Source organism: Mesorhizobium sp. M8A.F.Ca.ET.207.01.1.1, assembly GCF_004794715.1.
Classification (GTDB): Bacteria; Pseudomonadota; Alphaproteobacteria; order Rhizobiales; family Rhizobiaceae; genus Mesorhizobium.
In genome coordinates, this window is sequence record NZ_SRUS01000008.1 from 167,550 (window position 1) to 279,609 (window position 112,060).

At 64.1% G+C, this 112,060-nt stretch carries 103 protein-coding genes, 2 tRNA genes, 3 pseudogenes and 2 riboswitches (2 of these 110 only partly in view); of the genes and pseudogenes, 60 read left to right on the forward strand and 48 right to left on the reverse strand.

The genetic code is table 11. The annotated features are described in order from the left end of the window. The 3 genes from EN850_RS23615 to EN850_RS23625 form a co-directional block, all read left to right on the forward strand. Positions 1–1,651, forward strand: the 3' portion of a protein-coding gene (locus EN850_RS23615; RefSeq protein ID WP_136092372.1) for a potassium transporter Kup. It extends 263 nt beyond the left edge of the window; the window shows 1,651 of its 1,914 coding nt (coding positions 264–1,914); its start codon lies beyond the left edge, outside the window; the stop codon is at positions 1,649–1,651. A gap of 195 nt (positions 1,652–1,846) precedes the next feature. Further along, positions 1,847–3,766: a potassium transporter Kup gene (locus EN850_RS23620; protein ID WP_135915652.1), complete on the forward strand. Its 1,920-nt coding sequence runs from the start codon at positions 1,847–1,849 to the stop codon at positions 3,764–3,766. A 37-nt stretch (positions 3,767–3,803) separates the two neighbouring features. Further along, entirely contained in the window at positions 3,804–4,844 is a 1,041-nt protein-coding gene (locus EN850_RS23625) for an aldehyde reductase (protein ID WP_136092373.1), read from the forward strand. A 34-nt stretch (positions 4,845–4,878) separates the two neighbouring features. On the opposite strand, the gene EN850_RS23630 is transcribed toward EN850_RS23625, so the two are convergent. Continuing rightward, entirely contained in the window at positions 4,879–5,769 is an 891-nt protein-coding gene (locus tag EN850_RS23630) for an SDR family oxidoreductase (protein WP_136092374.1), read from the reverse strand. Positions 5,770–5,905: 136 nt separating this feature from the next. Between EN850_RS23630 and EN850_RS23635 the strand changes: the two genes are divergently transcribed. Together EN850_RS23635 and EN850_RS23640 are read left to right on the forward strand one after the other, a co-directional pair. Then, positions 5,906–6,316, forward strand: a complete 411-nt coding sequence (locus EN850_RS23635) for a helix-turn-helix domain-containing protein (protein ID WP_135881855.1) — start codon at positions 5,906–5,908, stop codon at positions 6,314–6,316. Between the two features lie 52 nt (positions 6,317–6,368). After that, entirely contained in the window at positions 6,369–7,634 is a 1,266-nt protein-coding gene (locus EN850_RS23640) for an NAD(P)/FAD-dependent oxidoreductase (protein WP_136092375.1), read from the forward strand. On the opposite strand, the gene EN850_RS23645 is transcribed toward EN850_RS23640, so the two are convergent. Beyond that, entirely contained in the window at positions 7,582–8,367 is a 786-nt protein-coding gene (locus EN850_RS23645; RefSeq protein WP_245511749.1) for a glutathione S-transferase family protein, read from the reverse strand. The two genes, EN850_RS23640 and EN850_RS23645, sit on opposite strands and share 53 nt — an antisense overlap. A 53-nt stretch (positions 8,368–8,420) precedes the next feature. Between EN850_RS23645 and EN850_RS23650 the strand changes: the two genes are divergently transcribed. From EN850_RS23650 to ilvC, 3 genes are all read left to right on the forward strand, one after another. Continuing rightward, positions 8,421–8,879, forward strand: a complete 459-nt coding sequence (locus EN850_RS23650) for a MarR family transcriptional regulator (RefSeq protein WP_136092376.1) — start codon at positions 8,421–8,423, stop codon at positions 8,877–8,879. Positions 8,880–9,043: 164 nt separating this feature from the next. Next, the gene (locus tag EN850_RS23655; RefSeq protein ID WP_136092377.1) at positions 9,044–9,700 is read left to right on the forward strand and encodes a TetR/AcrR family transcriptional regulator; all 657 of its coding nucleotides are present in this window, start codon (positions 9,044–9,046) and stop codon (positions 9,698–9,700) included. Between the two features lie 18 nt (positions 9,701–9,718). Beyond that, complete coding sequence (gene ilvC / locus EN850_RS23660; protein ID WP_013531065.1) at positions 9,719–10,738, forward strand: ketol-acid reductoisomerase; 1,020 nt, start codon at positions 9,719–9,721, stop codon at positions 10,736–10,738. A gap of 164 nt (positions 10,739–10,902) precedes the next feature. Here the strand turns inward: ilvC and EN850_RS23665 are convergent, their stop codons facing one another. Beyond that, a complete protein-coding gene (locus EN850_RS23665) occupies positions 10,903–11,490 on the reverse strand; it encodes a BA14K family protein (RefSeq protein ID WP_136092378.1) in 588 nt (195 codons plus the stop codon). Positions 11,491–11,681: 191 nt separating this feature from the next. Here EN850_RS23665 and EN850_RS23670 point away from each other — a divergent pair, with 191 nt between their 5' ends. The 4 genes from EN850_RS23670 (at position 11,682) to EN850_RS23685 (ending at position 14,317) form a co-directional block, all read left to right on the forward strand. Beyond that, positions 11,682–12,794, forward strand: coding sequence for an endonuclease/exonuclease/phosphatase family protein (locus EN850_RS23670; protein WP_135866529.1), 1,113 nt, complete (start codon positions 11,682–11,684; stop codon positions 12,792–12,794). A gap of 26 nt (positions 12,795–12,820) precedes the next feature. Beyond that, positions 12,821–13,537 (forward strand): hypothetical protein, encoded by a 717-nt coding sequence (locus EN850_RS23675; RefSeq protein ID WP_136092379.1) that lies wholly within the window; start codon positions 12,821–12,823, stop codon positions 13,535–13,537. 103 nt (positions 13,538–13,640) lie between these two features. Next, entirely contained in the window at positions 13,641–13,895 is a 255-nt protein-coding gene (locus tag EN850_RS23680; RefSeq protein ID WP_127280732.1) for a plasmid stabilization protein, read from the forward strand. Further along, positions 13,892–14,317, forward strand: coding sequence for a type II toxin-antitoxin system VapC family toxin (locus EN850_RS23685; protein WP_135866533.1), 426 nt, complete (start codon positions 13,892–13,894; stop codon positions 14,315–14,317). The genes EN850_RS23680 and EN850_RS23685 overlap by 4 nt, the downstream gene beginning before the upstream one ends. A gap of 74 nt (positions 14,318–14,391) precedes the next feature. On the opposite strand, the gene EN850_RS23690 is transcribed toward EN850_RS23685, so the two are convergent. The 4 genes from EN850_RS23690 to EN850_RS23705 all read right to left on the reverse strand — a co-directional run bounded on the left by EN850_RS23690 (position 14,392) and on the right by EN850_RS23705 (position 17,986). Continuing rightward, entirely contained in the window at positions 14,392–14,631 is a 240-nt protein-coding gene (locus tag EN850_RS23690) for a hypothetical protein (protein WP_136092380.1), read from the reverse strand. A 129-nt stretch (positions 14,632–14,760) separates the two neighbouring features. After that, entirely contained in the window at positions 14,761–15,978 is a 1,218-nt protein-coding gene (locus EN850_RS23695; RefSeq protein WP_135866537.1) for an ABC transporter permease, read from the reverse strand. A 3-nt stretch (positions 15,979–15,981) separates the two neighbouring features. Beyond that, positions 15,982–16,689, reverse strand: coding sequence for an ABC transporter ATP-binding protein (locus EN850_RS23700; protein WP_136092381.1), 708 nt, complete (start codon positions 16,687–16,689; stop codon positions 15,982–15,984). Positions 16,690–16,693: 4 nt separating this feature from the next. Beyond that, positions 16,694–17,986, reverse strand: a complete 1,293-nt coding sequence (locus tag EN850_RS23705; RefSeq protein ID WP_136092382.1) for an efflux RND transporter periplasmic adaptor subunit — start codon at positions 17,984–17,986, stop codon at positions 16,694–16,696. Positions 17,987–18,087: 101 nt separating this feature from the next. Between EN850_RS23705 and EN850_RS23710 the strand changes: the two genes are divergently transcribed. Together EN850_RS23710 and EN850_RS23715 are read left to right on the forward strand one after the other, a co-directional pair. Further along, positions 18,088–18,996 (forward strand): PhzF family phenazine biosynthesis protein, encoded by a 909-nt coding sequence (locus tag EN850_RS23710; RefSeq protein ID WP_127871604.1) that lies wholly within the window; start codon positions 18,088–18,090, stop codon positions 18,994–18,996. Positions 18,997–19,102: 106 nt separating this feature from the next. After that, positions 19,103–19,178 (forward strand) — tRNA-Lys (locus EN850_RS23715). Positions 19,179–19,435: 257 nt separating this feature from the next. Here EN850_RS23715 and EN850_RS23720 read toward each other — a convergent pair. Beyond that, a complete protein-coding gene (locus EN850_RS23720) occupies positions 19,436–19,744 on the reverse strand; it encodes a hypothetical protein (protein WP_135866546.1) in 309 nt (102 codons plus the stop codon). A 438-nt stretch (positions 19,745–20,182) separates the two neighbouring features. Between EN850_RS23720 and EN850_RS23730 the strand changes: the two are divergent. Together EN850_RS23730 and EN850_RS23735 are read left to right on the forward strand one after the other, a co-directional pair. Continuing rightward, positions 20,183–20,533, forward strand: a pseudogene (locus tag EN850_RS23730) (IS1 family transposase); the annotation flags it as partial. 38 nt (positions 20,534–20,571) lie between these two features. After that, positions 20,572–20,859, forward strand: coding sequence for a hypothetical protein (locus EN850_RS23735; RefSeq protein ID WP_127871602.1), 288 nt, complete (start codon positions 20,572–20,574; stop codon positions 20,857–20,859). Between the two features lie 68 nt (positions 20,860–20,927). Here EN850_RS23735 and cobT read toward each other — a convergent pair whose 3' ends face one another. The 7 genes from cobT to cbiE are packed head-to-tail and all read right to left on the reverse strand — an operon-like array spanning position 20,928 to position 27,251. Further along, a complete protein-coding gene (gene cobT, locus EN850_RS23740) occupies positions 20,928–21,938 on the reverse strand; it encodes a nicotinate-nucleotide--dimethylbenzimidazole phosphoribosyltransferase (protein WP_127279491.1) in 1,011 nt (336 codons plus the stop codon). 37 nt (positions 21,939–21,975) lie between these two features. Next, on the reverse strand, positions 21,976–22,752 hold the full coding sequence (gene cobS / locus EN850_RS23745; protein WP_135919223.1) for an adenosylcobinamide-GDP ribazoletransferase: 777 nt from the start codon (positions 22,750–22,752) through the stop codon (positions 21,976–21,978). Positions 22,753–22,755: 3 nt separating this feature from the next. Further along, a complete protein-coding gene (locus tag EN850_RS23750; protein ID WP_136092383.1) occupies positions 22,756–24,069 on the reverse strand; it encodes a cobyrinate a,c-diamide synthase in 1,314 nt (437 codons plus the stop codon). Beyond that, positions 24,066–24,884, reverse strand: coding sequence for a uroporphyrinogen-III C-methyltransferase (gene cobA, locus EN850_RS23755; protein WP_135866552.1), 819 nt, complete (start codon positions 24,882–24,884; stop codon positions 24,066–24,068). Before cobA ends, EN850_RS23750 begins: the two co-directional genes overlap by 4 nt. Then, positions 24,881–25,645, reverse strand: a complete 765-nt coding sequence (cobM, locus tag EN850_RS23760; RefSeq protein WP_127280203.1) for a precorrin-4 C(11)-methyltransferase — start codon at positions 25,643–25,645, stop codon at positions 24,881–24,883. Before cobM ends, cobA begins: the two co-directional genes overlap by 4 nt. Further along, positions 25,642–26,028 carry a cobalamin biosynthesis protein gene (locus EN850_RS23765; protein WP_127280202.1) on the reverse strand — a complete coding sequence of 129 codons (387 nt, stop codon included), beginning with the start codon at positions 26,026–26,028 and terminating at the stop codon, positions 25,642–25,644. Before EN850_RS23765 ends, cobM begins: the two co-directional genes overlap by 4 nt. Next, a complete protein-coding gene (cbiE, locus tag EN850_RS23770; RefSeq protein ID WP_136092384.1) occupies positions 26,025–27,251 on the reverse strand; it encodes a precorrin-6y C5,15-methyltransferase (decarboxylating) subunit CbiE in 1,227 nt (408 codons plus the stop codon). Before cbiE ends, EN850_RS23765 begins: the two co-directional genes overlap by 4 nt. 154 nt (positions 27,252–27,405) lie before the next feature. Here cbiE and EN850_RS23775 point away from each other — a divergent pair, with 154 nt between their 5' ends. Then, positions 27,406–28,164, forward strand: a complete 759-nt coding sequence (locus EN850_RS23775; protein ID WP_136092385.1) for a cobalt-precorrin-6A reductase — start codon at positions 27,406–27,408, stop codon at positions 28,162–28,164. On the opposite strand, the gene EN850_RS23780 is transcribed toward EN850_RS23775, so the two are convergent. The 8 genes and pseudogenes from EN850_RS23780 to EN850_RS23815 form a co-directional block, all read right to left on the reverse strand. Continuing rightward, positions 28,128–28,892: a precorrin-3B C(17)-methyltransferase gene (locus EN850_RS23780; RefSeq protein WP_127280969.1), complete on the reverse strand. Its 765-nt coding sequence runs from the start codon at positions 28,890–28,892 to the stop codon at positions 28,128–28,130. The two genes, EN850_RS23775 and EN850_RS23780, sit on opposite strands and share 37 nt — an antisense overlap. Continuing rightward, positions 28,889–29,641 carry a precorrin-2 C(20)-methyltransferase gene (locus EN850_RS23785; RefSeq protein WP_127280970.1) on the reverse strand — a complete coding sequence of 251 codons (753 nt, stop codon included), beginning with the start codon at positions 29,639–29,641 and terminating at the stop codon, positions 28,889–28,891. Before EN850_RS23785 ends, EN850_RS23780 begins: the two co-directional genes overlap by 4 nt. Beyond that, positions 29,638–30,270, reverse strand: a complete 633-nt coding sequence (locus tag EN850_RS23790) for a precorrin-8X methylmutase (protein ID WP_136092386.1) — start codon at positions 30,268–30,270, stop codon at positions 29,638–29,640. The genes EN850_RS23785 and EN850_RS23790 overlap by 4 nt, the downstream gene beginning before the upstream one ends. Positions 30,271–30,275: 5 nt before the next feature. Next, positions 30,276–31,778: pseudogene (cobG, locus tag EN850_RS23795) on the reverse strand (precorrin-3B synthase); the annotation flags it as partial. Further along, positions 31,775–35,296, reverse strand: coding sequence for a cobaltochelatase subunit CobN (locus EN850_RS23800; RefSeq protein ID WP_136092388.1), 3,522 nt, complete (start codon positions 35,294–35,296; stop codon positions 31,775–31,777). The pseudogene cobG and the gene EN850_RS23800, both read right to left, overlap by 4 nt. Before the next feature lie 16 nt (positions 35,297–35,312). Then, a complete protein-coding gene (gene cobW / locus EN850_RS23805) occupies positions 35,313–36,365 on the reverse strand; it encodes a cobalamin biosynthesis protein CobW (protein WP_136092389.1) in 1,053 nt (350 codons plus the stop codon). Further along, the gene (locus EN850_RS23810) at positions 36,362–36,796 is read right to left on the reverse strand and encodes a DUF1636 family protein (protein ID WP_136092390.1); all 435 of its coding nucleotides are present in this window, start codon (positions 36,794–36,796) and stop codon (positions 36,362–36,364) included. The genes cobW and EN850_RS23810 overlap by 4 nt, the downstream gene beginning before the upstream one ends. Positions 36,797–36,833: 37 nt before the next feature. After that, positions 36,834–37,040: riboswitch (cobalamin riboswitch) on the reverse strand. A gap of 29 nt (positions 37,041–37,069) precedes the next feature. After that, the gene (locus tag EN850_RS23815) at positions 37,070–38,269 is read right to left on the reverse strand and encodes a winged helix-turn-helix domain-containing protein (protein ID WP_136092391.1); all 1,200 of its coding nucleotides are present in this window, start codon (positions 38,267–38,269) and stop codon (positions 37,070–37,072) included. Positions 38,270–38,602: 333 nt separating this feature from the next. Here EN850_RS23815 and EN850_RS23820 point away from each other — a divergent pair, with 333 nt between their 5' ends. The 17 genes from EN850_RS23820 to EN850_RS23900 all read left to right on the forward strand — a co-directional run bounded on the left by EN850_RS23820 (position 38,603) and on the right by EN850_RS23900 (position 57,113). After that, positions 38,603–38,968, forward strand: a complete 366-nt coding sequence (locus EN850_RS23820) for an NADH-quinone oxidoreductase subunit A (protein ID WP_006335683.1) — start codon at positions 38,603–38,605, stop codon at positions 38,966–38,968. Beyond that, entirely contained in the window at positions 38,959–39,540 is a 582-nt protein-coding gene (locus tag EN850_RS23825; protein ID WP_015317338.1) for an NADH-quinone oxidoreductase subunit B, read from the forward strand. Before EN850_RS23820 ends, EN850_RS23825 begins: the two co-directional genes overlap by 10 nt. A gap of 4 nt (positions 39,541–39,544) precedes the next feature. Beyond that, a complete protein-coding gene (locus EN850_RS23830; RefSeq protein WP_136092392.1) occupies positions 39,545–40,150 on the forward strand; it encodes an NADH-quinone oxidoreductase subunit C in 606 nt (201 codons plus the stop codon). Between the two features lie 9 nt (positions 40,151–40,159). Further along, positions 40,160–41,350, forward strand: a complete 1,191-nt coding sequence (locus tag EN850_RS23835) for an NADH-quinone oxidoreductase subunit D (protein ID WP_127871586.1) — start codon at positions 40,160–40,162, stop codon at positions 41,348–41,350. Further along, positions 41,351–42,643: an NADH-quinone oxidoreductase subunit E gene (locus EN850_RS23840; protein WP_136092393.1), complete on the forward strand. Its 1,293-nt coding sequence runs from the start codon at positions 41,351–41,353 to the stop codon at positions 42,641–42,643. It begins immediately after the preceding gene. Between the two features lie 10 nt (positions 42,644–42,653). After that, on the forward strand, positions 42,654–43,958 hold the full coding sequence (nuoF, locus tag EN850_RS23845; protein ID WP_015317342.1) for an NADH-quinone oxidoreductase subunit NuoF: 1,305 nt from the start codon (positions 42,654–42,656) through the stop codon (positions 43,956–43,958). A gap of 67 nt (positions 43,959–44,025) precedes the next feature. Then, entirely contained in the window at positions 44,026–44,721 is a 696-nt protein-coding gene (locus EN850_RS23850) for an NADH-ubiquinone dehydrogenase (RefSeq protein ID WP_136092394.1), read from the forward strand. Between the two features lie 73 nt (positions 44,722–44,794). After that, positions 44,795–46,876 carry an NADH-quinone oxidoreductase subunit NuoG gene (nuoG, locus tag EN850_RS23855; protein ID WP_135915672.1) on the forward strand — a complete coding sequence of 694 codons (2,082 nt, stop codon included), beginning with the start codon at positions 44,795–44,797 and terminating at the stop codon, positions 46,874–46,876. Between the two features lie 2 nt (positions 46,877–46,878). Beyond that, positions 46,879–47,922, forward strand: coding sequence for an NADH-quinone oxidoreductase subunit NuoH (gene nuoH / locus EN850_RS23860; RefSeq protein WP_135866582.1), 1,044 nt, complete (start codon positions 46,879–46,881; stop codon positions 47,920–47,922). After that, the gene (nuoI, locus tag EN850_RS23865; RefSeq protein WP_023763316.1) at positions 47,922–48,413 is read left to right on the forward strand and encodes an NADH-quinone oxidoreductase subunit NuoI; all 492 of its coding nucleotides are present in this window, start codon (positions 47,922–47,924) and stop codon (positions 48,411–48,413) included. The genes nuoH and nuoI overlap by 1 nt, the downstream gene beginning before the upstream one ends. A gap of 232 nt (positions 48,414–48,645) precedes the next feature. Beyond that, positions 48,646–49,266 (forward strand): NADH-quinone oxidoreductase subunit J, encoded by a 621-nt coding sequence (locus EN850_RS23870; RefSeq protein ID WP_127276502.1) that lies wholly within the window; start codon positions 48,646–48,648, stop codon positions 49,264–49,266. Between the two features lies 1 nt (position 49,267). Then, positions 49,268–49,576 (forward strand): NADH-quinone oxidoreductase subunit NuoK, encoded by a 309-nt coding sequence (gene nuoK, locus EN850_RS23875; protein ID WP_127276500.1) that lies wholly within the window; start codon positions 49,268–49,270, stop codon positions 49,574–49,576. 10 nt (positions 49,577–49,586) lie between these two features. Beyond that, the gene (nuoL, locus tag EN850_RS23880; RefSeq protein WP_136092395.1) at positions 49,587–51,560 is read left to right on the forward strand and encodes an NADH-quinone oxidoreductase subunit L; all 1,974 of its coding nucleotides are present in this window, start codon (positions 49,587–49,589) and stop codon (positions 51,558–51,560) included. After that, on the forward strand, positions 51,560–53,065 hold the full coding sequence (locus tag EN850_RS23885; RefSeq protein ID WP_127276496.1) for an NADH-quinone oxidoreductase subunit M: 1,506 nt from the start codon (positions 51,560–51,562) through the stop codon (positions 53,063–53,065). The genes nuoL and EN850_RS23885 overlap by 1 nt, the downstream gene beginning before the upstream one ends. 19 nt (positions 53,066–53,084) lie before the next feature. Then, on the forward strand, positions 53,085–54,521 hold the full coding sequence (gene nuoN / locus EN850_RS23890) for an NADH-quinone oxidoreductase subunit NuoN (protein ID WP_135866586.1): 1,437 nt from the start codon (positions 53,085–53,087) through the stop codon (positions 54,519–54,521). 4 nt (positions 54,522–54,525) lie between these two features. After that, positions 54,526–55,347 (forward strand): biotin--[acetyl-CoA-carboxylase] ligase, encoded by an 822-nt coding sequence (locus EN850_RS23895; RefSeq protein WP_136092396.1) that lies wholly within the window; start codon positions 54,526–54,528, stop codon positions 55,345–55,347. 95 nt (positions 55,348–55,442) lie between these two features. Beyond that, positions 55,443–57,113: a ribonuclease J gene (locus EN850_RS23900; RefSeq protein ID WP_135866590.1), complete on the forward strand. Its 1,671-nt coding sequence runs from the start codon at positions 55,443–55,445 to the stop codon at positions 57,111–57,113. A gap of 16 nt (positions 57,114–57,129) precedes the next feature. Here the strand turns inward: EN850_RS23900 and EN850_RS23905 are convergent, their stop codons facing one another. Continuing rightward, positions 57,130–58,122, reverse strand: a complete 993-nt coding sequence (locus EN850_RS23905) for an MBL fold metallo-hydrolase (RefSeq protein ID WP_246689266.1) — start codon at positions 58,120–58,122, stop codon at positions 57,130–57,132. On the opposite strand from EN850_RS23905, the gene mce reads away from it, so the two are divergent. From mce to EN850_RS23940, 6 genes are all read left to right on the forward strand, one after another. Next, positions 58,121–58,525, forward strand: coding sequence for a methylmalonyl-CoA epimerase (mce, locus tag EN850_RS23910; protein ID WP_136092397.1), 405 nt, complete (start codon positions 58,121–58,123; stop codon positions 58,523–58,525). The two genes, EN850_RS23905 and mce, sit on opposite strands and share 2 nt — an antisense overlap. Further along, positions 58,522–58,806 carry a DUF1467 family protein gene (locus EN850_RS23915; protein ID WP_127276486.1) on the forward strand — a complete coding sequence of 95 codons (285 nt, stop codon included), beginning with the start codon at positions 58,522–58,524 and terminating at the stop codon, positions 58,804–58,806. Before mce ends, EN850_RS23915 begins: the two co-directional genes overlap by 4 nt. 650 nt (positions 58,807–59,456) lie before the next feature. Next, positions 59,457–60,785, forward strand: coding sequence for a proline--tRNA ligase (gene proS / locus EN850_RS23920; protein ID WP_135928391.1), 1,329 nt, complete (start codon positions 59,457–59,459; stop codon positions 60,783–60,785). Then, positions 60,782–62,068, forward strand: a complete 1,287-nt coding sequence (locus EN850_RS23925) for a lipoprotein-releasing ABC transporter permease subunit (RefSeq protein WP_135928392.1) — start codon at positions 60,782–60,784, stop codon at positions 62,066–62,068. Before proS ends, EN850_RS23925 begins: the two co-directional genes overlap by 4 nt. Further along, positions 62,068–62,748 (forward strand): ABC transporter ATP-binding protein, encoded by a 681-nt coding sequence (locus tag EN850_RS23930; RefSeq protein WP_127279562.1) that lies wholly within the window; start codon positions 62,068–62,070, stop codon positions 62,746–62,748. Before EN850_RS23925 ends, EN850_RS23930 begins: the two co-directional genes overlap by 1 nt. 649 nt (positions 62,749–63,397) lie before the next feature. Further along, positions 63,398–64,648 (forward strand): site-2 protease family protein, encoded by a 1,251-nt coding sequence (locus EN850_RS23940; protein WP_136092398.1) that lies wholly within the window; start codon positions 63,398–63,400, stop codon positions 64,646–64,648. Positions 64,649–64,727: 79 nt separating this feature from the next. On the opposite strand, the gene lipB is transcribed toward EN850_RS23940, so the two are convergent. After that, entirely contained in the window at positions 64,728–65,471 is a 744-nt protein-coding gene (gene lipB, locus EN850_RS23945; protein WP_136092399.1) for a lipoyl(octanoyl) transferase LipB, read from the reverse strand. 233 nt (positions 65,472–65,704) lie between these two features. Between lipB and EN850_RS23950 the strand changes: the two genes are divergently transcribed. Further along, a tRNA-Leu gene (locus EN850_RS23950) sits at positions 65,705–65,789 on the forward strand. Positions 65,790–65,875: 86 nt separating this feature from the next. Here the strand turns inward: EN850_RS23950 and EN850_RS23955 are convergent. The 7 genes and pseudogenes from EN850_RS23955 to EN850_RS23985 form a co-directional block, all read right to left on the reverse strand. Continuing rightward, positions 65,876–66,103, reverse strand: a pseudogene (locus tag EN850_RS23955) (ATP-binding protein); the annotation flags it as partial. A gap of 818 nt (positions 66,104–66,921) precedes the next feature. Beyond that, on the reverse strand, positions 66,922–69,606 hold the full coding sequence (locus tag EN850_RS23960) for a phosphoenolpyruvate carboxylase (RefSeq protein ID WP_246689267.1): 2,685 nt from the start codon (positions 69,604–69,606) through the stop codon (positions 66,922–66,924). Beyond that, positions 69,603–70,502 (reverse strand): succinate--CoA ligase subunit alpha, encoded by a 900-nt coding sequence (gene sucD, locus EN850_RS23965; RefSeq protein WP_127871573.1) that lies wholly within the window; start codon positions 70,500–70,502, stop codon positions 69,603–69,605. Before sucD ends, EN850_RS23960 begins: the two co-directional genes overlap by 4 nt. Before the next feature lie 14 nt (positions 70,503–70,516). Continuing rightward, on the reverse strand, positions 70,517–71,701 hold the full coding sequence (locus EN850_RS23970; RefSeq protein ID WP_136092400.1) for a malate--CoA ligase subunit beta: 1,185 nt from the start codon (positions 71,699–71,701) through the stop codon (positions 70,517–70,519). Positions 71,702–71,752: 51 nt separating this feature from the next. Continuing rightward, complete coding sequence (locus EN850_RS23975; RefSeq protein ID WP_127279350.1) at positions 71,753–72,703, reverse strand: CoA ester lyase; 951 nt, start codon at positions 72,701–72,703, stop codon at positions 71,753–71,755. Between the two features lie 14 nt (positions 72,704–72,717). Continuing rightward, complete coding sequence (locus tag EN850_RS23980; protein ID WP_136092401.1) at positions 72,718–73,908, reverse strand: aminotransferase class V-fold PLP-dependent enzyme; 1,191 nt, start codon at positions 73,906–73,908, stop codon at positions 72,718–72,720. Positions 73,909–74,029: 121 nt separating this feature from the next. Further along, a complete protein-coding gene (locus tag EN850_RS23985; RefSeq protein WP_136092402.1) occupies positions 74,030–74,701 on the reverse strand; it encodes a response regulator transcription factor in 672 nt (223 codons plus the stop codon). A gap of 340 nt (positions 74,702–75,041) precedes the next feature. On the opposite strand from EN850_RS23985, the gene mgtE reads away from it, so the two are divergent. The 3 genes from mgtE (at position 75,042) to EN850_RS24000 (ending at position 77,568) form a co-directional block, all read left to right on the forward strand. Next, on the forward strand, positions 75,042–76,460 hold the full coding sequence (mgtE, locus tag EN850_RS23990; protein ID WP_136092403.1) for a magnesium transporter: 1,419 nt from the start codon (positions 75,042–75,044) through the stop codon (positions 76,458–76,460). Between the two features lie 140 nt (positions 76,461–76,600). Continuing rightward, positions 76,601–76,987 (forward strand): MerR family DNA-binding transcriptional regulator, encoded by a 387-nt coding sequence (locus EN850_RS23995; RefSeq protein ID WP_006203215.1) that lies wholly within the window; start codon positions 76,601–76,603, stop codon positions 76,985–76,987. A 68-nt stretch (positions 76,988–77,055) separates the two neighbouring features. Then, positions 77,056–77,568 carry an HXXEE domain-containing protein gene (locus tag EN850_RS24000; RefSeq protein WP_127280836.1) on the forward strand — a complete coding sequence of 171 codons (513 nt, stop codon included), beginning with the start codon at positions 77,056–77,058 and terminating at the stop codon, positions 77,566–77,568. A gap of 12 nt (positions 77,569–77,580) precedes the next feature. Here the strand turns inward: EN850_RS24000 and EN850_RS24005 are convergent, their stop codons facing one another. After that, entirely contained in the window at positions 77,581–78,051 is a 471-nt protein-coding gene (locus tag EN850_RS24005; protein ID WP_127280835.1) for an isoprenylcysteine carboxylmethyltransferase family protein, read from the reverse strand. After that, entirely contained in the window at positions 78,048–79,046 is a 999-nt protein-coding gene (locus EN850_RS24010) for a DUF1624 domain-containing protein (RefSeq protein ID WP_135931932.1), read from the reverse strand. Before EN850_RS24010 ends, EN850_RS24005 begins: the two co-directional genes overlap by 4 nt. 236 nt (positions 79,047–79,282) lie before the next feature. On the opposite strand from EN850_RS24010, the gene EN850_RS24015 reads away from it, so the two are divergent. Beyond that, positions 79,283–80,482, forward strand: a complete 1,200-nt coding sequence (locus EN850_RS24015) for an MFS transporter (RefSeq protein ID WP_136092404.1) — start codon at positions 79,283–79,285, stop codon at positions 80,480–80,482. A 50-nt stretch (positions 80,483–80,532) separates the two neighbouring features. Here the strand turns inward: EN850_RS24015 and EN850_RS24020 are convergent, their stop codons facing one another. After that, positions 80,533–81,699 (reverse strand): aromatic ring-hydroxylating dioxygenase subunit alpha, encoded by a 1,167-nt coding sequence (locus EN850_RS24020; protein ID WP_136092405.1) that lies wholly within the window; start codon positions 81,697–81,699, stop codon positions 80,533–80,535. Between the two features lie 143 nt (positions 81,700–81,842). Continuing rightward, a riboswitch (cobalamin riboswitch) is annotated at positions 81,843–82,041 on the forward strand. Between the two features lie 36 nt (positions 82,042–82,077). Here EN850_RS24020 and EN850_RS24025 point away from each other — a divergent pair. Genes EN850_RS24025 through cobO form a run of 4 tightly spaced genes read left to right on the forward strand, consistent with a single transcriptional unit; the run spans position 82,078 to position 84,209 of the window. Next, a complete protein-coding gene (locus EN850_RS24025; RefSeq protein WP_127280551.1) occupies positions 82,078–82,257 on the forward strand; it encodes a CbtB domain-containing protein in 180 nt (59 codons plus the stop codon). Positions 82,258–82,272: 15 nt separating this feature from the next. Continuing rightward, positions 82,273–83,076, forward strand: coding sequence for a CbtA family protein (locus tag EN850_RS24030; RefSeq protein WP_136092406.1), 804 nt, complete (start codon positions 82,273–82,275; stop codon positions 83,074–83,076). Next, positions 83,069–83,584, forward strand: coding sequence for a bifunctional adenosylcobinamide kinase/adenosylcobinamide-phosphate guanylyltransferase (gene cobU, locus EN850_RS24035; protein WP_136092407.1), 516 nt, complete (start codon positions 83,069–83,071; stop codon positions 83,582–83,584). The genes EN850_RS24030 and cobU overlap by 8 nt, the downstream gene beginning before the upstream one ends. 1 nt (position 83,585) lies before the next feature. Beyond that, complete coding sequence (gene cobO, locus EN850_RS24040) at positions 83,586–84,209, forward strand: cob(I)yrinic acid a,c-diamide adenosyltransferase (protein ID WP_127871562.1); 624 nt, start codon at positions 83,586–83,588, stop codon at positions 84,207–84,209. On the opposite strand, the gene cbiB is transcribed toward cobO, so the two are convergent. Further along, positions 84,206–85,180: an adenosylcobinamide-phosphate synthase CbiB gene (gene cbiB / locus EN850_RS24045; protein ID WP_135866615.1), complete on the reverse strand. Its 975-nt coding sequence runs from the start codon at positions 85,178–85,180 to the stop codon at positions 84,206–84,208. The two genes, cobO and cbiB, sit on opposite strands and share 4 nt — an antisense overlap. On the opposite strand from cbiB, the gene cobD reads away from it, so the two are divergent. Further along, on the forward strand, positions 85,179–86,225 hold the full coding sequence (gene cobD, locus EN850_RS24050) for a threonine-phosphate decarboxylase CobD (RefSeq protein ID WP_135866617.1): 1,047 nt from the start codon (positions 85,179–85,181) through the stop codon (positions 86,223–86,225). The two genes, cbiB and cobD, sit on opposite strands and share 2 nt — an antisense overlap. Then, positions 86,222–86,731 carry a tyrosine phosphatase family protein gene (locus tag EN850_RS24055; RefSeq protein WP_135866619.1) on the forward strand — a complete coding sequence of 170 codons (510 nt, stop codon included), beginning with the start codon at positions 86,222–86,224 and terminating at the stop codon, positions 86,729–86,731. The genes cobD and EN850_RS24055 overlap by 4 nt, the downstream gene beginning before the upstream one ends. A 4-nt stretch (positions 86,732–86,735) precedes the next feature. Here EN850_RS24055 and EN850_RS24060 read toward each other — a convergent pair whose 3' ends face one another. Both EN850_RS24060 and EN850_RS24065 read right to left on the reverse strand, forming a co-directional pair. Beyond that, positions 86,736–87,539 carry a creatininase family protein gene (locus EN850_RS24060; RefSeq protein WP_135866621.1) on the reverse strand — a complete coding sequence of 268 codons (804 nt, stop codon included), beginning with the start codon at positions 87,537–87,539 and terminating at the stop codon, positions 86,736–86,738. 56 nt (positions 87,540–87,595) lie between these two features. After that, positions 87,596–87,979, reverse strand: coding sequence for a RidA family protein (locus tag EN850_RS24065; protein ID WP_135866623.1), 384 nt, complete (start codon positions 87,977–87,979; stop codon positions 87,596–87,598). 267 nt (positions 87,980–88,246) lie between these two features. Here EN850_RS24065 and EN850_RS24070 point away from each other — a divergent pair, with 267 nt between their 5' ends. From EN850_RS24070 to EN850_RS24100, 7 genes are read left to right on the forward strand one after another with little or no spacing between them, the layout of a single operon-like run. Continuing rightward, positions 88,247–89,251, forward strand: a complete 1,005-nt coding sequence (locus tag EN850_RS24070) for an ABC transporter substrate-binding protein (protein WP_135866625.1) — start codon at positions 88,247–88,249, stop codon at positions 89,249–89,251. 12 nt (positions 89,252–89,263) lie between these two features. Next, complete coding sequence (locus EN850_RS24075) at positions 89,264–90,088, forward strand: ABC transporter ATP-binding protein (RefSeq protein WP_135866627.1); 825 nt, start codon at positions 89,264–89,266, stop codon at positions 90,086–90,088. Beyond that, entirely contained in the window at positions 90,075–90,923 is an 849-nt protein-coding gene (locus EN850_RS24080; protein WP_136092408.1) for an ABC transporter permease, read from the forward strand. The genes EN850_RS24075 and EN850_RS24080 overlap by 14 nt, the downstream gene beginning before the upstream one ends. Before the next feature lie 4 nt (positions 90,924–90,927). Beyond that, positions 90,928–92,229 (forward strand): cytosine deaminase, encoded by a 1,302-nt coding sequence (locus EN850_RS24085; RefSeq protein ID WP_136092409.1) that lies wholly within the window; start codon positions 90,928–90,930, stop codon positions 92,227–92,229. Next, on the forward strand, positions 92,229–93,632 hold the full coding sequence (locus EN850_RS24090) for an FAD-binding oxidoreductase (protein WP_136092442.1): 1,404 nt from the start codon (positions 92,229–92,231) through the stop codon (positions 93,630–93,632). The genes EN850_RS24085 and EN850_RS24090 overlap by 1 nt, the downstream gene beginning before the upstream one ends. Continuing rightward, on the forward strand, positions 93,632–94,213 hold the full coding sequence (locus EN850_RS24095; protein ID WP_167531380.1) for an NAD(P)H-dependent oxidoreductase: 582 nt from the start codon (positions 93,632–93,634) through the stop codon (positions 94,211–94,213). The genes EN850_RS24090 and EN850_RS24095 overlap by 1 nt, the downstream gene beginning before the upstream one ends. After that, positions 94,213–94,800, forward strand: a complete 588-nt coding sequence (locus EN850_RS24100) for an NAD(P)H-dependent oxidoreductase (RefSeq protein WP_135866631.1) — start codon at positions 94,213–94,215, stop codon at positions 94,798–94,800. Before EN850_RS24095 ends, EN850_RS24100 begins: the two co-directional genes overlap by 1 nt. 48 nt (positions 94,801–94,848) lie before the next feature. Here the strand turns inward: EN850_RS24100 and EN850_RS24105 are convergent, their stop codons facing one another. The 5 genes from EN850_RS24105 to EN850_RS24125 all read right to left on the reverse strand — a co-directional run bounded on the left by EN850_RS24105 (position 94,849) and on the right by EN850_RS24125 (position 102,524). Further along, the gene (locus tag EN850_RS24105) at positions 94,849–97,299 is read right to left on the reverse strand and encodes an FAD-dependent oxidoreductase (protein WP_136092410.1); all 2,451 of its coding nucleotides are present in this window, start codon (positions 97,297–97,299) and stop codon (positions 94,849–94,851) included. Next, entirely contained in the window at positions 97,296–98,477 is a 1,182-nt protein-coding gene (locus EN850_RS24110; protein ID WP_136092411.1) for a pyridoxal phosphate-dependent aminotransferase, read from the reverse strand. The genes EN850_RS24105 and EN850_RS24110 overlap by 4 nt, the downstream gene beginning before the upstream one ends. After that, positions 98,470–99,375, reverse strand: coding sequence for a homocysteine S-methyltransferase family protein (locus tag EN850_RS24115; RefSeq protein WP_136092412.1), 906 nt, complete (start codon positions 99,373–99,375; stop codon positions 98,470–98,472). Before EN850_RS24115 ends, EN850_RS24110 begins: the two co-directional genes overlap by 8 nt. Then, on the reverse strand, positions 99,372–101,825 hold the full coding sequence (locus EN850_RS24120; RefSeq protein WP_135915693.1) for an FAD-dependent oxidoreductase: 2,454 nt from the start codon (positions 101,823–101,825) through the stop codon (positions 99,372–99,374). The genes EN850_RS24115 and EN850_RS24120 overlap by 4 nt, the downstream gene beginning before the upstream one ends. A gap of 102 nt (positions 101,826–101,927) precedes the next feature. Next, a complete protein-coding gene (locus tag EN850_RS24125) occupies positions 101,928–102,524 on the reverse strand; it encodes an XRE family transcriptional regulator (RefSeq protein ID WP_189553311.1) in 597 nt (198 codons plus the stop codon). A gap of 171 nt (positions 102,525–102,695) precedes the next feature. On the opposite strand from EN850_RS24125, the gene EN850_RS24130 reads away from it, so the two are divergent. Further along, positions 102,696–103,400, forward strand: a complete 705-nt coding sequence (locus EN850_RS24130) for a nitroreductase (RefSeq protein WP_167531378.1) — start codon at positions 102,696–102,698, stop codon at positions 103,398–103,400. A gap of 28 nt (positions 103,401–103,428) precedes the next feature. Here the strand turns inward: EN850_RS24130 and EN850_RS24135 are convergent, their stop codons facing one another. From EN850_RS24135 to EN850_RS24155, 5 genes are all read right to left on the reverse strand, one after another. After that, positions 103,429–104,871, reverse strand: coding sequence for an MFS transporter (locus tag EN850_RS24135; RefSeq protein WP_136092413.1), 1,443 nt, complete (start codon positions 104,869–104,871; stop codon positions 103,429–103,431). Between the two features lie 169 nt (positions 104,872–105,040). Then, positions 105,041–105,628, reverse strand: coding sequence for a sarcosine oxidase subunit gamma (locus EN850_RS24140; RefSeq protein ID WP_135866646.1), 588 nt, complete (start codon positions 105,626–105,628; stop codon positions 105,041–105,043). After that, complete coding sequence (locus EN850_RS24145; RefSeq protein WP_136092414.1) at positions 105,621–108,614, reverse strand: sarcosine oxidase subunit alpha; 2,994 nt, start codon at positions 108,612–108,614, stop codon at positions 105,621–105,623. The genes EN850_RS24140 and EN850_RS24145 overlap by 8 nt, the downstream gene beginning before the upstream one ends. Continuing rightward, complete coding sequence (locus tag EN850_RS24150; protein ID WP_027145874.1) at positions 108,611–108,907, reverse strand: sarcosine oxidase subunit delta; 297 nt, start codon at positions 108,905–108,907, stop codon at positions 108,611–108,613. Before EN850_RS24150 ends, EN850_RS24145 begins: the two co-directional genes overlap by 4 nt. Positions 108,908–108,916: 9 nt before the next feature. Then, on the reverse strand, positions 108,917–110,176 hold the full coding sequence (locus tag EN850_RS24155; RefSeq protein WP_135915698.1) for a sarcosine oxidase subunit beta: 1,260 nt from the start codon (positions 110,174–110,176) through the stop codon (positions 108,917–108,919). A gap of 189 nt (positions 110,177–110,365) precedes the next feature. Between EN850_RS24155 and EN850_RS24160 the strand changes: the two genes are divergently transcribed. Then, a protein-coding gene (locus EN850_RS24160) for a mechanosensitive ion channel family protein (protein WP_135928414.1) crosses the window boundary here: on the forward strand, positions 110,366–112,060 show its 5' portion. Its footprint extends 792 nt past the window's final position; only the first 1,695 of its 2,487 coding nucleotides appear in the window; its start codon is at positions 110,366–110,368; its stop codon lies beyond the right edge, outside the window.

The window sequence follows — 112,060 nt, forward strand, 5'->3', positions numbered from 1 at the left end:
GCTTCGTGCCGACAACAAGGGCGAAGGCGGCACGCTGTCGCTGATGTCGCTGGCACGCAGCGCCTATCCCAAAGGCGCCCGACTGATCCTCGTGATCGGACTTTGTGGCGCGGCGCTGTTTTTCGGCGATTCGATCATAACGCCGGCCATCTCGGTGCTGTCGGCGGTCGAAGGCCTGACGGTGGTGACCCCGACGCTGGACGCCTATGTCGTGCCGATCACGCTGCTTATCCTTGCCATCCTGTTCTCCGTGCAGCGCTTCGGCACGGGAAAGGTGGCGGCGGTGTTCGGGCCGGTGACGGCGCTGTGGTTCCTGGCGATCGGCGTTGCTGGCATCTATCACTTGATGGATGATCTATCGATCCTGCTGGCCATCAATCCCTATTACGCGGTCGCCTATCTGGCCAGCACCCCCACCGCCGCCTTCGTCACTGTCGGCGCGGTGTTCCTGGCCGTGACCGGGGCCGAGGCGCTTTATGTCGATCTTGGCCATTTTGGACGCAAGCCGATCGTGCTGGCATGGTTTTCCGTGGTGTTTCCCTGCCTGCTGCTCAACTATTTCGGGCAGGGCGCCTTTGTGCTCGCCAATGACGGAAAACCGACCAATCCGTTCTTCCAGATGCTGCCTGACTGGGCACTGATGCCGATGGTAGGACTTGCAACGGCCGCCACGGTCATTGCCAGCCAGGCGGTCATTTCAGGGGCTTTTTCGCTGACCCGGCAGGCGGTGCAACTCAATCTCCTGCCACGCATCGAGGTGCAACATACCTCGGAAATGCAGTCCGGGCAGATCTACATGCCGCGCGTCAACCTGCTCATCGCGATGGGCGTGATGCTGCTGGTGGTCGGTTTCGGCAGTTCGAGTTCGCTGGCTTCCGCCTACGGCATCTCGGTGACCGGCGAAATGCTGATGACGACGATCCTGCTGTTCGTGGTGATGCGCAAGATGTGGAAATGGAAGCTGGCGCTCGCCCTGGCGCTGACCTTACTGTTCGGCATCATCGACAGCGGCTTCTTCCTGGCCAATGTCGTGAAGATCGTTGAAGGCGGCTGGGTCTCGATCACCGTTGCGAGCCTGATGGGGCTGATCATGTGGACGTGGATACGCGGCAGCCGCTATCTCTTCGACAAGACCCGCCGCAACGAGATCCCGCTCGATTTCCTCGCCGGCAACCTGTTGAAGAAGAAGCCGCAGCTGGTCTCGGGCACCGCCGTGTTCCTAACCAGCGATCCCTTGAGCGCACCGACCGCGCTGATGCACAGCCTGAAGCATTACAAGGTCCTGCACGAGCAGAACGTCATCCTCTCGGTGGTCACCGCACCGCAGCCGGTGGTGCCCGACAGCGAGCGGGTGAAGATGGAGACGGTCAACGAGCTGTTCATGCGGGTGACGCTGACCTTCGGCTACATGGAGCAGCCCAACATCCCGCGCGCGCTGGCGATCTGCCGCAAGCAAGGCTGGAAGTTCGACATCATGACGACGTCCTTCTTCCTGTCGCGGCGCTCGCTCAAGGCCTCGCCCAATTCCGGCATGCCGGTGTGGCAGGACCGGCTGTTCATCGGGCTGGCGCGCACGGCGGCCGATGCGACGGAGTATTTCCAGATCCCGACCGGACGCGTCGTTGAAATCGGCACGCAGGTCGCCATTTAATAGGTACGAGTTCGCCGGGCCTGGTTGTTTTGCGATGGTTCGGGATATGAGCATGCGAAACGTCGCATGGATCGACATCGCAAGACGTCGCCCACCGGGAGCCGCGCGCTGCTAACATGAGTGCCATAACGTTACGGCACTTGATATTGCATTGCAGCAAGCGTAGAGCACCGCGCGTTTATCGGAGTGTCGTACATGGCCCTTGCCAATGCTGGTAGTGAGGCAGAACCCGTCGACCAATCGAGCCATCCGGAAATCGAACAGCATAGCACCAAGGTGCTGATGCTGGGCGCGCTCGGTGTGGTCTATGGGGATATCGGCACCAGCCCTATCTATGCCTTTCGAGAAGCGCTGGTCGCGTCGTCACACGGCACCGTTGCTGATCGCGGCGATATTCTCGGTGTGCTGTCGCTGATCATCTGGTCGCTGACGATTACGGTTACGATAAAATACATCATGTTCGTGCTGCGCGCCGACAACCGCGGCGAAGGCGGCGTGCTGTCGCTGATGGCGCTGGCACGCGGCAGTTTCCCGAAGCGCTCGGCGGTGATTCTGGGCATTGGCATCGTCGGCGCCTCGCTGTTTTTTGGCGACGCGGTCATCACGCCGGCGATTTCGGTGCTTTCGGCGGTCGAGGGCATGAACGTCGTCACGCCTGCTTTCCAGCCTTATGTGGTGCCGCTGACCCTGGTCATCCTCGCCATGGTGTTCGCGGTGCAGCGCTTTGGCACGGGCGGGGTGGGATTGGTGTTCGGGCCGGTGACCGCGGTCTGGTTCCTGGCGATCGGCCTTTCCGGCCTGAAACACATCATCAACGATCCAGAAATCCTGCTGGCAATCAGCCCGCACTACATCGTCGCCTTCCTGATTCATTCGCCGGACGTGGCCTTCGTCACGGTCGGCGCCGTCTTCCTTGCCGTGACCGGTGCAGAAGCGCTCTATGCCGATCTCGGTCATTTCGGCCGCAAGCCGATCGTACTTGCCTGGCTGGCGATCGTGTTTCCCTGTCTGCTGCTCAATTATGCCGGACAGGGCGCCTTCGTGCTGGCCAAGAATGGCATCGTCGGCCATCCGTTCTTCGAGATGAACGAGGGTTGGGCTCTGATTCCCATGGTCGTGCTGGCGACCGCCGCGACGGTTATCGCCAGCCAGGCGGTGATTTCGGGTGCCTTCTCGCTGACCAGGCAGGCGGTGCAGCTCAACATGCTGCCGCGGCTGGAAATCCTGCACACGTCGGAAAAGCAGTCCGGCCAGATCTACATGCCGCGCGTCAACCTGCTGCTGGCCCTGGTGGTCATGATGCTGGTGGTCGGCTTCGGCGAATCCAGCAAGCTGGCTTCCGCCTACGGCATCTCGGTGACCGGCAACATGCTGGTGACGACGGTGCTGCTCTATGTCGTCATGACCCGGATCTGGAAGTGGAAGCTCTCGGTGGCGATCCCGCTGACCGTGCTGTTTGCCTTCATCGACGTCGGCTTCTTCGCCTCCAACATCGTCAAGGTGTTCGAAGGCGGCTGGGCGTCGCTGGTCGTGGCCTTCACCATCGTGCTGGGCATGTGGACCTGGGTGCGCGGCAGCCGCTATCTCTTCGACAAGACCCGCCGCAACGAGATCCCGCTCGATTTCCTCGCCGGCAATCTGTTGAAGAAGAAGCCGCAGCTGGTCTCGGGCACCGCCGTGTTCCTAACCAGCGATCCCTTGAGCGCACCGACCGCGCTGATGCACAGCCTGAAGCATTACAAGGTGCTGCACGAGCAGAACGTCATCCTCTCGGTGGTCACCGCTCCTCAGCCGGTGGTGCCCGACAGCGACCGGGTCAAGATGGAGACGGTCAACGAGCTGTTCATGCGGGTGACGCTGACCTTCGGCTACATGGAGCAGCCCAACATTCCGCGCGCGCTGGCGATCTGCCGCAAGCAGGGCTGGAAGTTCGACATCATGACGACGTCCTTCTTCCTGTCGCGGCGCTCGCTGAAGGCCTCGCCCAATTCCGGCATGCCGATGTGGCAGGACAGGCTGTTCATCGGCCTAGCGCGCACGGCGGCCGACGCCACCGAATATTTCCAGATTCCAACCGGACGTGTGGTAGAAATCGGTACGCAGGTGGCGATCTGACGAGGTCGATCGCCTCGGCCTGAACGGGGAGGCGGGGATGAGCGGCGAATTGGTGCTTGTCACCGGCGGGTCGGGGTTCCTCGGCGCTCACTGCATCCTTGCCCTGTTGAAGGCGGGCTATCGCGTGCGCACGACGCTGCGCTCCGCCAGGCGTGAAGCCGATGTTCTGGCCATGCTGAAGGTTGGTGGCGCCGAGCCCGGCGACCGGCTTTCCTTTGCCATTGCCGACCTCATGAGCGACGCCGGCTGGCCGCAAGCGGTTGCCGGCTGCGACTATGTCCTGCATGTCGCCTCGCCATTTCCCTTCGGCGTGCCGAAGCATGAAGATGACCTGATCATCCCGGCTCGCGAAGGCGCCTTGCGCGTGCTCAGGGCGGCGCGAGACGCAGGCGTCAAACGCGTCGTGCTGACCTCATCCTTCGCCGCTATCGGCTATGGCAAGATGCCGCCGGACGGCCGGCCCTTCACCGAAGAGAGCTGGACCGATCCGACGGCCAAGGTCAGCGCCTATGTGAAGTCGAAGACGCTCGCCGAACGCGCGGCCTGGGATTTCATCGCCGCCGAGGGTGGCAGCCTGGAGCTGGCAGTCGTCAATCCGGTCGGCATTTTCGGGCCTGTCCTGGGGGCCGACCATTCGACCTCCACCGCATTCGTCCAGCGCATGATGAACGGTGCCATGCCGGGGCTGCCGCGCCTGTGCTTCGGTGTGGTCGACGCGCGCGACGTGGCCGACCTGCATGTGCGCGCCATGACCAATCCCGCTGCCAAGGGCGAGCGGTTTCTGGCCGTAGCCGGCGATTTCATGACCGTGCGGGAGATCGCGCAGGCCGTGAAGACGCGGCTCGGCGCGGCCGCCTCGCGTGTCTCGACGCGGGAGCTTCCCGATTGGCTGGTGCGGGTGGTGGGGTTGTTCAACGCGGAAGCCGCGCAGCTGGTGACGGAACTCGGCAAGGTCAAGAACGCCACCAACGCCAAGGCGGTGCGCATGCTCGGCTGGGCGCCGCGCTCGCGCGAGGATGCCCTGGCCGCCACCGGAGCAAGCCTGGTTCGGCTTGGGCTGGTCAAGACCCCGAAATAGCGCGGCGGGACAAAGCCTTCCCGCCGCGCGGGTTTCAGCCGGCCAGTGCGGCCTTGTTGGCCTCGAGGAACTGCTTCAGCGGGACCGACTTCCGGCCTGAAAGGGTCTCCACCGCGTCCGTTACCATGCCAAGGTCGCCAGCGCGTGTGGCGGCATCGAAGGACACCAGAAGCTTGGCGATCGGCTCGGGAAGCCCGGCTGCCTTCATCCCCTCGGTCAGCGCTTCGTCGGAGAGCTGGACGACCTGGATCGGCTTGCCGGTGACTTCGGTGACCAGTGCGGCGACTTCGGCTGGTGTATAGGCCTTGGGGCCAGTCAGCGTGTAAGTCGTGCTTTCGGTGTCGTCCGAAGCCAGCCCCGCGGCTATGGCCGCGGCCAGATCGCTCCGCGCGCCGTAGGAAATGGCGCCATCGGCCGCGGACGTATACCATTGGCCCGATGCGAGGATTTGCGGCATCGCCATGAACAGGTTCTCGTCGTACCAGCCATTGCGGAAGATCGTGTAGGGAATGCCGCTCGCCTTGATCGCCTGTTCCGTGTCGTAGTGGTCGGGCGCGAAGAGCACCGGCGACCCCGGCTCGGTGTTGGGCATCGAGGTGTAAAGCAGGTGGGCGACGCCTGCCTTGCTGGCCGCAGCGACCGCCGCGAGCTGCTGTTCGCGGCGCTTTCCCTGGATCGCCAGCTCATTGGTCGAAATGATGAGCGCCCGGTCGGCGCCGGCGAAGGCTTTGGCAAGCGAGGCCTGATCGTCGAAGTCGGCCGCGCGAACAGTGACGCCGCGCGCTGACAGGTCGGCAAGATTGGCGGGCGTGCGGGTCGTGGCGATGATCCGGGCCGCCGGTATCTCCAACGTGTCCAGCAGATGGTTGATGACGCTGCGGCCGAGCTGGCCGGACGCGCCGGTGACGAGAAGAGTTGCGGTCATGGGGGGATCCTGACTTTGCGCCGGAAGGGCGGTTCGAGTGGTGGTCTCAAAAAGAGACCAGCACTAAAATAGGAATTGACCCGATGCCGTAAAGAAGGCAGTTTTTGGGGAGGTAGGCACAGGCAAGGAACCAACCATGGACAGCCGAACCGTCAATCTGAGATCCAAACTCGAAGTCTACAAAGCGATGACCGACGGCGGAAATATTGCCGATTGCCCGGTCCGCGACGTCATCCAGGGGCTCAATGGCAAATGGAGTTCGCTGTTGACGGCGGCCCTGGCCGAGCAGCCCTATCGCTTCGGCGAACTGCGGCGGCTGGTTCCCGACATTTCGCAGCGCATGCTGACCCAGACGCTCTACGATCTGCAGCGCGACGGCTATGTGCGTCGCGAAGTGTTCCCGACCAAGCCGCCGAGTGTGGAATACAGCCTGACCGACCTTGGGCGCTCGATGTTCGACGCTTTGCAGTATTTGTTGCAGTGGGCCGAAAACAACCATGACGCGGTGCGCGACGCGCGCACTGCCTTCGACGCGACCCAGGCTTGAACAACGGACAGTGCGCGGCTCGGCGACTTGATTTCGCCCGACGGCTGAAGGATTGTCCCGGCCAGTTCGGCTTGGGGGCATCGGCATTTCCTACGACATTGCAATTGCAGGCGCCGGTCCGGCAGGGCTGGCCATGGCGCTTTACCTCAAGCGCGCCGGCCACAGGGTCACCGTCTTCGAACGCTTCGAGGAACCCAGGCCGGTCGGCTCCGGCCTGATCCTGCAGCCGACCGGGCTGACGGTGCTGGCCGATCTCGGCCTGCTCGATGATGTCATGGCACTTGGTGCCCGCATCGACCGGCTGCATGGCGCCGATGCCTCGACCGGCCGCACCGTGCTCGATGTCCGCTACGACGCCCAGCAGGGCGGCCGCTTCGGCCTGGCGGTGCACCGGGCTGCCCTGTTCGGCGTGCTGTTCCGTGCTGCCCGGCGTGAGACCCTCGCCATCGAAACCGGCGTCGAAATCGAGACCCTGGAAACCGGCGAACGGGCAACGCTGATCCACAGCGGCGGGAGAAAGGCGGGGCCGTTCGATCTGGTCGTCGATGCCAGCGGCGCACGCTCGAAACTGCGGCAATGCGCCGGCAATGCCGCGGCACCACGACCACTCACCTATGGCGCGTTCTGGGCATCGCTGGATTGGCGAGGCGAGGGCTTTGACGAGCACGCGCTCTTGCAGCGCTACGACAAGGCCAGCGTGATGATCGGCGTGCTGCCGATCGGCCGGCCGGAACCCGATGCCGAAAGGATGGCGGCTTTCTTCTGGAGCCTGAAACCGGCGGATGCCGATGCCGTGCGCAACCTCGGCATCGATGCCTGGAAGGAGCGGGTGCTGCGGCTGTGGCCGCAGGCCGAGGCGTTCACCGGCCAGATCGACAGTTTCGACCAGCTCTCGCTGGCCCGCTACGGCCACCATACGATGAAATTTCCGGCTGGCCGGCGGCTGGCCGTGATCGGCGACGCCGCGCATTCGACCAGCCCACAGCTTGGCCAGGGCGCCAACATGGCGCTCCTCGACGCCGCCGCGCTCAGCCATGCGCTGGCGCGAGCGGACGGCGTGGAGGCAGCGCTGGAAGCCTATGCGAGAGCGCGGCGCTGGCATGTGCGGGCCTTCCAGGCACTGTCGCTGGCATTCACGCCCTTCTACCAGTCGGATTCGGCGGCGCTGCCCTTCATCCGCGACAGGCTGGTGGCGACGATCGCCAAAATCCCGCCGGCGCCGCGGTTTCTCGCCTCGATGGTGGCCGGCACGGTGATCGATCCGTTCAGGCGGGCAGGGCTTGCCGAAGCGCGGTGGCCGGATCGCCTTGCCGAATGAGACTCGATAGGAAAGACCCCTTCGCCCGCAGGAAAGCATGCAGGCGCTGCGGATAGTCAGGCGCCACGGCTTGCCTGATCGACGGACGGCCGCTCAACGCCTTGCGCCAGGCCTGGACAAGCGGCTTGCCTTCCAGGATGCCGAAATCGCCGATCCGGTCGAAGGCGTCGAGGTAGCGAAAGACCGGACCGTAAACGGCATCGACGAGGGAAAAGCGGCTGCCAGCGAACCATGGCCCGCGCCGCGGGGTATCGTCCGCGAGTTCAGCCTCGAGGCGGCCAAACATCGCCGACAGCGCACTAGACTCGGCGAGGAAGCCGGCCTCGCTCGGCGCTGAATAGAAGCGACCGATGGCGTTGAGGATGGCCGAGCCGTATTCGATCCAAGCCCGGTGCCGGGCACGAGCGTAGGGATCGGCAGGGTGGAGGGGATTGGCCTGTGTCTCCTCGAGGAATTCGAGGATGACCGCCGATTCGAAGATTATCGTCTCGTCGCCAGCTTGCCGCACGCGCAGCAGCGGCACCTTGCCGAGTGGCGAGATCGCCTTGAACCAGTCCGGCTTGTCGGCGAGGTCGATGTCGACGCGCTCGAACGGGACGCCCTTCTCGGCCAACGAGATCGCGGCGCGTTGGACATAGGGGCAAAGGGGGTGGCTGACGAGAATGAGGGTGTCGGTATGTTGCACGGGGATGTGCCTCTCGATATCGATGCGGTTGCATTTATGTAGATGCATGTGCATTGATCGTCAAGCTTGATGCAATTGCATCTACCTCGTATGGTGCGGCCATGACAGAGACAGCCATGCCTTCGCCTGAAGCCATCAAGGTCTGGGCCCGCCTGATGCGGGTGTCGCGCCAATTGATGGAACGCGCCGAGGACGCGCTGAAGGAGGGCGGCCTGCCGCCGCTCGCATGGTATGACGTGTTGCACGAGCTTGCCGAGGCCGGCGAGGCCGGTTTGCGGCCGTTTCAATTGATCGAGCGCACCTTGTTTGCCCAGTACAACATCTCGCGGCTACTGGCGCGGCTCGAGGCCGGCGGGCTGGTCGAGAAACTGCCGGTGGCCGATGACGGCCGTGGGCAAACCATCCGCGTCACGGCCAAGGGGCGCGAGACGCGCCGCCGGATGTGGGCGGTCTACGGGCGCTCGATCGCGGACCTGGTTGGCGCCAAACTGTCAACCGTTGAGTTGAACACGGTCTCGGCGATGCTCGGCCGGCTGCGCGATCCGCCTGTGGACCATTGAGGTTGGAAGAGTACTGAGCGGCTGTTCCGCACCGTCGCCTTTTGCCGCCAAATATTTCTACTTTTTCCCCTTGCGTCGGATGGCGGATCGCGCAATATGCCGAACCGTAACGTACGGTACGCTGTAGTTGACGCCGAACTGTACCCTTCGAACAGGAGCCGAGCGTGTTGCAGGCCAACGCCGACATCGACAACAGCCAGACGCTGACGGAGCGGCAGCAGGCCGTCCTGGACGCGGCGCTGCGGCTGCTGGTCGAGGAGGGCGACAACCTGACCATGACTGCCGTGGCGCGACGCGCCAGCTGTTCCAAGGAAACCCTCTACAAATGGTTCGGCGACCGCGACGGGCTTTTGACGGCAACCGTGCAGTGGCAGGCCTCCAAGGTCCGGGTGGCTCCGGTCGACGGCAAGGGGCTTGACCTTGCCTCGCTGGCGGCGAGCCTAGAGCGTTTCGCTTCCGATTGGCTGAGAGTGATCTCCAGCGACACCTCGATTGCGCTCAACCGTGTCGCGGTCGGCCATGCCGGGTCGGGCAAGGACAATCTCGGCGCCGTCGTGCTGGAGAATGGGCGCTTTGCCCTGGCCAAGCGGCTGAAGCCGGTGCTTGAGGCCGGCCGGCAGGCGGCACTCCTTGAATTTTCGGATGCCGAGATGGCGTTCCGTACCTTTTTCGGACTGGTTGGCCGGGATGTGCAGATCCGTCTGCTCCTCGGTGACCGGCTGGAATTGACTGAGGCGGCGATCGGCGGCGATGCCATCCGCGCGACGCAGCAGTTTCTCGCTCTTTTCGGAGCAACAAACGGCCGCAAGGCCTCTTCATAAAACGGGAAGGAAGTAAAAATGCGCGTCTATTACGATCGTGATGCCGATCTCAACCTGATCAAGGGCAAGAAGGTCGCCATCATCGGCTATGGCAGCCAGGGCAGGGCGCATGCGCTCAACCTCAAGGATTCCGGCGCCAAGGAAATCGCCATTGGCCTCAAGGCCGGCTCGGCGACCGCCAAGAAGGTCGAGGCTGACGGGCTCAAGGTGATGAGCGTCGCCGACGCCGCCAAATGGGCCGATCTGATGATGATGGCGACGCCAGACGAATTGCAGGCCGACATCTACAAGAACGAGATCGCGCCGAACATCCGCGACGGTGCCGCGATCGCCTTCGCGCACGGCCTCAACGTGCATTTCGGCCTCATCGAACCCAAGTCGACCGTCGACGTGGTCATGATCGCGCCGAAGGGTCCCGGCCACACGGTGCGCGGCGAATACCAGAAGGGCGGCGGCGTGCCGTGCCTGGTCGCCGTCAACCAGGACGCCTCGGGCAACGCGCTCGACCTCGCTCTCTCCTATGCTTGCGGCGTCGGCGGCGGCCGTTCGGGCATCATCGAGACCAATTTCCGCGAAGAATGCGAGACCGACCTGTTCGGCGAGCAGGTCGTGCTGTGCGGGGGCCTGGTCGAACTGATCCGCGCCGGCTTCGAGACGCTGGTGGAAGCCGGTTACGCGCCGGAAATGGCCTATTTCGAGTGCCTGCACGAGGTCAAGCTGATCGTCGACCTGATCTATGAAGGCGGCATCGCCAACATGAACTACTCGATCTCCAACACCGCCGAATGGGGCGAATATGTCTCGGGTCCGCGCATCATCACCGCCGAGACCAAGGCCGAGATGAAGCGCGTGCTGAAGGACATCCAGACGGGGAAATTCACCTCGGAATGGATGCAGGAATACCGCGCCGGCATGTCGCGCTTCAAGGGCATCCGCCGCAACAACGACAGCCACCAGATCGAGGAAGTCGGCGCCAAGCTGCGCGCGATGATGCCTTGGATTTCGAAGAACAAGCTGGTGGACAAGGCCAAGAATTGAGCGAAATCTATCCGCTCGAAGCCCCTCCAACTCTTGGTTTTTACGCAATTCCGGATGGAAAACCGCTACGCACTTTTCTGGAATTGCTCTGACTTCGAACGGTCAAAAACCAAAAACGGCGCCACGTGGCGCCGTTTTCATTTCTGGTGTCAGCCGCAGGCAGCTCAACTATAGGGCGACCAGCACTGCTGGCGCGGCCCGTTATAGGGCTGGAACGTGTTGTCGTAAGCGCGGTACGACCGGTAGCGGTTGTAGCACCACCGGACATGGGCGCTCGAAAGCCGTCCCGCGCGGTAGTAGCGGCGTGGCGCCGGCGCATAGTAGTCGTAGTTGTTATAGTTGTTGTACATGCTGCCAAGGCCGAGACCCAGGCCAAGGCCGAGGATCGCGGCGGCGCCATCGTCGTAGTAGCCGCCGTGATAGTAGCGGCGGCCATGGCGCCAGCGCCAGTCGTCGCCGCGGTTCCAGTTGCCGCCACCATTCCAGTGACGGCCGCTCCAGTTGCCTCCGCCATTCCAGTGGCGGCCGTTCCAGTTCCCCGACCGGCGCCATCTCCAATCGTTGTTGAAACTCCGGTTGTTGCCGCCGGCCCAGCCTTCGCGGACCGGGGTAACCGTTGGCGCGGCGGTGCTGGCCGGGATCGACACATCCGGCTGTAGGATCGGCCCGGCAGCGGACGGCGCCGTAACGCCGGAGACCATACCAAGCGCTATCAGCCCGGATTTGACAGTGGAAGAAAAAAGCGCGTTCATTGCACTTCTCCAAGAGAACAGGCCCCACGCCCTACCCAGGGGAATGGGACCACTGTGGATCTTTGCGTCTGAACGGCGGATGAACGGAAAGGTTCCGTCAACCATGGCGCGAACGCCGTCAGGACCAAACGATCCCTGCTTGTGGTCTTGCGATCTTGTCTTCCGCCGCTCTTGCAGGCAAAGGTCAGCGCATGTCGCTGCGCCTTGCCACCTTCAATGTCGAGAACCTGATGAATAGGTTCGACTTTTCCGGCTATCGCAACCAACTCAACGAGGACCGGACACTGGCGCTGTTCGATATCCAGAGCGAGGCCGAATACAGGATGCTGGAACAGGCGCGCGCCATCGCGCAATCCGATGACACGCGCCAGCTGACGGCGCTGGCCATCGCCGCCACCCGCGCCGACATCATCTGCATGCAGGAGGTCGACAACATCGAAGCGCTGAAGGCGTTCGAGTACGGCTATCTGTTCAAGATGGTGGGGCAGGGCTACCGCCAGAAATACACCACGTCGGGCAATGATTCGCGCGGCATCGATGTCGCGATAATGATGCGCAACGAGACTGCGCAGGGACAGCCGATCGAATTCGTGCGCATGACCAGCCACGCCTATGTCACCTACGAGCAGTTCGGCTTGCACACGCCGGAACTCGCGGCGCTTGGCAACCAGGCCAATGAACGCATCTTCCGGCGCGACTGCCTGGAAGTCGACATCAAGGTGGGCGGCGCGCCGATAACGCTCTATCTCGTGCACTTCAAGTCGATGGGGTCGCCCCGCAACGGGCTCGACGGACGCGAGGCGACAATGCCGGTGCGCATCGCCGAGGCGCAGGCCGTGCGGCGCATCATCGAGGAGCGCTTCGGTGGGGATCACGCTGCCGACAAGCGCTGGGCGATCTGCGGCGACATGAACGATTACCGCCAGCGCGTGAAGATCGCCGGCGATGAGGTCGACGGCTACCGTTTCGAGGTGGTCGACGAGAACCTGTCCTGCATCAACGTGCTGACAGCGGGCGGCTTCTGCGAAAACGTGGTCGAGCGGCGGCCGGAAATGAACCGCTGGACCTTCTATCACACACGCGGACCCGAGGAGCGGCATTTGTGCCAGCTCGACTATATCCTGCTTTCCAGGGGACTGGCGGCCAAGAACGCCACCGCCGTTCCCGACATCATCCGCAACGGCCAGCCCTGGCGCACGATCTTTCCCGCGGGCCAGGAAGTCGAGCGCTTCCCGCGTGCCGGCTGGGATCGGCCCAAGGCCTCGGACCATTGCCCGGTGGCGATCACGCTGGACATGGCCTGATGGGCAGGATCGGGACCTGAGCCGACATGAGCTTCGATCTTCCGCGCAATGTCATCCTGCCGGTCGATGCCATCGTCGTCCGTCTCGATCCCGGCCCGCATCCCTTCGCGGTGGATAATGCCGAGGCGATCGCCAAGAATTGGCAGAGCGAGATCGCGGCCAATCCGGCGCTGTTCGACGGCACGGTGGTTCTGCTTTCGGAACTCGCCTATCGCGACCGCAGCCTCATTGGCCGCTGTCATGCGATCAACTACTCGACCTTCATGCTTTGGCGCAAACGACGGGAGAATTCCGGCGCCGAGCACGCCTATGGGCACGCCATGCTGGTGGCCGGGGACAACGCTCTGGTGGCGATCCGCATGGGACGACACACAGTGGGTGCCGGGAGCGTCTATTTCGCCGCGGGCTCGTTCGAGCCGACCGATTTCCGTGACGGTCTCGTCGATGTCGATTTCAACATGATCCGCGAGGTGCGCGAGGAGACCGGCCTCGACCTGTCGGATGCCAGGCGCGGTGTGCGCTGGCACGCCCTGTCGACGACAAGCGGCACCGTCATCTTCCGCCGCTATCATGTCGATGAGCCGGCTGACGAGATCGCATCGCGCATCCGCGCCTTCGTCGCCTCCGAAGCCGATCCGGAGATCGAGGGGCCGGTGATCATCCGCCATGCCGGCGACCTGCCGGACGGTCTGTCGCCGCATATGAAGCCGCTGATCGAGTGGCATTTTGCGAACGAGGGCTAAATCCCCTTGCATGCGCCTTACGGAGAAGCGTCGAGAGATTGCGTTGTGATATCAAACTTGATAAAATGCTATCAAAGATGTCACTATAAGTATGTTGCTATCGATGAGCGCTGTCACCATCCGCAATTTGCCAGAGGAAACGCTCCGCGCCTTGAAGGTGCGGGCGGCCCACCACGGCCGCAGCACTGAGGCCGAAATGCGAGAGATCCTGGAAACGGCCGTGCGGCCGGCCAATCGGGTCAAACTCGGCTCGCTGCTCGCCGCCATCGGTCGCGAGGCTGGATTGTCGCAAGAGGATGTCGATACCTTGCAAAGGCTCCGCGACAAAACACCGGGCGAGCCGGTACGGTTCGAATGATCCTCATCGATACCAATGTAATTTCCGAACCGTGGAAACCCGCGCCCGATCCGCGCGTCATCGCGTGGATCGACGCTCAGGCGGTCGAAACCCTCTATCTCTCGGCCGTCACCGTGGCCGAGTTGCGTTTCGGTGTCGCGGCGATGCCTGCCGGCAAGCGCCGCACGATCCTGCAGGACCGTCTGGAGCAGGACGCGCTGCCGCTGTTTGCAGGCCGTATTCTGCCCTTCGATCTCGATGCGTCGCGCGCCTATGCCATCCTCATGATGCGGGCGAGAGCCGCGGGCAAGGCGATCGGCAACGCGGACGGCTATATCGCGGCCACTGCCGCAGCGCACGGCCTCACGGTCGCCACCCGCGACACCAGCCCGTTCGCGGCCGCCGGGTTGAATACCGTCAATCCGTGGGAAGCAGCGTTGTAACCGTGCCTTCCACTCGAAACCGCACGTTGTCGCCGCGGTCGGGATGAATGATCCGGAGAGAGGTGGACAGGGCTCTATGATGTCTTGCTCTTGAGTGCCTTGCGTTCGTTGCGCGCGGCGATGAAAAACAGAATGAAGCCGACGCCCAGCAACCCGCTCATCGCCATACCCATGGTCTGGCCGACGACCGCTTGGAAATCCGGTTTGACGCGATCGGGGTTGGTCATCCCGTAATCGGCGAGATACCACCAGATCCCTGCCAGGACAGCTTCGATAATCACCATGGTCAGGATCACGCGCGCCTTCTTGCTCATCAGCTGCTCCTCGACCAGAAATGCCTTGGCATAACATCGCCGACACAGTGACGACAGGGGCAGGGCGGAAACGTCCAAGGTTGCGCAAAAACCGGCGCGGCGTGCCGGGCGCCTTTGCAGCTTGCTCCCTTACTCGTGCCTTAGCGCGTCGATCGGATCGAGCCTGGCGCCGCGCAGGGCCGGGAAGAAGCCGAACACCATGCCGATCAGGGCGGAGAAGCCGACTGCGAGCAGGATCACCGCGGGGCTTGGCGCAAAGGGTATGGTCAAGGTCACGGAGGCGAGGCCGGCCAGCGCCAGCCCGATCAGGATGCCGATGATGCCGCCGAGCAGCGACAGCACGGTCGCCTCGACCAGGAACTGGATGAGGATGTGCTTTTCATGCGCGCCGATGGCGAGCCTGATGCCGATCTCGCGCGTTCGCTCGGTGACGGACACCAGCATGATGTTCATGATGCCGATGCCGCCGACCAGCAGGCTGACGCCGGCTACCGCGCCCAGCATGCCGGTCATGGTGGTGGTGGCACTGGCCATGGCATCGGCGATCTGGGTCATGTCGCGAATGGCGAAATCGCTTTCGCGGTCGGGGGTCATATGGCGCGCATCGCGCAAAATGTCCTCGACGCGCGGCTGCAATTCGGTGGTCGGCGTGCGGTCGTCGGCGGCGATGTAGATGTTGTCGATGTCGCGGTTGCCGGCGATGCGGCGCTGATAGGCGGCGAGCGGCATCAGCACGACATTGTCCTGGTCCTGGCCGAAGCCGGTATAGCCCTTGGGCTCGAGCAGGCCGACGATCTTGCAGGAGGTGCGGTTGACGCGGATGATCTCGCCCTCGGGATCGCCGGCGCCGAAGAATTGCTGGCGCACCGTTTCGCCGATCAGGCACACGCCGGTGCCCGACCGGGTTTCGGAATCGCTGAACGGGCGGCCCGAGACCAGTTTCCAGTCGCGTGCGTCGAGATAGGCGCTGTCGGTGCCGGTGACGCCAGAGGTCAGGCTTTCGGTGCCGAAGATGACGCGCACCTGCTTCTGCGATGCCGGCGATATGGCGCGCGCGCCGGTGAGATGCGCAACCAGCGCCGCCAGGTCCTTTTCGGCCAGCGGCCGCACCGCCTGGTCGAGCCCGCCCGGACCGCCGGGGCCGGCCGGGCGCCCGGCACGCACGACCAGCAGATTGCTGCCGAGCTTGGAAATGTCGGCCTTGACCTTCTGCGTGGTACCGGAGCCGATGGTCAGCATTGCAATGACGGCGGCAACGCCGATGACGATGCCGAGTAAGGTCAGGAACGAGCGCAGCACGTTGCGGCGGATCGAGCGCAGCGACAGGCGTACGGTTTCCCAGATCATGGCCTATGCCACTTCCAGGTTCATGGAATCGGAGGCCACGTGGCCGTCGAGGAAGCGGATGGTGCGCTCGGCGTATTCGGCGACATCGGCCTCGTGCGTAACCATGGCGATGGTCAGGCCAAGCTCCCTGTTCAGCCGCGTCAGCAGCTCCATGATCTCATGCGTACGCGCGGTGTCGAGATTGCCGGTCGGCTCGTCGGCGACGAGCAGTGTCGGCCTGGTGACGATGGCGCGGGCGATCGCCACGCGCTGCTGCTGGCCGCCGGAAAGTTCGGCCGGCGTGTGGTGCTCGCGGCCGTCGAGGCCGACCTCGGCCAGCGCCTGCATGGCGAGGTCGCGGCGCTCGCGGGCAGCGACGCCGCGATAGATCAGCGGCAGTTCGACATTCTCCGCCGCCGTGGTGCGGGCCAGGAGATTGTAGCCCTGGAAGACAAAGCCGACATAGAGGTTGCGCAGCATGGCGCGGCGGTTGCGGTCGAGACGGCCGGCATCGACGCCCATGAAGGAATAGGTTCCAGCCGTCGGCGTGTCGAGGCAACCGATGATATTCATCGCCGTCGACTTGCCGGAGCCGGACGGACCCATGATGGCGACGAATTCGCCGCGCTTGATGGCAAGGTCGACGCCGGCCAGCGCATGAACCTTGGCTTCGCCCTGGCCGTAGCTCTTCCAGACCTTGTCGAAGGTGATGAGGGCGGCACCGGCGGCCATGGCCTCAGCTCCTCGACTGCGAGGCGGTGATCACCTGCGCGCCTTCCTCCAGGCCGGAGGTGATCTCGGTCAGCTCGCCGTCGGTGGAGCCGATCTTGACGTTGACCGGATGCGGCCGCCCGTTATCCAGCACATAGAGCGTGCGGGAACCATCGGTCGGTGCCTTCGCGGCCTGGCGCTGGCGGTTGCCGCCGGGGCGGCCCATGCGGCCGGTGAATAGGTCGCTCAAGCTCCAGCCGCGTGCCGCTTGCTGCGCCGGGCGGTAGCGGAAGGCAGAAGAAGGCACGGTGAGCACGTCCTTGGCCTGCCGCGTGACCACCGCAACGGTGGCGGTCATGCCGGGCCGCAACAGAAGTTCGCCGTTGTCGACCTCGAGCCGTGCATTGTAGGTGACGACGCCATCCGTCGTGACCGAGGCATAGGAGATGTCGCGAATTTCGGCATCGAACGGCCGGTCGGGGAAGGCGTCGACGGTGAAGCGGGCATGCTGGCCCGACTTGACCGCGCCGATGTCGGCTTCGTCGACCGCGGCCACCAACTCCATGTTTCTGAGATCGGCGGCGATGACGAACAGCACCGGCGCCTGCAGCGAGGAAGCGACCGTCTGGCCGGGGTCGACCGAACGGGTCAATACGATGCCGTCGATCGGCGCGTAGATGGTGCTCTTGGCAAGGTCGGTCTGCTGCGCCTTAAGGTCGGCCTGGGCGATGGCGAGATTGGCTTGCGCACTGTCGAGCGCCGCCTTGGCGCGGTCGCGGGTCGCGGTTGCCGCTTCGAGCGACTGGTCGGTCGCCATGCCGCGTTTTGTCAAGGCCGCTGCGCGTACCAGCGCGCTTTCGTTCTCGGCCAGCGTCACCGTGGCGTCTTCGACATTGGCTGCGGCGCCCTTGGCGGATGCCTCAGCGCGTTCGATCTGGACCTCGAGTTTCACCGTATCAAGCGTCGCCAGCACGTCGCCCTTCTTGACCTGCTGGTTCTCCTCGGCGGAGACCGAGCGGATGATGCCGGACAATTCGCTGGAAATGTCGACTTGGGTGAGCGGCTGCAGCGTGCCCGTCGCCGACACCTGGACGGTGAGGTCGGCCTTGGCGGCCGGCACTGTCGTATAGTCGATCCTGGTCGGCGTGCCGGCATACCATTGATAGCCGGCAAAAGCCGCGACGAGGACGATCAGGGTCAGCAGCGCGTAGAGCCAACCGCGGCGGCGCGTCCTGCGCCGGCCGGCATGGTCGAGCCCCAGCGCCGTCTCGATGGCGGAATCCGATTCCGTCTTTGGCAGATTGACAATCTGGTCCACCTCGGACCCCTATGATGCGCAATGTCCCTATCTGTGCACAGATCAGGCTTACCGGTTCAAATATCAAATTAAATTTCGCCCATGTTGGGATTGAGGCAGGAATGCAAACCCGGAATTACTTGCTTTACGATGTGTTCACGACCGAGCGACTGGCCGGCAACCCGCTGGCGGTGGTGTTGGATTGCAAAGGTCTGGACACCGCCGCGATGCAAGCCATCGCGCGCGAGTTCAACCTGTCCGAATCGGTTTTCGTGCTGCCGCCGGACAATCCCAAGCACCGAAACCGCATCCGCATCTTCACGCCCGACTATGAAATGCCGTTCGCGGGCCACCCGACGGTGGGCTCGGCCATTGCGCTGGCGGAATTGGCCGGTGAGGGCGGTGCCGGCATCTTCGTGCTGGAGGAAAATATCGGACCGGTGCGTTGCGCCGTGAGCCAGCACGATGGCGCCACCTTCGCCGAATTCGACCTGGCCAAGCTGCCGGAGCCGCTGAAGCTCGAAGCCGATCCGGTGGCGATCGGCGCGGCGCTTGGCCTGGCACCGCATGAAATCGGCTTCGAGAATCACCGTGTCGCCTTCTGGTCGGCGGGCGTGCCCTACGTGACCATTCCGGTCGCCAATATCGAGGCGGCGGGCCGGATCCGGCTGGACAATCAGGCGTGGTCGGAACTGGCGCCGCGCAAGAGCGAATGGGCCTTTGCCAGCCCCTATGTCTATTGCCGCGAGACGGTAAACCACGAAAGCGCTTTCCACGTGCGCATGATCGTGCCGGGCACGCCGTCCTATGAAGACCCGGCGACGGGTTCGGCGGCGGCGGCCTTCGCCGGCGCCATCATGCATTTCGACGCTCCGACCGACGGGGTTTCGCAATTGTGGATCGAACAGGGACTGGAGATGGGGCGGCCATCGCGCATCCGCCTCGAATTGACCGTGCAGGGCGGAAAACTGGCCTCCGCGCGCATTGGCGGCAATGCGATCAAAGTCGCGGAAGGCAAGCTTTTCCTCTGATCGCCTCCGGGCTTTGTCGATTTGTCGGGAAATGATTCCGGCAGGGCTGGACAGGACCAGTATCGGCGGCTATATGGCCGCCAACGCCGGTTTTTACCGGCCGAGTGGGTGCGTAGCTCAGTTGGTAGAGCAGCTGACTCTTAATCAGCGGGTCCACAGTTCAATCCTGTGCGCACCCACCAAAAATCTAACAAAATCAATTTGTTGGACGAGGTGAGGGACCCTGACGGATGCAGGCGGAAGTCGGTATCCGCGCTATGTCTGAATATTTTGGGCAGCATCGAAGTTGCGTCCTGGTTTCTTTCCCGCTCAATCCGACCAAAAAGCCCCGTCGGCCTCTCCGGAAATTCAAAGCTTGCGAAACCCATCCGCCTCTAAATCAAAGAGATGGAGCATGATGTCGTCCGAAAACCGCGTCACACTTGTTCGGCATCATGCTCTAGATGCGCGTCATGTCATGCTTCCGGCTACCAAAATGTCGCGCTGGCGGTCGGTCGGTGCTTGCCCCTTGATCTGGTCCACGGCCCACTTCGATGATTCCCACCAGCGCGTGAACAAACTCAACCATATCGTTTGCCGTGATGGCTGCCTTGTCGGGGTTTTGCCCGATGTGCTCGGCTGCTTCGCAGCATGCGCGGCGGATGAGATCGTAGTGTACATCCCTTTCATCCTCCGGCAACGCCGCCAACTTCATGGCTCGGCTATGAATCAACCGTAGCAATAGTTCGAGAGCTGCTCCGACACTCATGCGTTTGCTCCGCATTGGTCGAGCGTCCCGGCGCTTGAGGGCGCGCGTTTGGAACGTCCGATGAGGAGGCGTTTCCCATCCCCTTATGGAAGGCTGCATCACAGCCGTTAATATATTCTTTCTTGCTAATATGCGTCCTTGGAGCCTGCAGAAGGGCCGAGCGCGCCCGTGCCTTCTCTTGCTGTCGAAATTTCAGTCGGTTCGAGCAAGGACATCGCGCCCCCCTGTTTCGGGGTCTTCGAAAATTTAGGTAGTGGGTCAGTTTGAAATTCCGCCCCGATCACAATAGGCGCTTTCGCCTACGCTCTGTCTGGAAAATAGGCTGAAGCGCATGCCATCTTCAAGCCATGACAGAGAAGCACCCAAAGCGCCCGCGCGATCCTAACCAGTTGGCGAAGTCGATTGTCTCGCTCGCCACCGGCGAGGCTGAAGATAAGAAGCCGCTCGCCTGGCGCACGCAAAGAGACGGTCGAAGGCAATCCCGATCCTAAGCACGTCAGCACGTCATTTGCCGAGCGCCAGAACCTCACCATGCGGATGCACATGCGCCGCTTCACCCGCCTGACCAATGGCTTTTCCAAAAAGGTTGAAGCTCACGCTAATGCGGTCGCTCTGCACTTCATGTATTACAATTTCGTCCGCATCCATAAGACGCTGCGCGTCACCCCGGCGATGGCCGCTGGCGTGACTGACAAGCTTTGGGAGATCGGTGATATTGTCGCGTTGATTGAAGCGAAAGAAGCCGAGAAGCCAATGGCTCGCGGGGCTTATCGAAAGAAACTTAATTGAGACAGCGAACGTTCAGCGACAGTCAAATCGAAGAGTTTATGCATCTGCATCTGACCAAATACCCAGATGCCGTTGAACGTATGCATTTCGTCATGAAGCATCCGTTTCGGGATAATGACGAGCAAATGTCCAGAACCAGGCGGGAGATTTTGGACACCGCGAAACACCTAGCGTTCTTTCACGCCCATGCGCAGGAAATACCCAAGGATCGCCTCGCGAAGGTCGCTGATCCATATTATCACGCGCGCCACGACATCCTATCCGATGTGATCGCCCATGTCGCTGCCATGCTGGGCCCTATAGGTTCCTATGAGATCGAGGAATGATGCTCGCAATTTCAAACTGACCCACTACCTAAATTTATGAGGGTTTGTACCTCAAGGCGATCCGCGCATTACTTCTCCGACACGCCAGCCTCGGCAAAGCTCGCCATTCTCGCATGGCATTCCAGCGCCGAGCGCACGATGTTGACGGCCAGGCACGCGCCTGAGCCTTCGCCGAGCCGCATGCCGAGATCAAGCAGCGGCGGCAGGGCGAGCGCTTCGAGCAGGCCGCGATGGCCCGATTCGGCCGAGACGTGGGCGGCGATGGTGTGAGCGAGGCCGGTCGGGTGCAGCTTCGCCAGGGGTGCCGCGGCAGCGGTGCAGACGAAGCCGTCGAGCAGTACGGGTATGCCCAGATGCCGTGCGGCCAGCGTCGCGCCAAAGATCGCGGCGAGTTCGCGTCCGCCAAGGCTGGCCGCGATCCCCAGCGGATCGGCAAGGGCGGCGGCGTGGCGCTTCAGGCCGGCTTCGATGGCGACCACCTTGCGCTTCAGGCCGGCATCGTCGACGCCGGTGCCGCGTCCAGTCCATTTTTCCGCGCCGCCGCCGAACAGGGCAGCCGAGATGGCGGCGGCCGGCGTGGTGTTGCCGATGCCCATTTCGCCAAAGCAGACGAGATCGATGTCCTTGGTGACCGCGTCATAACCGGCGGAAACCGCGGCGAGAAAGGCTTTCTCATCCATCGCCGATGTCTGCGTGAAGTCGCCAGTGGGCTGGTCGAGGTCGAGCGGGATGACGTCGAGTTCGGCGCCGGCGATGCGGGCCAACTGGTTGATGGCGGCACCGCCGCCGGCGAAATTCGCCACCATTTGAACGGTGACTTCGGAAGGGTAGGCCGACACGCCCTGCGCGGTGACGCCGTGGTTGCCGGCGAAGACGAAGACTTTCACGCGGTCGAGCTTGGGCATATCGCGGCCCTGCCAGCGCGCCAGCCAGGCGGCGATGGTTTCCAGCCGGCCGAGGCTGCCTTGCGGCTTGGTCAGCGTGTCCTGACGGCGGGCAACGGCATCGGCCGCCGTCTCGCTGCCGGCGGGCAGATTAAGGCAGGCAGCGCGCAGTTCATCGAGGGATTTGAAGGGCATGGGGGCAAGGTCTCCAGAAGGGAATCAGGTCAAGGGATCAGGAAAGGGCGACGGAAGCGACGAGAAGCACCGCGATTTCGCTCACCTGCTGCAAGGCGCCGATCGTATCGCCGGTCTGGCCATCGATCTGGTTGAGGCAAAGAGCGTGGAAAGCGGCAAACAGCAGGCCAAGCAGGACGAGCGCGGCGATGGCGCCGCCGGGGCCAAGCAACAGCAAAGGGATCGCGCCGAGCACGCCGCCGGCTATGGCGGTGCCGAGCGATACCGTGCCGGCGTCGGCCGACAGGCCGTCGGATCGTGCCGGCGGCAAGAGGTGCATGAAGGCGCCGAGCACGCCACGCGAGGCCGCATGCGCGGCCACCAGAGCGAAGAGGGCTTGCGTGGGATCGGGGAGTTCCGACAGCGTGCTCCAGCGGGTCAGCAGCGCCAGCGCCAGCGCCATCGCACCATAGGCGCCGATGCGGCTGTCGCGCATGATCTCGAGCTTGCGTCCGCGCGACTTGCCGCCACCGAAGCCATCGGCGACGTCGGAGAGGCCATCCTCGTGCAGGCAGCCGGTGGTGAGCACGGTTGCAACAAGGGCCAGGGCGGCTGATGGCCCAATGGCAAGGCCAAAGCGTTCCGCAGTGGCAAAGACGATCGCGCCGATCAAGCCGACGGCAAGGCCGGCGATCGGAGCGGCCCAGATCGCGGCGGCGAGGCTGCGGCCACGAAAATCGAGCACGGGCAGCGGCAGGCGCGTGAAGAAGACCAGGCAGAGCGCGATGTCATCGAGGACTTGCCGAGGCGACAGGGTGATTCTTGGGAGCTTCATGGCCTAGCTCTTCGCAATCGCATGAAAGAAGGTGCCGCTGACATGGCCGCGCCGGTAGCCGGAAGCGCCGAGCGGATTGCCCTGGCCGTCGGCGAGGTCGGCCAGCGGCTCGTCATTGCCGGCGGCCGTCATCTGCGCATAGTGGAATTCGTGACCTCGGATCAGCGCACCTTGCGGCCCCAGCGGACAGTCGGCGCGCAGCCGCGCCTCGCGGTAGCCGAGATTCATCTTGCGCCTGGCGAAGCTGGTGGAATGGCCGAGCAGGCCGAGCATGCGATGCGTCTCGCCGCCAGCATCCTCCAGCGCTTCACCAAGAACCATGAAACCACCGCACTCGCCATGGACCGGCTTCTTCGCGGCGAAACGCGCCATTCCCGCATGGAAATTCATTGCGGCTGCGAGTGTGCCGGCGTGAAGCTCGGGGTAGCCGCCGGGCAGCCAGCAGACATCACAATCCTCGTCGGGCGCTTGGTCGGCGAGCGGCGAGAACGGAACGATTTCCGCGCCGGCCTTGCGCCAACAGGCGGCGACATGCGGATAAAGGAAGCTGAAGGCGGCGTCCTCTGCCAGCGCGATGCGTTGGCCGGGCGGCCGCAGCGCGTCGGCAAAGTCGCCAACTGCCGGGGCGAGGGGTGTTGCCAGCGCCATGATCGCATCGAGGTCGAGCGACTTCTCGGCCATGTCGGCGAGCCGATCGAGATGCGCCATCAGGTCGTCATATTCGCCGGCCTGGACGAGGCCGAGATGGCGTTCGGGCAAATTGAGCGTCGGATCGCGCAGGATGGCGCCGACGACGGGCAGTCCGATCGCCTCGATGGCGTCGCCGGAGAGCCGACGGTGGCGCTCGCTACCCAGCCGGTTCAGCACCACGCCCGCCATGTGCACATCCGGATCGTAGGTGGCAAAGCCCTTGGCGACGGCCGCCGCCGTGGTCGACTGGCCCGACACGTCGAGCACCAGCAGCACCGGCAGGCCGTAAAGCCGCGCCAGATCGGCGGCCGAACCGGTGCGCCCCTGCGCGGCCGGGATGCCGTCGAACAGACCCATGGCGCTTTCGAGGATGACGAAATCGGCATCGTCGGCCGCCTGTGCGGCCAGCGCATTGAGCAGCGACGGCGACATCGCCCAGCTGTCGAGATTGACGCCGGACAGGCCGGTGGCGGCGGTGTGGAAGCCGGGATCGATATAGTCAGGGCCGGATTTGGCGCCGCGCACCTTCAGGCCGCGCCGGGTCAGCGCGCGCAAGATGCCGATGGTGACGCTGGTCTTGCCAGAACCGGAGCGTGGCGCGCCGATGATGATCGCGCGCGCGGTCATGCTTGCCCAGCCAGTGCCGCGCGCATGGCGACGATGCCGCCGACGACGATCAATGCCGGTGAGGCAAGCCCGGCCGCCGCCGCTGCCTCGGCAATGGTGGCGAGCGTGGCGACGACGGTTCGCTCCTGCGGCGTCGTCGCGGCGACGATCACGGCCGCCGGCGTCGATGGCGCAAGCCCGCCGTCGAGCAGGGCTGCCGCTATAACAGGCAGATTGGCCATGCCCATATAGACGACGACCGGCTGGCCGGTGCGGGCGATTGCCACCCAGTCGATGTCGTCATCGGTGCCGGCGGCGTGGCCGGTCGCCAGAATGACAGCCTTGTTGATGCCGCGCATGGTGGCCGGGATACCGGTGGCCGCCAATGCGCTGAGGCCCGATGTCAGGCCCGGCAGCACACGGAACGGGATGTTTTCGCGCGCCAGTGCCAGCGCCTCTTCGCCGCCACGGCCGAAAATATAGGGGTCGCCGCCCTTCAGCCTGACGACGCGGCGGCCTTCACGCGCCAGCCGCACCAGCAAAGCGGTGATATCGTCCTGCTTCATCGAAGGCTGGCCGCCGCGTTTTCCCGCAAAGAAAAGCTCGGCGTTTCCGGCAACCGCGACCACGTCAGGCGAAACCAGCGCGTCATAGACCAGCGCATCCGCTTTCGCCAAAGCCGCCAGCACTTCCAGCGTCAGGCAGCCGGGATCGCCGGGGCCGGCGCCGGCCAGCCAGACATGGCCGGGCTCGAGCGGACGCGGCTTGAAGTTCAGCCGCGCAAGCGCCTGTTCGAGCGTGGCGTTTTCGCCTTTGTTTTTGGTGCTGCCGCTCACAATCCGTCCCGTCCGCGAAAACGCCGCTGATAATGGGCGTCGTACAATGAACTCTCGCCAAAGCCTTCCGCCGCCAGCGAGCGGCCGACGAAGATAAGCGCCGTACGCTCCATCGGATCGGCGGCGAGCTTTGCCTCGATGGTCTCCAACGTGCCGGTCAGCACGCGCTCGTCCGGCCAGGAGGCGCGGAAGACGATCGCGACCGGGCAATCGCCGCCATAGTGCGGTGTCAGTTCGGCGACGACGCGGTCGATGGCATGGATGGCAAGATGAATGGCCAGCGTGGCGCCGGTGCGGCCGAAACCGGCCAGCGTTTCGCCAGGCGGCATTTTAGAGGCGCGGCCGGAAACGCGGGTCAGCACCAGGCTTTGCGCGACTTCGGGAATGGTCAGCTCGCGGCGAAGTGCGGCGGCCGCCGCCGCGAAGGAAGGGACGCCCGGCGTCAGCGTGTAGGGGATGCCATGCTTTTCCAGCCGGCGGATCTGCTCGGCAACCGCGCTCCACACCGACAGGTCGCCGGAGTGCAGACGGGCAACGTCATGGCCGGCCTTGTGGGCCGCCACATATTCAGCCTCGATCTCGTCGAGCGACATCGGCGCGGTGTCGATCAGCTTCGTTCCCGGCGCGCAATGCTGCAGCAATTCCGGCGCGACGATGGAGCCGGCATGGAGGCAGACCGGGCAACTCGCCAAGAGCCTTGCGCCACGCAGCGTGATGAGGTCGGCGGCACCGGGACCGGCGCCGATGAAATGGACGGTCATTCGGCGTCTCCGCTGATGGCGATGGCGCAGGTGACCGCGCCGAGCACCGTGCGCGGACCAAGCAGGCTGGCGCCTTTGCCGGCGACGGCAAGGGCCGACGCTTCGGAAACCGATGGTGTGCCGGCCAGGTCCCGCGAGAGGCTGGAGCTGCTGAGCGTCCGTGGCGAGGCTGCCTGGAGAGCTGCGTCATCGACGATGATGACCGGAAGGTTCAGCGCGCGGCCGGCGGCAGCGATCGCGTCTTCATCCTTCTTGAGCGCCGCGGTGGCCAGGGCCGAAAGAGCCGACATCGCCAGCCCATGCGCTTCGAGCGCGGTTTCTATCGCCGCGAGCACGTCCTCGACGGTGACGCCTTTTCGGCTGCCGATGCCCGCGACCATCATGGCTTGACCCAGTTCCATTGCGTGACAGGCATGGCCGGCCGCCACGCCTGCATCGAGCCGACAGGCGAAGCGCGGGAAATGCCTATCCTGACAAGATCGCCGCCGCGCCTGGTGTACTGGGCGAGAAGCAGGGCTTCCATCTCCAGCGTCACCGCGTTGGCGACGAGACGGCCGCCGGCGCGCAGCGCCTTGATGGCGGCGTTCAAGACACCGGTGTCGCTGCCGCCGCCGCCGATGAAGATCGCATCGGGCGTCGCTAGTTTGGCCAGTGCCTTGGGCGCGCTGCCTTCCACAATGACGAGGCCGGGAACACCACAGGCAACGGCATTGTGGCCGATGCGGGCGGCGCGGGCCGGGTCGGCCTCGATGGCGATGGCGCGCAGCGAAGGGTGGGCGAGCATCCATTCGATGCCGATGGAGCCTGAGCCGGCGCCGATATCCCACAGCACTTCGCCGCGTCTCGGCGCCAGCGCCGACAGGGTGATGGCGCGGATTTCGCGTTTGGTGATCTGGCCGTCATGCTCGAACATATGATCGGCAAGGCCCGATGTGAGCGGCAGCACGCGCCCTTGCGGATTCGAATCAATCTCGATCGCCAGCACGTTGAGTGGATTGATGTTTTCCAGATTGAAGGCATCGGCACGCGCTGAGCGCAATGTCTCCTTCGGTCCGCCCAACGCCTCCAGCACCGTCAACCGTGAAGCGCCGAAGTCGAGCTCGGTGAGCAGGCGGGCAATTGCAGCGGGCGCGTCGCCATCCGACGTCAGCGCCAGGATGCGCGCGTTGGGCTGCAGCAGCGGGCGGATCAGGTCGACCGGGTGGCCGTGCAACGAGATGATCTCGATGTCCTGCAGCGCCCAGCCGAGCCGCGCCGCGGCCAGCGAAATCGCCGACGGAGCTGATATGACATGCATCTCCTGTGGCTGGACCTTGCGGGCGAGGGTGGCGCCGACACCGTGAAAGAACGGGTCGCCGGAGGCAAGCACACAGACGTTCCTGCCGGCAACCGCCAGGACATCGGCCATCCCGGTATCGAAAGGAACCGGCCAGGGGCACGGCTTACCCCTGGCGAAGGAAGCAACCAGCGCCAGGTGCCGCTTGCCACCGAAGATGAACTCCGCCTCGGCGATGCGCCGCTTGGCCTCGTCGCCGAGACCCGCTAAACCGTCTTCGCCGATGCCGACTATCGTAAGCCATTTTGGCGTTGGCTGATCTTTTGACATGTCGCGCCGCCCCTCATCCGCCTGCCGGCACCTTCTCCCCGTATAGTGACGGGGAGAAGGGAGAAGCTCCGGCGCCGACGCCTCCCTCTCCCCGTCCTTCACGCGGAGAGGGTAAGGGTGAGGGGCAGCGCCGACGATGTTTGACATGGTGCCCATGAAGAAGATTCTGATCCTCGGCGGCACAACAGAAGCGCGCCAATTGGCCGGAAAACTGGTGGAGGATTTCCTCGTCACGCTTTCTCTGGCCGGCCGCACGGAAAGCCCGGTTGCGCAGGGCGTGCCGGTGCGAAGCGGTGGATTCGGCGGCGCCGATGGACTGGCCGCATATCTCAGGGAGACCGGCACTGGTCTGCTGATCGACGCCACGCATCCCTATGCGGCGCGGATCTCCGCGAATGCGGCAATGGCCGCGCGCAAGACCGGCGTGCCGATCCTTGCCTTGCGGCGCCCGGGGTGGGAGGCCGTAGAAGGCGACCGCTGGCTTGAGATCGATAGCGTTGCCGGCGCGGCTCGGGCGCTTGGCCAGGTGCCGCGCCGCGTGTTTCTGGCGCTTGGCCGGCAGGAGGTGTCCGCCTTCGAGGCAGCACCCCAGCACCACTATCTCATCCGCAGCGTCGATCCGGTCGAGCCGAAGCTGGGTGTGCCCGACGCCGACTATCTGCTGGCGCGGGGCCCGTTTCACGAGAGGGAAGAACGCGCTTTGCTCGAAAGGCATCACATAGGTGTCGTGGTGTCGAAGAACAGCGGTGGCGCGGCGACATACGGGAAGATTGCCGCGGCGCGAACGCTCGGCATCGAGGTGGTCATGGTGCGCAGGCCGGCCTTGCCGGAGGTGCCTTCGGCTGAAACCGTCGAAGCGCTGGCCGCCATGATCGATCATTTCGTCGAACCCGACGCCGAGCGCGGCGTGTAGACCAGCGCCGGCTTGTCGCCGCGCTTGATGATCCGGGTCTCCGGCGAACCGATGATGATGCAGGTCGCCATGTCGGCCTTTTCAGCGTCGACGTCGGCCAGCAGATAGACCTCGATGCGCTCGTCTGGCCGGCCCGCGGCACGGCCGAAGATCACCGGCGTCGTGCCGGGCAGGATGGCGGTCAGGCATTCGAAGGCGCGGCCAAGCTGCCAGGGACGCGCCTTGCTGATCGGGTTATAGAGCGCGATGACGAAGCCGGCGCCAGCCGCCGCCAGAAGACGCAGTTCGATCAAATCCCAAGGCTTCAGATTGTCGGACAGCGAAATGGCGCAGAAGTCGTGGCCGAGCGGCGCACCGATGCGGGCGGCGACAGCCAGCATGGCGGTGACGCCAGGCACGACGGCGACATCGACCGCACGCCATTCGGCCGGACCGGCCTCGATCGCCTCGCAGACAGCGGCGGCCATAGCGAAGACGCCGGGATCGCCGCCGGACACCACGGCGACATCGTGGCCTTCGGCGGCCTTGGTCAGGGCATCCTTGGAACGGGCGAGTTCCTCGCGATTGTCCGAAGCGACGCGGGTCTGGTCGGGGCGCAGATCAAGCCGGTCGAGATAAGGCTTGTAGCCGTAGAAGAATTTCGCCTCGGCGACAGCGCGGCTGGCTTGCGGCGTGACCTGGTCGGCATTGCCGGGGCCGAGGCCGATGACGGTGAGACGGCCGCTCATGCCTGCGCTCCAGTCGGGCGGCCGGACCAGCCGGCGACCAGCACGATGGCGAAGTAGGGCGCCTTGTCGTCCGGCTTGTCGGCAAGCCGCATCGAGACGCTGCCGGCCATGGTGCCGCGCTCGACATAGACGGCGCGCGTCAGCTTTCCGGTCGCTTCCAGCGCGCGCCTGATCTTGGGCAGGTTGCGGCCGACCTTCATGATGACGGCGGCATCGGTGTCGGCGAGGCGTCGGGTCAACTCGAACTCGCTCATCGTGCCGGGCAGCACGGTCAGCACGTCGTCACCCTGGACGATCGGCACGCCGGTCTGCGACCAGCAGCCGGACATGGCGGTGATGCCGGGAATGACTTCAGTCGGGAAACGATTGGCGAGACGGACGTGCAGGTGCATATAAGAGCCGTAGAACAGCGGGTCGCCTTCGGACAGCACGGCGACCATCCGGCCAGCATCGAGGTGCTCGGCGACCTTGTCGGCCGACTCCTCGTAGAAACCTGATATCTGCGAGCGGTAGTCGTCGTGATCCTTGTCGATCTCGGTGGTGACGGGATAGAGCAGCGGCAGTTCCAGCATGTCGGGCCGGAAGCGCGCCTCGACGATGGCGCGCGCATTGCTGTTGTTGCCGCGCTTGGCGAAATAGGCCACGACATCGGCCTCGGCCAAGGCTCGCGCGGCCTTCAGCGTCAGCAATTCGGGGTCGCCGGGACCGGTGCCGACACCGACGAGCCTGCCTTTGGAAATCGCGTTCACAGGCCGGGCCTCGCCAGTGAATTGAGCGCGGCGGCGGTCATGGCGCTGCCGCCAAGCCTGCCGCGCACGATGGCGTAGGGCACGCCATAGGAATTCTCGGCCAGTGCGTCCTTGGACTCGGCGGCACCGACAAAACCGACCGGCATGCCTATGATGGCCGCCGGTTTGGGGGCTCCGTCGCGCAGCTTCTCCAGGAGGTAGAAGAGCGCGGTTGGGGCATTGCCGATGGCGACAACCGAACCGGCCATGCGCTCGCCCCACAGGTCGATCGCGGCGGCCGAGCGGGTGTTGCCGATCTCCCTCGCGATGTCGTGCGTGCGCGGGTCGCGCAAGGTGCAGATCACCTCATTGCCGGCCGGCAGCCGGGCGCGGGTGACGCCATGCGAGACCATCTCCGCGTCGCAGAAGATCGGCGCGCCCGCCGCCAGGGCTTTGCGGGCGGCGGTGACGAAATCGGCGGAGAAGACAAAATTCCTGGCGGCTTCGACCTGGCCGCAGGCATGGATCATGCGGATGGCGACATCGGCCTCGGCCTCCGAGAAGCGCGAGAGATTGGCCTCGGCGCGAATGATGGCGAAGGAACGCTCGTAGATCGCCGTGCCGTCGTGGATGTAGTCGTAGGCGGCCATGCTCATTTCCGTTGGTGGGGTTGGGCCCGTTGGTAAGTTTCGGCGATGCCGGCCGTGCCCAGCCTTGTCAGGCAAGCTGCGGCGGTCTCGCCCTGATATCGAGCGCCGCGGATCACCGCGGCGACGCGGCCGATGCCGCGCGCGGCGTCATAGCCCGGCCTGTAGCCGGCAGGAAGAGCCTTTGCCGTCGCGTTCACGACAAGTCTGGCTCCGTTTTCGCCGCCGACCAAGGTCAGCGCCGCCGGGCCGGGATGCGCGCAGCCCTTGGCGCAGCCGGAAATGTGCAGGGTGAGGGAGGGATCGAGGATGTCGGCGTTTTCGGTGGCGATCGTCTCGGCGATGTCGCGGGTGGCGATGCGGCCGGACGCGCAGGCCGGCGTACCCGGGCAAGCGGCGATGCGGGTGCGGGGGTCGGCGGGGGAGGTGACGAAGCCGAGGGTGGCGGCTGTGTCTTGCAGGGGCTGGTTGGCGGTCGCCGGCTGGCCGAGGAAAAGCAAGGCGCGGCCTGGGGCGAGGCGGATTTCGGTGGTGCCGAGGGCGAGGGCGCTTTTTGCGAGGGCGATGAGCTTTTCGGCGGGCATGCTGCCGTAGGGGAGGCCGATGCCGAGGGCGTGGCCGTTGCTCAGATTGAAGAGGCCAATCGGCAGGCGACTATGCTCTACGGCGCCCCCCTCTGTCCTGCCGGACATCTCCCCCACGAGGGGGGAGATCGCTCTCTCATCTCGGCTTTCGCCAATTTCCTTCGTTGCAAAGGGAAAGCCAGCGCCCGAACCGCCAATCTCCCCCCTCGTGGGGGAGATGTCCGGCAGGACAGAGGGGGGCGCCACAGAATGCCAGCTTGCGAGAGATGCCAATTGCCTCTCCGACAGATCCCTCGCATGCGCCTCGAGGCCCTTTTCGGCGACCATCCTGAGCGTAACGATGGCTATGTCTCTGGCGGCACTCGCATCGACCTTTGCCAACACCTTCGCGCTTCGACCGTCGCCGGCAACCGATACGCTCCAAACGACGCCATTGACGGCTCGCACCGCCCTCAGCCGCACATCGGCCGTTACCGCATCCAGCGTCAGTTGTCCGCCACCGTCAACGATCACCGAAACCTTCGGTCCCAGCCGCTTCGTCAACCCGGCTTCCTCGACGGCCACGCGAATCTCTTCCGCCATCGGCCGGGGATCGGCGATCTCCTGCGGGTCAATGCCTGCCAGCGGGCCGGTCTCGACCGGCACCCCGGTGCGCACCGCGATTCCCAATGCATCCACCTCCGCAGCCAGCAACGCAGCGCTGTCCGCCGTGAGGCCGCGTATCTGCAGGCTGCCGCGTGCGGTGACTTCCATGATGCCGTTGCCGTGCCGCAAGGCGGATTCGGCGATCCCGATCAAGAGCTTCGGCGACAACCCTCCGGAGGATGGACCTCCGGCGACCGGGTTCAGGCGCACCAGCAGGCCGTCGCCTGTCTGCATCGGCGCGGACAGAGCGGGGCAGGCGCCACGGCGCGAGAAGGCGTTCATGCAGCGACTCCGGGCGCGTTGGCTTCCGCAATCAGCGCGGCGAGATCGTCGTCGATGGAATTGCGCAAAGGATGCCAGAGGCCGCGGCGGCGCGCCGACAGGAAGCGCTCGGCGATGACTTTGGCGGCGGCGGGATTTTCGCGCAGGATGAAGGCGCGAACGTCCGGATCGCCGAGATAGGCATCGTGCACGGCCTCGATCAGCGCGCCTGAAATGGCATGGGTGGTCTCGGCGAAGCCGACCAGCCGATCGACCGTTTCGGCGAATTCGGAGGCGCCACGCGGGCCGTGCCGCATCTGGCCTGAGATGAAGCGTGCGTTGACGGCGCGGGCACGCACCACGCGCGACACGGCCTCGCCGACCGATCGCGGTTTCGGTTTTTGCGGATCGGTGGTGTCGAGCACGATGACGTCGGCGTTCCTGCCGAGTGCGGCCAAGGCGGCCGAAAAGCCGCCGATGAAGGCGACGTCGGCGGAACCTTCGAGGATGTCGCGACCGGGGTCGTCGCCGGTGTGAACCATAAGATCGGCTTCGGCGATGCGTCCCTCGAAGGCGCCAGGCGCCGAGACGCCTTCGCCGCCGGCGCCGCCATAGGCATGCGAGGTGGCGTCGAGATAGGCGCGGCCGATCTCTTCGCGTGCGCTCCAGTCGCCTCTCGACAACAGATCCTCGACGCCGGCGCCGTAAGTGCCGGGCGATGTGCCGAAGATGCGCGGGCTGATCTTGCCATCGGCGCGGGTCTTGGCGGCGAGCGGGTTTTCCGAATCGTCCTCGTCGCGCGCGGAAACGGCGTTGGCGGCGGCGTCGATCAGGGCGATCTGGGTCGGGAACATGTCGCGGAACAGGCCTGATATGCGCCAGGTGACGTCGACGCGCGGACGGCCGAGCATAGCTGGCGGCAGCACCTCGATGCCGGTGATGCGGCCGGTGGCAGCGTCCCATTGCGGTCGGCAGCCCATCAGCGCCAGGCCCTGCGCGATCTCCTCGCCGCCGGTGCGCAGCGAGGCCGAGCCCCAGAGGTCGATGACCAGGGAACGCGGCCAGTCGCCATGCGACTGCAGGTAGCCGCGTACCACTTCTTCCGCCGCCGCCTTGCCCAGGTCGTAGGCGGTCGGCGTCGGCATGGTGCGCGGGTCCGAGGTGAAGAGGTTGCGACCGGTGGGCAGCACGTCGGAGCGGCCTCGTGCGGGCGCGCCAGCCGGGCCGGCCTTGACGTGACAGCCATCGAGCGCGGCGAACAGCGCCGACTTCTCGGCTTCCGCGCTTTGGCGGCGCATGGCATCCGGCTCGCCCTCGGGCGCGCGGCCGTAGATATGCAGCCCGTCCTTGATAGCGAAGTCCTTGAGATCGCAGAGCCAGGCGTCGATGCGGCGCAGCGCTTCGTCGGGCGCATCGGTTTTGGCGACGCCGGCTTCGGAGGCAAGGCCGGTCTTTTGCGCGGTTTCGACAATCAGCCTGGCGAGACGGTCGCGGCGGCGGCGGTCAAGGCCATCGGCCTGGGCGTATTCATCGACCAGGCGTTCGAGCTTGTGCTGGTCCTCGTCGAGACCTGCACCGGCGAGCGGCGGCGGCAGATGGCCAAGGGTGACGGCGGCGATGCGCCGTTTGGCCTGCGCCGCCTCGCCTGGATTGGAGACGATGAAGGGATAGATGACGGGCAGGGACCCGGTCACGATCTCGGGGAAGCAGTTTTGCGAAAGCGCGACGGTCTTGCCGGGCAGCCATTCTAGCGTGCCGTGGGCGCCGACGTGGATAAAGGCATGGACGCCGAGCGATTTGCGCAGCCAGAGGCCGAAGGCGATCAAGGCGTGGCGCGGAGGCAGTGTCGGGTCGTGGTAATCGGCGCGGCGATCGGCGGAACGGCCGCGATCAGGGGCGAGTGCCACGGTGATGTTGCCGAAGGTTGCGGCACGGAAGGGGAAGTTTGCTGAGGCTGGCGCTTGAGCGCCCCCCTCTGTCCTGCCGGACATCTCCCCCACGAGGGGGGAGATTGGCAACTTCGGCGCCCGTTCTTTAACCTTCGAAATTGGCGAAAGCGGAGATGCGGGCACAATCTCCCCCCGTGTGGGGGAGATGTCCGGCAGGACAGAGGGGGGCGCCTCGCGCAAACCTGTCTCCTGATCTGCTCTGCCCCACGCGGCGTCTACCGCGGCAATTGCCGATGTCGGAAGCTCAATAGAAAAGGCACGATAGTCGTCGAACCCCAGCCCGCTGTCGCCCCGCTCCAACAAATCCAGCAATTCACGCGGTGTTTGCGGAATCCCGTCAACGGCATAGCCCTGTTCGCTCAAGTCGTGCAGCATCACCAGCACACTGGACGGCACATCCAGCCCGACCGCATAGCCGGTGCGGCCAGGAGCGCTGGGATAGTCGGGAATCAGGATCGCCAATTTGCGCTCTGCGCGCGATGTCTCCCGCAGGCGGATGAAGGCCGCAACGCGCTTAACCACCTGCGTCACACGATCAGGTTCCGGCCGGTTGGCCAACGCACGATGGCCAAGCGCCGGATCGACATCGCTCTCGTCCTTGAAGGAAATGGCGCCGGCGAGGATGCGGCCATCGAGTTCGGGCAGCACGACATGCATGGCAAGGTCGGCCGGCGCCAGGCCGCGCTGGTTGTTTTCCCAGATGTCGCGACGCGTGGTGGCGACGATGACCTGGAAAACCGGCACGCCGGCGCGGTTGAACAGGGTTTCGACACCGGGTTCGGCACCCGAAGCGAAGGCGGTCGCGGTGATGATGGCGGCAGGTTTCAGCGATGCGATGGCATTTTCGACGAACGCCAGGGACACAGGATCCTTGAGGCTGGAAACGAAGATCGGGACCGCTGCCAGTCCCTGGGAGCGCAAGGCCTCGGCCAGCGCATCGATCGGGGCAACGTCGGCCGCGAGCAGCATCGAGCGGTAGAAGAGGATAGGGACGATGGGAGCACCGACATCTGAAAGGTCCGGCTCCTCCGCGACCCCCAATCCAGACTGATAGTAACCGGCCTTCGGCACGCTGACCGGACTGGCGACGGACGTATCCTGTCCAGCCAGGCCTGCCAGCCTCCGAACCAGCGCGCTCATATTGGCCGGGCCGCCCTCTCGGAAATAGCCAAGCAGGCCGTCGAGTTCGGCGCGTGGCAGCGTCGAGGCTTCGATCAGCCTGAGATCCTCGTCATGGCTTTCACCCGGAAGCAGCGCCAGTTTGATGCCGCGCTCACGGGCAATCACCGCCAGCTGGTCGCAGCCATAGCGCCACCAGTCGTTGCCGCCGAGGATGCGCACTAGGATGACCTTGGCATGGCGGGCGACGCTGTCGATCCAGAGGTCGACGGACATGGGATGGCGCAGATCGCGCAGTGCCGCAAGCCGCATGGAGGGCAGGCGGTCGGCGTCCGCCTTCCACGCCGCCGCCAGTCCGGCGAGATCGCTGTCGGTGAAGGACAAGGCCACGATATCCGCCGGCGTCTGCCTGAGATCGACAGGCTCGGCGAGGTCGTCAAGCGAAGCGGAGGTCGTGGTGAGGATGTGCATCGCGGTCCGTGTCTAATCAGCCGGCGAGGATACGTTCGATCGCCGGACGGTTCAGCCCCTTGAGACCAATGACGACCAGGCGCGAGCGGCGGTCGTCCTCGGCGCTCCAGGCACGGTCATAGTAATGATTGACCCGTGGGCCGACGGCCTGCAGCAGGAGCCGCATCGGCTTGCCGCCGACCTCGACGAAGCCTTTTACACGCAGCACGTTTTCCTGTTCGGCGGCCTCTGCGACACGTTTTGCCAGATCGTCGGGATTGGCGATCGAGGGAATGTCGACGATGAACGTGTCGAAGTCGTCATGCTCGTGGTCGAATGCGCCGTCGTGATGGGACTTGCGGTTCTCGATGTCGTCCTCGACGGCAAGACCAAGCCCGAGCAGCACCGAGGGATCGACCTTGCCATGCGACGTCGGCACGATCTTCACGGCGCGGGCGGAGTGTTCGTTGACGATGGCGTTGGCGCGGGCCGCGCCCTCGGCGTCCATCAGGTCGCTCTTCGACAGGATGATCAGGTCGGCGCAGGCGATCTGGTCCTCGAACACCTCTTCGACCGGATCGTCATGGTCGAGGCTTTCGTCCCCGGCGCGTTGCGCCTGCAGGGCTTCCATGTCGTTGGCGACGCGGCCTTCCGCAAGTGCGGGACCGTCGACCACGGCGATGACGCCATCGACGGTGACGCGGCTTTTCACCGTCGGCCACTGGAACGCCTGGACCAGAGGTTTGGGGAGGGCGAGACCGGAGGTTTCGATCAGGATGTGGTCGACCTTCGGCGTCAGCGACAGGATCTGGTCGAGCGCTGGCACGAAATCGTCGGCGACGGTGCAGCAGATGCAGCCATTGGCCAGTTCGACGATGTTTTCCTCGGGGCAGGTGTCGATACCGCAGCCCTTGAGGATTTCGCCGTCGATGCCGATATCGCCGAATTCGTTGACGATGATGGCAATCCGCTTGCCGCCGGCATTTTCCAGGAGATGGCGGACCAGCGTCGTCTTGCCGGCGCCGAGGAAGCCGGTAACGACGGTGCAGGGAACGCGGGAGAGATTGCCGGCCGAATTTGGAGCGGTCATATCAAGTCCTTCAGCATGTCGAGAGGAGGGATGCGGGCAACGAGGCCGCGCTTGAGGCTATCGGGCCGGCCGCGCCAGGGAATGACGCCGTCGGTCGAGGTGGCGAAGAGTTTCGCGCCGGCGACGAGATCGGCGCCGCTGGTTGTGGTCAGGTCGCCGAACACATAGCTCCAGCATCCGTCGCGCAGGATCGCGGCGCTCAGCCTGCGCTTGCAATTGCCGAGGCATTCGACCGTGCGGATGCGAATTTGCTCGCCCGAGGCGGCTTGGCGGGTATCTTCAGCCAGAAGTTCGCCGGCCCGGGGATGGGCGTCGGAACCGGTCTCGTCGCGACAGGAGGCGCAGACGATGACAGTGATGCCGGCCAGGGGATCATCCCCGCCGGACGAAATGTCCGTTGTTTCAGCCGAGAAACTGCTGTCGCGATCCAAATCAGGCTCCTTGCCCGGAAAACCCGCCGGGCGATCGGATTCTTGCATTCCAGACGGCAGGTCTCCTGGCTCGCGGGTCATCGCCTTGGGTAGCCGCCTTCCCGGGACAATCCCAGTGGCTTTCGGCCTTGGCTCTTCGCTTACAGTTGCGGGGACAGCCGCGGATTTGGGCTTTTCGGCCCGCACCGCATTCCCTCTTGGCTCCTCCCTTTGCCGAGAGGAGACCGTCTGGATCGGATTTAGGCTCTTGCGGGCAGCGGTGTCAACGCGAGCTTACGACACCGCGATGTCGGACAGCGCCGGGCCGAGGTCGCCGGCAGGCGTCACTTCGATGCGTTCAAGCCCAAGCCAGCCCTGCATCTGCTTCAATTCCTCGAAAAGTTCAGCGGCGGTTTCAGGCGGCGCGCCGGGCTCGGCATAGGCGGCATGGACGCGCAGGACACTGGCCGGCCGGTCGGCTTTGAGGTCGACGCGCGCCACGATCCTGTCGCCAAGCAGGAAGGGCAGGACATAGTAGCCGTATTGGCGCTTCTCGGCCGGGGTGTAGATTTCGATGCGATAGTGAAAATCGAACAGCCGCTCCGAGCGCGAGCGCTCGAAGACGACGGGATCGAACGGCGCCAGCAGGGCGCGGGCCTCGATCTTGCGTGGCAAACGCGCATCCCTGTGAAGGTAAGCTGGCTTGTCCCACCCCTCGACACGGACCGGCAACAACTCGCCGAGTTCGACCAGTTCCTCGAGCCGGCCTTTCATGTCGGCGGGGGAGAGCCGGAAATAGTCGCGCAGGTCGCCTGATGTGGCGATGCCGTGGGCGCGGGCGGAAATGCGCAGCAGTTCGCGGTGCGCGTCCGGGGGCGCCGGTACCGGCAGGTCGAGGATCGCTTGCGGCAGCACCCGCTCCGGCAGGTCATAGAAGCGCTCGAAACCGCGCCGGTGCGCCGTGGTGATGCGGCCGGCCCAGAACAGCCATTCGAAGGCGTGCTTGGCGTGGCTCCAACCCCACCAGCCGCCGGAGCCTTTCTGGCCTTCCAGCGCCGAAGCGGCGATCGGGCCACGATCGACGACCTGGCGGTAGATCTCTTCTATATAGGCAGCGTGCTCACGGCCCCATTTGGCCAGCCCCAGATACATTTCATCGCCTTGCTCGGCGCGCTGCATGCGCCAGCGCATCAGCGGGTACGTCTCGACCGGCAGGAATGAAGCCTCGTGCGCCCAATATTCGAACACCGTGCGCTTACGCGTCACGGCGGCGTTGTCGAGCAAGGCGACGGGATAGGGACCCAGACGCGAATAGAGCGGCATATAGTGGGCACGCACCACCGCACTGACGGAATCGATCTGCAACAGGCCGGTGCGGGACAGAACGCGGGCGAAATGGCGGCGGTCGGGCATGCCGGCGGGGCGGGGATCGAGAAATCCCTGAGCGGCGAGCGCGATGCGCCGGGCGGCGGCTAGCGAGATCTTTTCCTTCATGCAGGCGTCACTCTGAGGGTGCTTTGACAAAGATGTGATGGGTGATTCCAGCCCATGCTAGCAGGGTTTTGGCGGCAACCCTGTCAGGAGAGAAAAGTGGAGTAAAAAGAGAAGGAAATCAAACAGGAGCCTATGAGACCAGTTTCTCCCGGAATGCCGTCCAGCTCGTTGTTTTGAACAAGGTTTGACTTGCTTCGCTGGAAGTGCTGCGCTAACCCTCGCCGCGTTGCAGCATAGGCTCCTTAAAACGGTTCAGCGGTTAAACTGTCACGCTTCCGCATTAAGGTCCGGTGCTGTAATCAACGTGGATTGGCGCCAACGGAAAGCCGCTGCATGAACGCACTCCTCAGTTCGTACCTGCCCATCGTCCTGTTCATCGGCGTGGCGCTGGTGGTCGGCCTGGCGCTGCTGGTCGCACCGTTCCTGGTGGCCTACCGCAACCCCGATCCCGAAAAGCTGTCCGCCTACGAGTGCGGTTTCAACTCGTTCGACGATGCCCGCATGAAGTTCGACATTCGTTTCTACCTGGTGTCGATCCTGTTCATCATCTTCGACCTCGAAGTGGCCTTCCTGTTTCCCTGGGCAGTGTCCTTCTCGAAGATCGGCATGCTCGGCTTCTGGTCGATGATGGTGTTTTTGGCGGTGCTGACCATCGGCTTTGCCTATGAATGGAAAAAAGGAGCGCTGGAATGGGATTGAACGACAGTTCAGGCACCCTCGTCGCGCCAAAGCCCAAGGGCATCATCGATCCCAACACCGGCAGGCCGGTGGGGGAGGACGATCCCTTCTTCCTCGAAATCAACAATGAGCTTGCAGACAAGGGTTTTCTGGTCACCTCGACCGAGGCGCTGATCACCTGGGCGCGCAGCGGCTCGCTGATGTTCATGACCTTCGGTTTGGCGTGCTGCGCGGTCGAGATGATCCACACCTCGATGCCGCGTTACGATTCGGAGCGCTTCGGTGTCGCGCCGCGCGCGTCTCCGCGCCAGTCCGACATCATGATCGTGGCCGGCACGCTGACCAACAAGATGGCGCCGGCGCTGCGCAAGGTCTACGACCAGATGCCGGAGCCGCGCTACGTCATCTCGATGGGCTCCTGCGCCAATGGCGGCGGCTATTACCACTATTCCTATTCGGTGGTGCGCGGCTGCGACCGGGTCGTGCCGGTCGACATATATGTGCCCGGCTGCCCGCCGAGCGCCGAAGCCCTGCTCTACGGCATTCTTCTGTTGCAGAAGAAGATCCGCCGCACCGGCACGATCGAACGGTAAATCCATGGCCGCATCCCTTAGCGAACTGTCGACCTATCTCGGCGAGAAGCTGCCTGGCCGCTTCGGCGACGCTGTGCTCGCTTACGGCGAGCTTACCGTTCACGTCGAGCCGCAAAACCTGATCGAGGTAATGACCTTCCTGCGCGACGATGCGCGCTGCCAGTTCATTTCGATCATCGATGTCTGCGGCGCCGACTATCCGTCGCGGGCCAAGCGCTTCGACGTCGTCTATCACCTGCTTTCGCCGAAGCAGAATGTCCGCATCCGCATCAAGGTGCAGGCCGACGAGGAGACGATGGTGCCGTCGGTCACCGGCGTCTATCCCGGCGCCGACTGGTTCGAGCGGGAGACCTACGATCTCTATGGCGTGCTGTTCTCGGGCCATCCGGACCTGCGCCGCCTGCTGACCGATTACGGGTTCGAAGGCCATCCGCTGCGCAAGGATTTCCCGCTGACCGGTTTCGTCGAAGTGCGCTACGACGACGAAGCCAAGCGCGTCATCTACGAGCCGGTCGAGCTCAAGCAGGAATTCCGCAATTTTGATTTTCTTTCCCCTTGGGAAGGCACCGATTACGTGCTGCCCGGGGACGAAAAAGCCAAGACGAATTGAGGCGCCAGAATGGCTGAAACCTCCGTCCGCAATTTCAACATCAACTTTGGACCTCAACACCCTGCGGCGCATGGTGTATTGAGGTTGGTCCTTGAGCTCGACGGCGAAGTCGTCGATCGCGTCGATCCGCATATCGGCCTGCTGCATCGCGGCACGGAGAAGCTGATCGAGGCCAAGACCTATCTGCAGGCGGTGCCTTATCTCGACCGGCTCGACTATTGCGCGCCGATGAACCAGGAACATGCCTTCGCGCTTGCCGCCGAGCGCCTGCTCGGCATCGAGGTGCCGAGGCGCGGCCAACTGATCCGCGTGCTCTATTGCGAGATCGGCCGCATCATGTCGCACATCCTCAATGTGACGACGCAGGCGATGGACGTCGGTGCGCTGACGCCGCCGCTGTGGGGCTTCGTCGAGCGCGAAAAGCTGATGGTGTTCTATGAGCGGGCTTCAGGTTCGCGCATGCATGCGGCCTACTTCCGGCCTGGCGGCGTCCACCAGGACCTGCCGCGGCAGCTGGTCGAGGACATCGGCAAATGGATCGACCCGTTCCTGAAATCGCTCGACGATCTCGACAAGCTGCTCACCGGCAATCGCATCTTCAAGCAGCGCAATGTCGATATCGGCATCGTTTCGCTGGCCGATGCCTGGGCCTGGGGCTTTTCGGGCGTCATGGTGCGCGGCTCGGGCTCGCCGTGGGATCTGCGCAAGTCGCAGCCCTATGAATGCTATTCCGAGATGGATTTCGACATCCCGATCGGCAAGAATGGCGACTGCTTCGACCGTTATCTCGTGCGCATGGAAGAAATGCGCCAGTCGGCGCGGATCATGCGCCAGTGCGTCGATCTTCTGCTCGGCAAGGAAAGCACCGGCCCGGTATCGAACCTCGACGGCAAGGTGGTGCCGCCCAAGCGCCAGGCGATGAAGCGTTCGATGGAAGCGCTGATCCACCACTTCAAGCTCTACACCGAGGGCTATCGCGTGCCGGCCGGCGAGGTCTATGCGGCCGTCGAGGCGCCGAAGGGCGAGTTCGGCGTCTATCTGGTCTCCGACGGCACCAACAAGCCGTACCGCTGCAAGCTGCGCGCCCCCGGTTTCGCGCATCTGCAAGCCATGGATTTCCTGTGCCGCGGCCACATGCTAGCCGACGTCACCGCCGTTCTTGGCTCCCTCGACATCGTGTTTGGTGAGGTCGATCGCTAAATGTCAGTCCGCCGTCTCGCAGAAGCCAGCGTCCAGCCAGCGTCCTTCGCCTTCAACAAGGCGAATGCGGCGGCGGCCAAGCAGTGGATCAAGAAATATCCGAAGGGGCGCGAACAGTCGGCGATCATCCCGCTTCTGATGATAGCGCAGGAGCAGGAAGGCTGGGTCACCAAGGCGGCGATCGAGACGATTTCGGACATGCTCGGCATGCCGCGCATCCGCGGGCTCGAGGTCGCGACCTTCTACACGCAGTACCAGTTGAATCCCGTCGGCACCCGCGCGCACATCCAGGTTTGCGGCACCACGCCCTGCATGCTGCGCGGTTCGGAAGCGCTGATGGATGTGTGCCGCTCGAAAATCCATCACGACCAGTTCCACACCAACGACAAGGGCACCTTGTCGTGGGAGGAGGTCGAGTGCCTCGGCACCTGCGTCAACGCGCCGATGGTCATGGTGTTCAAGGATACGTTCGAGGATCTGACGCCGGAACGACTGGCCGAAATCATCGATCTCTATGATGCCGGCAAGGGCGCCTCGGTGGCGCCGGGACCGCAGAACGGCCGCAGCGGCTCGGAGCCGGCCTCCGGCCTCACCACGCTGAAGAGCGAAAAGGCGATCCTCAAATCGACCCGCGACCGCGAAGCCCGGGAAGCAGCCAAGGCCGCCAAGGCAGCGCCCGGCGCGATCATCGCGACGGCCGTGCCGGCCCCCGCGGCTGTAGCTCCCACGCCCCCTGTCGCGCCGTCCAATGCCAGCAAGCCGAAAACCGATGCGCCCGAGACCAGCCCGGCGCTGAAGACGCCTTCAAAGACCAAGGTGGCGCCGGCGGCGGAAAAGGCGGCGAGCGTTTCGGCGCCGCTGCATTCGGCGGCCAACGCGAATACGGCAGCGCCTGAGGTCGAGAAGGTTTCCAAGCAGCGCAATGGGCCGACGGCCAAGGCCGAACCGGCATCGGCCTTCAAGGCGCCGGAAGCCAAGGTGCCAGCCGCGAAGCCGGCAAAGCCGTCGCTGGAGGACAAGAACCGTCCGGCCGGTATCGACAGGCCGGCCGCGGTCGACGATCTCAAGCTGATCTCCGGCGTCGGCCCGAAGATCGAGGGCATCCTGCATACGCTTGGCATCTTCACCTTCGCGCAAGTCGCGTCGTGGAAGAAGGCCGAGCGCGGATGGGTCGATGGCTATCTCTCCTTCCAGGGCCGCATCGACCGCGACAACTGGGTTGCCCAAGCCAAGGTGCTCGCCAAGGGCGGCGTCGCCGAATACATCCGCGTCTTCGGCAAGAAGCCGGTCTGAGGGACGAAAAATGCTTCAGGACAAAGACCGCATCTTCACCAACATCTACGGCCTCTTCGACAAGTCGCTGGCCGGCGCCATGGCACGCGGCGCCTGGGACAACACGCCCGGCATCGTCGCCAAGGGGCGTGAGTGGATCGTCAACGAGATGAAGGCGTCGGGCCTGCGCGGCCGTGGTGGCGCCGGCTTCCCGACGGGCCTCAAATGGTCGTTCATGCCCAAGCAGAGCGACGGCCGGCCGAGCTATCTCGTCATCAACGCCGACGAGTCCGAGCCCGGCACCTGCAAGGACCGCGACATCCTGCGCAACGATCCGCACACGCTGGTCGAGGGCGCGTTTCTGGCCGGCTTCGCCATGGGCGCGATTGCCGCCTATATCTATGTGCGCGGCGAGTTCATCCGCGAGCGCGAGGCGCTGCAGCGGGCGATCGAAGAGGCCTACGAGGCCAAGCTGATCGGCAAGAACAACACGTCGGGCTACGATTTCGAAATCTACATGCATCACGGCGCCGGCGCCTATATCTGCGGCGAGGAAACCGCGCTGCTGGAAAGCCTCGAAGGCAAGAAGGGCCAGCCCCGGCTGAAGCCGCCATTCCCGGCCAATGTCGGCCTCTATGGCTGCCCGACCACGGTCAACAATGTCGAATCGATTGCCGTGGCGCCGACCATCCTGCGCCGCGGGGCAGCGTGGTTCTCGTCCTTCGGCCGGCCCAACAATGTCGGCACCAAGCTGTTCTGCGTCTCCGGCCACGTCAACAATCCGTGCACCGTCGAAGAGGCGATGTCGATCCCGTTCCGCGAGTTGATCGAGACGCATTGCGGCGGCATCCGCGGCGGCTGGGACAATCTGCTTGCGGTCATTCCGGGCGGCGCCTCGGTGCCGCTGGTGCCGGCCGAGCAGATCATCGACACGCCGATGGATTTCGACGCGCTGCGCGACCTCAAATCCGGCCTCGGCACGGCGGCCGTCATCGTCATGGACAAGTCGACCGATGTCGTGAAGGCGATCGCGCGGTTGTCCTACTTCTACAAGCACGAGAGCTGCGGCCAGTGCACGCCATGCCGCGAGGGCACAGGCTGGATGTGGCGGGTGATGGAGCGGCTGGTGCGCGGCGAGGCGCAGAAGCGCGAGATCGACATGCTGCTCGACGTCACCAAGCAGGTCGAGGGCCACACGATCTGCGCGCTGGGCGATGCCGCGGCCTGGCCGATCCAGGGCCTGATGCGGCATTTCCGTGGCGAGGTGGAGCGGCGCATCGACGAGTTTTCGCGCAACGCGCACCGGGCCGAACCGGTGATGGTGGCGGCGGAATAAAAAGAAACTTTTTGAACTCGGGAAGAAAACGGGGCGGGGCGAACGAAGAAACGACCAGGAGAACTCTATGGCGCCGTATTCGACACCCTACTCATTGATGCCCAATTTGGACCAGATCGAGAAGATGAACCAGGACCTGACAAGGATGATGCCGAAGGAGATGGCCAGCGCCGTCAACCTTTTCGCGCACCCTGTCGCGGGTGCAGTGGCGATGTCGGCGCTTGGCATGGGGCTCGCCAATCATGCCTTCGGCGTCTGGATGGGGGCGCTTTCGGGAGCCGCCGAGGCATCACATCGGCTCATGCAGCCGTTGATCGAGGATTTCGAGGCACGCGTCGAGCAATTCGAGGGCGCGAATTCGTCGTCCGCCAGGGCGCGGGCGACGGCGAAGACCATGATTGCCGAGGCGCAGTCCTTCGCCCAGGAGGTCACCGATATCGCAGCCAGGGAAGCCGCGACCATCGTGCCGACCGCGAATGCCGGTCCGGCAGCGGGTGAGACCTCCGATGTGCTGCTGCCGGAAGATTTCAGGCAGCCCAAGGCCATGGAGAAGCCGGCGAAACCGTCCGACCTCAAGGCGATATCGGGCGTCGGTCCGAAGCTGGAAAAGGTGCTGAACGGCCTGGGTATCTGGACCTACGCCCAGATCGCCGCATGGTCGCCGCAGGAGATCGCCTGGGTCGACGATTATCTCTCGTTCAACGGCCGTATCGGCCGTGACGACTGGACTGCCCAGGCCGCGGCGTTGGCCGCCAAGAAGTAAACGAAATGTCGGGCGCTGCTCCTGCCGCGCCCGGGAAATGAGATTGCGGGAAATCCGCAGGGGTTTGAGACGAATGGCAAAGCTCAAGGTCGACGGGAAAGAAATCACTGTACCCGACCACTACACGCTGCTGCAGGCGGCGGAAGACGCGGGCGCGGAAGTGCCGCGCTTCTGCTTCCACGAGCGGCTGTCGATCGCCGGCAACTGCCGCATGTGCCTGATCGAGGTGAAGGGTGGGCCGCCCAAGCCGCAGGCCTCCTGCGCCATGGGCGTGCGCGACCTGCGCCCCGGCCCCAACGGCGAGCCGCCGGAAATCTTCACCAACACGCCGATGGTCAAGAAGGCCCGGGAAGGCGTGATGGAATTCCTGCTGATCAACCACCCGCTGGATTGCCCGATCTGCGATCAGGGCGGCGAGTGCGACCTGCAGGACCAGGCGATGGCCTTCGGCGTCGATTCCTCGCGCTATCACGAGAACAAGCGCGCGGTCGAAGACAAGTATATCGGCCCGCTGGTCAAGACGGTGATGAACCGCTGCATCCACTGCACGCGCTGCGTCCGCTTCACCACCGAGGTTGCCGGCATTTCCGAACTTGGCCTGATCGGCCGTGGCGAGGATGCCGAGATCACCACCTATCTCGAACAGGCGATGACCTCGGAGCTGCAGGGCAATGTCATCGATCTCTGCCCGGTCGGCGCGCTGACCTCCAAGCCCTTCGCCTTCCAGGCGCGGCCGTGGGAGCTGACCAAGACCGAATCCATCGACGTCATGGATGCCGTCGGCTCGGCGATCCGCGTCGATAGCCGTGGCCGGGAAGTGATGCGCATCCTGCCGCGCGTCAACGAGGCCGTGAACGAGGAATGGATTTCCGACAAGACCCGCTTCATCTGGGACGGCCTGCGCACGCAGCGCCTCGACCGCCCCTATGTGCGCAAGGACGGCAAGCTGGTTCCGGCGAGCTGGGCCGAAGCGTTCGCATCTATCAAGGACGCGGTGTCGAAGACGACGCCTGAGAAGATCGGCGCGATCGCAGGCGATCTCGCGGCGGTCGAGGAAATCTTTGCGTTGAAGCTCCTGATGGCTTCGCTCGGTTCGAAGAACACCGATTGCCGCCAGGACGGCGCCGCGCTCGATCCGGCGCTCGGACGCGCCAGCTATATCTTCAACCCGACCATCGAAGGCATCGAGCAGGCCGACGCGGTGCTGATCATCGGAGCCAATCCGCGCTTCGAGGCCTCTGTGCTCAATGCCCGCATCCGCAAGCGCTGGCGCCTCGGCAATCTGCCGGTCGGCGTCATCGGCGATGTCGGCGACACGCGCTATGACTACGAACAACTGGGCGCCGGGCCGGACTCGCTCAAGGATCTGGCGGACGGCAACGGCAAGTTCTTCCAGACGCTGAAGAAGGCGACGCATCCCCTGATCATCGTCGGCCAGGGCGCGCTGGCGCGCGCCGACGGTGCGGCCGTGCTCGGCCAGGCGGCCAGGCTCGCCGCTGCCGTGAATGCTGCTCGCGCCGACTGGAACGGCTTTGCCGTGCTGCACAATGCGGCGGCGCGCGTCGGCGGCCTCGACCTCGGCTTCGTGCCGGGCGAGGGTGGCAAGAACGTTGCCGGCATGCTGGGCGAGACGGATGTGTTGTTCCTGCTCGGTGCCGACGAGATCGACATGAGCAAGACCGGCGGCGCCTTTGTCGTCTATGTCGGCACGCATGGCGACGCCGGCGCGCACCGCGCCAACGTCATCCTGCCGGCGGCGGCCTATACCGAAAAGTCCGGCACCTACGTCAACACAGAGGGACGTGTGCAGCAGACCAACCGCGCCGGCTTCGCGCCGGGCGATGCGCGCGAGGATTGGGCCATATTGCGGGCGCTGTCCGACGTGCTGGGCAAGAAACTGCCGTTCGACTCGCTGCCGCAACTGCGTGCCAAGCTCTATGGCGAATACCCGCATCTGGCCCGCATCGACCAAGTCGCGGCCGGCAACGCCGAGGATATCGCCAGCGTGGCGAAGCTCGGCGGGCGGCTGAACAAGGGCACCTTCACCTCGCCGGTCAAGGATTTCTATCTGACCAACCCGATCGCGCGGGCATCGGCCGTGATGGCGGAATGCTCGGCACTGGCCAAGAGCGGCTTCAAGCAGGCGGCGGAATAAGCATGGACACCTTCTTCTCCTTCTACGTGCTGCCGGCGCTGCTGATCCTTCTGAAGTCGGTCGTGCTGATCGTCGTGCTGCTGATCTTCGTCGCCTATATCCTCTACGCCGACCGCAAGATCTGGGCGGCCGTGCAGCTTCGCCGGGGCCCGAACGTCGTCGGCCCCTGGGGCACGCTGCAGGCCTTCGCCGACCTGTTGAAGTTTGTCTTCAAGGAACCGGTCATCCCGTCCGGCGCCAACAAGGGCGTCTTCCTGCTGGCGCCGCTGGTCTCGGCCGTGCTGGCGATCTCGGCCTGGGCGGTCATTCCGGTCAGCCAAGGCTGGGCGATCGCCAACGTCAATGTCGGCATCCTGTATGTCTTCGCCATCTCCTCGCTGGAGGTTTATGGCGTGATCATGGGCGGCTGGGCGTCCAACTCGAAATATCCGTTCCTCGGCGCGCTGCGTTCGGCCGCGCAGATGGTATCCTATGAAGTCTCGATCGGCTTCGTCATCGTCACCGTGCTGCTCACCGCCGGCTCGCTCAACCTCAGCGATATCGTGCTGTCGCAGCATGACGGAATTGGCACACGGCTCGGCCTGCCCAACACGTTCCTCGACTGGAACTGGCTGGCCCTGTTCCCGATGTTCATCATCTTCTTCATCTCGGCGCTGGCCGAGACGAACCGGCCACCCTTCGATCTGGTCGAAGCCGAATCGGAACTGGTCGCCGGCCACATGGTCGAATATTCGTCGACGCCGTTCTTGCTGTTCTTCCTCGGCGAGTATGTCGCGATCGTCTTGATGTGCGCGCTGGCCACCATCCTGTTCCTCGGCGGCTGGCTGCCGCCCTTCGACTTCGCGCCCTTCACCTGGGTGCCCGGCGTCATCTGGTTCGTGCTGAAGGTCTGCTTCGTGTTCTTCGGCATCTCCATGGTGAAGGCCTTCGTGCCGCGCTACCGCTACGACCAGCTGATGCGGCTGGGCTGGAAAGTGTTCCTGCCGATCTCGCTGTTCATGGTCGTCGCCACCGCGGCCTTCCTCAAGATCACGGGGTTTGCGTGATGTCCGCTTTGTCCCAGGCCGCAAAATCGCTGCTGCTGCAGGATTTCGTCAGCGCTTTCTTCCTGTCGATGCGCCAGTTCTTCGCGCCGAAGGAGACGATCAACTATCCGCACGAGAAGGGGCCGGTCAGCCCGCGCTTCCGGGGCGAGCACGCGCTGCGCCGCTATCCCAATGGCGAGGAGCGCTGCATCGCCTGTAAATTGTGCGAGGCGATCTGCCCGGCGCAGGCCATCACCATCGAAGCCGGCCCGCGCCGCAATGACGGCACGCGCCGCACGGTGCGTTACGACATCGACATGGTGAAGTGCATCTATTGCGGCTTCTGTCAGGAAGCCTGCCCGGTCGACGCCATCGTCGAGGGGCCGAATTTCGAGTTCGCGACGGAGACGCGCGAGGAACTCTACTACGACAAGGACAGGCTGCTGGCGAATGGCGACCGGTGGGAGCGCGAACTGGCGCGCAACATCTCGCTGGACTCGCCCTACCGCTGATATTTGACGCATGGACGGGGCGAAGGGCCTCGTCTAGAGGATGATCCCGAAAAGTTGCAGACTTTTCGGACAAGATCATCCTCCGGAAGACAAAAGTGTCGCATGTTTCTTTCGATCGGGCATTTCAACCCGATCGGAACATGCGATAGGACAACGCGGCTTCGGTACGACGAAGCCAGAGACAACGAACAGGGCGAGTGTCCTGTTTGGACAGGAACCCGGGGGATCCCCAATGCTGAGTGGACTAGAGGCGGCCTTTTTCTACCTCTTCGCCTTTGTCGCGGTGGCATCGGCGTTCATGGTCATTTCGTCGCGCAACCCCGTGCATTCGGTGCTGTTCCTGATCCTGACCTTCTTCAACGCCGCCGGCCTGTTCATGCTGACCGGCGCCGAGTTCCTGGCGATGATCCTGCTCGTCGTCTATGTCGGGGCGGTCATGGTGCTGTTCCTGTTCGTCGTCATGATGCTCGACGTCGACTTCGCCGAGATGAAGGAGGGAGCCCTGCAATACGCGCCGATCGGCGCGCTGGTCGGGCTGATCCTGGCGGCGGAGCTGATCGTCGTGCTGGGCGGCTACACGTTCGCCCCGAAGCTCGCCGCGACGGTCGCAAAGCCCATCCCGGATCTCGCCGCGCGCTCGAACACGGCAGCGCTCGGCGACATCCTCTATACCGACTACCTCTACTACTTCCAGATTTCGGGCCTCATCCTGCTGGTTGCCATGATCGGCGCCATCGTCCTGACGCTGCGCCACAAGGAAGGGGTCAAGCGGCAGTCGATCGCCGCCCAGGTCGGCCGCACCGCGGCGACCGGCATGGAAATTCGCAAGGTCAAGTCGGGCGAAGGAGTCTGAGATGGTCGTCGGCATCGCACATTATCTGACCGTATCGGCCGTTCTGTTCACGCTCGGCGTGTTCGGCATCTTCCTCAACCGCCGCAACATCATCGTCATCCTGATGTCGGTCGAATTGATCCTGCTCGCGGTCAACATCAACTTCGTCGCCTTCTCGGCGGCGCTCGGCGATCTGGTCGGCCAGGTGTTCGCGCTGTTCGTGCTGACGGTCGCTGCGGCTGAAGCCGCCATCGGACTTGCCATTCTCGTCGTCTTCTTCCGCAATCGTGGCTCGATCGCGGTCGAAGACGTGAACACCATGAAGGGTTGACGGGGCGACTATGTATCAAGCGATCGTCTTCCTTCCACTGCTCGGCTTCCTGATCGTCGGCCTGTTCGGCAACGCGCTCGGTGCCAAGGCATCCGAATACATCACCTCCGGCTTCCTGGTGATCGCGGCCGTGCTGTCATGGGTCGCCTTCTTCAGCGTCGGCTTCGGCCATGGCGAGGTGTTCACCGTGCCGGTGCTGCACTGGATTCAGTCCGGCGGGCTGGACGTCTCCTGGGCGCTGCGGATCGACACGCTGACGGTGGTGATGCTGGTGGTGGTCAACACAGTGTCGGCGCTGGTTCACATCTATTCGATCGGCTACATGCATCACGATCCCAACCGGCCGCGCTTCTTCGCCTATCTGTCGCTGTTCACCTTCGCCATGCTGATGCTGGTGACGGCAGACAACCTCGTGCAGATGTTCTTCGGCTGGGAAGGGGTGGGCCTCGCGTCCTACCTGCTGATCGGCTTCTGGTACAAGAAGCCATCGGCCAACGCCGCGGCAATAAAGGCCTTCGTCGTAAACCGCGTCGGCGATTTCGGTTTCGCGCTCGGCATTTTCGGCCTCTTCGTGCTGTTCGGCTCGGTCAATCTCGGCACCATCTTCGCCAATGCGGCGACGTTCATTCCCGCTGAAGGCGCGCCACAGGGTGCCGCCGCGCTCACCTTCCTCGGCCATGCGCTCGACAAGCAGTCGGCGATGACCGTCGTCTGCCTGCTCTTGTTCATGGGCGCCATGGGCAAGTCGGCGCAGGTGCCGCTGCACACCTGGCTGCCCGACGCCATGGAGGGCCCGACCCCGGTGTCGGCACTCATCCATGCCGCCACCATGGTGACGGCCGGCGTGTTCATGCTGGCGCGGCTGTCGCCGCTGTTTGAGCTGTCGCATTCGGCGCTGACGGTGGTGACCTTCATCGGCGCCTTCACCGCATTCTTCGCCGCGACCGTCGGTCTCGTCCAGAACGACATCAAGCGCGTCATTGCCTATTCGACCTGCTCTCAGCTCGGCTACATGTTCGTGGCGCTCGGCGTCGGCGCCTATGGCGCTGCGATCTTCCACCTGTTCACGCATGCCTTCTTCAAGGCGCTGCTGTTCCTCGGCTCGGGCTCGGTCATCCATGCCGTCTCCGACGAGCAGGACATGCGCAAGATGGGCGGCTTGAGGAAGCTGATCCCGACCACCTACTGGATGATGGTGATCGGCACACTGGCGCTGACCGGCGTCGGCATTCCGGTGACCGTCATCGGCACCGCCGGCTTCTTCTCCAAGGACGCCATCATCGAGACGGCCTTTGCCGGCCACAATTCGGTTGCGGGCCTGGCCTTCGTGCTGTTGGTGATCGCCGCCGGCTTCACCTCCTTCTATTCCTGGCGGCTGATCTTCATGACCTTCCACGGCGAGCCGCGGGCGAGCCACGAGGTGATGCATCACGTCCATGAATCGCCGCCGGTGATGCTGGTGCCGCTGTTCATCCTGGCGGCCGGCGCTTTGTTTGCAGGCATCATCTTCCACGGCGCCTTCATCGGCGAGGGCTATGCCGAATTCTGGAAGGCGTCGCTGTTCACCCTGGCGGACAACCATATCCTGCACGAAATCCACGAATTGCCGCTGTGGGTCGAGCTGTCGCCCTTCATCGCCATGCTGATCGGCCTGGCATTGGCCTGGAAGTTCTACATCCGCTCGCCGGAAATGCCGGTCGATCTCGCCGCGCGGCATCGCGGGCTCTACGCCTTCCTGCTCAACAAGTGGTACTTCGACGAACTCTACGACTTCCTGTTCGTGCGGCCGGCCAAGCGCCTCGGTTCCTTCCTGTGGAAGACCGGCGACGGGACCATCATCGATGGCCTGGGGCCTGACGGCGTTTCGGCGCGCGTCGTCGACGTCACCAACCGCGTCGTCAAGCTGCAGACCGGCTACCTCTACCACTATGCCTTCGCCATGCTGATCGGCGTTGCCGCACTCGTCACCTGGATGATGCTCTGATGACCGCCTGGCCAATCCTCTCGCTGGTCACCTTCCTGCCGTTGGTTGGTGTGCTGCTGATCCTGTTCATCAATGATGACAGCGAAAACGCACGCCGCAACATCCGCGCCATCGCGCTGTTGACCACGACATTCACGTTCATCATCTCGCTGTTTATCTGGACCGGCTTCGACAATTCGCAGGCCGGCTTCCAGTTCGTTGAGAAGGTGGCCTGGCTCGACTCCGGCATTTCCTACCATATGGGCGTCGACGGCATTTCCATGCTGTTCGTCATCCTGACGACCTTCCTGATGCCGCTTTGCATCCTGGCGTCGTGGGAAGCGATCGAGAAGCGCGTCAAGGCGTACATGATCGCCTTCCTGCTGCTGGAAACGCTGATGATCGGCGTGTTCTGCGCGCTGGACATTGTGCTGTTCTACGTCTTCTTCGAGGCCGGCCTGATCCCGATGTTCATCATCATCGGTGTGTGGGGCGGCAAGCGGCGCGTCTACGCCTCGTTCAAGTTCTTCCTCTATACGCTGGCCGGCTCGGTGCTGATGCTGCTCGCCATTATGGCGATGTTCTACCAGTCCGGCACGACCGACATTCCGACGCTCCTGACGCACAGCTTCCCGGCCAACATGCAGACCTGGCTGTGGCTTGCCTTCTTCGCCTCCTTCGCGGTGAAGATGCCGATGTGGCCGGTGCACACCTGGCTGCCCGACGCACACGTCGAGGCGCCGACGGCCGGTTCGGTCATCCTGGCGGCCATTCTCTTGAAAATGGGCGGGTACGGCTTCCTGCGCTTCTCCTTGCCGATGTTCCCGCTGGCGTCCGAAATGTTCGCGCCGCTGGTGTTCACGCTGTCGGTCGTCGCCATCATCTACACCTCGCTGGTGGCGCTGATGCAGGAGGACATGAAGAAGCTGATCGCCTATTCGTCGGTCGCCCATATGGGCTTCGTCACCATGGGCATCTTCGCCATGAACCAGGAAGGCGTGCAGGGCGCGATCTTCCAGATGCTCAGCCACGGCCTGGTCTCGGGCGCGCTGTTCCTCTGCGTCGGCGTCATCTATGACCGCATGCACACGCGTGAGATCGCCGCCTATGGCGGCCTCGTCAACAACATGCCGAAATACGCCACCGTGTTCATGGTCTTCACCATGGCCAATGTCGGCTTGCCGGGCACGTCAGGCTTCGTCGGCGAGTTCCTGACCATGCTCGGCGTGTTCCGCGTCAACACCTGGGTGGCGTTCTTCGCCGCCACCGGCGTCATCCTGTCGGCCGCCTATGCGCTCTGGCTCTATCGCCGGGTGATTTTCGGCGCGCTGACCAAGGACAGCCTGAAGGGGCTGCTCGACCTGTCGACCCGCGAGAAGGCGATCATCTATCCGCTGGTCGTGCTGGTCATCTTCTTCGGCGTCTATCCCGCACCCGTCTTCGACGCGACGGCCCAGTCGGTCAAGTCGCTCGTCACCAATGTCACCGCATCCATCGGCGCCGCGCAGACCGCGGCGGCGAACTGACCCAGGGGTTTTGCGAACCATGACGCCGGACCTTCTCTCCAGCCTGTCGCTCTCGACGCCCGAGCTGATCCTTGCCATCGGCGCGCTCGCGCTGCTGATGGTCGGGGCCTATTCGCGTTCCAACACCGCAAGTACGGTGACCGGCCTTGCCGTGGCCGTGCTGGTGATCGCGGGCGCCTGGCTGATCTTCCACGCAGGGCAGGGCAGCGCCTATGGCCACGCCTTCATCCAGGACTCCTTCGCCCGCTTCATGAAGGTGCTGGCCCTGGTCGGCTCGGCGGTGACGCTCATCATGTCGATGCGCTTTGCCAAGGCGGAGCGTTTCGACAAGTTCGAATATCCGGTGCTGATCCTGCTTTGCACGCTCGGCATGATGCTGATGATCTCGGCCAACGGCATGATCGGGCTCTATCTCGGCCTCGAACTGCAGTCGCTGGCGATCTATGTGCTGGCGGCGATCAACCGCGACAATCTGCGTTCGACCGAAGCCGGCCTGAAATATTTCGTCCTCGGCGCGCTGTCCTCGGGCATGCTGCTCTACGGCATCAGCCTGGTCTACGGTTACACCGGCAACACCGGCTTCCAGGAGATCGCCACCGCGCTGGGCGGCGGCGAACGTCAGCTTGGCCTCGTCTTCGGCCTCGTCTTCGTGCTGGCCGGGCTTGCTTTCAAGATCTCGGCGGTGCCGTTCCACATGTGGACGCCGGACGTCTATGAGGGCGCGCCGACCCCGGTGACGGCCTTCCTGGCGGCGGCGCCCAAGATGGCGGCGATGGCGCTGATTGTGCGCGTCACCATGGGTGCGTTCAAGCCGATCGCTTCCGACTGGCAGCAGATCATCGTCTTCATCTCGATCGCCTCGATGGCGCTTGGCGCCTTCGCCGCCATCGGCCAGACCAACATCAAGCGGCTGATGGCCTATTCCTCGATCGGCCATATGGGCTACGCGCTGGTCGGCCTTGCCGCCAACAGCCAGGCCGGCGTGCGCGGCGTCGCCATCTATATGCTGATCTACCTGGTGATGACGCTCGGCACCTTTGCCTTCATCCTCGCCATGCGGCGCAAGGAAGGCAATGTCGAACAGATCAGCGATCTCGCCGGCCTGGCGTCGACCAACCCGGTCATGGCGACGATCCTGACCATCCTGATGTTCTCGCTGGCCGGTATTCCGCCGCTCGCCGGCTTCTGGGGAAAGTGGTACGTCTTCCTCGCCGCCATCAACGCCAATCTCTATGCGCTGGCGATCATCGGCGTGCTGGCCTCGGTGGTGGGCGCCTACTATTATCTGCGCATCATCAAGATCATGTGGTTCGATGAACCTGTCGGCGGCTTCGTGCCGATGGCTAGCGAATTGCGTGTCGTGCTCGGCGTCAGTGGCGCCTTCGTGCTGTTCTATGTGCTGATCGGCGGGCCGATCGGCACCTATGCCGAAGCCGCCGCCAAGACTTTTTTCTGACGGGATGGCATTTCGGCTGGCTCCAACCTCGGCGTCGGAAGGGTTCCGGCTCGAGGCGCATGACAGTGTCGGCTCGACCAACGCGCTGGCGCTGGACCATGCCCGCGCCGGCGACCCGGGCAAGCTCTGGGTCGTTTCCAAGAAGCAGGAAAGCGGGCGCGGCCGGCGTGGCCGGGCCTGGGCAACGCCGGAAGGCAATCTGGCGGCGACGCTGCTTGTCATCACCGGCGGTGAACTGCGCCTTGCCGCGACGCTCGGTTTCGTCGCCGGGCTGGCACTGGCCGACGCGCTCGACGCGGCGGTGCCGAAGGGCCGCATTTCGGTAGGCCTCGACGGCGCGAGCCAGGGACAGAACCGCTTCGAGCTGAAATGGCCGAACGATGTGCTGGCGTCCGGGGCCAAGCTGGCCGGCATCCTGCTGGAGTCGGCGATGCTCGACGGTGGCCGCTTCGCGGTGGCGGTCGGCATCGGCGTCAATGTGGTGGCGCACCCGCAGGACTTGCCCTATCCCGCGACATCGCTTCATGCATTGGGCGCTGCCTGCGATGCCGAGACGCTTTTTCTGGCGCTGTCGGATGCCTGGAGCGAGAATGCCCGCCTTTGGGACGAAGGACGAGGCCTTGCCGCGATCAGAAAGCGCTGGCTGGCCCGTGCCGCGGGCCTTGGCGGCGAGGTTGCTGTCAGAATTGACGGTAATGTGGTGCGTGGCGTGTTCGAGACCATTGACGAGGACTGCCGTTTCGTGATCCGCGACGATGAGGGGGCTGTTCTGACGGTCGCCGCCGGCGATGTTCATTTCGGTGCGGTCGCTTCCGCGCGGGTTTAGTTTTGTTTTTTGGGCAATTCCGGACTGAAAACCGTTAGACACCTTTGCCGGAATTGCTTTAACGGCTTGGCCTGAGGGCCACGAAGGGAAAAATCATGGCGAAAGCGGACAACGCCGAACTCGTCTTCGTGCCGCTCGGCGGTGTCGGCGAGATCGGCATGAACTTCGCCCTCTACGGCTACGGCCCGCCGAGCGCGCGCGAGTGGATCGTCATCGATGTCGGCGTCACCTTTCCCGACGCGGCGCATCCGGGCGTCGACCTGATCCTGCCCGACACGCGCTTCATCGAGGAGAACCTCGCCAATCTGCGCGGCATCATCATCACCCACGCGCATGAGGACCATTACGGCGCGCTGCTCGACACCTGGCCGAAGCTGAAGGCGCCGGTCTGGATGACGCCGTTCAGCGCCGGGCTGCTGGAAGCCAAGCGGCAGGGCGAGCAGGGCGCGCCGAAGATCCCGCTGACGATCTACCGGGCGGGCGAAAAGTTCACTGTCGGTCCCTTCGAGATCGAAGCCATTCCGGTGGCGCACTCGATTCCCGAACCCATGTCGCTGGCGATCACGTCGCCTGCCGGCACCGTCATCCATACCGGTGACTGGAAGATCGATCCGGAACCGACGATTGGACCCAAGACCGACGAGGCGCGGTTCCGCGCCTATGGCGACAAGGGCGTGCTGGCGCTGATCTGCGATTCGACCAATGCGCTGCGTGAAGGCGAGTCGCCTTCGGAAGTGGCGGTGGGCGAGGGCCTGAAAGGCGTCATCCAGGCCGCCAAGGGCCGCGTCGCCGTCACCACCTTCTCCTCCAATGTCGGACGTATCGTCTCGATCGCCAGGGCAGCGCGCGATGCTGGCCGCCAGTGCCTGGTGCTCGGCCGCTCGCTGAAGCGCGTCATCGATGTGGCTGACGAGCTTGGCTATATGGACGGGCTGCCGGAGTTCATCGCCGAGGAAGATTTCGGCTTCATCCCGCGCGAGAACCTGGTCATCATCTGCACCGGCAGCCAGGGCGAGCCGCTGGCGGCGCTGGCGAAACTGTCGCGCGAGGAGATGAAATCGGTGTCGCTGACGGCGGGCGACACGGTGGTGTTTTCCTCGCGCACCATTCCCGGCAACGAGAAGGCGATCCTCGAAATCAAGAACCGCCTGATCGATCTCGGCATCAAGATCATCGAGGACGGCGACGCACTGGTACACGTCTCCGGCCACCCGCGACGCAGTGAACTGCGCAAGATGTACGAATGGGTGCGTCCGCAGATCGGCGTTCCCGTGCATGGCGAGGCCGCGCATCTGGTGGCGCAGGGTTCGCTGATGTCGACCTCTGGCATCGGCCAGGTGGCGCAGGTGCGCGACGGCGACATGCTGCGGCTCGCGCCAGGTCCCGCCACCATCATCGACCAGGTGCCGTTCGGCCGCGTCTACAAGGACGGCAATCTGATCGGCAGCGATCAGGCGATGGGTATTCGCGACCGGCGCAAATTGTCCTTTGCCGGTCATGTCGCGGTCAATGTCGTGCTCGACGAGAAGTACGAGCTGGCCGGCGATCCCGATCTGGTGGCAATCGGCGTCGCCGAGGCCGATGCCCGAGGCGAGACGCTCGAGGACCTGATGATCGATGCGGCCGTCGGCGCGGTCGAGTCGATCCCCCGTCAGCGCCGCAAGGACCTCGACCTCGTGCAGGAGGCGGTGCGCCGCGCGGTGCGCGGCGCGGCCAACGAAGCCTGGGGCAAGAAACCGCTGGTGACGGTTTTCGTCACCCGCTGAAGGCGGCGGCGGCTGGTCAGACGTTCAGCTGATAGCTGACCGGAATCCAGCGAAAGGACCCGCCTGTCCGCCCGACATGGCCCAGGCCCGGAAACGGCATGTGATGGCCGGCGACGAGCAGGCGCCGCTCCGCAGCCATGTTCAGCAGCCGCTTGCGGGTTTCGACCGCCTTTTCCTTGTCGTCGTCGAAATCCGCATGCCACTCCGGACGCTGGATGGACACGACATAGTGCAGGAAAGCGTCCGACCAGATCAGCAATTGCTGTCCGCTGCTTTCGACCAGGAATGCCAAGAGCCCGGGAGAGTGACCGGCCGCGTCGATGGCAGTGATGCCCGGCACCACTTCGTCTCCAGGCGCGATGAATGTCGCGTGGTCGGCCAGGCCGGTGCAAATCCGCCTGAACAGATCACGATTGGCCAACCTTGCCGAGCGCACCGCATTTCCTTCGGTCCAAAAGGCGAACTCGGCCGCGCCGAATACGTATCGCGCTCGGCTGAAGACAGGTTGGCCATTCCTGACCAGCCCGCCAATGTGGTCCGGATGCCCGTGCGTGATGACCACCACGTCGATGTCATCGGGGCCGAGCCCAAGGGTTTGCAGGCAGTCCGGGAGTGAACCGCCGTCATCTCCGCAGCCTGTGTCAAACAGGATCTTTTCGGAACCGGTGTCGATCAGCGTCGGGATGAAGCAATGCTCGTAGCGATCCTGGTCGATGAAGTTCGAGGCCGCGAGTTCGAGCACCGCCGCCGGCGGCTGTCCGGCCGCGAAGGCCGATGCGAGCTCGTCCCTGATGTCGACGGCATCGAGCAAGGCGGCAACTTTGAACGACCCGAGATCGAAGGTAAAAACACGGGGGCGGGCAGAGCTGATTCCAGACATTGCCGTTTGTACTTCGCCGATATCGGTTGGAACAGGTGCGACAGTGCGCGCTTCCCGAATGGCTGTTGATCGCGGCTGATTTAACGTATGACGCCAGTCATTGGATCTGGGAGAAAAAAGCTCGGACATGCTCGGACGGCTGAACCATGTCGCGCTTGCGGTGCCGGATCTGGCTGCCGCCATTGCAGCTTACCGCAACACGCTCGGCGCCGAACTGACCGAGCCGCAGGCTTTGCCTGAGCACGGTGTCACCGTGGTGTTCGTCAATGTCGGCAACACCAAGATCGAATTGCTTGAGCCGCTTGGCGAGGGCTCGCCGATCGCGGCATTCCTGGCAAAGAACCCGTCAGGCGGCATGCATCATCTCTGCTACGAGGTCGACGACATCCTGGCGGCGCGCGACCAGCTCAAGGCCGCCGGCGCCCGCGTGCTTGGCGACGGCAATCCCAAGATCGGTGCGCATGGCAAGCCGGTGTTGTTCCTGCATCCGAAGGATTTCTTCGGTACGCTGATCGAACTGGAGCAATCATGAGCTGGGTCTCGTTCACCGCCCTGTTTTTCGCGACCTGGTGGGTGGTGCTGTTTGCCGTTCTGCCGTTCAGCGTCAAGACGCAGGACGATGATCACGACGTGACGCTGGGCACGGTTCCGAGCGCGCCGCGCGGGCCGCATATGTTGCGTGCCGTGATCCGCACCACCATCGCGACGGCGATCCTGATGGGCATTTTCTACGGTCTGACGCACGGGCTGGGATACAGCCTCAACGACATCCCGCACATCGTGCCGGATTTCGGCCAGACCCCAGCGAAGTAGAGAGCCGGCAAGTCCTTTCGACCACATCGAGCATCGGATGCTGATTGGGATGCTGCCGCGTTTTCGCCGCCGAACGTCTGGTGACGTAAGGTCACGCAACCTTGCAACTTGCGGCGCTAACCAGATGATTGCACAAAAAAAATGCAAGGCACGAGGCCTTGCAATTAAACGCGTCCGATCTGTTTCCGTTATCCGGCGGCAGCGAGTAACCGCGCCTAGATCGCATCCTCCCAAGACTTTGACCGCGTAGGAGGGCAGATTTTTCTCCGCCCTCTCGGTTATCGGGGCACATTAGCCCAACGGAAATGAAAATGTCACGAAGAATTTTGCCTTGAAACGGGCATTCTCGTGTTGCACTGCACAATAGTGCGGCAGGCTTTGCTTTTGAAACGAACAGGCGAGTTCGACAGAGCCTTTGCGGCATGTTCGCAATTGACGCGCGCAAAGAATTGGCGGCTAGACCCGAAGACGTTCGGCGCGTTCCATTGTCGGCGCCGACTGATCCGGAAGCGAGGGATTCCGGGCCGGAAGGGGGTGATGTATAGGGATGGCCGGGTTTCCATTCCGTCATGAAATCGCTATGAAGCCGGGGCAAGCAAGCCTGCGCCGCGCCGATTCTGGCGTGGCCATTCTCATTCACGGACCAGTCCATGCGTTTGTCGCGCTATTTCCTGCCTATCCTCAAAGAAAATCCGCGCGAGGCCGAAATCGTCTCGCATCGGTTGATGCTACGCGCCGGCATGATCCGCCAGCAGGGGCAGGGCAGTTTTTCCTGGCTGCCGCTGGGCAAGCGGGTGCTGGACAAGGTCTGCATGATCATCCGCGAGGAGCAGAACCGCGCCGGCGCGCTGGAGATTCTCATGCCGACCATCCAGTCGGCCGATCTGTGGCGCGAGAGCGGGCGCTACAACGACTATGGCAAGGAGATGCTGCGCATCAAGGACCGCCAGGACCGCGACATGCTCTACGGACCGACCAACGAGGAGATGGTCACCGAGATTTTTCGCGCTTACGTCAAGTCCTACAAGGACCTGCCGCTCAACCTCTACCATATCCAGTGGAAGTTCCGTGACGAGGTGCGGCCGCGCTTCGGCGTGATGCGTTCGCGCGAATTCCTGATGAAGGACGCCTATTCCTTCGATCTCGACTTCGAGGGCGCGCGAGCCGCCTATAACAGGATGTTCGTCTCCTATCTCCGGACCTTCACCCGCATGGGCCTGCAGGCAATCCCGATGCGGGCCGACACCGGGCCGATCGGCGGCGATCTCAGCCACGAATTCATCATCCTGGCCGACACAGGCGAGAGCCAGGTCTTCTGCCATCGCGATTATCTGTCGCTTGCCGTGCCCGGCGCGAACACCGACTTCGCCAATGACGGCGAAATTGCCGATATCGTCAAGACGTGGACGACGCCTTACGCCGCGACCGACGAGATGCATGACGAGGCGGCCTGGGAGAAGGTTCCGACAGGCGACCGGGTCTCGGCGCGCGGCATCGAGGTCGGCCATATCTTCCACTTCGGCGAGAAATACTCCAAGCCGATGGGCGCCAAGGTGACCGGGCCCGACGGCAAGGATCATTTCGCCTCGGGCGGCTCCTACGGCATCGGCCCGTCGCGGCTGGTCGCGGCGATCATCGAGGCCAGCCACGACGAGAATGGCATCATCTGGCCCGAAGCGGTGGCGCCGTTCGATATCGGCCTGATCAACATGAAGGCGGGCGACGCCGACTGCGATCGCGTCTGCGACGAACTCAATGCCGCCTTCACCGCCGCCGGCAAGGATGTGCTTTACGACGATACCGACCAGCGGCCGGGCGGCAAATTCGCCACCGCCGACCTGATCGGCCTGCCCTGGCAAGTGATCGTCGGACCGCGCGGCGTGGCCGCCGGCGAGATCGAGATCAAGAATCGCAAGAGCGGCGAGCGCGTGACGCTGCCGATCGCCGACGCGAAAAAACGCTTCGGTGTCGCCGCATGAGCGAGGCGGCGGCAGCGAGATCGGCCGGCGCCGGCCCTTTTTCCATCTTCGAACGCACGGTTGCGTGGCGCTATTTGCGTTCGCGGCGCAAGGAGACGGTGATCTCGGTGATCGCCTCGATCTCCTTCCTCGGCATCATGCTGGGCGTTGCCACGCTGATCGTGGTGATGGCCGTGATGAACGGGTTCCGCGCCGAGCTTTTGACGCGCATTCTCGGCGTCAATGGCCATCTGATCGTGCAGCCGCTCGATTCGCCGCTTGAGGACTATGCCCAGGTCGCCAGCCGCATCAACGGTGTGGCCGGGGTCAAATACGCCATTCCGCTGATCGATGGCCAGGTGCTGGCGCAAGGCAATGTCGGCGGCGGCAGCGGCGCGCTGGTTCGCGGCATCCGGGGTGAAGACCTCGGCAAGATCTCCATCGTTGCCAGCAACATCAAACAAGGCTCGCTCGACGGCTTCGATACGGGCGACGGTGTCGCCATCGGCAAGCGGATGGCCGAGAATCTTGGCCTGACGCTCGGCGATACCATCACCTTGATCTCGCCGGACGGCGATGTGACGCCGCTCGGCACCACGCCGCGCATGAAGGGTTACAAGATCGCGGCGATCTTCGAAGTCGGCATGTCGGAGTATGACAGCTCCATCGTCTACATGCCGTTCTCCGAGGCGCAGCTCTATTTCAACATGGACGGCCGGGCGCAGACCATCGAGATCTATGTCGACAATCCCGATGATGTCGACGCGCTGAAGCCGAAGGTGGAGGAGGCGGCACAACGCCCCATCGACCTGGTCGACTGGCGCCAGCGCAACGAGACCTTCTTTTCCGCCCTGCAGGTCGAGCGCAACGTGATGTTCATGATCCTGACGCTGATCGTGCTGGTGGCGGCGCTCAACATCATTTCCGGACTGATCATGCTGGTGAAGGACAAGGGGCATGATATCGCCATCCTGCGCACCATGGGCGCCTCGCGCGGCGCCATCCTGCGCATCTTCCTGATGACGGGTGCGGCGATCGGCGTGACGGGCACGCTCGCCGGCGTGCTGCTCGGCGTCTTGATCTGCACCAACATCGAATCGATCCGCCAGTTCTTCTCCTGGATGACCGGCAAGGTGCTGTTCAATCCGGAGCTCTATTTCCTCAGCCAGTTGCCGGCCAAGATGGATCCACGCGAGACGACCTATGTCATCATCATGGCGCTGGCGCTGTCCTTCCTGGCAACGGTGTTTCCAGCGTGGCGGGCGGCCCGCCTCGATCCGGTCGAAGCCTTGAGGTACGAGTAGTGGCCGAGGTCATTATCGAGCTGAAGAGCGTCGAGCGGCACTACGTCCAGGGGCCGCGCAAGCTCACCATCCTGAACGGCGCCGACTTCTCGCTGCGGCGCGGTGAGATGGTGGCGCTGGTGGCCCCTTCGGGCTCCGGCAAGTCGACGCTGCTGCACACGGCGGGGCTGCTGGAGCGTCCTGACGCCGGAGACGTGATCCTGTCCGGACGCGCCTGTGGCCGGCTGTCCGATGACGAGCGCACCTCGATCCGCCGCAACGATGTCGGCTTCGTCTACCAGTTCCATCATCTGTTGCCGGAGTTTTCCGCGCTGGAAAACATCATGATGCCGCAGCTCATCAAGGGGCTGCCGCGCAAGGAAGCGGGCGAGCGCGCGGCGCAACTGCTCGACTACATGCAGATCGGCAAGCGGGCGTCGCACCGGCCATCCGAGCTGTCCGGCGGCGAGCAGCAGCGCGTCGCCATTGCACGCGCGGTCGCCAATGCGCCGCTGGTGCTGCTCGCCGACGAGCCGACCGGCAACCTCGACCCGGTCACCGCTTCCTACGTCTTCGAGGCGCTGGAGGCGCTGGTGCGGCAATCGGGGCTCGCCGCGCTGATCGCTACCCACAATCATGAACTGGCATCGCGCATGGACCGGCGTGTCACGCTGGCCGACGGCAAGGTGGTGCCGCTGTAAGGAACGGTTCTCGCCTGGAATGTACCGCGCGGGGGTAGCTTAGAATCGCCAGTGAGCGTTCATTGCGATCAGAGTGGACGATATCGCGCTCGTCGCCAGGATGAACAACCAGATTACAAGGTTGCGAGAGAGGCGTCGCCGGCGGCCTTGTCGCATGCGCTTTCGCCAACGGTCACCTTGATTCGCGCCTCCGTACTTCCCCATATCCATCGCCCGGCAGTGCCCCAGCCCAAGAATTATTGCTTCGGCCACGCTTTAATACAAGCGCGCGCTAATCCTGATCTCCAGGACTGGAAGCCTACGCCGCCGCGCTTTCAGCATCGTCTCGTGGCGAACGATTAACCTTTCGCTAACCGTGCAAAATTCCCCGCCTATCGCTCTATCCCCTAGCGATTGACATTGGAACAAAATTAGAACAAATTGGAAACATATCCACAACAGGAGAGAGTTATGACCGATCTGGTTCAGGATGTCATCTCGCTGGTTTGCATGAGTGCGTTTCTTGTTTCCATGGCGATCTGGATCGGAGCCATGTGAGTTGGCGGCGTCTGCCATCGCTGTTTCCCGATGGCCCTAAGCCGCTCCGCCGTTAAGCTTTTCTTGCCGCCGCGACGTTAGGGTGCGTCTCCAGGCAGGGAGCAGCGTCCAGGTGTCGCCCATCGTCACGGCCATTCTCGTGGCCAGCAATCTCGGACTGATCTTTCTCTTGATGACCGTGCCGCTTGGTTTGCGCACGGTCCGGTCCAGCCGCATTGTGGCAATGGACCGGCAGCGCCTGTGGCAGGCGCTGTGGCCGCTTGGCAGCGATGCCGGCTGGTCCGGCGAGATCCTGTCGGCGCAGCCGCTGGACGAAGAGGGCGTGGCCCGCATCATGCTGTCGTGGGAAGGCCGCGACGGCAAGCCGATAGAGCGCAGGGCGCGGTTTGAAGATGTCGTCGAGGGCAGCCGCTTCTCGATGCGGGTGATCGAGGACACCGCGCTCGATGGCTCGTTCTGGAAGGATTATGGCGAGACCGCCGAACTGGTTTCGGAGGGCAGCGGCACACGCGTGACGCTCAGCCGGGTCGACCGGTATCGCGGCGTCGCCTTCCTGGTGTTCCGCTACTTCGCCATGCGCCGCGAGCTTTCCAAGCTGCAGCATTGGGCAAGGACCGGGCAATACCGCAAGGGCGGCTGGTTCGAGCATCCGCTGAGCCAGGTCGGCTTTGCCGTGCTGTCGGCATTGATGCTGTGGCCGTTCTTCGGCCTTCACCTCGGCGGGCTGGCGCTGGCCGCGATCCTAACGTCGGTGGTGGCATTGCACGAACTCGGCCACATGGCGGCGTTCCGGTTGACGGGCCATCGCAGGGCGCGGATGATCTTCATCCCGCTGCTTGGCGGCATCGCCATTGGCGGACGACCCTACAACAGCCGTTTCGAAGTGGCCTTCGTGGCGTTGATGGGGGCGGGGTTCTCCGCCTTCCTGGTGCCGATCGTCATCGCCGCCAGCGTGCTTGCCGGCAACGAGGGTCACAAGGCTGCCGCCGCGCTGCTGGCCGCCCTCGCAGGTTGTGCTGCCCTGTTCAACATCGCCAATCTGGTGCCGGTGTGGAAATTCGACGGCGGCCAGGTGCTGCGCCAGATCTGCCCAGGGCCGGTGGTCCTGGCGCTGGCGTCCTTCTCGCTGCTTTCGGCCTTTCTGGCGCTTGGCTGGCGGGCTGGTTTTTCCTCGGGCTTCCTGCTGGCGGCCGGTGCGGTGTTTTCGATCCTCAGCCTGCTCACCGTCGGCAGCGGGGTGAAGCCGCGTCACGAACTGGAGCCGATCGGCACCCTCGACCGGTTCGTCATCGCAGGCGCCTTGCTGGCGGTGTTCGCCATCCATGGCTGCGGCGTGCTATGGGCTTCCGCCCAACTGATCTAAGGGTGCTCGGAACCCACAGTTTTCGACACGGCCTGACCTGAATCTCAATACACCTTATGCAGTTCCCAGGCCGACAGTGTCAGCCGGCCTTGCGCGAAGCTTCGGCGGGCAAGGCCGTCGCGGGACCGAACACGTCCTCGAAAGCGGATTTCAGTGCCAGGTCGAGATCGGCCATGGTCAGGGGCAGGCCGAGGGCGACGAGGCTGGTGACGCCGTAGTCCGAGACACCGCAAGGCACGATGCCGCTGAAATGGCCAAGCTCCGGCTCGACATTGATGGCGATGCCGTGAAAACTCACCCAGCGACGCAGCCGGATGCCGATCGCCGCGATCTTGTCCTCGGCTGGCGAGCCGTCAGGCAAAGCAGGGCGCTCCGGCCGCACCACCCAGACACCGACACGGTCCTCGCGGCGCTCGCCGCGCACGTTGAAGGTGGCGAGTGTGCCGATGATCCATTGTTCGAGCGCGGCGACGAAGGCGCGCACGTCCTCGCGCCGGCGCTTCAGGTCGAGCATGACATAGGCAACCCGCTGGCCGGGCCCATGATAGGTGTATTCGCCGCCGCGTCCGGCCGCGAAGACCGGAAAGCGGTCCGGCTCGATCAGGTCCTCGGTGCGGGCGCTGGTGCCGGCGGTGTAGAGTGGTGGATGTTCGACCAGCCAGACCATCTCGCCGGCAGCTCCGCTGCGGATCGCCTCGGCGCGCGCCTCCATGAAGGCAAGCGCGTCGGGATAGGCGGTAAGGCCGGGCTCGACCAGCCATTCGACCGGCGCCGAACCGGGCAAGGGCAGGAATGACGTGGCGATCTGGCTGCGTTCAGTCATGACGTATCGCTTTGCTTATACATGTCGTGGTCCCAAAACCGCCTTGCGATTTTGGGCGACATGCCTTGGCCTCCATATGGCGATATTGGGCGCAAACGTCCAGTTCGCGACGCTCATTGCAATCCTGTGGAACGTTATGCCAATTGCCTGACATTATTGCTCGCCACGCACTTGTTTCGCCGGAAACGATTTGCTACACGCCGCGAGCCGGTCGGTTCCGGCTCCTACCACGTGCGGTCGTGGCGGAATTGGTAGACGCGCAGCGTTGAGGTCGCTGTGGGGCAACCCGTGGAAGTTCGAGTCTTCTCGACCGCACCAGTATTTCCTGAGGCAAGCCTTCGGACGTCTTGAAATGACCTCCTGCAATCTGGCGATCATCAGATCCTGAGTATGGCGCCGGCCTGCTATAAGGGCCGGATCTCGGTTCCACTCGGCAGATCAAAGGTCACGACGAGGCCGCTTGGCTGGTTGTCGTGCAACTCGATCTTGCCGCCGTGCCCCTGGATGATATCCGCTACGATGGAAAGGCCGAGCCCGAAGCCGTGCTTCGAGGCAACGCCGCGTGACATGTCCTCCTTGAAGAACGGTTCGAACACGCGCGAGCGCGCTGTCATGGAAATGCCCGGCCCATCGGGAGGCAGTAGGAGCACCGATGCCTGGACTATTTCAGGTGAAAATGGCTGCATGCATGAAGTGATCTTAAGTTTTGTTGCGCAATCTTGGCTTGATCTTGGCTCCGTGCGCGCCTCTGGAACGGCAAAGCGTCAGACTCGGGAGTGTTTGATAGTCCCGCTCGTCAGGACGTTGGGCCGGCCTGACCGCTGCCGAGAGGGATTTTTTGTCGGCCAACTAAAGTTCACCAGCGGCTGGCCGCTTCCTCAGCTGAGCTGCTAAACAAGGCTGTCGCTGTTTTGTTATTGCTCTCAGCTCGCTTGACAAAGCGATCCAGACCACGGCACGAATCGCTTCGTGGGTTTTGGCAAAGGGGAGATACCATGAAGAAGACTTATGTGAAGCCGATGTTCGTAAGGCGCGAAAAGCTGTCCGCCGTGACGGCGATAGCTTGTCCTAGCTTCGGCTGCCCGACCTAAGGGCTGGGCCGAACCGGCTTCTGCCAGATCGCCCGCCGTCGAAAGCGGGCGGGCTTCCATCGTGGCGTGAGCTTTTCGACTGTTTGGAAGGGACCGCTGGGCCGCGCATTCAGATCGCGCCGCCCCGTGCTCCGGGAACTGCCCTTAGGCAGCCTGTTCCCAGAGGTTATGCAGCCTTCTTCATCCGTGCCAGCGTATCGGCCACCTCCTCGCCGAAGGAGGACGGCGTCGGCACGATGATGACGCCGGCATGGCCCATGCGGCGGCCTTTCGGGCAGACAGGCCGATGATCTGGGCGATCGGCAATCAGCCAAGAATGATGAAGCAAGGTGACTGACGTAACTCGGCCAGCCGGCGAGCTACCCCGTCCATCCCAGCCCAGCCGAGATGCAATTAATCGACACCAGCAAGGCGTCAGTTGCCCGCTTTTGATCCGTCGTCCTTGCCCTGACATCACGCAGCAGATCGACCTGCAGCCGGTGGATGTCGTCCATCTGCCGCCGCAGGCTGTCGAAACGCCGCTTGAACATCGGAAAGCGCTCGGAAAGATCACCCCCTGTGAGGTCGCCGATCAGGCGTCGCGTCAACTCGTACTCCCCGGCGATGCGGGCATAGATTCGTTTGGCGGCATCGCTGTCGGACACAAGGCCGGCGTAGAGCCGCGCGATCTCCATGTCGGCCTGGTAGAGCGTCTTCTCGGCTTCGTCGACGACCAGGCGGAAAAAGCGCGAGTGCTCGAACATGCGGGCCAGAAGGTCGCGCCCGACCTCGCCGCGCACCGCGACGAAGGCGCTCAGCGCGCTGCCGATGCCATACCAGCCGGTCAACAGATGACGGTTCTGGCTCCAGGCGAACACCCATGGAATGGCGCGCAGGTCGGCGATGCCGTTGGCGCCGAAACGGCGATCCGGCCGTGAGCCCATTTTCAGGAGCGCCAGTTCCGCGACCGGGCTCGCCTGGTTGAAATAATCGAGGAAGCCGGGCTCGGCCATCAGCGTGGCATAGGATGCCTGCGACATACCGGCGAGCGCCTCGAGCGCTTCGTCGAACTCCGGCGTCTCCTTCGTCTCGGCATCGCCCGGCGATCCGACGCTGTGGGCCAGAACGGCGGCGGCGAGGATCTCGAGCTGGTTGAGGCCGGTGCCGCGATTGGCGAATTTCGACGATACAACCTCGCCTTGCTCGGTCACCCGCATGGTGCCGGCGACGGTGCCTTGCGGCTGCGCCGCGATCGCCCGGCCGGTCGGCGCGCCGCCACGGCTGACGGAGCCGCCGCGGCCGTGAAAGAAACTGATCCCAACCTTGTGCTTGCGCCCGACGGCAGCGAGCCGCTTCTGCGCTTTGGCCAGTTCCCAATTGGAGGCGAGGAAGCCGCCGTCCTTGTTGGAATCGGAATAGCCGAGCATGATTTCCTGGCGCGCGCCGAAATCGCGCACCGTGCGCCTCACCAGCGAGACGTCGAGCAATCCGTTCAATATGCCAGGGGCGGCCTGCAGGTCGGCGATGGTCTCGAACAAGGGCACGATCCGCAGCCTGATTGTGCCGCCGGCGGGCGCGGTCGAAAGTCCGCAATATTGCGCCAGCAGATAGACCGCGAGCAGATCGTCGGCGGAGCGGGTCATCGAGAGAACGAAAGAGCCGACAGCGTCGGGATCAGAGCTGGAGATGTGCCTGGCGATGACGGAGAATGTCGAAAGCAGTTCGCCTGCTTCAGCCGAGAGCCGCCCAGCGTCTATCTCCAGCCGCTCGCCCTCGCTGATGGCTTTGCGAATGCGCGCCGACCATTGCGGCGTGCCAGCCGCGACCGGATCGGTGGGGTTCGTCAGCGCAAACAGCTCGGCCAGCACGCGGTTGACGACCGTGGAGTTCTGCCTGAGGTCGAGCGAGACGGTGCGGAAGCCGAAGCTGCCGACCTGCCAGAGCAGAGGCTGGACGAAACGCCTGGCCACCGCGCGCCCGCCGATTGCTTCGAGAACGCTCGACAGCCCCTCCAGATCGGCACGAAACGCGCCCGCCGACGGGTACGCCGCCGCACCGCCGTCCCGTGTCGCCTCCAGCCGGGCAAGCAGGGCCGAAGCGAATTGGCGGAGCGGTTCGTCAGGGTTGCGGGTGGTGATCCCATCGGCCTGTCGGCTTTTATCAAGCGCCGTTTGCAGCACCGGCTTGAAGCTCGCCGGCAGGTCGATGACGTTTGAGCTGGCGCTCAGCACCGTCACCAGCCGCTGCATCTGCGCCAGATACCAGCCTATGGCCGTATCGCGGTATTCGGCCAGGGCATGGGCGGTGACGGCGGCCGTCACATTCGGGTTGCCGTCGCGATCGCCGCCGATCCACGAGGCATAGCGCATGAAGGAGGGGATTCTGATCGGCGCTGCCGGATAATGGCGCTCGAGGGCGCCTTCCAGCTTGCCATAGAGCTGCGGCGTTGCCTCGAAGATGACTTCACGAAAGAAATGCAGGCCCCAGGCGATTTCGCGTTCGACCGTCGGGCGCTCCAGCCGCAGCTCGCCCGTCATCCACAGAAGCTCGATCTCGCTTTCCAGATCGGCGACCAGCAGGTCGCGTTCGCGCGGCGCCCAGCGCGGCTGGTCGAGTTCGGTCAGCTTGCGATAGATACGGCGGTGGATCTCCAGCACCGTGACGCGTTTGGCCTCCGTCGGGTGCGCGGTCATGGTCGGGCCGACGCAGAGTTCGTCGAGCCTGGCCTGGACCTGCTCCGCCGAATGGCCGTTCGCCGCCATCCGCGCGATCACGCTAGCGAAGGAGCCGGGCACGTCGTCGACACCGGTGCCTTGTTCGAGTTCGCGGCGCGCCCGCATGGCGAGCAACTCATCGGCAATGGCGAGCAGCTGGAACCAGACGCCGCTCGCCTGAAGCGCCGGGATGCGCTGCTCCGCGGCAAGCGAGACAAGCGACCGACGTCCGGTCAGAACGGCGGCGATCTCCGGCTCCCGCGCGCTTGCGACCTGAAGCAGCAGGCGCAACAAGAGGCTGCGCTCGTCCTCCCGAAATTTGATGCGTCTGCTCTGTTCCAAACGCTTCAAGCCGCCTTCTTCGTTCGCTCCAAAGTCTCGGCCACGACGTCGCCGAAGGACGACGGCGTCGGCACGATGATGACGCCAGCCTCTTTCAGGATCTCGACCTTCTCCTGCGCTGACTCGCCGAAAGCCGAGATGATGGCGCCGGCATGGCCCATGCGGCGGCCTTTCGGGGCGGAAAGCCCGGCAATGTAGGCGATCAGCGGCTTCCTCATATTGTCGCGCGCCCAGATCGCGGCTTCGGCTTCCTGCGGTCCGCCGATCTCGCCGATCATCACCACGGCGTCGGTCTCGTCGTCCTGCTCAAACAGCTTCAGAACGTCCTTGAAGGAGGAGCCGTTGATCGGGTCGCCGCCGATGCCGACGCTGGTCGAGACGCCGATGCCGAGCGCCTTCATCTGCGAGGCGGCCTCGTAACCCAGCGTGCCCGACCGCCCGACTATGCCGACGCGGCCTGGAAGGTAGATGCTGCCGGGCATGATGCCCATCAGCGCCTGTCCCGGCGTGATGATGCCGGCGCAATTCGGCCCGACCAGCCGCATGCGGTCCTCGAAGCGGTAGCGGCGCATGTAGCGCTTGACCTGCATCATGTCCTGCGAGGGGATGCCGTCGGTGATGCAGACGCAGAGTTTTATTCCCGCGTCCGCGGCCTCCATGATCGAATCGGCGGCGAAGGGCGGCGGCACGAAGACGATGCTGGCCTCGGCACGGGTTTCGCGCACCGCGCCCTTGACGGTGTTGAAGATCGGCAGGCCAAGATGCGTCTGGCCGCCCTTGCCGGGGGTGACGCCGCCGACGAGCTTGGTGCCGTAGCGCTTCATGTCCTCGGCATGGAAGCTGCCGATCTTGCCTGTGAAACCTTGCACGATGACGCGCGTGCTGCGGTTGAGCAGGATTGCCATTCTTCTGTCCTCCCTCAGGCTGCTTTTTTCTTGGTGGCCGCGCGCCATGCGGCGACGGCTTTTTCGGCGGCTTCGGCGAGCGTGTCGGCGACAATCACCGCCTCGCCGGAATCGGCCAGGATCTTGCGTCCTTCCTCGGCCCTGGTGCCGGACAGCCGCACCACCAGCGGCACGCTGACGCCGACCTCGCGGATCGCCTTGATGACGCCCTCGGCAACCCAGTCGCAGCGGTTGATGCCGGCGAAGATGTTGACCAGGATGGTTTCGACATTCTTGTCGCCGAGCACGGCGCGGAAGGATTTCGCCACCCGCTCGGGCGAAGCGCCGCCGCCGATGTCGAGGAAGTTGGCCGGTTCGCCGCCGGCAATCTTGATCATGTCCATCGTAGCCATGGCGAGCCCGGCGCCGTTGATGATGCAGCCGATATTGCCGTCGAGGCCGACATAGGAGAGGCCGCGGTCGCTGGCGAAGGTTTCGCGCGGATCTTCCTGGCTCTTGTCGCGCAATTCGGAGATTTCCGGCCGCCGGAACAGCGCGTTCTCGTCGAACGACATCTTGGCGTCGAGCGCGACCAGGCTGCCGTCGCGGGTCACCACCAGCGGATTGATCTCCAGCATCGAGGCGTCGTAGTCGCGGAACACCTGGTAGCAGCTGAAGATGGTCTCGGTCGCCTTGCCGATCAGGCTGTCCTCCAGCCCGAGCCCGAAGGCGATCTCGCGCGCCTGGAAACGCTGCATGCCGACGCCCGGGTCGACGGTGGCGCGGATGATGGAATCCGGCGCTCCTTCGGCGATCTCCTCGATCTCCATGCCGCCGGCGGCCGAGGCGACGATCATGACGCGCTCTTCCTTGCGGTCGAGCACGAAGCCGAGATAGAGTTCCTGCGCGATGTCGACGGCTTCCTCAAGGTAGAGGCGCGAGATCAGCTTGCCGCGCGGGCCGGTCTGATGGGTCACCAGCTTGCGCCCGAGCATGGCTTCGGCGGCGCTGGAAATCTCCTCGTCATTGGCGCAGAGCTTGATGCCGCCGGCCTTGCCGCGCGCGCCGGAATGAACCTGCGCTTTCAGCACCCATTTGCCGCCGCCGATTTCGCGCGCCCGGTAGGTGGCCTGCTCGGGGCTGTAGGCCAGGCCGCCGCGCGGCACGTGCACTCCATGCCGGGCGAGCAGTTCCTTGGCCTGATATTCGTGGATGTCCATTTTTTCTCCTCCGCAAATCGTCAAAGTGCCGCGACGAGCGGCCCTCGTTGGCTAATTAAGCTGGCCGGCGCGTTCGATGGCGTCGTTGACCACCAGCACGTTGCGCGCCATGCGTTCCGAAGCGGCGTCGATCATCTTGCCGTCGAGTGCGGCGGCGCCTTTGCCCTGCGCCTCGGCTTCCTTCAGCACCTCCAGGATGCGGCGGGCGCGCGTGACTTCCTTCTCCGGCGGCGAGAACACGTCGTTGGCCAAAGCAATCTGCGAGGGATGGATCGCCCATTTGCCTTCGATGCCGAGTGCGGCGGCGCGCCGGGCGGCCGCCTTGTAGCCTTCCGGATCGGAGAAATCGCCGAACGGCCCGTCAACGGCGCGCAGACCATAGGCGCGGCAGGCAACCGTCATTCGCGACAGGGCGAAATGCCACTGGTCGCCGGGATAGTCGGGGTTGAGACCGCCAATGTTGACGGTGCGCGCCTTGTTTGAAGCAGCATAGTCGGCAACGCCGAAATGCATCGCTTCCAGCCGGCCGGGCGTCGCGGCAATGGCCTCGACATTGGCCATGCCGAGCGCGGTCTCGATCAGCGCTTCCAAGCCGACACGGGTCGTGAATCCCTTGGCCATCTCGATCTGGTTGACCATGGCCTCGACCATGTAGAGATCGGCCGGCACGCCGACCTTCGGCACCAGGATCGTGTCCAGCCGGTCGCCGGCCTGTTCCATGACATCGACCACGTCGCGATACATGTAATGGGTGTCGAGCCCGTTGATGCGCACCGAGACGGTCTTGCCCTTGGCGCGCCAGTCGATGTCGTTCAGCGCCTGGATGATGTTCTTGCGGGCGCGCTCCTTGTCGGGCGGCGCGACCGCGTCCTCGATGTCGAGAAAGACGAAGTCGGCGGCACTGTTGGCCGCCTTGTCGATCATCTCCGGGCTGGAGCCGGGAACCGCCAGCTCGCTGCGCTGCAGCCTGAGTTTCTTCAGATGGTTGATGGTGTGGCTCATGTCGCGCTCCTGGATCAGGCGGCTTCGGCGATGACGGGCTGCTGCGAGCGGCGGAAATGCGCGATCGCGGCGCCGACACCCGAGCCCGGCGCAAGCTTGACGCCGCACTCGAGCAGCGCCAGTTCGGCGGCCGACAGCGAGGCGAGCACCATCACCTCGTTCAGCCAGCCGAGATGGCCGATGCGGAAGACCTTGCCCATCACCTTGTTGAGACCGCCGCCAAGCGAGGTCTGGTACTTCTGGTAGGCCTGTTTGACGACGTCGGCGCTGTCGATGCCTTCGGGCACGAGGATGGCGCTGACCGTGTCCGAGTGCCATTTCGGCGCCTTGGCGCAGAGCTTCAGGCCCCAGGCGTCGACCGCCTTGCGCACGCCTTCGCCGAGGCGATGGTGGCGCGCAAAGATATTCTCAAGCCCTTCATCGGCGATCAGGTCGAGCGAGGCACGCAGGCCGCGCAGCAGCTGCGTTGCCGGCGTGTAGGGAAAATAGCCGGCATCGTTGGCGCGGATCATGTCCTCGAAGGAGAAGAAGCAGCGCCGGTGGGTGGCGGTTCTCGAAGCGATGAGCGCCTTCTTGCTGACCGACAGGAAGCCGAGGCCGGCCGGCAGCATGAAGCCTTTCTGCGAACCGCTGACGGCGCAGTCGACGCCCCATTCCTCCTGGCGGAAGTCGATGGAGCCGATCGACGAGACGCCGTCGACGAAGAGGAGCGCTGGGTGGTTCGCATCGTCGAGCGCCGCGCGGCAGCCGGCGACGTCGCTGGTGACGCCGGTCGCCGTCTCGTTCTGCGTGCAGAAGATGGCCTTGATGCGGTGCGTCTTGTCCGCCTTCAGCCGCTCCGCATAGAGCTCGAGCGGAACGCCGGTTCCCCATTCGCAGTCGATCACGTCGACCTCGAAGCCGAGCCGCTCGGCCATGTCGACCCACAGATGCGAGAACTGGCCGAAGCGCGACATCAAAACGCGGTCGCCGGGGCTGAGCACGTTGGTCATCGCCGCTTCCCAGGCACCGGTGCCGGAGGACGGATAGATGAAGACGCGGCCGGTCTCGTTCTTGAAGACGCGTTTGATATCCTCGAACAGCGGCAGGGTGAGATCGGGGAAGGTGGCCGCGCGCATGTCCTCCATCGGCAGGTTCATCGCCTGCCGCACCTGCTCGGGAATGTTTGTGGGCCCTGGGATGAAGAGATGAGTGAACCCAGCCATGCGCGAACTCCTCCGATCGTTTTGGATTGTGGAGGAAGTGTCGCGTCGATACGGCCGGCTAACAACACCTTGCCGGGTAAGTAGTTGGCCCGCGCGGGTGGGGTGCTCCTACCCGGTTGGCCTACCCGATAGGTGACTTGGGGCTTCGGCGCTTCTCGCTCGAATAGAGCGCTACCGCCATGGCGCGGTTGCGGACATCCAGCTTGTCGTAGAGATTCTTGAGGTGATATTTCACCGTATTCTCGGAGATGCCGGTCCGGGTCGCGATCTGCAAATTGGTCCAGCCGTCGGACAGCACCGCCAGCAGTTCACGCTCGCGCACGGTCAGTCGAGACAGAGGCGTGTCGTTGACCTTGTTGATGTCGATATAGGGAATGCAGATGCGGCCGTGCGCGACCGCCAGGATCGTGTCGAAGATGATGGCGGGATCGTCGAACTGGAAGCAGTAGCCCTGCGCCCCCAGGCGCACGCACTGTTTCAGGATGCCGATGTCATGGTCGTTTGAAAAGACGGCGATGCGAACGTTGAGCTTGCTGCCCTGGACCTCGGCCAGGACGTCCGCGCCGTCCATGTCGGAGAGCTTCCAGCCGATCACGGCGACATCGAACTCCTGCGCCATGGCAAGCTCCAGGAAATGACTGCCGCTTTGTACCGAGGCCAAAAGCTCGAACCGCCCGTCGCATTCCAGCATTTCGCGCAGAGCCGATATGACGAGCGGATTGCGTTCGGCGACGACCACGCGAACGCGCCGCTCTTCGATTGCCTTGTTCTCTGTCCGTGACCTGATCTTCAAGGGCTTCCGGCTTTTTTGTTGCGGCCTGGCGGGTCCTGGCGATGCCAGGACCTGCGTCATGGCAATTCTGCCCCAATGGCGCGAGGGTGCTCTTTCCCCAGCGACATCAGCTGTCGCGCCGCTGGAAGCCGAAGGGCGCCCTTCTTTTGATGAAATCGATAGTCCGTGCGCGCATGACAACACGGCATCGGCGAAGCCCGACGTGAGCGGGCAAGCATGCGTTTGGCCTGAGATTTCCGTACGTTAGAAGGCCGGACCGAAAAACCGGTTTCCACTTTGCGGACTCATGGTCTAGACCTGATTTGCCCCTTTTCCGGGATTCTGATGGCGGGAGGCGCTGGTGGAAGGCCAGGACGAACGGACGACGGGCGCCAGGGCCGCCGACGAGCACCACGCCGACATCTATGGCGAGGACGGTGCCGTCCTTTCGTCCTTCCTCGCCCGGATTGGTGCGGCGATCGCCGACCGCGACACGCTGACCCTCAAGCGTGAAGTCGACGACCTGCATCAGTCGGAACTTGGCGACCTCATCGAGGCGCTGCACCCCGAACAACGGCTTGCCTTGGTCGATCTGCTGGGCGCCGACTTCGACTTCTCCGCTTTGACCGAAGTCGACGAGGCGATCCGCATGGATATCGTCGACAATCTGCCCAATGCGCAGATCGCGCAGGCCGTGCAGGAGCTCGATTCCGACGATGCGGTCTACATCCTCGAAGACCTCGAGCCGGAAGACCAGGACGAGATCCTGTCGCAACTGCCTTTCACCGAGCGGATCAGGCTGCGCCGCTCGCTCGACTACCCGGAAGAGACCGCCGGGCGGCGCATGCAGACCGAGTTCGTCGCGGTGCCACCCTTCTGGACGATCGGCCAGACCATCGACTACATGCGCGAGGACAAGAACCTTCCCGAGCGCTTCAGCCAGATATTCGTCATCGATCCGACCTTCAAGCTGTTGGGCGCCATCGATCTCGACCAGATCCTGCGCACCAAGCGCGCGGTCAAGGTCGAGGAAGTCATGCATGAGACGCGGCACGCCATCCCGGCCACCATGGACCAGGAAGAGGCGGCGCGGGAATTCGAACAATACGATCTCTTGTCGGCGGCCGTGGTCGACGAGAACGAGCGGCTGGTCGGCGTGCTGACCATCGACGACGTCGTCGACGTCATTCAGCAGGAAGCGGAGGAAGACCTGCTGCGCATGGGCGGCGTCGGCGACGAAGAACTCTCCGACAGCATTCTGGCGACTTCGCGCTCGCGCGTTCCCTGGCTGCTCGTCAATCTCTTGACCGCATTTCTGGCGGCATCGGTGATCGGCCTGTTCGACCACACGATCGAGCGGATCGTGGCGCTCGCCGTGCTGATGCCGATCGTGGCCGGCATGGGCGGCAATGCCGGGTCGCAGACCATGACCGTCACCGTGCGGGCGCTGGCGACGAGGGATCTCGACATCTACAATGCCGGCCGCATCATCCGCCGCGAAATGGGCGTCGGCTTCATCAACGGCATCGTCTTCGCCATCCTGATCGGCATCGTCGCGGCGGCGTGGTTTCGCGATCCTAATCTGGGCGGCATCATCGCCGCGGCGATGATCATCAACATGTTCGTGGCGGCCCTTGCCGGCATCCTGATCCCGCTGCTGCTCGACCGCTTCAAGGTCGATCCCGCGGTCGCTTCGGCGGTCTTCGTCACCACGGTCACCGATGTCGTTGGATTCTTTGCCTTCCTCGGCCTCGCGAGCTGGTGGTTCGGTGTCCGGTAAGCGTCTCAATTGACTTTTACGTAAATGCCGTGCGAGGCTCGTACGGGGTGCCGCGTTCGATTCCGGCGGGCAAGGGTTTGGTTCGGGACAGATGGGCGACGCCGCACGGCGATCGCCCGGAATTCCGGCATGGAGTGACAATGCGGGAATATTATTCGATTACCGAACTGACCCGCGAATTCGACGTGTCGACGCGGACGCTGCGTTTCTACGAAGACGAGGGGTTGGTGCAGCCGGTGCGGCGCGGCCGCACCCGTCTGTTTCGCCCTTCCGACCGCCATCTCATCCGGCAGATCATGCGTGGAAAACGGCTCGGCTTCTCGATCAACGAGATCCGCGAGATCATCCAGATGTACAAGGAGCCGCCGGGCGAGGTCGGGCAGCTCAAGCTGATGATCAAGCGCATCGAGGAAAAGCGCGAGGATCTCAGGCAGAAGCGCCGCGACCTCGAGGAGACGCTGGCCGAACTCGACCAGGCCGAAGAGTCCTGCGTCGAGCGGCTGGTCGAGCTCGGCGTCAATACCTGACCTGTGCGGTTGCTCCGATGCCTCGCCGCCAGGAACTGTGAAGGCTTGAACCGGCGGTCGATCACGTCATGTTCATCACTCTCGCTTGGCTGTTTGTCGCCGCTGTCACCGTCCACAATCTGGAGGAGGCGGTTTTCCTGCCTGCCTGGTCCGAGCAGGCGGGGCGCTGGCACCGTCCCCTCGCGGCCAACGAATTCCGGTTCGCGGTGTTCGTGCTGGTTGTTCTTGCTGGCGTTGCGGCTTTGCTCGCCACCGTGCAGGGACGGGAGAGTTTCGGCGCCTACGTCCTGTCGGGCTATGCGCTTGCGATGCTGCTCAACGTGGCTTTTCCACATCTCCTCGTCACAATGGTCACGCGCCGCTATATGCCGGGGACCGCGACCGCTCTCGCATTGAACCTGCCGGTCACCGCGGCTCTGCTGCATCAGGCATTTCGCGAGGGATATATTTCGGCGACCGGCTTCGCCTTGACGGCGCCCGCCATTGTCCTGGCCATCGTGCTTCTGCTCCCGGTGCTGTTTTATGTCGGCCGGAAACTGCTTCCGGACACGGCAGGCGCTCCAGGCAAGGCTTCTGACTGATCCCGCCGGACCTCAGATCCAGCGCCGCACGCGTTTGGCGTAGTCGCGGTATTTCTTGCCGAATTTCGCCGCCAACATCTTTTCCTCGCGCTCGATCGCGACCTTCTGGGTGACGAAGGCGGCGACGAAGGCAAGCAGGAAGAACCAGGCGATGCCCGAGACGAAGGCAACGCCGATCAGCATCAGTGTGTTGGCCAGGTACATCGGATTGCGGGTGACGCCGAAGGGACCGGTCGTGACGAGATGATCGGGCACGGCGTTGGGATTGAGCGTTGTCCTGGCCCGTATCATGGTGCGGATCGCGGTGAACCAGAGGACGGCGACAGCGAACAAAGCCACCCAACCGGCGGCGAACAGGATGTCGCCCAGCAGGTCGCCGATCCAGGGCAGGGGATAGAGCAGGCCGAGGATGATGCTGAGGGCGATTGCGGCGACGTAGATCACCGGCGGCCACGGTATCAGCCCAGGCTTCGGCTCCGTCATTGCGTCCCTCCCTCCGTCATCTTGTCCTCGGTCTTGGCGGTACACGTTGCGGCAAGATCGGACAGATGCGCCCTGAAGTCCGCAGTCTGGTCGTTGTTGTAGAGCCGATCAAGAGAGCCTTCACCGTCGAGAGTCTCGAGCATACAGCCGCAATAGCTCGAACAGAAGGTTGCGTTGCGCATCTGCTCGCACGAGCGCTGGCAGGTTTTCAGGAAATTGACCCGCGGGGGGTCGACCTGCGCGGGCATCACTTGCGAGAACAGCCAGACGCAACCGATCAGCAGCGGCTGGTGGATCAGGTAGAAGGCCAGGCTGTGGCGGCCGATGAAGACCAGAGGATTGGCCCAGCGGCCTGGCACGCGGCTCGCCAGACGTGCCCGTATACCGGAAGCGGAAGCGAGTTTCGCCGCCCCGAGGCCGAGAAGCACGGCGCCGAACCATGGAAACAGCGGCACATAGTCGTTGGAGCGCGGATTGATCGCCGACAGGCCGATCCACCACAGCCACGGATGATCGAGGGCCTCGAAGCGCAGGTAGGCTGGCGCCGCGATGACGAGCGCGGCGACGACAAGCGTCAGCAGCGCCGGCAGGCGCAGGAAGGCGAGGCCAAGCAAGCTCGCCAGCGCGATCTCGTGCAGGATGCCGAAGAAAATGAATCCGTCGGGCGTGGCGATGCGGGTGACGACCGATATGGCGACCGCCGCGCCTGCAACCATGGCGAACCGCTTCCAGAAACCGTTCCAGCGGATTTGTCCGCCATGGGCGAGATAGAGGCTGACGCCGACCAGGAACAGGAAGGTCGAAGCGATGCAGCGGGCGTAGATCTTCCACCAACCGAAGGCGGTGAGGCCAGGGTCGGTGTAACCGAAGAATTCCAGGTCCCAGGTGAAGTGGTAGCTCGCCATCGCGATCAACGCGATGCCGCGCACGATGTCGATGGCGACGATTCGCTTCGATGGCTCCGGAACGGGTGCGGTCGGCGTGTTGATGCTCATGGTCTCGTGATCTGATTCAGCCCCTCCAAGACGACTATCACGGTTGCACCGGATAGAAGAAGACCGGTCGCCCTGGCCCGGACCGCGCGGCGGAGCCCGCGCCAGCCGCCGGGTTTGGGCCAGCGCGGGAAAGCCTTTGACCGGCTTCGCTTTTTGCCGGGTGTGCGTCGGTTTCCTCTTAATGGGCCTGAAATGTCCGCGCCAGATTTGGCGCCGCGATTCTGTTTGGGGAAGCAATGTCCACCCATGTGCGCCATCCGATCTGGCTTCCGGCCCTCAAGGCCGCGGACGCGCGCACCTTCGCCTCGCTCTACGCGGTCGAATCCTTCGCCCGCGCCATGGTGTCGAGCGTCATCCCGATCCAGGCCTACGAAATCCTGCACAACGAGCAGGTCGTCTCGATCCTCTACACCGTCGTGTCGCTGCTCGGCCTGTCGGTGACCCTGTTCATGCCGATGCTGATCCGCCGCTTCGCGCGGCGGTGGGTGTACACCGCCGGCGCCTGCCTGCTTGCCATAGGCTCGCTGTTCTTCGTTACCCATACGCTCGCCGGGCAACTGGCCGGCATGCTGTGCCGCGTCATGGGCGCCAGCGCGCTGTCGATCACGCTCAACCTCTACATCATGGACCACATCCGCAAGACCGACTTCATGCAGGCCGAATCGCTGCGCATGGCGTGGTCGATGGTTGCCTGGACCTGTGGGCCGACGCTCGGCATCTTTCTTTACGCGCATTTCGGCATCTATGCCGCGCATGGCGCGGTGGCGGTGTTCGCCCTGGCCTTGCTGGCGCTGTTCTGGACCTACCGGCTGGGTGACAACCCGTCGATCCGCCCGGGTAAGACGCGGCCGGCCAATCCGCTCGCCAATATCGGCCGCTTCGTGGCGCAGCCGAGGCTCAGACTCGCCTGGCTGATCGCCTTCGGCCGCTCCTGCTTCTGGACGACATTCTTCGTCTATGGGCCGCTGTTCATGGTCATCACCGGGCAGGGCGATATCGCCGGCGGCCTGCTGGTCTCGGCCGGCAACGCGCTTTTGTTCATGGCTATCTTCTGGGGCAAGGCAGGAAAGCGCTTTGGCGGCCGGCGCACCATGACGTTTGCCTATTTCGCCATGTCGGCATCGCTGCTGGCCGCCGGCACGATCGGAGCGACAGCACCGTTGCTGACCGGCGCCTTCCTGTTGTGCGGCGCCTTCTTCACCATCGCGCTCGACGCCCTGGGTTCGACCGCCTTCATGCGCTCGGTACGCTCCTATGAGCGGGCGCAGATGGCGGCGGTCTACCGCACCTATCTCGATTTTTCCGAACTGACGCCGCCGCTGGTCTATTCGGTGGTGCTGGCGTTCTTCGGCCTGGGATCGGTGTTCGTCACCCTCAGCCTGCTGGCGGCGTTTTGCGGCTTCATGACCTGGCGCTACCTGCCGAAGTCCCTGTAGGTATGTCGATATTCAGGTGATGCCGGCCTGACCTGAATCTCGACATACCCTCATGTCACCGCCGCATGGCGCTCGCGCACCCAATTGTGGAAGCGGTGCAGATCATATTCCTCGGGCATCAGCACGCCGGCTGTGTGGCGCATCGAGCGCAAGCCCTTCTGGTTGACCTCGCAGATGGCGGCGTCCTCCTCCAGCACCTGTGTGCCAAAGGTGATGATGTTGTCGATATCGGTCTCGGCGAGGGCCTCGGGCGCGAACAGCCACTCCGCGACAAGCTCCGTCTGTTCGGGACCGAGCGGCACCAGGCGCACGGTCCTGACATAGTCGACATGGCCGACGATGAACATCGAGGGCAGGCTGGTGGCATAGGTCTGGCCGGCGCTGCGTTCCGCCGGCTTCAGCCCTGAGAAGACCGGCCCGTGCGTCTGGCCGTCGCGCGACCAGGTCTGGGCGCCTGCGCGCAAGCCGCCGGAAAATTCCGGCGCGTCATTGTCGGCGTGGCGGAGCCATTCGGGATCGTCATGCCGGCTCATCAGGCCGCGGCCATAGATCGGCACCAGCCGCGACAAATCCTTGTGGACGCCCGGACAGTGCAGGCACTCGTTGAAGTTTTCCCAAAAGATCTTCCAGTTGCAGTTCATGACCTTGCGCAGCATATGGCCTGAGACCAGCGTTTCGAGCGGCCAGTTGCCGAGGTTGCCGGAAGCGGGATCGAAGGAGGATTGCGCCGAGCCGGCGGCATCTTCAGCAAGATTGACGAAGACGAAGCCGCGCCACACCGAGAGCGCGACGCGATAAAGCGGGTGATCGGCCTTGTCGAAGCTGTCGGGCAGCGATTTCGACGGCACGCGCACCAGGTCGCCGCGCAGCGAGTAGGACCAGGCATGATAGGGGCAGGTTATCAGCCGCGCTTTCAGGCGGCCCTCGCTCTCCTGGCAAAGCTGCGAGCCGCGATGGCGGCAGGTGTTGTGGAAGGCGCGCAGCTCACCTGTGTCGTCGCGCAGCACGAGGATGTCCTGCGTGCCGATGCGGAATCGGCGGAAGGCTAGCGGCTGCGCCAGATCGGCCTCGCGGCAGACGAGCAGCCAGTCTCTGTACCAGATGGCGTCGAGATCACGCTTATAGCTCTCCTGGTCCCAATATGCCGATGAGGGCAGCGTCGGCTCGGTACGGGTCAGCCCGTTATAAGGATCGCGCTCGCTGGCATTGGGCTGCATGGCTGGCTTCCTGTGAGGCTTGCCAGCCGACACCCGGCCATGAAGTTTGTCAATCAGGACGGGATGGGAGCGGCTTTGCCGATACGACGCTCCTGCGCTGGCGGCTGTCGGAATTTGGTTTGCCGCGCGCGGCGAATTTCCCTATAGTCACCAACGTCGTCGGTTCCTTTTTGGGAGCCAAGAGGGAATGCGGTGCGGGCGAGGTTTCGCCCAATGCCGTGGCTGCCCCCGCAACTGTGTGCGGTAGTCCTCTCCATATGCCACTGAAGATTTTTCTTCGGGAAGGTGGGGAAGGGCGCTTATCCGCGAGCCAGGAGACCTGCCGGCGGCGAAAAGACTGACTTCTATGCCCTCGGGTGGAGGGCGAAAGGACTGGAAATGACCACTGCTACCGTCTCCCTCGGCGCCTCCGTCTCCTCGCAGTCGCGCTTCATGCAGCTCGCGCTCGCGGCGCTGCTCGGCATCTTCGTCGTTGGTTTTGTCGGCTTCTCACACATCGATGCGGTCCACAACGCCGCCCACGACTATCGCCACTCGATGGCCTTTCCCTGCCACTAACTGGGATCTGACATCATGAACCTTTTTCGCAACGTCGTGTTCGTCGCGGCGATCGCGGGGCTCGTGGCCGGTGTCGTTCTCGCCTGCATGCAGGCCTATGCGACCGTTCCACTGATCCTGAAAGCGGAAGTCTACGAACAGGCCGGCGGCGGCCATCACCACGACCATGGCGCGGCACCCGCCACAACCGATACCGGCGCCGTGAGCACGGCCGCTCCGGCAGGCAATGCCATGAGTTCCGCCGCGCCGGCAGCGGAAGCAGCTGCTCCGGTAGCGGAGGATGAAGGCTGGGCGCCGGCCGACGGCTTAGAGCGTTTCGCCTTCAGCGTGCTCGCCAATATCGTCACCGGCATCGGCTTCGCATTGGTCCTGGTCGCGGTTTCGGAATTCGCAGGCGGCGTCGGCAACTGGCGCCAGGGCGTTTTCTGGGGTCTGGCCGGCTTTGCAGTGTTCACACTGGCGCCTGGCCTCGGCCTGCAGCCGGAGTTGCCTGCAATGCCGGCGGCCGATCTCCTGCCGCGCCAGATCTGGTGGTCGGCAACGGTGGCGGCAACCGCAATCGGCCTTGGCCTGATCGTGTTTCGCAGATCGCTGCCGTTGACCATCCTCGCGGTCTTGCTGATCGTCGCGCCGCACATTGTCGGCGCGCCGCAGCCCGACAGCTTCGAGACACCGATCCCGGAAGGCCTGCACCATCAGTTCGTGGTGGCGGTGACGGTGACAAATCTGGTGTTCTGGCTGGTGCTCGGCGCGGTCGTTGGCGTGGTTCGCGGGCGCTTCACCGGCACGGCGACCAGCCTGCGCGACAGCTTTGCCTGATCTGGGCAAGCTGACCTTCATCATCGGTGGTGCGCGCTCCGGCAAGAGCGCGCACGCAGAAACCCTGGTGGCGGCGTTGCCCTCGCCATGGGCCTATATCGCCACGGCGCAAGCCTATGACGACGAGATGCATGAACGCATCGCGCTGCACCGCTCGCGGCGCGGCGAGGGCTGGTCGACCATCGACGCGCCACTCGACCTTGCCGAAGCCCTGGAGGCGTTGCCGGATGATCAGCCGGTGCTTGTCGACTGCCTGACGCTGTGGCTGACCAATCACATGCTGGCGGATCACGACGTCGAGGCCGCGTGCCGACGGCTGGCGGACGTTCTGTCGCGGCCGCGCGGGCCGTGGTTCGTGGTGTCGAACGAGGTCGGGCAAGGCATCGTGCCCGACAATGCGCTGGCGCGGCGTTTTCGCGACGACGCCGGTCGGCTCAACCAGCGGGTCGCCGCGGTCGCCGATACGGTGCTCCTGATGGTGGCGGGGCTACCGCTCAAGGTGAAATGAAATGACCGAAGACAAGGGCTCCAAAGACCGGGATGAAGAACGCCATCGCGCCAAGATGGCCAAGCGCAAGGCGGTGCAGGACGCCGAGGTCGCGGGCAAGACGATCGAGAAGGGGTTGCTGATCGTCAACACCGGCCCCGGCAAGGGCAAGACCACGGCCGCCTTCGGTCTCGCACTGCGGATGCTCGGCTACGGCAAGCGCGTCGGCGTCGTCCAGTTCATCAAAGGCAAATGGCACACCGGCGAGAAGGACGCTTTCGCCGCCTTCGGCGACCGGGTCGTCTGGCATGCGATGGGCGAGGGGTTCACCTGGGAAACGCAGGATCTGAAGCGCGACATCGCGGCCGCCGAAGCCGCCTGGGCCAAGGCCGTGGAATTGATTGGCGACCCCTCGATCAGCCTTGTCGTGCTCGATGAACTCAACATCGCGCTGCGCTACGATTATCTCGATCTCGACAAGGTGGTTGCCGCGCTCAAGGCTCGCCGCGAGGGCCTGCACGTTGTCGTCACCGGTCGCAACGCGAAGCCGGCGCTGGTCGAGGCGGCGGACCTGGTCACCGAGATGGGGCTGACGAAACACCATTTTTCCGCCGGCGTAAAAGCGCAGCAGGGCATCGAGTTCTAGAACACCAGGATTGCGATCACCGCGATCAGCCCAAACAGGCCAATCAGCAAATAGTCGGCGACACGATAAAGTTGGAGCGCCCGCCGGATGTCGCCGCTGTCGACATCGCGTCGTCCGCCTTCGCCCATGAAGACGTCGTCGACCACGACGCCGCCATAGCTGCGCGGCCCGGCGAGCGCGAGGCCAAGTGCGCCGGCCATGGCCGCTTCCGGCCAGCCGGCATTGGGCGAGCGGTGTTTTTTCGCGTCGCGCCGTACCGCCTGCCAGGCATTGCCGGGGTCGGTGCCCTTGACCAGGAAAGCGGCCAGCACAATCAGCACCGCCGTCAGCCGTGATGCCGGCAGGTTGATCCAATCGTCGAAGCGTGCCGCCGCCCAGCCGAAGGCCTCATGGCGTGGGGTGCGGTGGCCGATCATCGAATCGGCGGTGTTGGCGGCCTTGTAGGCGGCGCCGCCGGCCAGCCCGCCGACACCGGTCCAGAAGGCGGGGGCGACGATGCCGTCGGAGAAATTCTCCGCCAGGCTCTCGATCGCCGCCCGGCAGACGCCGGCGCGGTCCAGCGTTTCGGGATCGCGGCCAACGATTCGCGAGACGGCGGCTCGGCCCATGTCGAGGCCTCCGCTGTCGAGCGCGTCGGCGACGGCTTCGACGTGTTCGTAAAGGCTTTTCTGCGACAGAAGCGATGTCGCCAGAAGGACGGCAATGATCAATCCCAAGGGGACGAACCAGAGCAGGACAAGCTGCACGCAAAGACCTGCTGCCGCCGGCACCAGCACGATGACGAGAAGCGCCTGGACACCACGTTGGCGACGCAGCGCGTCGGGATCAGTGGCGCGGTTGAGCCTCAAGTCGAGAAAGGATATCAGCCTTCCGAACCACGTCACCGGATGGCCGATGGCGCGAAACAGCCAGTCGGGATAACCGAGGGCGAATTCGACAACCAATGACAGGAAAGCGATCAGGACTGACATGAAGCTTCTTGAAGGAGCGGTGGACCATGGTGGAAGTCTTGGCCGGGCAAGGGCGCTTTTCCCTAGTGCCGTGCTGCCGTTCGTCGACCTCTCGACCGGTATCAATCCGCACTCCTACCCGCTTTTCGACCTGCCCGCCACCGCCCTGTGGCGATTGCCGGAGGCCGTGCGTGGGCGCGAGCTCATAGAGATTGCAGCCAAGACCTACGGCGCGCCTTCCGCGGGAAACGTCGTGGCGGCGCCTGGTACGCAGATCCTGCTGCCGCGCGTGGCATCGTTGGTGCGGCCCGGCAAGGCATTGGTGCTCGCGCCGACCTATGCGGAACACGCAAGGGCGGCGGCGATTGCCGGGCACGAGGTGGTCGAGGTCGGCGATTTCGCCGCGCTGGCCGACGCAGACCTGGCCATCATCGTCAATCCGAACAATCCGGATGGGCGCATCATCGAGCGCGACCGGCTGCTTGCGCTGGCCGCCAAGCTGTGCGCCAAGGGCGGGCTGCTGGTCGTCGACGAGGCGTTCATGGATGTGGGCCCGCGCGAACATAGTCTCGCCAGCGATGTCGGCCAGGGCGGCATCGTTGTGCTGCGTTCCTTCGGCAAGTTCTTTGGTCTGGCCGGACTGCGGCTTGGGTTCGCGCTTGCCGATGCGCCAACGGCTGAACGGTTGGACACGCAGTTCGGGCCGTGGGCCGTCGCCGGACCGGCGTTGGAATATGGCATCCGCGCGCTCGCCGATCTCGGGTGGCAGGATGCGATGCGGGCGTCGCTGGTGGATGCGTCGGCGCGCCTCGATGCGCTGTTCGGCCGTTTCGGCGTTCGCGTCGCTGGCGGCACCACATTGTTCCGCTATCTCAGCCTCCCCGATGCCGGCGGCTTGTTTTCCGCGCTTGGCGAAAGAGGCATTCTGCTCCGGCATTTCTCCGGCCGGCCGCATGTCCTGCGCGCCGGCCTGCCGGGGAGCGAGGAGGAATGGCGCAGGCTCGAATCCGCGCTTGCCGATTGGGCGTCGCGGCGCGAGGATCGGTCGAAAGGTCAGAAACAATGATCCATGTCTGCTCGCTGGCGAAGATCGAGGAAACGGTGGCCAGGACCGGCGCCGACCGCATGCTATCGCTGCTTGCGGCCGGGACGGATGTGGTGCGTCCGGCCTCGATCCCTAGGGAAAACCACCTGCATCTGGTCATGCATGACATTGCGGTGGCGCAGGACGGCATGACCATGCCTGGCGAGGAGCATGTGCGCAACCTGCTCGATTTCGCGCGCCGCTGGGACCGGGCAAGGCCGATGGTGGTTCACTGCTATGCCGGCATCAGCCGTTCGACGGCTTCGGCCTACATCATCACCGCGGCGCTGGCGCCTAAGCGCAATGAGCTGGAACTGGCGCAGACGTTGCGCGCGCTGTCTCCTTCGGCGACGCCCAATCCGCGACTGATCGCGGTGGCCGACAAGCTGCTCGAGCGCAAGGGCCGCATGATTGAGGCGATCGAGTCGATCGGGCGAGGGGCCGACGCCTTCGAAGGCACGCCGTTCGCGCTCAAGATCGATATCTAGGCGGCTATTTCAGCCACTCCGCGAGCTTTGCCTTGCGCATGTCCCGCAGCAGGTTGATGAAGCCGTCGGCCTGATATTGCGCGGTCAATCGGCCTTTCTCTGCCGTTGCAATGCTGGCGTCGCCGACCACGCCGTTGGGGTTGAGATCCCCAGCGATCCAGGCGAAGGCATGCGTGCCGGTGTGGCGCAGCAGCGAGAAGTCCTTCTCGGCCTTGGCAACGTTGGAAATGAAATTGTCGGCCTTGCCCATGTCAACGAGATCCGGCCGGAAATGCAGCATCAAAGAGGTCTCGACATCGCCGCCATGGATGCCGTGGCGGTCCTCGAGCTCCGTGTACATGCCGGCCGGGCGGCCAAAGCGCTGCCAGCTGGTCTTCACCGCCAGCATCTTTTCGCGCACGCGCAGTTCGCGCGTGACGATGCCCATGATCTCCTCATTGCCGCCATGCGAGTTGACGACGATGAGCTTGCGCACGCCGGCGCGCGCGATCGACAGGCCAAGCTCGGTCCACGCCTCGATCAGCGTCGTTGCCGGCAGGGTCAATGTGCCCGGCGCGTGCAGATGCTCATTCGACTTGCCCACCGCCTGGACCGGCAGGATGCGGATGTCGAGGTCCTCGGGCAGGCGTGCGATCACCGTGTCGAGCATGCCGTTCATGATCGAGGTGTCGGTCGACACAGGAAGATGCGGCCCATGCTGCTCGATCGCCGCCAGCGGCAACACCGCTATCGTCGCCTCGGGATCGATCGAGGCATATTCTGATGTCCGGTAGTCGCCCCACCAGACGCGTCTTTTTGCTACGGTCATGTCATAACCTCTTTAATGGTCAGGGCAGACCTAGCGCGGCAGAGCTTGTCTGTCGATCACCCGGCCGCGATGGCCTCGACCTCGACCTTGAATTCGGGCCTGGCAAATCCGGAAACGATCATCAGCGTCGAGGCCGGCGCCGGGCTGGAGAACATACGGTCACGGACCTCCATATAGGGCCGCAGATGCGCACGGTCGGTGACGTAAGCGTTGATGCGAACGATATCAGGCAACCCCAGCCCGGCTTCGCCCAGGATCGCCGCGATGTTCTTGAAGCAGAGTTCGGCCTGCGCGCCGGCGTCTTCCGGTATCTGGTCGTCCGCCGTGATGGCGACCTGGCCCGAGCACAGCACCAGCCGCTTGCCGGCCGGCACCTCGACGCCGTGGCTGTAACGGGCAAAGGGTGGCTTGATCGATTTCGGGGTGAGAAACTTGAACATGGCAATCTCCTGGACACCGTCAGCCTAAGGCCGGATGCATTGCGCCATCAAGATGGCGGTGCATGTCGCCCGTGCGATTGTGGACAGGCGTTCAAAAAATAGGCACGATGCCCTTCGGTGCAGCACGACCTTTCCGGCTTTCGCAGATGGCTGTGGTGCAGGCGGGCGGGTCCCGGCGCGCGACGCCGGTGGCATGCGTCTTGCTTCTTGAATCTTTGGTGTCAAGCACGGCGCGCAACGCGCCGGTGCAAATAAAGGGCGGTGTTAATGTACGTGAAACAGAAGATTTCGGTAGCGGTCGTGGCTCTGCTTGCGGCCAGCACGCTAGGCGCGGCGGCGAATGAAAAAGTCACTTTCGGCACCAACTGGCTCGCCGAGCCGGAGCATGGCGGCTATTACCAGGCCGTGGCGGATGGCACCTATGCCGCCTGCGGCCTCGATGTCACCATCATGCAGGGCGGCCCGCAAGTCAGCGGCCGGCCGATGCTGCTCGCCGGCAAGATCGATTTCTACATGGGTGGCAATTTGCTATCGGCCTTCGATGCCGTCCAGCAAGGCATTCCGATGCGCGTTGTGGCGGCGGATTTCCAGAAGGATCCACAGGTCATCATGTCCCACCCCGGCGAGGGGCTCGATAAATGGGAAGACCTGAAGAACGCCGAGCAGTACATTCTGGGCGATGAAGGTGCGCAGACCTTCTTCCAGTGGATGGTCATCGAGCTTGGTTTCGACGCTTCAAAGCGCGCGCCCTACACCTACAACACCGCTCCTTTCCTCGCCAACAAGAAGTCGATCCAGCAGGGCTACGTCACTTCGGAGCCGTTCGCGGTCAAGAAGGAAGGCGGCTTCGTGCCGAACCAGTTCCTTCTCGCCGACTATGGCTGGGACACCTATTCGACCACGATCGAGGTGATGCAGGACACGATCGACAAGAAGCCCGAGGTGGTCCAGTGCTTCGTCGATGGCTCGGCCAAGGGCTGGTACAAATACCTCTACGGCGACAACAAGGCCGCCAACGACATGATTAAGAAAGACAACCCTGACATGACCGACGAGCAGATCGCCTTCTCGATCGAGCAGATGAAGAAGTTCGGCCTTGCCGATTCCGGCGACACCGAGAAGCTCGGCATCGGCGCCATGACCGATGCGCGGATCAAGAGTTTTTACGACAAGATGGTCAAGGCCAAGGTCACGCCCGCTGGCATCGACATCACGAAGGCCTACACGCTGGCCTTCGTCAACAAGGGAGTCGGGCTCGAGCTGAAGAAATAGGCCGGTCCCGGCATGATGAGGGAGAAGGTGGCGCAAGCGCCGGCCTTGGACGTCGCTCCGACCTTGCTGGCACTGCGTGGCGTCGGCAAGGTGTTTTCCAACGGCGTGACGGCACTCAGCGATGTCGATCTGACGATCCGGGAAGGCGATTTCCTCAGCCTGCTCGGACCGTCCGGTTGCGGCAAGTCGACGGCGCTGCGGCTGATTGCTGGCCTGTCGACGCCGACGTCAGGCGTGCTCGACTGGCGCGGCGGCGGCTCGCTCGACCGTGCCAATATCGGCTTCGTCTTCCAGGAGCCGACGCTGCTGCCCTGGGCCAGCGTCTTCGACAATGTCTGGCTGCCGCTCAGGCTGAAAGGCATTTCTCGCGCCAAGGCCGCACCGGCAATAACGGAAATGCTGGCGCGGGTTCACCTCACCGGGTTCGAGGACGCGGTGCCGCGCGAGCTGTCCGGCGGGATGAAGATGCGTGTCTCGATCGCACGCGCCATGGTGACCAAGCCGCGCGTGCTGTTGATGGACGAGCCGTTCGCCGCGCTTGACGAGATCACTCGCTTCAAGCTCAACAACGACCTGCTGGAACTGTGGCAGGACGAGCGCTTCACCGTCGTCTTCGTCACCCACAGTGTGTTCGAAAGCGTGTTTCTGTCCAACCGCGTCGTCGTCATGGCGGCGCGGCCGGGCAGGGTGTTCGACGAACTCGCCATCGAGGCATCCTATCCGCGCGACGAGGCTTTCCGCACGTCGCCGGATTATGCAGCCCTGTGCCGGCAGGCCTCCGACGTTCTGGTCAATGCCATCAACTCAACGGCGGGCTCGCATCATGACGGTCATTGACGGCACGTTGAAACTCGACCCCGAGGAAGCGCGGCGCGTGCGCCAGGAGCGGCTCGAGGGGATCGGCCGCTGGGTGCTGCCGCTGGCGATCATGATCCTGGCGATCTGGCTGTGGGACCGCATCTGCGTGTGGAACGAGATTCCGCAGTACATCCTGCCGCGGCCGGGCGTGGTGCTGTGGACGCTCTACAACGATGCCGGCCTGCTGTTCTCCGCGCTGCTGGTCACCTTGCGCATCACCTTCCTCAGCCTGCTCCTCGCGGTTGTCGGCGGCGTCGGCCTGGCGGTCTTGTTCGCGCAGTCGAAATGGGTGGAGATGTCGTTCTTCCCCTTCGCCATCGTGCTGCAGGTGACGCCGATCGTGGCGATCTTTCCGCTGATCAACATCTATGTCGACAACCAGACGACCAAGCTTCTGCTCTGCGCCTGGATCGTCGCCTTTTTTCCGATCCTGTCCAACACCACGCTCGGCCTCAACTCCGTCGACCGCAATCTGCGCGACCTGTTCAAGCTCAATGGCGCGACGCGTTGGCAGCAGCTGCGCTATCTCAGACTGCCGGCGGCGATGCCGTATTTTCTCGGCGGGCTGAAGATTGCCGGCGGCCTGTCGCTGATCGGCGCGGTGGTGGCCGAGTTCGTCGCCGGCGCCACCGGCCAGTCGTCGGGGCTCGCCTCGCGCATCATCGAAGCCGGCTACCGGCTGAATGCGCCAAGGCTGTTCGCGGCGCTGTTTTTGATTTCGCTCACCGGCATTCTGATCTTCCTCGTGCTGTCGCTGATTTCGCATCTTATATTGCGGCGCTGGCACGAGAGCGCGTTGAAGCAGGAGCGCTAGTGCCTTGATACCAGCCTCAGGTCCCTACCACTTAACCAATGTCCGGCTTCACGCGTCGCTGACGCCGGGCTTTGCCTCGGTCTTCGACAGAGATGGTTTTGCGCTGGCCGACATCACCGTCGCCGATGTCAAGATTTCCAGCATCGCGGCGCATGCCGCATCGAAAGTGCCGGCCGGCGCCATCGATCTTGGCGGCCGTATCGTGCTGCCGTGTTTCGTCGATTGCCACACGCATATCGACAAGGGCCATATCTGGTCGCGAAAGCCCAATCCCGACGGCAGTTTCATGGGTGCGCTGAACGCCACCGGCGCCGACCGCGCGGCGCGCTGGAGCGCCGAGGACGTGGCGCGGCGCATGGATTTTTCGCTGCGCTCGGCCTACGCGCATGGCACCAGGGCGCTCAGAACCCATATCGACAGCGTCGCCCCGCAGGAGGAAATCTCCTGGCCGGTGTTCGAGACGATCCGCGAGGCCTGGCGCGGCCGCATCGAATTGCAGGGCGCCTGCCTGCTTGGCATCGAGGGCGTGCGCGACAGAAAATGGTTCGACAGGCTGGCCAAACGAGTGGCCGCCGCCAGGGGCGTGCTGGGTGTGGTCACCTATATGGTGCCGGACCTGGAGGAACTGCTCGACCACGTCTTCGCGCAGGCGACCAAGCACGGGCTCGACCTCGATTTTCACGCCGACGAGACCAACGATGTCGCCGCGATCTCGCTGAAGAAGATCGCCGAGGCAGCCCTGTGGAACGGATTCGAGGGCAAGATCCTCGTCGGCCATTGCTGCTCGCTGGCGCGGCAGCCCGATCTCGAGGTGCTGGACACGCTGGACAAGGTGGCGAAGGCCGGGCTCGCCGTCGTGTCGCTGCCGATGTGCAATCTTTATTTGCAGGATCGACGGAGCGACGGCACCACGCCGCGCTGGCGTGGCGTGACTCTGCTGCACGAGATGAAGGCGAGGGGCATTCCGGTGGCCGTCGCTTCCGACAACACGCGCGACCCCTTCTACGCCTATGGTGATCTCGACATGCTGGAAGTCTATCGCATGGCGACGCGCATCCTGCATTTCGATCATCCGGTCGCCGACTGGCCGCAGGCGGTGACCGCGACACCGGCCAAGGTGATGCGGCTCGATGGCTTCGGCGTGCTTGCCGCCGGCGGCGACGCGGATTTCGTCCTGTTCAAAGGTCGAAGCTGGACGGAATTGCTGTCGCGGCCCGAATCGGATCGCATCGTCGTGCGCGCCGGACGCGCGATCGACCGGCAATTGCCCGACTATGCCGAACTCGACGAGCTGATGGTGGAATGATGGATGTTTCGGCGCTCAAACGCGATCTCGACGGGATAAAGCTCGACGACAATCCGGCGATCGTCCAGCAGAAAAGCCGCGACTTCTACTGGTACAGCCCGGTGCTGAAACGGCAGCTCGACCACGTCACCGGCGACCTCATCGTGACGCCGAAGACCGAGGCCGAACTGATCCGCGTGCTTGCCGCCTGTCACCGCCATGGCGTGCCGGTGACGCCGCGCGGCAGCGGCACCGGCAATTACGGCCAGGCAATGCCGCTGTCGGGCGGGGTGGTACTCAACCTCGCCGAGATGAACGAGGTCAAGTTGATCGGCCCAGGCCGCGTGGTGACCGGACCCGGCGCGGTGCTGGCCGACATCGACAAGGCGACGCGGGCGCATTCCGGCCAGGAACTGCGGCTGTCGCCCTCGACCTACAACACCGCCTCCATCGGCGGCTTCATCGCCGGTGGTTCTGGCGGTGTCGGCTCGATCAATTTCGGCGGATTGCGCGACTTCGGCAACGTGCTGCGGCTGAGCGTGGTGACGATGGAGGCCGAGCCGAAGGTGCTCGAACTGACAGGCGAGAACCTGCACAAGGTGACCCACGCCTATGGCACCAATGGCATCATATCCGAGGTCGAGATGCCGCTGACGGCAGCCTATGACTGGATCGATGTCATCGTCGGTTTCGACGCCTTCATGGAAGCAGCCCGTTATGGAAACGCGCTCGCCTGCCAGGACGGCATCCTGACCAAGCTGATCACGCCGATCGCGGCACCCGTGCCGCAACTCTACTTCAAGCGGCACCAGAAATTTTTCAGGGAAGGGCAAAGCATCTGCGTCGTCATGGTGGCTCGGCATGGGCTGGACGCCTTCCTGGCCTTTACGCGCCGCGCCGGGGGCGACGTGATCTTCAACGCTGCCCTTGCCGCGCCGGAGGAGAAAAAGGGCCTGCCGCCGGCCTACGAGCTGGCCTGGAACCACACCACGCTCAGGGCACTGCGGGTCGATCCGTCGATTACCTATCTGCAATCGCTCTATCCCTTTCCCGACCAGTTGGCGCTGGTCGAGAAGATGGATGCAATGTTCCCTGGCGAGGTGTTCTCGCATCTCGAATTCGTCCGGCTGGACGGCAACATCACCTGCTTCGGCCTGCCGCTGGTCAAGTTCACCACCGAGGCGAGGCTCGACGAAATCATCCGCCTGCATGAGGACAATGGCTGCCCGATCTTCAACCCGCACCGCTACACGCTGGAAGAGGGCGGCATGAAGCAGACCGACGCCGTGCAGTTGGCCTTCAAGCGCGAGACCGATCCGGAAGGCCTGCTCAACCCCGGCAAGATGATCGCCTGGGAAAACCCGGACTACGACTACCGTTCGGGCCGGACTTTTCTGTTCAAGGGGCTGCAAAAGGCAGGCTGATGAACATCCTCGTGCTCTACGCCCATCCGGTCGAGACCAGCTTCAATGCCGGCCTGCACCGGATGATCGTCGAGCGGCTGACGGCGGCGGGTCACACAGTCGACAACTGCGACCTCTACGCAGAGAATTTCGACCCGCGCCTGACGCGGGCCGAACGGCTTGGCTATCACGACCCGCGTGGACCAGGGGATGCGGTTGCCGGCTACATTCAGAGGCTGCAGGCGGCCGAGGCCCTGGTGCTGTCATTTCCGGTCTGGAACTACGGCTATCCGGCGATCCTGAAAGGATTTTTCGACCGCGTCTTCCTGCCCGGCGTGTCGTTCAAGCTGGTCGATGGCAAAGTGCAGCCGACGCTGCACAACATCCGTAAACTGGCGGCTGTCACCACCTATGGCGGCAGCCGGTTCCGCGCCATGGTGATGGGCGATCCGCCGCGCAAGGTCGTGAAGCGCATGCTGCGCGCGACGATCAAGCCCGGCGCTCCCGTCTCCTATCTCGCCCATTATGCGATGAACCTGTCGACCGACGAAACGCGCAAGTCCTTCATGACGAAGGTCGCGGCCAGCATGGATGCATTCTGATGCGTGCGCTTGTCGTCTATTGCCATCCGGTGCCGGAGAGCTTTTGCGCCGCGATCCGCGACACCGCCGTGGACGTGCTGACGCGTCGAGGCTGGGACGTGCGGCTGCTCGACCTCTATGCCGAGAAATTCGATCCGGTGATGAGCTGCGAGGAGCGGCGCAGTTACAACGACCATGCGCCGCAGGATCCGGCGCTGAAGCCGCATTTCGAACTGCTCAATTGGGCCGAGGCGATCCTGTTTGTCTATCCGACCTGGTGGTATGGGCTGCCGGCGATGCTGAAAGGCTGGCTCGACCGGGTGTGGGCGACCGACATCGCCTTCAAGCTGCCGGCGGGCAAGGGCGGGATCAAGTCGCTGATGACGCATGTCACCAAGGTCGGCGTCATCACCACCTGTGGTGCGCCAACCTGGTGGAGCGTCGTCGTCGGCCAGCCCGGACGCAAGACCTTGCTGCGCGGCATGCGGGCGCTGTGCGCCAGACGCTGCAAGACGTTTTTCCTGGCGCATTATTTGATGGACGCCTCGACGCCGGCGACGAGAGCGGCGTTTCTGGTCAAGGTGCGGGCGAAGCTGGAGCATTTTTGAGAGCAGCACTTGCCTTCTCCCACAAGGAGAGAAGGAAGAGGCGCCGCGCTACATCCTCACCCGTTCCGACCTCGGATCATACATCGGCTTCAGCGATGCTTCGGCGGCAAACCGTTCGCCGGCGATCTCGATCTCATAAGATGAAGCGAGCACATCCGCCTCGCTTTCGCCCTGGCATGGCACATAGCCAAGGCCGATGGCGCCGCCGAGATGATGGCCGTAATTGCCGGAGGTGACCGGACCGACGATCTTGCCGTCGCGCAGGATCGCCTCGTTATGGAAGAGCAGCGGCTGCGGGTCCTTCAGCCGGAACTGGACCAGACGGCGGTTCAACCCGGCCTCCTTCTTCTTCAGCACGGCGTCGCGGCCGATGAAATCGCCCTTGGCTGTCTTCACCGCGAAGCCAAGGCCTGCTTCCAGCACATTGTCCTCATCGGTGATATCGTGACCGAAATGGCGGAAAGCCTTTTCGATGCGGCAGGAATCCAGCGTGTGCAGGCCGCAGAGTTTCAGGCCGACATCCGCGCCGGCCTCGTCGACCGCCTCGAAGACATGGGCAGCCTGTTCGGTAGAGACATAGAGCTCCCAGCCGAGTTCGCCGACATAGGTGACGCGGTGCGCCCGGGCGAGCCCCATGCCAATCTCGATCTCCTGGAAGGTGCCGAACGGATTGTTCTCGTTGGAGAAGTCGTTGGGGCTGACCTTCTGGATCAGTTTTCGCGCATCCGGACCCATCAGGCAGAGCACGCTTTCGGCCGCGGTGACATCGGTGATGACGACGAACGCCTCACCGACATGCCGGCGCAGCCAGGCGAGGTCGCGTTGCAGCGTGGCCCCTGGAACGACGAGGAAATAGACCGTATCCGAAAGCCGCGACACGGTGAGGTCGCTCTCGATGCCGCCGCGCTGGTTGAGCATTTGCGTGTAGACGATCTTGCCCGGCGCCACATCCATGTCGTTGGCGCAGAGCCTTTGCAGGAAACGCTGAGCGTCGCGACCCTCGACTCGGATCTTGCCGAACGAGGTCATGTCGAACAGACCGACCTTGTTGCGGACCGCCAGATGCTCCTCACGCTGATTGTCGAACCAGTTCTGCCGCTTCCAGGAATAGCGATATTCGCGCTCCTGGCCTTTGCGCGCGAACCAGTTGGCGCGCTCCCAGCCGGCAACCTCGCCGAACACGGCGCCACGCGCCTTCAGATGTTCATGCAAGGGCGAGCGGCGCACGCCACGCGATGTCGCCATCTGCCGGTAGGGAAAATGGTCGGCATAGAGCAGGCCGAGCGTTTCGGAGACGCGCTCCTTGAGATAGCGGCGGTTCTTCTGGAACGGCTGGGTGCGGCGGATGTCGACTTCCCACAGGTCGAACGGCGCTTCGCCATCGTTGATCCACTGCGCCAGCGCCATGCCGGCGCCGCCGGACGAGACGATGCCGATCGAGTTGTAGCCGGTCGCCATCCAATAACCGCGCAGTTCCGGCGCCTCGCCGAGATAGTAGCGGTCGTCGGGGGTGAAACTTTCCGGGCCGTTGAAGAATGTGTGGATGCCGGCGGTGGCCAGCATCGGCATGCGGTTGACGCCCATTTCGAGGATAGGCTCGAAATGGTCCATGTCCTCGGGCAACTGGTCGAAGCAGAAGTCCTCGCGGATGCCGTCCATGCCCCATGGCTTGGCCACCGGCTCGAAGGCGCCGAGCATCATCTTGCCGGCGTCTTCCTTGTAGTAGGCGCATTCGTCGGGCACGCGCAGCACCGGTAGGCGGCCGAGGCCTGAGATGGGCTCGGTGACGAGATAGAAATGCTCGCAGGCATGCAGCGGGATGGTAACGCCGTTCTGGGCACCGAGTTCGCGCGCCCACATGCCGGCGCAGTTGACGACGATGTCGGCCTCGATGGTGCCTTGCTCTTCGCCCTGCGCCCAGGACACGCCGGTGACGCGGCCATTTTTTGTATGGACCTTCGTCACCTTCACATTCTCGACAATGGTGGCGCCGCGCTGGCGCGCGCCCTTGGCCAGCGCCATGGCGATGTTGGCCGGGTCGCATTGACCGTCGAGCGGCAGGTGCACGGCGCCGACCACGTCAGAGACGTTGAGATGCGGATACATCTGCTTGACTTCATTGGGAGAAATCTCGCGCACATCGACATCGAAGGCGCGGGCGAGCGATGCCTGCCGGTAGATCTCGTGCTTGCGCTCCTCGGTCAGCGCGACGGTGATCGAGCCGACCTGGCGCATGCCGGTGCCGACCTCGGTCTCGGCCTCCAGCTTGACGTAGAGGTCGGCCGAATATTTCGCCAGCCGGGTCATGTTCTGCGAACCGCGCAACTGTCCGATCAGGCCGGCGGCATGCCATGTCGTGCCCGAGGTCAGCTGCTTGCGCTCCAAAAGCACGATGTCGGTCCAGCCGAGCTTGGCCAGGTGGTAGGCGGCCGAGCAGCCGGAGACGCCGCCACCGATGATGACGGCCCGCGCCTTGGTGGGAAGGGTCTTGACGGTCATGCGGCCTCGCGACGGTAGCTGGAAACAAAACGGCGCAGCCGGGCGGCTGCTTCACGCAGTACCGGTTCGGGCTGGCACAGGCTTATCCTGATATGGCCGGCCGCGGCTTCGCCGAAGCTGGAGCCGGGCATGACGCCGACCTTCTCCTTGTCGAGAAAGGCGAAGGCGAATTTCTCGTCGTCGGGTTCGACATCCGATATGTCGAGCATGACATACATGCCGCCTTCGGAACCGCGCACGGTGACATCGTTCATGCCGCGCACCGCATCGAGCAGGACCGTGCGGCGTGCGGCGTAGCGTTCGGCGATGTCCTTGACGCCATAGTGCTGCTCCAGCGCCTCGGCGCAAGCGATCGAGATGAAGGCCGGCAGGCCGTAGGTCGTCACCAGGTTGAGGTTGGTCAGCAGCGCGATCATCTCCTCCGGACCCGTCAGCCAGCCCATGCGCCAGCCGGTCATGCCGTGGCTCTTGGACATCGAATTGATGACCAGCGTGCGCTCGGCCATGCCGGGCAGCGAGCGCGGCGAGACATGCTCGCCGCCGCCCAGCGTCCAGTAAACCTCGTCGGAAAGCAGCCAGAGGTCGTGCTCGCGGCAGAGCTTTGCCAGTTGTTCCAGCCGCTCGCGCGAGTAGACCGCACCGGTCGGATTGTTCGGCGTGTTGATCAGGATGGCGCGCGTGTTGGGCTTGATTGCCGCACGGATCTTGTCCGTACGGGGTTGGAAGCCATCCTCGGCCGGTGTCTCGACCACGGTGAAACTGGCGCCGGCGGCACTGAACGTGTTGGGGTAGGTGGCATAGTAGGGCGCCACCACGATGGCGTGGTCGCCCTGATCGAGCACGGCTTGCACGGCAGCGTAAAGTGCCGCCTGGCCGCCCGGCGTGGCGATGACCTCTTCCGCCATCGTCTCGACGCCGGTGCAGGCGCTGGAGGCCGCCGCCATGGCCTTACGCAGGCGCGGCAGACCGGGCAGCGGCGTGTAGTGATGGTTGCTGCCACGGACCGCTGCCACGCAAGCCTCGATCGTTTCCGAAGGCGTGTCGAAATCATGATCGCCGACCGACAGCATGATGATGTCCTCGCCGGCCTCCTTGCGGTTCCAGGCGGCGAAATGAACCTCCCAGCCATCCTTGCCCGATGGCACGATGCCGGTGATGCGCGATGATGGTTTAGGCATGTAAGACTCCCGAGATCGCGTAACCGTTCTGTTGCAGCCGATCGCGCAAGGCGGCGATGTGAGCGGGACCGACCTCGCAGCAACCGCCGACGATGTCCGCCCCGGATTCCACCCAGCCGACAGCCTGTTCGGCATAAGCATCCGGACCGAGATCGTGGCGGGCATGCAGCACATCCACCGTGCCGCCATGCTTGAGCGCTTCGGTGGAGGTGAAGCCATTGGCATAGGCGCCGACCGGGCCGCCGAGCTCGATCAGTTCCGGCAAGGCCGCCGCGATGGCTTCCGGACGACAGCAGTTGAGCAGCCGCGCCGCCACCGGCAGATCGCCGAGCGCATCCGCTGCCGACGCAATCGTCTCGCCGCTGCGCAAGCGCGGCGTGCCGTGATCGGCCAGCGTCCATGACACCCAGACGGGCTTGCCGCTTTCCGATGCGGCGGTGACCGCCGCGCGCGCCTCTTCGGCAGAGGCCATGGTTTCGCACAGGAACAGGTCGACGCCATCAGCCTGTTCGGCGACGATGCGGCGGTAGATGTCGAGCGTGTCCCGGTAGGGGATCGTCAGCGCCGGCGCGTAACTGCCGAAAAGCGGTGACAGGCAGCCGGCGATCGCAGCGTCGCCGGCCTCGTCGCGGGCTTGCCTGGCGAGGTCGATGCCACGCTTCTGCAACGGCTTGAACAGGTCTTCCGCGCCCTCGCGCGCCAGGCGTTCGGGCGTCGCCGAATAGGTGTTGATGGTGATGACCCGGGCGCCGGCGCGGATGAATTCGGCATGCAGGCCGCGCACGAGGTCCGGCTCGTCGATCAGCACCCTGGCCGACCACAGCGGCGTCGGCTCGGACTTGCTGCGCCGCACCAGCTCCTGGCCCATGCCGCCATCGGTGAGGATAACCGGCTTCATGCGCGCAGCCTTTCGTTCTTGGGATCCCACAACGGCTCGTCCTGCTGCACGACCGCCTTGAAACGGTCGCCGAAGATCTCGACCTCGACAGAGGTGCCGGGTTCGCTCAGGTCGGCGCGCAGCATGCCGAGCGCGATCGATTTGTCGACACGATGACCCCAGCCACCCGATGTCGTCTCACCGACGATCTGGCCGTCGTGCCAGAGCGTCGACATGTAGGGCGCGTCGCAATCGCCGGGATTTTCGACCACCAGCGTGACGAAGCGCTTCTTCACGCCTTGCTGTTTCTCGTTCTGAAGTGCCGCCTTGCCGCGGAAGTCGGGCTTTTCCCATTTGACGAAGCGCTCGAGCCCGCCCTGCAGGATCGAATAGTCGGTCGACAGGTCGCCCTTCCAAGTGCGGTAGCCCTTTTCCAGGCGCAGCGAATCCAGCGCGTACATGCCGAACGGCTTCAGCCCGTGGTGCTGCCCGGCGGCACAGATCGCATCGAAGATGGCGGCGGTGTCGTCGACCCTGGTGTGGATCTCCCAGCCGAGCTCGCCCGCGAAGGAGACGCGAACCAGCTTGGCCCAGCGGCCGGCGATCCTGGTTTCCTGATGCGTCAGCCATGGCAAGGTCAGGTCGGCCTCACAGACATCGGCAAGGATTTTTCGCGAATTGGGGCCGGCCAGGATCTGCGTGGAGAATTCCTCTGTCCGGTCGATCAGCTTGAACGCGGCATCCCCGGGCATGTGCGACTTCAGCCATTCGAAGTCGTGCCACTGCGCCACCGCCGCGGTGATCAGCGTCATGGACTCCTCGCCATGGCGCACCACCGACATTTCGGTGACGATGCGGCCCTTGTCGTCGGAGAAATAGACCAGGCCGATGCGACCGGGCTTCGGCACTAGGCCGGTTACCTGCCGGCTCAGCCATTCGGCGGCGCCAGGGCCTTCGAGATTGAAGCGCGAGAAGCCGGGCAGGTCGAGGATGCCGGCGGCGTCGCGGACCGCGAGACACTCTTCGCGGACTCGTTGCTGCCAGGGCCCCTCGCGGCGGAAGGTCAGCGTGGCTTCCTCGGAGATGTCGTCGCCGTCCTGCGCGTACCAGGTGGCGCGTTCCCAGCCATTATAGGCATCGAAGCGGGCGCCCAGCGCCTTGATGCGATCGTGGATCGGCGACAGTTTCCTGTCGCGGCCTTCCGGCCAGGCGTGACGCGGGAACTGGATGGCGTATTCGTTGCCGTAGATTTCCATGCCCTTGGCCACGCAATAGTCCGGCGCGGAAGCAAAGGAGGTGAAGCGGCGCGGATCGCACGACCACATGTCCCATTCGGTCTGGCCCTGCGTCACCCATTCGGCCAACACCTTGCCGGCGCCGCCGCCCTGGGCGATGCCGAAGGTGAAGACGCAAGCCTCGAAGGCGTTGGGAACGCCCGGCATCGGCCCGATCAGCGGATTGCCGTCGGGCGCATAGGGGATCGGTCCGTTGATGACCTTGGACAGGCCGGCGGTGCCCAGGATCGGCACGCGGGCGACGGCGTCGGCGAGATAATGCTCCAGCCGGTCGAGGTCGTCGGGGAAGAGCTGGAAGGAAAAATCGTCCGGCATCGGATCGTTGTGGGTTGCCCAATGGGCGCGGCAGTTGCGCTCATAGGGGCCGAGATTCATGCCGGATTTTTCCTGGCGCAGATAGTACGAGGTGTCCACGTCGCGCAGCAGCGGCAGCTTCTTGCCCTGTTCCTTCGACCAGGCGGCAAGTTCGGGGATTTCCTCGAACAATATGTACTGGTGGCTCATCACCATCATCGGCACTTCGCGGCCGAACATCCTGCCGACTTCGGCGGCACGGTAGCCGGCAGCATTGACGACGATCTCGCAGCGGATCTCGCCCTGCGGCGTCTCGACCACCCATTCGTCCTTCTCACGGCGCACGCCGGTGACAGGGCAGAAGCGGATGATTTTCGCGCCCATGTCACGCGCGCCCTTGGCCAGCGCCTGCGTCAACTGCGCCGGGTCGATGTCGCCGTCGCTGGGATCGTAGAGCGCGCCCTTCAATTCATGCGTTTCGAGGAACGGATAGCGGCGCTTGATCTCGTCGAGCCCGACCACGTCGATGTCCATGCCCTGATAGCGGCCCATGCCCTTGGCGCGCTGGAACTCCTGCATGCGCTCCTTTGTGTGGGCGAGCCTGAGCGAACCGGTGACATGGTAGTTCATGGGATAGTCGACCGCGTCGGCGAGGCCACGATAGAGCTCGGTCGAATAGCGCTGCATGTTCATCAGCGACCAGGAGGAGGAGAAGGTCGGCACATTGCCGGCGGCATGCCAGGTCGAGCCGGAGGTCAGCTCGTTCTTTTCCAGGAGCACGCAGTCGGTCCAGCCGGCCTTGGCCAGATGATAGAGCGAGGAGGTGCCGACCACGCCACCTCCGATGATCACCACGCGCGCAGTGCTCGGCAAACCCGCCATGTTCTTCTCCCAATCTTCAAGCGCGCCGCGCTTTTCTTTTTGTTTTTATGCGTGTCGCCGTCGCAAAACCGCTGCACGGTTCCGGCGACATCCACTCATCAATCAATAGACCGGCGGCGAAACCACCCAGATGACAACAGCCGGCTCGCTACCCGGATTGCGCCAGCGGTAAGACTTGCCTTCGAAGCGAAAGGAGTCGCCTTCGCCAAGCCGGTGCCAGACCCCGGCTATTTCGATGTCGAACTGCCCGGACGCGATGTATCCGGCCTCCTCGGTCGGCCGGCGGGCCTCGTTCTTCAACTCCGCTCCCGGCGCGAAGACCGACCGCACCATCTCGAAGCTACCACCGAGGTCCGGTGACAGAAGCTCTTCCACCAGACCGGATTCGCTGGTGCCAAGCGTGCGGCGCTTGCCGGCGCGCACCACCACGCCGCGCTCGCTCTCCACGGGTACGTCATGGCTGAAGAACAGGCTGATCGGCACGCCGAACAGTTCGGCAAAGGCCCGGAGATCACTGAGCGATGGCGTCGACAGGCCGCGCTCGACCTGGCTGACCCAGCCGACCGAGCGGCCGAGCTTCAGCGCGATCTCGGCCAGCGTCAGTCCGCGCACCCGGCGCAAGGCCCTGATATCGCCGGCCAGGACTCGCTCGTCAGGTCCCTGTAATGTTCGTGCGGTAGGGGAGACCAAATCGCTCACTTCATGAAAATTTTCAGTCGAATTTCATGAGAAATCAAGCTCATGAAAAAATCAAGTAGATTTTCACCAATGCTCAAGATTTGCTTGCAGGATTTTGACGGTTCATGCAAAGGCTCCGCCGCGAGCGGCGAGTGGGGACGTCCGATCGACACAACGGCTAAGGGACGGCCCATGCTGGAAAAGAAGGCTCGAATCACGGTTGATGCCGAGATCGTCGACGACGCGATCATGTCGCGCCGTTCGGTGCGTGCATTTCTGCCCGACATGATCGATGACGAGACGATCCGTGACATACTGACTGTTGCGGCGCGCGCTCCCTCCGGCACCAATATGCAGCCGTGGCGAGTCTACGTTACCAAGGGCGGGACCAAGCAGCGGATCACGGATGCCATCATGAATTCCGGCATCCGCGCGGAAAAAGCCGACTGGGACGAATATCGCTATTATCCCACCCAGTTCTTCGAGCCTTATCTCACCCGCCGCCGTGCCAACGGGTTCGGCCTTTATGGCGCACTCGGCATAGGCCGCCGGGAGGTCGACAAGATGCGCGCCCAGCACGACCGCAACTTCGTCTTCTTCGATGCGCCGGTCGGCATGATCTTCACCATCGACCGCCGGCTCAACCAGGGTTCGTGGATCGATTACGGCATGTTCCTGCAAAACATCATGGTCGCGGCGCGGGGCAGGGGTCTGCATACCTGTCCGCAAGCGGCCTTCGCGCCCTATCACCGGCAGATCCGGCCGGTGCTCGGCATTCCCGACGAGGAGATCGTCGTCTGCGGCATGGCGCTCGGCTATGAAGACACTTCCAAGCCCGAGAACGCCTTCCGCACCGATCGTGAGCCGCTCGAGGAATGGGTGACGTTCAGCGAATAGGTCTCGGCCGCCAACCGGGGCAGGGCCGCTATTCCGTATTCATGTGCGCGCCGTGGCCGCTGACATGGGCGCCGTCCTGCGGCGTCAGCTTGAGATAGGCAAGCAGCGCGCAGAGCGTGATGATGCCCTCGATCACGAACAGGATCCGGAAATCGCTGGCGACGGCCGGCCCGCCGCCGGCGAGAAACGACAGCATCGCGGCCGCGAGGCCGACGCTGATGGCGACCGCCAGCTGCCACAGGATGTAATAGAGCGCGCTGAAGCGGGCGAGCTGCTCGGGCGCGATGTCGGAATAGGCTAGATTGCCGGTCGAAGCCCATTGCACCGAGCGGAAGACGCCAAAGACGAAGATGTAGGTGAGCGTGATCCAGACCGGGGTCGTGGCTTGGATCAAGGCGAAGCCCGCGACCATGGCGGCAACCACGGGCGTGTTGAAGACCAGCACGCGGCGAAAACCGAAACGGTTGAGAAGGCGTGGCATGAAGAAACGCATACCCACCGAGCCGACCGCCGCAACGAAGGTCAGCGATCCCGCCTGCACCGCGCTCATGCCGAAGCCGAGCTGGAACATCAGCGGCAGCAGGAAGACGACGGAGCTGAGACCGATCGTGTCGAGGCCGCCTCCGGTAAGGAAGGAGATGCGGAAGGTGCGGATGCGCAGGAGCTTGAGATCGAGCAGGGGATTGCGCACACGCAGGCAATAGAAGGAGGCGGCCGTCAGGATGATGAGCGCCAGCGCAAGCTCGGCCGCGATCATGCCGCTGGCGGCGTCTTTCGCCGCAAGGGAGTCCATGCCGAAGACCAGCAGCACCATGCCGCTGCCGACCAGCACAAAGCCTGGAAAATCGAACCGCGTGCGCACGGGCTTGGTCATTGTCGGGAAGAGTGAGGCGGCAAGGATTGCGGCGGCGAGCGCGAACGGCACGTTGATGAAGAAAATCCAGCGCCAGGAGATGTAGGTGGTCAGCGCGCCGCCGACGAGCGGACCGACCAGCGGCCCGGACTGGCCGGCCAGCGAGATATACATGTTGATCTTCAAGGTCCGGCTGCGCGGGAAGGTCGACAGGATGACGACCTGGCCGAGCGTGCCCATCAGTGCGCCACCGAAACCCTGCAGCGCGCGGGCGCCGACCAGCATCCAGATGTCGTTCGAGAGCCCGCACAGAGCCGATGAAGCGGCAAACACCAGCAAGGCGAAGCAATAGACGTTGCGCAGGCCGAAACGATCGGCCGCCCAGCCGCCGAGCGGCATGGAGATGATCAGGCTGGCGACGTAGACGGTGATCAGCAGGCCGAGCTGGCTCGGCGGACGGCCAAGGCTTTCGCTGATGCCCGGCAGCGCCGTCACCACGACATTCTGGTCGAGGCTGGTCATGAACACGCCGCAGGCGACCGTCAGCGGCAGCAGGAGCAAGGCTCTGGCCGGCACATCGGCGCGATCGGTGGCGCCGGCGGATAGTTCAGCAGTCATGGGGATGTTCGAACCAAATATGCCGACTTTGAGACGGGATTTTCATATCCCTTGGACCGTGGGCGGCCATGTTTTGCATCATGGGCGCCCGCGGCAGGATTCTCTAGCGGCAGAACTGGCCGGTATTGAGGCCAGAAGCAGCGGCAATGGGCACATCCGGCCGCACTGCCTACTGCACCTCGTAGCCGACTTCCTCGCTGGCATGGCAGAGCGCCTTCCAGAACGAGCGGGCGAAAGAGCGGAAGACATAGATGTCGAACTGGTCGGTGCCGGTGCGCTGGATCTGGGCGAAGACATCGTGATGCGTTGTCGAGCGGCCGGCGCCGACCGGAAAGGCGGGCAGAACGAAGTCGATGGCAAAGAATTTCGACAGCACCCATTCGGCTTTCGGCCCGGCAATGCGGATGGCGGTGCGGCCATGCGACAGGTCCGTCACCGTGCCGATGGCCGGCGTCACCGCCTTGGCGAAGGCCGCGGCCAATCCTTCGGCCTCATCGGTCACGGTGAATTTTCCCGGTGCGAAACCGAACACCGACTTCGCGCCGTCGCTCAAGCCGCCGCCGGCGCCGTCCGGCAGAGCGAGCCCGCTGACGGCGCGGATCGCTGCCATCAGTTTCTTCTCTTCGCCAGGCCATGCCGCGAGTTGCACGATCGAGCCCGGCCTGGTTTCGGTGAGCAAGATCTCGACGCCATGTTCGAAATTGCCGTGCGAGCCGACATGGAATTCCGGTTCGAGGGGCGATTGACGCTCAGCCATGCATGCGGGTCCCTTCCGGATCGTAGAAGTGGTTGGAGACGATCTCCACGGGCCCGAAGCGGTTGCGCAAGGGGTCGGAGACATGGGCACGCGTGCCGTGCCTGGCCTTGCCGCCCTTGACCAGCGCCAGCGCGATATGCTTGCCGAGCGCCGGCGAATAACAGCAGGCGGTGATGTGCCCGATCGAGCCGTGCGGATTGGCTTCGTCGACTTCCTCGACAATATGCGCGCCGCCATTGAGCGGCCGGTTGTCGAGCGCGATCAGGCCGACCAGTTCCAGCCGCTCGGACGCGACGAGGCCTTCCCGGTCCATCATCGCGGAGCCGATGAACGGCTTCTTCTTCGACAGCATCCAGTCGAGATGCAGGTCGCGCGCCGTGGTGCGGCCATCGATCTCGGCGCCGGTGACATGACCCTTCTCGATGCGCATCGTGCCCAGCGCCTCGAGCCCGTAGGTCACCAGCCCGAACGGCTTGCCGGCCTCGACCAAGGCTTCCCAGACATGGGTGCCGTGGCCGGCGCCGGAATAGACTTCGAAGGCCATTTCGCCGGAGAAGGATAGCCGGCAAATCATTACCGGCACACCTGATATCTCACCGTGCACGATGCCCATGAAGGGCAGCGTCGCATTGTCGACAGCCGTGCCGGTGACACAGGCCGCGAGAATCTGCCTCGCTTTGGGGCCGCCTATCGCGGCTCCCGCCCATTCGTCGGTCACCGAGGTGACATGGACCTTGAGTTCCGGCCAGATCACGTCGAGGAAATATTCCAGATGCTGCATCACCTTGCCGGCATTGGCCGTGGTGGTGGTCATCAGGAAATCCTGTTCGCCCAGCCGCCAGGTGGTGCCGTCGTCGAAGGCAAAGCCGTCCTCGCGCAGCATCAGCCCGTAGCGTGCCTTGCCGACGGCGAGCGTCGAGAACATGTTGGTGTAGACGCGGTCCAGGAACGCGGCCGCGTCGGGGCCTTGCACGGCGATCTTGCCCAGTGTCGAGACATCGACCATGCCCGCACTTTCGCGCGTCGCCTTGGCTTCTCGCACATAGGCCTGTTCGACAGTCTCGCCTGAAAGCCCGTAGATCATCGGCCGGTACCAGAGGCCGGCCGAATACATGGTCGCGCCATTGGCGAGGTGCCAGTCATGCATCGGCGTAAGCCGCTCGGGCTTGAGGTCACCGAAACGTTCGGCTGCCAGCGAGCCGATCGACACCGGCGCGAAGGGTGGCCGGAAGCGGGTCGTGCCGACTTCCGGGATCGGCTTGCCGAGCGCTTCCGCCATGATGGCAAGGCCGGGAACATTGGAGCTCTTGCCCTGGTCGGTGGCCATGCCGAGCGTGGTGTAGCGCTTCAGGTGCTCGACTGAGACGAAGCCTTCGCGATGCGCCAGGCGGACATCCTCCGCCGTGACGTCGTGCTGCAAGTCGACAAAGCTCTTGCCGCTGCCCTTGATCTCGAACACAGGCGCGGGATCCTGGTCTCCAGGAGTTGCCTCGACAGTGGGCAGCGCCGCCGGCGTGCCTGTTCCTCCGGCCGCGGCAAGGCCTGCGGCGCGTCCTTCGGCGATCGCCTCGACCGTCGAAAAGCTGCCGGTGAAGGCACCGGCGCCGATCCAGTTTTGTGTCGGCTTGGGCGGCAGGAAGGCTTGCCGGGCGGCGTTCCATTCCGCTTTGGCGCCGGCCTGGCTGGCCAGATGGATGGTCGGCGACCAGCCGCCCGACATCAGCAGGCAATCGGCATGGACGCTGCGCGCATCGCCGCTCAGCGCACCGGCGACCATGTCGAACCGCTGGACCTTGAGGCCGGACAAGGCCTTGCCACCTTCCGTGGCGACCACCGCATGACCGGATAGCAATTCCGCCTCGGCTTCGCCGGCCAGGGAGCTCATCTCGGCGGACGGTTGCGGGCGCACGTCGACGATGGCAACGATCGCAGCACCAGCCTGCTTCAGCGCCAGCGCCGACCGGTAGGCGCTGTCATTGTTGGTGAACACCACGACCCGCTGCCCCGGCAGCACGCCGAATTCGCTGGCGTAGCGCTCCGCCGCGTGCGCCAGCATCACGCCGGGCCGGTCATTGCCGGGAAACACCAGTGGCCTTTCGAAGGCGCCGGTGGCCAGCACCACGGAACGGGCGCGGATCGCCCAGTAGCGATGGCGCGGCTCACCCTTGGCGGGCTGCGCCTTGTGGTCGCTGACCCGCTCGAGCGCGGCAAGCGTGTTGTTGTCGTAGTAACCCCAGACCGTGGTGCGCGGCAGAAGCCGGACATTGTCGCGGGCCTCGAGCTGGGCGACGGTGCGCCGCACCCATTCAGCCGCCGGTGCGCCATCGATGGTTTCGCCCGACCAGTTGCCCGAACCGCCGAAACGCGGCTCGAGATCGGCCAGGACAACGCGTGCGCCTTGATCGGCGGCAGCCTTGGCGGCCATCAGCCCGGCCGGGCCGGAGCCGACCACAAGCACGTCGCAAAAAGCGTTCATGCGTTCATAGCGGGCCGGGTCCTTTGCCGATCCGGCGCTGCCAAGGCCGGCGGCGCGGCGGATGAAATGCTCGCAGAACATCCAGAACCGCGTGCCTTTCAGCGGGCCGATAACCGGACCCATGAAGGTCTTGTAGTAGAAGCCGGCCGACAGGATCTTGCCGCCGAGCTGGTTGACGGCATGGATGTCCCAGGTGAGCGAGGGGAAACGGTTCTGGCTGACGGCACTCAGCCCGTCATGGATCTCGACCATGGTCGCCGGGATGTTGGGTTCGCGCACTTCGCCCTTCAGCACCGTTACCAGCGCGTTGGGCTCCTCGACGCCCGCGCTCAGCAGGCCGCGCGGCCGATGGTATTTGAAGGAACGTCCGAACAGCGTGACGCCATTGGCCAGCAGCGCGGACGCCAGCGTGTCGCCGCCATGCCCGGTATAGGCAACGCCGTCGAAAGTGAAGCGGATCGTCTTCAGCCGGTCTATGCGGCCGCCGGTGTCGGTGCGGCGCGGGCTCATGGCTTGTCCTCCGCCTTGCGGCGCGCGGCCGAGCTGTGATCGCCGCGCACGAAGGCGACACTGGAAATCTCATGCGTCAGCGTGTTGCGCACAACCCTCAGATGCGCCCGGCAGCCGCCGGAATGCTGCCAGATCTCGTTGTGGTCGCCGGCCGGATTCAGCCGGTCGTAGACATAGGCGTTCCAGGCCTCGAAATTCTGCGAGGCGGGGTCGGGACGCTCGCGGTTTCCGTCGCCCTGATAGGTGAACTCGATGACGTCGCGCGGGCCGCAGTAGGGGCAAGTGATCAGCACGGAATGTTCCTAATGAAGCCGCGGGTTCGCGCCCTGACCCTTGTCGTCGATCACCAGGCCGCGATGAAAGCGGTCGAGCGTGAAAGGGGCGTTGAAATCGTGCGGCTGGTCCTTGGCGATGGTCCAGGCAAAGCACCAGCCGGAAGCAGGAGTCGCCTTGAAGCCGCCATAGCACCAGCCGCAATTGAGATACATGCCGGGCAGGGGGCCGATGGCGATGATCGGCGAGCCATCCATCGACATGTCGCAGACGCCGCCCCAGGAGCGCAGCATGCGCACGCGGGCAAGGCCTGGGAAAAGCGCCAGCATCTCGCTCATCACCTCGTCGACGATGGGCAGATTGCCGCGCTGGGCGTAGCTGTTGTAGCCGTCGATGTCGCCGCCATAGACAAGGCCGCCCTTGTCGGACTGCGACATGTAGAAATGGCCCATGCCGAAGGTCACGACGGTGTCGATGAAAGGTTTCAGCGATTCGGTGACGAAGGCCTGCAGCACATGGCTTTCGATCGGCATCGTCTCGACGCCGGCCAGTTGCATGACGCGGCCGGTGCTGCCGGCCACCGCGACCGCCACTTTCTTGGCCCTGATATCGCCGCGCGAGGTGGTGACGCCGGTGATGCGGTCGCCGTCGCGCAGAAAGCCGGTGACCTCGCAATTCTCGATGATGTCGACGCCGCGGCGGTCGGCGCCGCGCGCATAGCCCCAGGCAACCGCATCGTGCCGGGCGGTGCCGGCGCGCCGCTGCATCAGGCCGCCAACCACGGGAAAGCGTGCATCATTGGAGATATCGAGCGCCGGGATCAGGCGCTTGATCTCGGCTGGCGTCATCAATTCCGCGTCGACGCCGAGATGGCGCATGGCGTTGCCGCGCCTCGCGTAGTCGTCGAACTGAGCCGGCGTGTGCGCCAGGTTCAGGCAGCCGCGCTGCGAGAACATGACGTTGTAATTGAGCTCGTGCGACAGGCCCTCCCAAAGCTTCATCGAATGCTCGTAGAAGCGGGTATTGGCCGGCAGCAGATAGTTCGAGCGCACGGCCGTGGTGTTGCGGCCGACATTGCCGGATCCCAGCCAGCCTTTCTCCAGTACCGCGACATTGGTGATGCCGTGTTCCTTGGCCAGATAGTAGGCGGTCGCCAGGCCGTGACCGCCGCCGCCGATGATGATGACGTCGTAGGAGGCCTTCGGATCCGGCTTGCGCCAGGCCGGCTTCCAGTCCTTGTTTCCCTTGAGCGCGTTCGCGAGCAGCGAAAGGGCCGAGTACTCTGCCATGTGTAAGGTGTCCGTTGCGGGCGATGCGGCAGACTATAGAGCAGGCCGCATCGGCAAAGCCAATATTGCGCCATGGCCTTTCGACTGGCCGACGCCTCGATGCGACGGCTTGCCCCATGATATGGCCGTCTTTATCAAGGACAGGCTTTTTTTGAATTGCCTTTGCGCTCCGTGAGTCGCCAACAGATCATGCTTTTTCGATTGCTTCGCCTCATCCTGATCCTCGCGCTTGTCGTTTCGGCGCCGCCTTCGTTTGAGGCGATGGCGCAAGCGCTCGGCCAGGGCGCCGCCGGATTGGTTACCGATCAGCAGAAGGTCATCCAGGGCCTGACAGCCAAAACCGATGATCTCGAGAAGAAATTACAGCAGGACGGTGAGGACGATGCCTCGCTCGTGGATATCCGTCTGCAACTGGAGGATCTGTCGCGGTCGGCACTCACCAGTGCGCTGGCATTCCGTTCGCGCCTCACCGACATCAACAATCGCATCGAGGTGCTGGGCCCGCCGCCGGCGGCAGGCCAGCCGCAGGAGCCCGACATAGTGACCGGCGAACGCCAGGCGCTGGCGTCGGAGAAGGCCGAGATCAACGCGGTCGTCGCCAGCGCACAGAACCTGTCGATCCGCATCAGCGGGCTGATCGACAAGATCGGCAACATGCGCAGCGCGCTGTTCCGCAATCTTTTGACCAAGCGCTACGTACTCTCGGACGCCTTGAGTCCGCAGGTGTTTTCCGATGCGCGCGACGAGTTCGGCAATTTCTACAAGGCTGTGTCGTCCTGGCTGAGCTTCGCCATCAAGTTCAAGTTCCAGGCCATCCTGGCGGCAACCTTCGTGGCGCTCGGCCTGGCGCTGGTGCTGCTGGTCGGCGGGCGACGCCTGTTCGGGCGGGTGTTCGAGGCCGATCCCAGCAATGAGGACCCATCCTATCTCAGCCGTCTTTCGGTCGCCTTCTGGTCGACCTTGCTGCCGACGCTGGCGGTCGCCGCCTTTCTCGGCTCGACTATCTTCTTTTTCAACTATTACAACGTCTTGCGCGGCGACATTGGCCTCTTCCTCAATGCGTTGGCCGCCGTCATCGGCGTGGTGTTCTGCGTCAACCGGCTGACCAACGCGGCACTCGAGCCGCGTTTGCCCAACTGGCGCCTCATCCCCGTCGAAACCGGGCCGGCGCGCTGGCTGGTGCGCTTGACCACCGCCATGGCCGTGGTCATCAGCTTCAACACCTTCCTGTCGATCGTGAACGACAAGATGGGGTCGCCGCTGTCGCTGACCATCGCGCGCAGTTTCGTCGCCACCATCATCGTCGGCGTCATCCTGATCCTGATGGCAATGCTGAGGCCGTTCAAGGCGCGTGATGGCAGCTGGCGCCCATGGCCGGCATGGTTGCGCTACACCTCGCTCGGGCTCGGGCTTTTCACCATCATCGCGGCGCTGCTCGGTTATATCGGCCTTGCTCTGTTCGTATCGCTGCAGGTCGTGGTCACCGGCACCGCGCTGATAACAGCCTATATCGGCTTCCTGTCGGCGCAGGCGATCGGCGAGGAGGGCGCTTTCGCCAACACGTCGGTCGGGCGCTGGCTGTCGGCCAATTCCAGCTACGAGGACACCGCACTCGACCAGCTCGGCCTTGTCGTCAGCATCGCCATCAACCTGATGATCGTGCTGGTGTTCCTGCCGCTGATCCTCTTGATGTGGGGCTTCCAGCCCGGCGATATCGAGGCGTGGGCATATAAGCTCGCAACCGGCATCAATATCGGTTCGGTGACGATTTCGGTCACCGGCATCCTGTCGGGCATCGTCGTCTTCGTCATAGGCTATTTCCTGACGCGCTGGTTCCAGGGCTGGCTCGACGGCTCGGTCATGGCGCGCGGCAAGGTCGACACC

Bases quoted from the DNA above. Each gene is read 5' to 3' on its own strand.
- EN850_RS24070 (WP_135866625.1), top strand. From the start codon at position 88,247: ATGTACGTGAAACAGAAGATTTCGGTAGCGGTCGTGGCTCTGCTTGCG.
- lipB (WP_136092399.1), bottom strand. From the start codon at position 65,471: ATGACTGAACGCAGCCAGATCGCCACGTCATTCCTGCCCTTGCCCGGT.
- EN850_RS23695 (WP_135866537.1), bottom strand. From the start codon at position 15,978: ATGATCTGGGAAACCGTACGCCTGTCGCTGCGCTCGATCCGCCGCAAC.
- EN850_RS24030 (WP_136092406.1), top strand. From the start codon at position 82,273: ATGAACCTTTTTCGCAACGTCGTGTTCGTCGCGGCGATCGCGGGGCTC.
- EN850_RS24100 (WP_135866631.1), top strand. From the start codon at position 94,213: ATGCGTGCGCTTGTCGTCTATTGCCATCCGGTGCCGGAGAGCTTTTGC.
- EN850_RS24065 (WP_135866623.1), bottom strand. From the start codon at position 87,979: ATGTTCAAGTTTCTCACCCCGAAATCGATCAAGCCACCCTTTGCCCGT.
- mce (WP_136092397.1), top strand. From the start codon at position 58,121: ATGCTCGGACGGCTGAACCATGTCGCGCTTGCGGTGCCGGATCTGGCT.
- EN850_RS24060 (WP_135866621.1), bottom strand. From the start codon at position 87,539: ATGACCGTAGCAAAAAGACGCGTCTGGTGGGGCGACTACCGGACATCA.
- nuoG (WP_135915672.1), top strand. From the start codon at position 44,795: ATGGCAAAGCTCAAGGTCGACGGGAAAGAAATCACTGTACCCGACCAC.
- EN850_RS23625 (WP_136092373.1), top strand. From the start codon at position 3,804: ATGAGCGGCGAATTGGTGCTTGTCACCGGCGGGTCGGGGTTCCTCGGC.
- EN850_RS23690 (WP_136092380.1), bottom strand. From the start codon at position 14,631: ATGAGCAAGAAGGCGCGCGTGATCCTGACCATGGTGATTATCGAAGCT.
- nuoI (WP_023763316.1), top strand. From the start codon at position 47,922: ATGTCCGCTTTGTCCCAGGCCGCAAAATCGCTGCTGCTGCAGGATTTC.
- nuoK (WP_127276500.1), top strand. From the start codon at position 49,268: ATGGTCGTCGGCATCGCACATTATCTGACCGTATCGGCCGTTCTGTTC.
- EN850_RS23790 (WP_136092386.1), bottom strand. From the start codon at position 30,270: ATGGCCGCCTACGACTACATCCACGACGGCACGGCGATCTACGAGCGT.
- EN850_RS24090 (WP_136092442.1), top strand. From the start codon at position 92,229: ATGGATGTTTCGGCGCTCAAACGCGATCTCGACGGGATAAAGCTCGAC.
- cobT (WP_127279491.1), bottom strand. From the start codon at position 21,938: ATGCCCTTCAAATCCCTCGATGAACTGCGCGCTGCCTGCCTTAATCTG.
- EN850_RS23885 (WP_127276496.1), top strand. From the start codon at position 51,560: ATGACCGCCTGGCCAATCCTCTCGCTGGTCACCTTCCTGCCGTTGGTT.
- cobM (WP_127280203.1), bottom strand. From the start codon at position 25,645: ATGACCGTCCATTTCATCGGCGCCGGTCCCGGTGCCGCCGACCTCATC.
- cobW (WP_136092389.1), bottom strand. From the start codon at position 36,365: ATGACCGCTCCAAATTCGGCCGGCAATCTCTCCCGCGTTCCCTGCACC.
- EN850_RS24055 (WP_135866619.1), top strand. From the start codon at position 86,222: ATGATCCATGTCTGCTCGCTGGCGAAGATCGAGGAAACGGTGGCCAGG.
- nuoF (WP_015317342.1), top strand. From the start codon at position 42,654: ATGCTTCAGGACAAAGACCGCATCTTCACCAACATCTACGGCCTCTTC.
- EN850_RS24135 (WP_136092413.1), bottom strand. From the start codon at position 104,871: ATGACTGCTGAACTATCCGCCGGCGCCACCGATCGCGCCGATGTGCCG.
- EN850_RS24155 (WP_135915698.1), bottom strand. From the start codon at position 110,176: ATGGCAGAGTACTCGGCCCTTTCGCTGCTCGCGAACGCGCTCAAGGGA.
- EN850_RS24115 (WP_136092412.1), bottom strand. From the start codon at position 99,375: ATGAAGCCGGTTATCCTCACCGATGGCGGCATGGGCCAGGAGCTGGTG.
- EN850_RS23895 (WP_136092396.1), top strand. From the start codon at position 54,526: ATGGCATTTCGGCTGGCTCCAACCTCGGCGTCGGAAGGGTTCCGGCTC.
- EN850_RS24005 (WP_127280835.1), bottom strand. From the start codon at position 78,051: ATGACGGAGCCGAAGCCTGGGCTGATACCGTGGCCGCCGGTGATCTAC.
- nuoL (WP_136092395.1), top strand. From the start codon at position 49,587: ATGTATCAAGCGATCGTCTTCCTTCCACTGCTCGGCTTCCTGATCGTC.
- EN850_RS23735 (WP_127871602.1), top strand. From the start codon at position 20,572: ATGCATCTGCATCTGACCAAATACCCAGATGCCGTTGAACGTATGCAT.
- EN850_RS23820 (WP_006335683.1), top strand. From the start codon at position 38,603: ATGAACGCACTCCTCAGTTCGTACCTGCCCATCGTCCTGTTCATCGGC.
- EN850_RS23635 (WP_135881855.1), top strand. From the start codon at position 5,906: ATGGACAGCCGAACCGTCAATCTGAGATCCAAACTCGAAGTCTACAAA.
- EN850_RS23650 (WP_136092376.1), top strand. From the start codon at position 8,421: ATGACAGAGACAGCCATGCCTTCGCCTGAAGCCATCAAGGTCTGGGCC.
- EN850_RS23850 (WP_136092394.1), top strand. From the start codon at position 44,026: ATGGCGCCGTATTCGACACCCTACTCATTGATGCCCAATTTGGACCAG.
- cbiB (WP_135866615.1), bottom strand. From the start codon at position 85,180: ATGTCAGTCCTGATCGCTTTCCTGTCATTGGTTGTCGAATTCGCCCTC.
- EN850_RS24120 (WP_135915693.1), bottom strand. From the start codon at position 101,825: ATGGCGGGTTTGCCGAGCACTGCGCGCGTGGTGATCATCGGAGGTGGC.
- cobO (WP_127871562.1), top strand. From the start codon at position 83,586: ATGACCGAAGACAAGGGCTCCAAAGACCGGGATGAAGAACGCCATCGC.
- EN850_RS23840 (WP_136092393.1), top strand. From the start codon at position 41,351: ATGTCAGTCCGCCGTCTCGCAGAAGCCAGCGTCCAGCCAGCGTCCTTC.
- EN850_RS23780 (WP_127280969.1), bottom strand. From the start codon at position 28,892: ATGAGCGGCCGTCTCACCGTCATCGGCCTCGGCCCCGGCAATGCCGAC.
- EN850_RS23900 (WP_135866590.1), top strand. From the start codon at position 55,443: ATGGCGAAAGCGGACAACGCCGAACTCGTCTTCGTGCCGCTCGGCGGT.
- EN850_RS23905 (WP_246689266.1), bottom strand. From the start codon at position 58,122: ATGTCCGAGCTTTTTTCTCCCAGATCCAATGACTGGCGTCATACGTTA.
- EN850_RS23765 (WP_127280202.1), bottom strand. From the start codon at position 26,028: ATGATGGTCGCGGGCATCGGCAGCCGAAAAGGCGTCACCGTCGAGGAC.
- EN850_RS23700 (WP_136092381.1), bottom strand. From the start codon at position 16,689: ATGGCCGCCGGTGCCGCCCTCATCACCTTCGACAAGGTCTGGAAGAGC.
- EN850_RS24105 (WP_136092410.1), bottom strand. From the start codon at position 97,299: ATGACCGTCAAGACCCTTCCCACCAAGGCGCGGGCCGTCATCATCGGT.
- ilvC (WP_013531065.1), top strand. From the start codon at position 9,719: ATGCGCGTCTATTACGATCGTGATGCCGATCTCAACCTGATCAAGGGC.
- EN850_RS23720 (WP_135866546.1), bottom strand. From the start codon at position 19,744: ATGAGTGTCGGAGCAGCTCTCGAACTATTGCTACGGTTGATTCATAGC.
- nuoN (WP_135866586.1), top strand. From the start codon at position 53,085: ATGACGCCGGACCTTCTCTCCAGCCTGTCGCTCTCGACGCCCGAGCTG.
- EN850_RS24020 (WP_136092405.1), bottom strand. From the start codon at position 81,699: ATGCAGCCCAATGCCAGCGAGCGCGATCCTTATAACGGGCTGACCCGT.
- cobD (WP_135866617.1), top strand. From the start codon at position 85,179: ATGAAGCTTCTTGAAGGAGCGGTGGACCATGGTGGAAGTCTTGGCCGG.
- EN850_RS23915 (WP_127276486.1), top strand. From the start codon at position 58,522: ATGAGCTGGGTCTCGTTCACCGCCCTGTTTTTCGCGACCTGGTGGGTG.
- cbiE (WP_136092384.1), bottom strand. From the start codon at position 27,251: ATGTCAAAAGATCAGCCAACGCCAAAATGGCTTACGATAGTCGGCATC.
- EN850_RS23620 (WP_135915652.1), top strand. From the start codon at position 1,847: ATGGCCCTTGCCAATGCTGGTAGTGAGGCAGAACCCGTCGACCAATCG.
- EN850_RS23750 (WP_136092383.1), bottom strand. From the start codon at position 24,069: ATGACCGCGCGCGCGATCATCATCGGCGCGCCACGCTCCGGTTCTGGC.
- EN850_RS23825 (WP_015317338.1), top strand. From the start codon at position 38,959: ATGGGATTGAACGACAGTTCAGGCACCCTCGTCGCGCCAAAGCCCAAG.
- sucD (WP_127871573.1), bottom strand. From the start codon at position 70,502: ATGGCAATCCTGCTCAACCGCAGCACGCGCGTCATCGTGCAAGGTTTC.
- cobS (WP_135919223.1), bottom strand. From the start codon at position 22,752: ATGAAGCTCCCAAGAATCACCCTGTCGCCTCGGCAAGTCCTCGATGAC.
- EN850_RS23925 (WP_135928392.1), top strand. From the start codon at position 60,782: ATGAGCGAGGCGGCGGCAGCGAGATCGGCCGGCGCCGGCCCTTTTTCC.
- EN850_RS24000 (WP_127280836.1), top strand. From the start codon at position 77,056: ATGTTCATCACTCTCGCTTGGCTGTTTGTCGCCGCTGTCACCGTCCAC.
- EN850_RS23835 (WP_127871586.1), top strand. From the start codon at position 40,160: ATGGCTGAAACCTCCGTCCGCAATTTCAACATCAACTTTGGACCTCAA.
- EN850_RS23970 (WP_136092400.1), bottom strand. From the start codon at position 71,701: ATGGACATCCACGAATATCAGGCCAAGGAACTGCTCGCCCGGCATGGA.
- EN850_RS23815 (WP_136092391.1), bottom strand. From the start codon at position 38,269: ATGAAGGAAAAGATCTCGCTAGCCGCCGCCCGGCGCATCGCGCTCGCC.
- EN850_RS23645 (WP_245511749.1), bottom strand. From the start codon at position 8,367: ATGCATCTACATAAATGCAACCGCATCGATATCGAGAGGCACATCCCC.
- EN850_RS24025 (WP_127280551.1), top strand. From the start codon at position 82,078: ATGACCACTGCTACCGTCTCCCTCGGCGCCTCCGTCTCCTCGCAGTCG.
- EN850_RS23665 (WP_136092378.1), bottom strand. From the start codon at position 11,490: ATGAACGCGCTTTTTTCTTCCACTGTCAAATCCGGGCTGATAGCGCTT.
- EN850_RS24110 (WP_136092411.1), bottom strand. From the start codon at position 98,477: ATGCCTAAACCATCATCGCGCATCACCGGCATCGTGCCATCGGGCAAG.
- EN850_RS24145 (WP_136092414.1), bottom strand. From the start codon at position 108,614: ATGAGCCCGCGCCGCACCGACACCGGCGGCCGCATAGACCGGCTGAAG.
- EN850_RS23995 (WP_006203215.1), top strand. From the start codon at position 76,601: ATGCGGGAATATTATTCGATTACCGAACTGACCCGCGAATTCGACGTG.
- EN850_RS23975 (WP_127279350.1), bottom strand. From the start codon at position 72,703: ATGAGCCACACCATCAACCATCTGAAGAAACTCAGGCTGCAGCGCAGC.
- EN850_RS23675 (WP_136092379.1), top strand. From the start codon at position 12,821: ATGAGCTTCGATCTTCCGCGCAATGTCATCCTGCCGGTCGATGCCATC.
- EN850_RS23775 (WP_136092385.1), top strand. From the start codon at position 27,406: ATGAAGAAGATTCTGATCCTCGGCGGCACAACAGAAGCGCGCCAATTG.
- EN850_RS23670 (WP_135866529.1), top strand. From the start codon at position 11,682: ATGTCGCTGCGCCTTGCCACCTTCAATGTCGAGAACCTGATGAATAGG.
- EN850_RS23870 (WP_127276502.1), top strand. From the start codon at position 48,646: ATGCTGAGTGGACTAGAGGCGGCCTTTTTCTACCTCTTCGCCTTTGTC.
- nuoH (WP_135866582.1), top strand. From the start codon at position 46,879: ATGGACACCTTCTTCTCCTTCTACGTGCTGCCGGCGCTGCTGATCCTT.
- EN850_RS23710 (WP_127871604.1), top strand. From the start codon at position 18,088: ATGCAAACCCGGAATTACTTGCTTTACGATGTGTTCACGACCGAGCGA.
- EN850_RS23680 (WP_127280732.1), top strand. From the start codon at position 13,641: ATGAGCGCTGTCACCATCCGCAATTTGCCAGAGGAAACGCTCCGCGCC.
- EN850_RS23685 (WP_135866533.1), top strand. From the start codon at position 13,892: ATGATCCTCATCGATACCAATGTAATTTCCGAACCGTGGAAACCCGCG.
- EN850_RS24075 (WP_135866627.1), top strand. From the start codon at position 89,264: ATGATGAGGGAGAAGGTGGCGCAAGCGCCGGCCTTGGACGTCGCTCCG.
- EN850_RS23830 (WP_136092392.1), top strand. From the start codon at position 39,545: ATGGCCGCATCCCTTAGCGAACTGTCGACCTATCTCGGCGAGAAGCTG.
- EN850_RS24140 (WP_135866646.1), bottom strand. From the start codon at position 105,628: ATGGCTGAGCGTCAATCGCCCCTCGAACCGGAATTCCATGTCGGCTCG.
- EN850_RS24095 (WP_167531380.1), top strand. From the start codon at position 93,632: ATGAACATCCTCGTGCTCTACGCCCATCCGGTCGAGACCAGCTTCAAT.
- EN850_RS23630 (WP_136092374.1), bottom strand. From the start codon at position 5,769: ATGACCGCAACTCTTCTCGTCACCGGCGCGTCCGGCCAGCTCGGCCGC.
- proS (WP_135928391.1), top strand. From the start codon at position 59,457: ATGCGTTTGTCGCGCTATTTCCTGCCTATCCTCAAAGAAAATCCGCGC.
- EN850_RS24015 (WP_136092404.1), top strand. From the start codon at position 79,283: ATGTCCACCCATGTGCGCCATCCGATCTGGCTTCCGGCCCTCAAGGCC.
- EN850_RS24130 (WP_167531378.1), top strand. From the start codon at position 102,696: ATGCTGGAAAAGAAGGCTCGAATCACGGTTGATGCCGAGATCGTCGAC.
- EN850_RS23980 (WP_136092401.1), bottom strand. From the start codon at position 73,908: ATGGCTGGGTTCACTCATCTCTTCATCCCAGGGCCCACAAACATTCCC.
- EN850_RS24010 (WP_135931932.1), bottom strand. From the start codon at position 79,046: ATGAGCATCAACACGCCGACCGCACCCGTTCCGGAGCCATCGAAGCGA.
- EN850_RS24080 (WP_136092408.1), top strand. From the start codon at position 90,075: ATGACGGTCATTGACGGCACGTTGAAACTCGACCCCGAGGAAGCGCGG.
- EN850_RS23800 (WP_136092388.1), bottom strand. From the start codon at position 35,296: ATGCACATCCTCACCACGACCTCCGCTTCGCTTGACGACCTCGCCGAG.